This is a genomic window from Mycobacterium noviomagense (assembly GCF_010731635.1).
In the GTDB taxonomy this organism is placed as follows: domain Bacteria; phylum Actinomycetota; class Actinomycetes; order Mycobacteriales; family Mycobacteriaceae; genus Mycobacterium; species Mycobacterium noviomagense.
The window spans coordinates 3303046-3416204 of record NZ_AP022583.1 but is presented as its reverse complement, the minus strand read 5'-3'; the positions used below and the strand labels follow the sequence as shown (position 1 = coordinate 3416204).

Annotated in this window: 113 protein-coding genes and 2 pseudogenes (2 of these 115 only partly in view); 33 read left to right on the top strand and 82 right to left on the bottom strand. The window is 66.5% G+C overall.

The features are described 5' to 3' along the window. The 8 genes from G6N15_RS16145 to G6N15_RS16110 all read right to left on the bottom strand — a co-directional run. Nucleotides 1-409, bottom strand: partial view of a DUF1707 SHOCT-like domain-containing protein gene (locus tag G6N15_RS16145; protein WP_083087917.1) — the 5' portion only. The gene continues 173 nt to the left of window position 1, outside the view; only the first 409 of its 582 coding nucleotides appear in the window; it begins with the start codon at nt 407-409; the stop codon falls past the left edge of the window. Between the two features lie 58 nt (nt 410-467). Further along, nucleotides 468-2276, bottom strand: coding sequence for a penicillin-binding transpeptidase domain-containing protein (locus tag G6N15_RS16140; RefSeq protein ID WP_083087918.1), 1809 nt, complete (start codon nt 2274-2276; stop codon nt 468-470). 177 nt (nt 2277-2453) lie between these two features. Beyond that, the gene (locus G6N15_RS16135; protein ID WP_083087919.1) at nt 2454-3308 is read right to left on the bottom strand and encodes a GNAT family N-acetyltransferase; all 855 of its coding nucleotides are present in this window, start codon (nt 3306-3308) and stop codon (nt 2454-2456) included. A gap of 42 nt (nt 3309-3350) precedes the next feature. Continuing rightward, nucleotides 3351-4511 carry a flavodoxin-dependent (E)-4-hydroxy-3-methylbut-2-enyl-diphosphate synthase gene (gene ispG / locus G6N15_RS16130; RefSeq protein ID WP_083087920.1) on the bottom strand — a complete coding sequence of 387 codons (1161 nt, stop codon included), beginning with the start codon at nt 4509-4511 and terminating at the stop codon, nt 3351-3353. Nucleotides 4512-4520: 9 nt separating this feature from the next. Then, nucleotides 4521-5717, bottom strand: a complete 1197-nt coding sequence (locus G6N15_RS16125) for a M50 family metallopeptidase (protein WP_083087921.1) — start codon at nt 5715-5717, stop codon at nt 4521-4523. Then, complete coding sequence (gene dxr, locus G6N15_RS16120; RefSeq protein WP_083087922.1) at nt 5714-6889, bottom strand: 1-deoxy-D-xylulose-5-phosphate reductoisomerase; 1176 nt, start codon at nt 6887-6889, stop codon at nt 5714-5716. The genes G6N15_RS16125 and dxr overlap by 4 nt, the downstream gene beginning before the upstream one ends. Further along, nucleotides 6886-7647 (bottom strand): DUF4097 family beta strand repeat-containing protein, encoded by a 762-nt coding sequence (locus tag G6N15_RS16115; RefSeq protein WP_083087923.1) that lies wholly within the window; start codon nt 7645-7647, stop codon nt 6886-6888. Before G6N15_RS16115 ends, dxr begins: the two co-directional genes overlap by 4 nt. Before the next feature lie 20 nt (nt 7648-7667). Next, nucleotides 7668-8138: a histidine kinase gene (locus tag G6N15_RS16110; protein ID WP_083087924.1), complete on the bottom strand. Its 471-nt coding sequence runs from the start codon at nt 8136-8138 to the stop codon at nt 7668-7670. Between the two features lie 125 nt (nt 8139-8263). Between G6N15_RS16110 and G6N15_RS16105 the strand changes: the two genes are divergently transcribed. Then, nucleotides 8264-8554 (top strand): DUF2631 domain-containing protein, encoded by a 291-nt coding sequence (locus tag G6N15_RS16105; protein ID WP_083087925.1) that lies wholly within the window; start codon nt 8264-8266, stop codon nt 8552-8554. A gap of 4 nt (nt 8555-8558) precedes the next feature. Here G6N15_RS16105 and rlmN read toward each other — a convergent pair whose 3' ends face one another. The 13 genes from rlmN to G6N15_RS16040 all read right to left on the bottom strand — a co-directional run bounded on the left by rlmN (nt 8559) and on the right by G6N15_RS16040 (nt 22308). Continuing rightward, nucleotides 8559-9644: a 23S rRNA (adenine(2503)-C(2))-methyltransferase RlmN gene (rlmN, locus tag G6N15_RS16100; RefSeq protein WP_083087984.1), complete on the bottom strand. Its 1086-nt coding sequence runs from the start codon at nt 9642-9644 to the stop codon at nt 8559-8561. Nucleotides 9645-9685: 41 nt separating this feature from the next. Then, nucleotides 9686-10567, bottom strand: a complete 882-nt coding sequence (locus G6N15_RS16095) for a phosphatidate cytidylyltransferase (protein WP_372506482.1) — start codon at nt 10565-10567, stop codon at nt 9686-9688. Between the two features lie 23 nt (nt 10568-10590). Beyond that, nucleotides 10591-11148, bottom strand: coding sequence for a ribosome recycling factor (gene frr, locus G6N15_RS16090; RefSeq protein ID WP_083087927.1), 558 nt, complete (start codon nt 11146-11148; stop codon nt 10591-10593). Nucleotides 11149-11278: 130 nt separating this feature from the next. Beyond that, a complete protein-coding gene (pyrH, locus tag G6N15_RS16085; RefSeq protein ID WP_083087928.1) occupies nt 11279-12046 on the bottom strand; it encodes a UMP kinase in 768 nt (255 codons plus the stop codon). A gap of 129 nt (nt 12047-12175) precedes the next feature. After that, complete coding sequence (locus G6N15_RS16080) at nt 12176-13510, bottom strand: UDP-glucose dehydrogenase family protein (protein ID WP_083087929.1); 1335 nt, start codon at nt 13508-13510, stop codon at nt 12176-12178. After that, the gene (locus G6N15_RS16075) at nt 13507-14454 is read right to left on the bottom strand and encodes a glycosyltransferase family 9 protein (RefSeq protein ID WP_232070253.1); all 948 of its coding nucleotides are present in this window, start codon (nt 14452-14454) and stop codon (nt 13507-13509) included. Before G6N15_RS16075 ends, G6N15_RS16080 begins: the two co-directional genes overlap by 4 nt. Beyond that, nucleotides 14445-15131 (bottom strand): SDR family oxidoreductase, encoded by a 687-nt coding sequence (locus tag G6N15_RS16070; RefSeq protein WP_083087930.1) that lies wholly within the window; start codon nt 15129-15131, stop codon nt 14445-14447. Before G6N15_RS16070 ends, G6N15_RS16075 begins: the two co-directional genes overlap by 10 nt. Before the next feature lie 29 nt (nt 15132-15160). After that, nucleotides 15161-16543 (bottom strand): PfkB family carbohydrate kinase, encoded by a 1383-nt coding sequence (locus tag G6N15_RS16065; RefSeq protein ID WP_083087931.1) that lies wholly within the window; start codon nt 16541-16543, stop codon nt 15161-15163. Then, complete coding sequence (locus G6N15_RS16060; RefSeq protein WP_083087932.1) at nt 16540-17115, bottom strand: D-sedoheptulose-7-phosphate isomerase; 576 nt, start codon at nt 17113-17115, stop codon at nt 16540-16542. Before G6N15_RS16060 ends, G6N15_RS16065 begins: the two co-directional genes overlap by 4 nt. Next, on the bottom strand, nt 17112-18134 hold the full coding sequence (locus G6N15_RS16055) for a glycosyltransferase family 9 protein (RefSeq protein WP_083087933.1): 1023 nt from the start codon (nt 18132-18134) through the stop codon (nt 17112-17114). The genes G6N15_RS16060 and G6N15_RS16055 overlap by 4 nt, the downstream gene beginning before the upstream one ends. Next, nucleotides 18131-19618 carry an HAD-IIIA family hydrolase gene (locus G6N15_RS16050; protein WP_083087934.1) on the bottom strand — a complete coding sequence of 496 codons (1488 nt, stop codon included), beginning with the start codon at nt 19616-19618 and terminating at the stop codon, nt 18131-18133. Before G6N15_RS16050 ends, G6N15_RS16055 begins: the two co-directional genes overlap by 4 nt. Continuing rightward, on the bottom strand, nt 19615-21255 hold the full coding sequence (locus G6N15_RS16045) for a carbamoyltransferase family protein (protein ID WP_083087936.1): 1641 nt from the start codon (nt 21253-21255) through the stop codon (nt 19615-19617). Before G6N15_RS16045 ends, G6N15_RS16050 begins: the two co-directional genes overlap by 4 nt. An 84-nt stretch (nt 21256-21339) precedes the next feature. Beyond that, nucleotides 21340-22308, bottom strand: a complete 969-nt coding sequence (locus G6N15_RS16040) for a UDP-glucuronic acid decarboxylase family protein (protein WP_232070252.1) — start codon at nt 22306-22308, stop codon at nt 21340-21342. A gap of 70 nt (nt 22309-22378) precedes the next feature. On the opposite strand from G6N15_RS16040, the gene G6N15_RS16035 reads away from it, so the two are divergent. Further along, nucleotides 22379-23326 carry a glycosyltransferase family 2 protein gene (locus G6N15_RS16035; protein ID WP_083087940.1) on the top strand — a complete coding sequence of 316 codons (948 nt, stop codon included), beginning with the start codon at nt 22379-22381 and terminating at the stop codon, nt 23324-23326. Here G6N15_RS16035 and G6N15_RS16030 read toward each other — a convergent pair. The 3 genes from G6N15_RS16030 to G6N15_RS16020 form a co-directional block, all read right to left on the bottom strand. Further along, nucleotides 23323-24537, bottom strand: a complete 1215-nt coding sequence (locus tag G6N15_RS16030; protein WP_083087942.1) for a glycosyltransferase — start codon at nt 24535-24537, stop codon at nt 23323-23325. The genes G6N15_RS16035 and G6N15_RS16030 overlap by 4 nt on opposite strands. A gap of 41 nt (nt 24538-24578) precedes the next feature. Continuing rightward, on the bottom strand, nt 24579-25550 hold the full coding sequence (locus G6N15_RS16025) for a glycosyltransferase (RefSeq protein WP_083087944.1): 972 nt from the start codon (nt 25548-25550) through the stop codon (nt 24579-24581). 170 nt (nt 25551-25720) lie between these two features. Next, nucleotides 25721-27214 (bottom strand): FAD-dependent oxidoreductase, encoded by a 1494-nt coding sequence (locus tag G6N15_RS16020; RefSeq protein WP_083087986.1) that lies wholly within the window; start codon nt 27212-27214, stop codon nt 25721-25723. Nucleotides 27215-27504: 290 nt separating this feature from the next. Here G6N15_RS16020 and mbp1 point away from each other — a divergent pair, with 290 nt between their 5' ends. The 3 genes from mbp1 to G6N15_RS22780 all read left to right on the top strand — a co-directional run bounded on the left by mbp1 (nt 27505) and on the right by G6N15_RS22780 (nt 28853). Next, on the top strand, nt 27505-27750 hold the full coding sequence (gene mbp1, locus G6N15_RS16015; RefSeq protein WP_083087946.1) for a microaggregate-binding protein 1: 246 nt from the start codon (nt 27505-27507) through the stop codon (nt 27748-27750). 312 nt (nt 27751-28062) lie between these two features. Then, nucleotides 28063-28596 carry a PAS domain-containing protein gene (locus G6N15_RS16010; RefSeq protein WP_232070251.1) on the top strand — a complete coding sequence of 178 codons (534 nt, stop codon included), beginning with the start codon at nt 28063-28065 and terminating at the stop codon, nt 28594-28596. Nucleotides 28597-28691: 95 nt separating this feature from the next. Next, entirely contained in the window at nt 28692-28853 is a 162-nt protein-coding gene (locus G6N15_RS22780) for a hypothetical protein (RefSeq protein WP_169922519.1), read from the top strand. A gap of 51 nt (nt 28854-28904) precedes the next feature. On the opposite strand, the gene G6N15_RS16005 is transcribed toward G6N15_RS22780, so the two are convergent. Then, nucleotides 28905-29840, bottom strand: coding sequence for a lysophospholipid acyltransferase family protein (locus G6N15_RS16005; RefSeq protein ID WP_083087950.1), 936 nt, complete (start codon nt 29838-29840; stop codon nt 28905-28907). Nucleotides 29841-29950: 110 nt separating this feature from the next. Further along, nucleotides 29951-30436, bottom strand: coding sequence for an MPT63 family protein (locus G6N15_RS16000; protein ID WP_083087951.1), 486 nt, complete (start codon nt 30434-30436; stop codon nt 29951-29953). Between the two features lie 338 nt (nt 30437-30774). Here G6N15_RS16000 and G6N15_RS15995 point away from each other — a divergent pair, with 338 nt between their 5' ends. The 4 genes from G6N15_RS15995 to G6N15_RS15985 all read left to right on the top strand — a co-directional run bounded on the left by G6N15_RS15995 (nt 30775) and on the right by G6N15_RS15985 (nt 33620). Then, entirely contained in the window at nt 30775-31119 is a 345-nt protein-coding gene (locus tag G6N15_RS15995) for a DUF3140 domain-containing protein (RefSeq protein ID WP_083087953.1), read from the top strand. A 58-nt stretch (nt 31120-31177) separates the two neighbouring features. Further along, complete coding sequence (locus G6N15_RS22775; RefSeq protein ID WP_169922520.1) at nt 31178-31348, top strand: hypothetical protein; 171 nt, start codon at nt 31178-31180, stop codon at nt 31346-31348. An 82-nt stretch (nt 31349-31430) separates the two neighbouring features. Continuing rightward, nucleotides 31431-32270, top strand: coding sequence for an SDR family oxidoreductase (locus tag G6N15_RS15990; RefSeq protein WP_083087956.1), 840 nt, complete (start codon nt 31431-31433; stop codon nt 32268-32270). A gap of 207 nt (nt 32271-32477) precedes the next feature. Beyond that, nucleotides 32478-33620 carry a glycoside hydrolase 5 family protein gene (locus tag G6N15_RS15985; RefSeq protein ID WP_232070250.1) on the top strand — a complete coding sequence of 381 codons (1143 nt, stop codon included), beginning with the start codon at nt 32478-32480 and terminating at the stop codon, nt 33618-33620. Between the two features lie 20 nt (nt 33621-33640). On the opposite strand, the gene G6N15_RS15980 is transcribed toward G6N15_RS15985, so the two are convergent. Together G6N15_RS15980 and G6N15_RS15975 are read right to left on the bottom strand one after the other, a co-directional pair. Beyond that, on the bottom strand, nt 33641-34327 hold the full coding sequence (locus G6N15_RS15980) for a phosphate signaling complex PhoU family protein (protein ID WP_083087961.1): 687 nt from the start codon (nt 34325-34327) through the stop codon (nt 33641-33643). A gap of 163 nt (nt 34328-34490) precedes the next feature. Continuing rightward, nucleotides 34491-35234: a cutinase family protein gene (locus tag G6N15_RS15975; RefSeq protein ID WP_083087963.1), complete on the bottom strand. Its 744-nt coding sequence runs from the start codon at nt 35232-35234 to the stop codon at nt 34491-34493. Nucleotides 35235-35797: 563 nt separating this feature from the next. On the opposite strand from G6N15_RS15975, the gene G6N15_RS15970 reads away from it, so the two are divergent. After that, nucleotides 35798-36433 carry a PAS and ANTAR domain-containing protein gene (locus tag G6N15_RS15970; protein ID WP_232070479.1) on the top strand — a complete coding sequence of 212 codons (636 nt, stop codon included), beginning with the start codon at nt 35798-35800 and terminating at the stop codon, nt 36431-36433. A gap of 9 nt (nt 36434-36442) precedes the next feature. On the opposite strand, the gene G6N15_RS15965 is transcribed toward G6N15_RS15970, so the two are convergent. Continuing rightward, a complete protein-coding gene (locus tag G6N15_RS15965) occupies nt 36443-36856 on the bottom strand; it encodes a ChaB family protein (protein ID WP_083087967.1) in 414 nt (137 codons plus the stop codon). A gap of 29 nt (nt 36857-36885) precedes the next feature. Continuing rightward, a complete protein-coding gene (locus tag G6N15_RS15960; protein WP_083087969.1) occupies nt 36886-37422 on the bottom strand; it encodes a DUF1360 domain-containing protein in 537 nt (178 codons plus the stop codon). Between the two features lie 128 nt (nt 37423-37550). On the opposite strand from G6N15_RS15960, the gene G6N15_RS15955 reads away from it, so the two are divergent. Beyond that, the gene (locus G6N15_RS15955; protein ID WP_083087971.1) at nt 37551-38234 is read left to right on the top strand and encodes an HAD family hydrolase; all 684 of its coding nucleotides are present in this window, start codon (nt 37551-37553) and stop codon (nt 38232-38234) included. A 13-nt stretch (nt 38235-38247) separates the two neighbouring features. On the opposite strand, the gene G6N15_RS15950 is transcribed toward G6N15_RS15955, so the two are convergent. The 4 genes from G6N15_RS15950 to rpsB form a co-directional block, all read right to left on the bottom strand. Further along, a complete protein-coding gene (locus G6N15_RS15950; protein WP_197910669.1) occupies nt 38248-38469 on the bottom strand; it encodes a DUF2795 domain-containing protein in 222 nt (73 codons plus the stop codon). Between the two features lie 104 nt (nt 38470-38573). Further along, on the bottom strand, nt 38574-40004 hold the full coding sequence (locus G6N15_RS15945) for an amidase (protein ID WP_083087974.1): 1431 nt from the start codon (nt 40002-40004) through the stop codon (nt 38574-38576). 26 nt (nt 40005-40030) lie between these two features. Further along, nucleotides 40031-40846, bottom strand: a complete 816-nt coding sequence (tsf, locus tag G6N15_RS15940) for a translation elongation factor Ts (protein ID WP_083087975.1) — start codon at nt 40844-40846, stop codon at nt 40031-40033. Nucleotide 40847: 1 nt separating this feature from the next. After that, nucleotides 40848-41696, bottom strand: a complete 849-nt coding sequence (rpsB, locus tag G6N15_RS15935) for a 30S ribosomal protein S2 (protein ID WP_083087976.1) — start codon at nt 41694-41696, stop codon at nt 40848-40850. A gap of 244 nt (nt 41697-41940) precedes the next feature. Between rpsB and G6N15_RS15930 the strand changes: the two genes are divergently transcribed. Further along, on the top strand, nt 41941-42429 hold the full coding sequence (locus G6N15_RS15930; RefSeq protein WP_083087977.1) for a M23 family metallopeptidase: 489 nt from the start codon (nt 41941-41943) through the stop codon (nt 42427-42429). A 137-nt stretch (nt 42430-42566) separates the two neighbouring features. Here G6N15_RS15930 and G6N15_RS15925 read toward each other — a convergent pair whose 3' ends face one another. Genes G6N15_RS15925 through G6N15_RS15900 form a run of 6 tightly spaced genes read right to left on the bottom strand, consistent with a single transcriptional unit; the run spans nt 42567 to nt 48633 of the window. Then, nucleotides 42567-43481 carry a tyrosine recombinase XerC gene (locus G6N15_RS15925; protein ID WP_083087978.1) on the bottom strand — a complete coding sequence of 305 codons (915 nt, stop codon included), beginning with the start codon at nt 43479-43481 and terminating at the stop codon, nt 42567-42569. Between the two features lie 32 nt (nt 43482-43513). Continuing rightward, nucleotides 43514-44674: a lactate 2-monooxygenase gene (locus G6N15_RS15920; RefSeq protein WP_083087979.1), complete on the bottom strand. Its 1161-nt coding sequence runs from the start codon at nt 44672-44674 to the stop codon at nt 43514-43516. A 24-nt stretch (nt 44675-44698) separates the two neighbouring features. Next, on the bottom strand, nt 44699-45553 hold the full coding sequence (locus G6N15_RS15915; RefSeq protein ID WP_083087980.1) for a siderophore-interacting protein: 855 nt from the start codon (nt 45551-45553) through the stop codon (nt 44699-44701). A 31-nt stretch (nt 45554-45584) separates the two neighbouring features. Continuing rightward, on the bottom strand, nt 45585-46757 hold the full coding sequence (dprA, locus tag G6N15_RS15910) for a DNA-processing protein DprA (RefSeq protein WP_163748101.1): 1173 nt from the start codon (nt 46755-46757) through the stop codon (nt 45585-45587). Further along, on the bottom strand, nt 46754-48265 hold the full coding sequence (locus G6N15_RS15905; protein WP_083090071.1) for a YifB family Mg chelatase-like AAA ATPase: 1512 nt from the start codon (nt 48263-48265) through the stop codon (nt 46754-46756). The genes dprA and G6N15_RS15905 overlap by 4 nt, the downstream gene beginning before the upstream one ends. Further along, nucleotides 48265-48633, bottom strand: coding sequence for a YraN family protein (locus tag G6N15_RS15900; protein WP_083090070.1), 369 nt, complete (start codon nt 48631-48633; stop codon nt 48265-48267). Before G6N15_RS15900 ends, G6N15_RS15905 begins: the two co-directional genes overlap by 1 nt. Before the next feature lie 281 nt (nt 48634-48914). Between G6N15_RS15900 and G6N15_RS15895 the strand changes: the two genes are divergently transcribed. Continuing rightward, nucleotides 48915-49685: a GAF and ANTAR domain-containing protein gene (locus tag G6N15_RS15895; RefSeq protein WP_083090069.1), complete on the top strand. Its 771-nt coding sequence runs from the start codon at nt 48915-48917 to the stop codon at nt 49683-49685. Nucleotides 49686-49692: 7 nt separating this feature from the next. Here G6N15_RS15895 and G6N15_RS15890 read toward each other — a convergent pair whose 3' ends face one another. Beyond that, the gene (locus tag G6N15_RS15890) at nt 49693-50673 is read right to left on the bottom strand and encodes an NAD-dependent epimerase/dehydratase family protein (protein ID WP_083090068.1); all 981 of its coding nucleotides are present in this window, start codon (nt 50671-50673) and stop codon (nt 49693-49695) included. A gap of 112 nt (nt 50674-50785) precedes the next feature. On the opposite strand from G6N15_RS15890, the gene G6N15_RS15885 reads away from it, so the two are divergent. Then, complete coding sequence (locus tag G6N15_RS15885; RefSeq protein ID WP_083090067.1) at nt 50786-52138, top strand: WS/DGAT/MGAT family O-acyltransferase; 1353 nt, start codon at nt 50786-50788, stop codon at nt 52136-52138. 6 nt (nt 52139-52144) lie between these two features. Here the strand turns inward: G6N15_RS15885 and G6N15_RS15880 are convergent, their stop codons facing one another. The 4 genes and pseudogenes from G6N15_RS15880 to rplS form a co-directional block, all read right to left on the bottom strand. Continuing rightward, nucleotides 52145-52450 (bottom strand): DUF2469 domain-containing protein, encoded by a 306-nt coding sequence (locus G6N15_RS15880; protein ID WP_012393608.1) that lies wholly within the window; start codon nt 52448-52450, stop codon nt 52145-52147. Then, nucleotides 52347-53220: pseudogene (locus G6N15_RS15875) on the bottom strand (ribonuclease HII). Before G6N15_RS15875 ends, G6N15_RS15880 begins: the two are co-directional and overlap by 104 nt. A 2-nt stretch (nt 53221-53222) precedes the next feature. Beyond that, nucleotides 53223-54089 (bottom strand): signal peptidase I, encoded by an 867-nt coding sequence (gene lepB / locus G6N15_RS15870; protein WP_083090065.1) that lies wholly within the window; start codon nt 54087-54089, stop codon nt 53223-53225. Between the two features lie 122 nt (nt 54090-54211). Then, entirely contained in the window at nt 54212-54553 is a 342-nt protein-coding gene (rplS, locus tag G6N15_RS15865; protein WP_083090072.1) for a 50S ribosomal protein L19, read from the bottom strand. 339 nt (nt 54554-54892) lie between these two features. Between rplS and G6N15_RS15860 the strand changes: the two genes are divergently transcribed. Both G6N15_RS15860 and G6N15_RS15855 read left to right on the top strand, forming a co-directional pair. After that, entirely contained in the window at nt 54893-55804 is a 912-nt protein-coding gene (locus G6N15_RS15860; RefSeq protein ID WP_083090064.1) for a serine hydrolase, read from the top strand. A gap of 313 nt (nt 55805-56117) precedes the next feature. Beyond that, nucleotides 56118-57402: pseudogene (locus G6N15_RS15855) on the top strand (IS110 family RNA-guided transposase). Nucleotides 57403-57481: 79 nt separating this feature from the next. Here the strand turns inward: G6N15_RS15855 and trmD are convergent. The 4 genes from trmD to rpsP are packed head-to-tail and all read right to left on the bottom strand — an operon-like array spanning nt 57482 to nt 59496. Beyond that, nucleotides 57482-58180 carry a tRNA (guanosine(37)-N1)-methyltransferase TrmD gene (gene trmD, locus G6N15_RS15850; RefSeq protein ID WP_083090138.1) on the bottom strand — a complete coding sequence of 233 codons (699 nt, stop codon included), beginning with the start codon at nt 58178-58180 and terminating at the stop codon, nt 57482-57484. Then, nucleotides 58180-58698: a ribosome maturation factor RimM gene (rimM, locus tag G6N15_RS15845; protein WP_083090137.1), complete on the bottom strand. Its 519-nt coding sequence runs from the start codon at nt 58696-58698 to the stop codon at nt 58180-58182. Before rimM ends, trmD begins: the two co-directional genes overlap by 1 nt. A 16-nt stretch (nt 58699-58714) precedes the next feature. Next, complete coding sequence (locus tag G6N15_RS15840; RefSeq protein ID WP_029114920.1) at nt 58715-58957, bottom strand: RNA-binding protein; 243 nt, start codon at nt 58955-58957, stop codon at nt 58715-58717. 8 nt (nt 58958-58965) lie between these two features. Continuing rightward, nucleotides 58966-59496: a 30S ribosomal protein S16 gene (gene rpsP / locus G6N15_RS15835; protein WP_083090136.1), complete on the bottom strand. Its 531-nt coding sequence runs from the start codon at nt 59494-59496 to the stop codon at nt 58966-58968. A 497-nt stretch (nt 59497-59993) separates the two neighbouring features. On the opposite strand from rpsP, the gene G6N15_RS15830 reads away from it, so the two are divergent. Continuing rightward, on the top strand, nt 59994-61280 hold the full coding sequence (locus G6N15_RS15830; RefSeq protein ID WP_163748099.1) for an IS110 family RNA-guided transposase: 1287 nt from the start codon (nt 59994-59996) through the stop codon (nt 61278-61280). 112 nt (nt 61281-61392) lie between these two features. On the opposite strand, the gene G6N15_RS15825 is transcribed toward G6N15_RS15830, so the two are convergent. Then, nucleotides 61393-61812, bottom strand: a complete 420-nt coding sequence (locus G6N15_RS15825) for a nuclear transport factor 2 family protein (RefSeq protein WP_083088152.1) — start codon at nt 61810-61812, stop codon at nt 61393-61395. Between the two features lie 48 nt (nt 61813-61860). Between G6N15_RS15825 and G6N15_RS15820 the strand changes: the two genes are divergently transcribed. The 3 genes from G6N15_RS15820 to G6N15_RS15810 all read left to right on the top strand — a co-directional run bounded on the left by G6N15_RS15820 (nt 61861) and on the right by G6N15_RS15810 (nt 63822). Continuing rightward, the gene (locus G6N15_RS15820; protein ID WP_083088151.1) at nt 61861-62736 is read left to right on the top strand and encodes a D-alanyl-D-alanine carboxypeptidase family protein; all 876 of its coding nucleotides are present in this window, start codon (nt 61861-61863) and stop codon (nt 62734-62736) included. 210 nt (nt 62737-62946) lie between these two features. After that, complete coding sequence (locus tag G6N15_RS15815) at nt 62947-63336, top strand: STAS domain-containing protein (RefSeq protein WP_083088150.1); 390 nt, start codon at nt 62947-62949, stop codon at nt 63334-63336. A 90-nt stretch (nt 63337-63426) separates the two neighbouring features. Beyond that, nucleotides 63427-63822, top strand: a complete 396-nt coding sequence (locus G6N15_RS15810) for an ATP-binding protein (protein WP_232070249.1) — start codon at nt 63427-63429, stop codon at nt 63820-63822. Nucleotides 63823-63835: 13 nt separating this feature from the next. On the opposite strand, the gene G6N15_RS15805 is transcribed toward G6N15_RS15810, so the two are convergent. The 5 genes from G6N15_RS15805 to ffh all read right to left on the bottom strand — a co-directional run bounded on the left by G6N15_RS15805 (nt 63836) and on the right by ffh (nt 70682). Then, on the bottom strand, nt 63836-64441 hold the full coding sequence (locus tag G6N15_RS15805; RefSeq protein WP_083088148.1) for a TetR/AcrR family transcriptional regulator: 606 nt from the start codon (nt 64439-64441) through the stop codon (nt 63836-63838). 1 nt (nt 64442) lies between these two features. Beyond that, on the bottom strand, nt 64443-66224 hold the full coding sequence (locus tag G6N15_RS15800) for an N-acyl-D-amino-acid deacylase family protein (protein ID WP_083088147.1): 1782 nt from the start codon (nt 66222-66224) through the stop codon (nt 64443-64445). A gap of 92 nt (nt 66225-66316) precedes the next feature. Then, entirely contained in the window at nt 66317-68032 is a 1716-nt protein-coding gene (locus G6N15_RS15795; RefSeq protein WP_083088146.1) for a serine/threonine-protein kinase, read from the bottom strand. A gap of 36 nt (nt 68033-68068) precedes the next feature. Further along, nucleotides 68069-69157 (bottom strand): metal-dependent hydrolase family protein, encoded by a 1089-nt coding sequence (locus G6N15_RS15790; protein ID WP_232070478.1) that lies wholly within the window; start codon nt 69155-69157, stop codon nt 68069-68071. After that, nucleotides 69144-70682, bottom strand: coding sequence for a signal recognition particle protein (gene ffh / locus G6N15_RS15785; protein WP_083088144.1), 1539 nt, complete (start codon nt 70680-70682; stop codon nt 69144-69146). The genes G6N15_RS15790 and ffh overlap by 14 nt, the downstream gene beginning before the upstream one ends. 157 nt (nt 70683-70839) lie before the next feature. Here ffh and G6N15_RS15780 point away from each other — a divergent pair, with 157 nt between their 5' ends. From G6N15_RS15780 to G6N15_RS15770, 3 genes are all read left to right on the top strand, one after another. Further along, on the top strand, nt 70840-72063 hold the full coding sequence (locus G6N15_RS15780; RefSeq protein ID WP_083088143.1) for a class I SAM-dependent methyltransferase: 1224 nt from the start codon (nt 70840-70842) through the stop codon (nt 72061-72063). Between the two features lie 338 nt (nt 72064-72401). Beyond that, nucleotides 72402-73283: a PPE family protein, SVP subgroup gene (locus G6N15_RS15775; RefSeq protein ID WP_083088142.1), complete on the top strand. Its 882-nt coding sequence runs from the start codon at nt 72402-72404 to the stop codon at nt 73281-73283. Nucleotides 73284-73355: 72 nt separating this feature from the next. Continuing rightward, on the top strand, nt 73356-74561 hold the full coding sequence (locus tag G6N15_RS15770) for a PPE family protein (protein WP_083088141.1): 1206 nt from the start codon (nt 73356-73358) through the stop codon (nt 74559-74561). A gap of 32 nt (nt 74562-74593) precedes the next feature. Here the strand turns inward: G6N15_RS15770 and G6N15_RS15765 are convergent, their stop codons facing one another. The 7 genes from G6N15_RS15765 to G6N15_RS22890 form a co-directional block, all read right to left on the bottom strand. After that, complete coding sequence (locus G6N15_RS15765) at nt 74594-77068, bottom strand: [protein-PII] uridylyltransferase (protein WP_083088140.1); 2475 nt, start codon at nt 77066-77068, stop codon at nt 74594-74596. Between the two features lie 81 nt (nt 77069-77149). Further along, the gene (locus G6N15_RS15760; protein WP_232070477.1) at nt 77150-77431 is read right to left on the bottom strand and encodes a P-II family nitrogen regulator; all 282 of its coding nucleotides are present in this window, start codon (nt 77429-77431) and stop codon (nt 77150-77152) included. Next, nucleotides 77340-78869, bottom strand: a complete 1530-nt coding sequence (locus G6N15_RS15755; RefSeq protein WP_232070248.1) for an ammonium transporter — start codon at nt 78867-78869, stop codon at nt 77340-77342. Before G6N15_RS15755 ends, G6N15_RS15760 begins: the two co-directional genes overlap by 92 nt. Nucleotides 78870-79009: 140 nt before the next feature. Then, nucleotides 79010-80329, bottom strand: coding sequence for a signal recognition particle-docking protein FtsY (gene ftsY / locus G6N15_RS15750; RefSeq protein WP_083088138.1), 1320 nt, complete (start codon nt 80327-80329; stop codon nt 79010-79012). Between the two features lie 13 nt (nt 80330-80342). After that, complete coding sequence (gene smc / locus G6N15_RS15745) at nt 80343-83951, bottom strand: chromosome segregation protein SMC (protein ID WP_083088137.1); 3609 nt, start codon at nt 83949-83951, stop codon at nt 80343-80345. A gap of 211 nt (nt 83952-84162) precedes the next feature. Further along, a complete protein-coding gene (locus G6N15_RS22895; protein ID WP_083088136.1) occupies nt 84163-84444 on the bottom strand; it encodes an acylphosphatase in 282 nt (93 codons plus the stop codon). Beyond that, a complete protein-coding gene (locus G6N15_RS22890) occupies nt 84431-84844 on the bottom strand; it encodes an OsmC family protein (RefSeq protein WP_083088135.1) in 414 nt (137 codons plus the stop codon). The genes G6N15_RS22895 and G6N15_RS22890 overlap by 14 nt, the downstream gene beginning before the upstream one ends. Before the next feature lie 75 nt (nt 84845-84919). On the opposite strand from G6N15_RS22890, the gene G6N15_RS15735 reads away from it, so the two are divergent. Further along, nucleotides 84920-85663 carry a PIG-L deacetylase family protein gene (locus tag G6N15_RS15735; protein WP_083088134.1) on the top strand — a complete coding sequence of 248 codons (744 nt, stop codon included), beginning with the start codon at nt 84920-84922 and terminating at the stop codon, nt 85661-85663. Between the two features lie 84 nt (nt 85664-85747). Here G6N15_RS15735 and mutM read toward each other — a convergent pair whose 3' ends face one another. From mutM to sepIVA, 4 genes are all read right to left on the bottom strand, one after another. Beyond that, nucleotides 85748-86599, bottom strand: a complete 852-nt coding sequence (gene mutM / locus G6N15_RS15730; protein ID WP_083088133.1) for a DNA-formamidopyrimidine glycosylase — start codon at nt 86597-86599, stop codon at nt 85748-85750. Nucleotides 86600-86604: 5 nt separating this feature from the next. Then, nucleotides 86605-87297 carry a ribonuclease III gene (gene rnc / locus G6N15_RS15725; RefSeq protein WP_083088132.1) on the bottom strand — a complete coding sequence of 231 codons (693 nt, stop codon included), beginning with the start codon at nt 87295-87297 and terminating at the stop codon, nt 86605-86607. Then, nucleotides 87294-87872 (bottom strand): YceD family protein, encoded by a 579-nt coding sequence (locus G6N15_RS15720; RefSeq protein ID WP_083088131.1) that lies wholly within the window; start codon nt 87870-87872, stop codon nt 87294-87296. The genes rnc and G6N15_RS15720 overlap by 4 nt, the downstream gene beginning before the upstream one ends. An 89-nt stretch (nt 87873-87961) precedes the next feature. Next, the gene (gene sepIVA / locus G6N15_RS15715) at nt 87962-88699 is read right to left on the bottom strand and encodes a cell division protein SepIVA (protein ID WP_083088130.1); all 738 of its coding nucleotides are present in this window, start codon (nt 88697-88699) and stop codon (nt 87962-87964) included. Between the two features lie 259 nt (nt 88700-88958). On the opposite strand from sepIVA, the gene G6N15_RS15710 reads away from it, so the two are divergent. Beyond that, entirely contained in the window at nt 88959-90140 is a 1182-nt protein-coding gene (locus tag G6N15_RS15710) for a permease (RefSeq protein ID WP_372506550.1), read from the top strand. Between the two features lie 72 nt (nt 90141-90212). On the opposite strand, the gene coaD is transcribed toward G6N15_RS15710, so the two are convergent. The 5 genes from coaD to G6N15_RS15685 form a co-directional block, all read right to left on the bottom strand. After that, the gene (gene coaD / locus G6N15_RS15705; RefSeq protein WP_083088128.1) at nt 90213-90698 is read right to left on the bottom strand and encodes a pantetheine-phosphate adenylyltransferase; all 486 of its coding nucleotides are present in this window, start codon (nt 90696-90698) and stop codon (nt 90213-90215) included. Nucleotides 90699-90773: 75 nt separating this feature from the next. Beyond that, nucleotides 90774-91340: a 16S rRNA (guanine(966)-N(2))-methyltransferase RsmD gene (gene rsmD / locus G6N15_RS15700; RefSeq protein WP_083088127.1), complete on the bottom strand. Its 567-nt coding sequence runs from the start codon at nt 91338-91340 to the stop codon at nt 90774-90776. 37 nt (nt 91341-91377) lie between these two features. Beyond that, nucleotides 91378-92010, bottom strand: coding sequence for a vitamin K epoxide reductase family protein (locus G6N15_RS15695; RefSeq protein WP_083088126.1), 633 nt, complete (start codon nt 92008-92010; stop codon nt 91378-91380). Continuing rightward, nucleotides 92007-92777: a DsbA family protein gene (locus G6N15_RS15690; RefSeq protein ID WP_232070247.1), complete on the bottom strand. Its 771-nt coding sequence runs from the start codon at nt 92775-92777 to the stop codon at nt 92007-92009. The genes G6N15_RS15695 and G6N15_RS15690 overlap by 4 nt, the downstream gene beginning before the upstream one ends. 44 nt (nt 92778-92821) lie before the next feature. Next, nucleotides 92822-93940, bottom strand: a complete 1119-nt coding sequence (locus tag G6N15_RS15685; protein ID WP_083088124.1) for an alpha/beta hydrolase — start codon at nt 93938-93940, stop codon at nt 92822-92824. Between G6N15_RS15685 and G6N15_RS15680 the strand changes: the two genes are divergently transcribed. Both G6N15_RS15680 and G6N15_RS15675 read left to right on the top strand, forming a co-directional pair. Next, complete coding sequence (locus G6N15_RS15680) at nt 93939-94772, top strand: aldo/keto reductase (RefSeq protein ID WP_083088123.1); 834 nt, start codon at nt 93939-93941, stop codon at nt 94770-94772. The two genes, G6N15_RS15685 and G6N15_RS15680, sit on opposite strands and share 2 nt — an antisense overlap. 5 nt (nt 94773-94777) lie before the next feature. Then, complete coding sequence (locus G6N15_RS15675) at nt 94778-95623, top strand: aldo/keto reductase (RefSeq protein ID WP_139797858.1); 846 nt, start codon at nt 94778-94780, stop codon at nt 95621-95623. A 75-nt stretch (nt 95624-95698) separates the two neighbouring features. Here the strand turns inward: G6N15_RS15675 and G6N15_RS15670 are convergent, their stop codons facing one another. From G6N15_RS15670 to G6N15_RS15660, 3 genes are read right to left on the bottom strand one after another with little or no spacing between them, the layout of a single operon-like run. After that, nucleotides 95699-96412: an HNH endonuclease family protein gene (locus tag G6N15_RS15670; protein ID WP_083088122.1), complete on the bottom strand. Its 714-nt coding sequence runs from the start codon at nt 96410-96412 to the stop codon at nt 95699-95701. Further along, nucleotides 96409-98631, bottom strand: a complete 2223-nt coding sequence (gene recG / locus G6N15_RS15665; RefSeq protein WP_083088121.1) for an ATP-dependent DNA helicase RecG — start codon at nt 98629-98631, stop codon at nt 96409-96411. The genes G6N15_RS15670 and recG overlap by 4 nt, the downstream gene beginning before the upstream one ends. Before the next feature lie 2 nt (nt 98632-98633). Further along, nucleotides 98634-100280, bottom strand: coding sequence for a DAK2 domain-containing protein (locus G6N15_RS15660; RefSeq protein ID WP_179961832.1), 1647 nt, complete (start codon nt 100278-100280; stop codon nt 98634-98636). 208 nt (nt 100281-100488) lie between these two features. Between G6N15_RS15660 and rpmB the strand changes: the two genes are divergently transcribed. After that, nucleotides 100489-100683 (top strand): 50S ribosomal protein L28, encoded by a 195-nt coding sequence (gene rpmB / locus G6N15_RS15655; RefSeq protein WP_083088119.1) that lies wholly within the window; start codon nt 100489-100491, stop codon nt 100681-100683. 71 nt (nt 100684-100754) lie between these two features. Here rpmB and G6N15_RS15650 read toward each other — a convergent pair whose 3' ends face one another. Genes G6N15_RS15650 through G6N15_RS15640 form a run of 3 tightly spaced genes read right to left on the bottom strand, consistent with a single transcriptional unit; the run spans nt 100755 to nt 102649 of the window. Continuing rightward, nucleotides 100755-101438, bottom strand: coding sequence for a uracil-DNA glycosylase (locus G6N15_RS15650; protein WP_083088118.1), 684 nt, complete (start codon nt 101436-101438; stop codon nt 100755-100757). Next, on the bottom strand, nt 101435-101725 hold the full coding sequence (locus G6N15_RS15645; RefSeq protein ID WP_083088117.1) for a DUF1330 domain-containing protein: 291 nt from the start codon (nt 101723-101725) through the stop codon (nt 101435-101437). The genes G6N15_RS15650 and G6N15_RS15645 overlap by 4 nt, the downstream gene beginning before the upstream one ends. 9 nt (nt 101726-101734) lie before the next feature. Further along, nucleotides 101735-102649 (bottom strand): thiamine-phosphate kinase, encoded by a 915-nt coding sequence (locus G6N15_RS15640; protein WP_083088155.1) that lies wholly within the window; start codon nt 102647-102649, stop codon nt 101735-101737. Nucleotides 102650-102829: 180 nt separating this feature from the next. On the opposite strand from G6N15_RS15640, the gene G6N15_RS15635 reads away from it, so the two are divergent. Next, nucleotides 102830-103405 carry a DUF3515 domain-containing protein gene (locus G6N15_RS15635; RefSeq protein ID WP_083088116.1) on the top strand — a complete coding sequence of 192 codons (576 nt, stop codon included), beginning with the start codon at nt 102830-102832 and terminating at the stop codon, nt 103403-103405. On the opposite strand, the gene G6N15_RS15630 is transcribed toward G6N15_RS15635, so the two are convergent. Continuing rightward, complete coding sequence (locus G6N15_RS15630; RefSeq protein ID WP_083088154.1) at nt 103402-104523, bottom strand: D-alanine--D-alanine ligase family protein; 1122 nt, start codon at nt 104521-104523, stop codon at nt 103402-103404. The genes G6N15_RS15635 and G6N15_RS15630 overlap by 4 nt on opposite strands. Nucleotides 104524-104638: 115 nt before the next feature. Next, nucleotides 104639-105649, bottom strand: coding sequence for an NAD(P)H-dependent glycerol-3-phosphate dehydrogenase (locus tag G6N15_RS15625; RefSeq protein WP_083088115.1), 1011 nt, complete (start codon nt 105647-105649; stop codon nt 104639-104641). Nucleotides 105650-105789: 140 nt separating this feature from the next. Between G6N15_RS15625 and cofC the strand changes: the two genes are divergently transcribed. From cofC to mutT1, 3 genes are all read left to right on the top strand, one after another. Beyond that, nucleotides 105790-106440 (top strand): 2-phospho-L-lactate guanylyltransferase, encoded by a 651-nt coding sequence (cofC, locus tag G6N15_RS15620; protein ID WP_083088114.1) that lies wholly within the window; start codon nt 105790-105792, stop codon nt 106438-106440. A gap of 84 nt (nt 106441-106524) precedes the next feature. Next, nucleotides 106525-108741, top strand: coding sequence for an RNA degradosome polyphosphate kinase (locus G6N15_RS15615; RefSeq protein WP_083088113.1), 2217 nt, complete (start codon nt 106525-106527; stop codon nt 108739-108741). A gap of 76 nt (nt 108742-108817) precedes the next feature. Further along, entirely contained in the window at nt 108818-109756 is a 939-nt protein-coding gene (gene mutT1, locus G6N15_RS15610; protein ID WP_083088112.1) for an 8-oxo-(d)GTP phosphatase MutT1, read from the top strand. A gap of 63 nt (nt 109757-109819) precedes the next feature. Here mutT1 and G6N15_RS15605 read toward each other — a convergent pair whose 3' ends face one another. From G6N15_RS15605 to leuC, 3 genes are all read right to left on the bottom strand, one after another. Next, on the bottom strand, nt 109820-110443 hold the full coding sequence (locus tag G6N15_RS15605; protein ID WP_083088111.1) for an HU family DNA-binding protein: 624 nt from the start codon (nt 110441-110443) through the stop codon (nt 109820-109822). A gap of 210 nt (nt 110444-110653) precedes the next feature. Beyond that, on the bottom strand, nt 110654-111250 hold the full coding sequence (leuD, locus tag G6N15_RS15600) for a 3-isopropylmalate dehydratase small subunit (protein WP_083088110.1): 597 nt from the start codon (nt 111248-111250) through the stop codon (nt 110654-110656). Nucleotides 111251-111273: 23 nt separating this feature from the next. Next, complete coding sequence (leuC, locus tag G6N15_RS15595; protein WP_083088109.1) at nt 111274-112683, bottom strand: 3-isopropylmalate dehydratase large subunit; 1410 nt, start codon at nt 112681-112683, stop codon at nt 111274-111276. 59 nt (nt 112684-112742) lie between these two features. On the opposite strand from leuC, the gene G6N15_RS15590 reads away from it, so the two are divergent. Continuing rightward, on the top strand, nt 112743-113159 hold the 5' portion of the coding sequence (locus G6N15_RS15590) for an IclR family transcriptional regulator (protein ID WP_083088108.1). The gene runs 285 nt beyond the window's last position; only the first 417 of its 702 coding nucleotides appear in the window; its start codon is at nt 112743-112745; its stop codon lies beyond the right edge, outside the window.

Here is a 113159-nt window from a genome sequence, read left to right as displayed (position 1 = left end):
CGTCGGGCAGCCGAATGTCAACGCCGCCGAATTTCATGTCGAGTTCGATGACCACGACCGGTCCCGCGAAGCGCGCCTTGACCAGGTCAAGTTCGACCGGGCCGAGGCGGCGCACCAGCGCCAGCCGGGTCGGCACCATCCATTCCCCGTGACGTTTGAGCGAGCCCAGCCAGCCGCGCAGCTCGACCCGATCGGCCGCGGACGTGACGATCGCCCCGGGACCGGGCAGGTCGCCGACGAGGCTGTCGAGCTCGCCGCGGGTGCGCGCGTAGGACACCTGCGAGGAGCGTTGCTCGAACTCGTTGATATCGATCAGGCCGAGCGCAACGGCGTTGTGCAGCCGACGCAGCGTGCCGTTACGGTCGGCGTCCGAGATCCGCAGTTCTGCCAGTTCGTCCGGGCGGGCCATAGCGGTTTCAATGTACCGCCGCAGGCGTGTATCGGTGATGGCGCAAAGTTGTGAATCGTCAGGTCAGGTAGTCGGCGGGCAACTGGTCGAACATGAACTTGGTCATCCGCACCGCGTACTCCGAGCTACCACCCCCGACGATCAGCGACGCGAACGCCATGTCGCCGCGGTAGCCGGCGAACCAGGAATGCGATCCGCCCGGGAACTCGGCTTCCCCCGTCTTGCCGAAAACCGCACCGCTGCCGGAGATGTCGGTCGCGGTGCCGTTGGTCACCACCAGCCGCATCATCGGCCGCAGACCGTCGAGCATCTTGGGCGTGATCGGCGTGCTGTCGCCGGTGACCTTCGTCGGCCGGCCCTCGATGAGTTGTGGCAGCGGCGTTTTCCCGGCCGCCACCGTGGCTGCGACCAGGGCCATGCCGAATGGGCTGGTCAGCACCTTGCCCTGGCCGAATCCGTCTTCCGTGCGTTCGGCCAGATCGACGGTCGGCGGAACCGAGCCGGTCACCGTGGGGATGCCGTCGACGTCGTAGTCGAGCCCCAAGCCGTACTGGGCGGCCGTATGCGTCAGCCCACGCGGCGGCATCCGGCTGGCCAGCTCGGCGAACGTGGTGTTGCACGAACTGGCGAACGCCCGTGACATCGGCACCACGCCCAGATCGAATCCGCCGTAGTTGGGAATGGTGCGATGCCCGATGTCGACCTCGCCCGGGCAGCCCAACATCGTGTTGGGGGTGGCCATGTCGCGCTCGAGCGCCGCACCGGCGGTCACCATCTTGAAGGTCGACCCGGGCGGGTACAGGCCGGTGGTGGCGACCGGGCCGTCGGCGTCGGCGGCTCCGTTCTGTGCGACGGCGAGGATTTCCCCGGTCGACGGCTTGATCACCACGATCATCGCCTTGCGGCCCTGGTTGTCGACCGCGTGCTGGGCGGCGTTCTGCACCGCACGGTCCAGGCTGATCGTGATCGACGGCGCCGGCGAGGGTTCGACCTCGTGCAGCACGGCGACGTCGACGCCGTTCTGGTTGACGCTGACCACCCGCCAGCCCGCTTGGCCGTCGAGTTCGTCGATGACGGCTTTCTTGACCTCGTTGATGATCGCCGGGGCGAACCGGTCATCGGTCGGCAGTAGTTCGGCCTGTGGGGTGATCACTACGCCGGGCAGGTTGCCGATGGCAGGTGCGACGCGGTTGTTGTCGTCGACCCGCAGCGTGATCAGATCCAGCGGCTTGGGCGACGAGCTGGCCTGCTCGGCGAGGATCTGAGGGTCCAGCGTGTCGTCGAACGGCCGCAGTGCGTCGGCGACGGCGCGGGCTGTGCTGATCAACTCGGTGCCAGCCCGGCTCGCGTCCAGCGTGTAGTGGTAGAGGTAGCCGGGCGCCAGCACGTCGGTGCCGCCTGCCTCGTTGACCGAGGCGCGCCGCGGCGGGTCGGCGCGCAGCGCGAACGTCTGGTGTTCCCCCAGCTTGGGATGCAACCCGGTGGTGGTCCAGCGGACCTGCCAACGGCCTTCGTCGCGCGCCATCTTGAGCTGGCCGTCGTAGGTCCAGGTCCGGTTCTTGGGCAGGTGCCAGGTGTAGCGGTAGGCCACCGTCCCGGTGTCCTCGGTGTACTTGGCGCCGAGCACCTGCGCGTCCAAGTGCGTGGCTTGCAGCCCGGCCCAGGCGGCGTTGAGCGCTGCGCGGGCGTCGCTGGGATCGTCAGTGAGCTGCGAGGCGGTCGCGGTATCGCCGCTGGACATGGCGGAAAAGAAGTGCTCCGCGGCCGGCCCCGGGCCGTCGGGGCGCGGGGTACACCCCGGCACGGCGACCACGGCGACCAGCCCCAGACTTGCGATCGCTGATGCAAATGTGGTTGACGTTGCCATTGTGGCTGATGTTAAGAGCTGTGGCGGGCAGACTGGCGGTGCCACACCGAGACCCGATCTTTACCGGGCCGACACGTCGCCCCGGTGGCCGGACCGCCTGCTTCTTCACCGAGATCGACGATTTGCAGAGGAAGTGCGAGTGCTGAGCGGCTAAACGTCGATCTCGGCGCAGGAGCTCTAGTCCAGCAGCACGGTGGCGAAGGTGCCCACTTCCCGGAAGCCGACGCGGGCGTACGCGGCGCGGGCCACGGTGTTGAAGTCGTTGACGTAGAGGCTGGCGATACGGCCGGTGCCGACGATCACCGCCGCTAAGGTCGCGGTGCCTGCGGTGCCCAGCCCCCGGCCGCGGCGCTCGGGGTGAACCCAGACACCCTGGATCTGGCCCACCGCCGGCGACTGCGAGCCGACTTCAGCCTTGAAGATCACCTCGCCGTGCTCGAAGCGTGCCCACGCGCGGCCCGCCGAGATCAGGCTGGCCACTCGGCGCCGATACCCACGACCGCCGTCGCCGAGTCGCGGGTCGACACCGACCTCACCGATGAACATGTCGACGGCCGCCACGAGGTACGTGTCGAGCTCGTCCGGCCGCACCTGGCGGACCTCAGGATCGATCGCGCAGCTGGGCATCGTGCTCAGGGCCATCAAGGGCTGGCGGTCACGCACGTCGCGGGCCGGGCCCCATGCGCCTTCGAGTCGCTGCCACATCGGCATCACCAGTTCGGCCCGTCCGACCAGCGACGAGCAACGCCGCGAGGCACTCATCGCCTCGTCGGCGAAGGCGTGCAAATCGGCCGGTCCGCCGCGCAGCGGAATCAGGTTGGCGCCTGCGTAGCACAGCGATTCGTCGGCTCCGCGCCGCGTCCATAGTTCGCCGCCGATCGAGTGGGGGTCAATGCCGTGGTCGGCGACACGCGCGGCGACCATGCACGATCCGACGGGATCCTGGGCAAGCACCCGGGCGACGGCGGCGGCGTCGCGCACCACTGACACCCGTCGCTCGCCGACCAGGCGAAAGATGGGCGGAGCCGACATGGTGAGTCTTTCTGTGGCGCCAGGTGGCCCGAATGGCCGTTATCAGCTTACGGTCACAACAGGTGAACCGCTCGTAGTTGTTTCCGCGTGGGAGTCCATTTGCGACGCGAGCCGCATGGCTTCTTCGATCAGCGTCTCGACGATCTGCGACTCCGGCACGGTCTTGATCACCTCGCCGCGCACGAAGATCTGACCTTTGCCGTTGCCGGACGCCACACCAAGATCAGCCTCGCGGGCCTCCCCCGGTCCGTTGACGACGCAGCCCATCACCGCCACCCGAAGCGGCACCTCCAGGCCCTCTAGGCCCGCGCTGACTTCGTTGGCCAGCGTGTAGACGTCGACCTGTGCGCGACCGCACGACGGGCAGGACACAATCTCCAGCGAACGCGGCCGCAGGTTCAGCGACTCGAGGATTTGGTTGCCGACCTTGACTTCCTCGACCGGCGGCGCGGACAGCGACACCCGGATCGTGTCGCCGATCCCCTTGCTCAGCAACGCGCCGAAGGCCACCGCGGATTTGATCGTGCCCTGAAACGCGGGCCCGGCCTCGGTGACACCCAGATGCAGCGGGTAGTCGCACTGGGCGGCCAGCAACTCGTAGGCCGCAACCATCACCACCGGGTCGGTGTGCTTGACGCTGATCTTGATGTTGCCGAAGCCGTGTTCTTCGAACAGCGAGGCTTCCCAGAGCGCCGACTCGACCAGCGCTTCGGGTGTGGCCTTGCCGTGCTTCTCCAGAAACCGCTTGTCGAGCGACCCGGCGTTGACGCCGATGCGGATCGGAACGCCGGCGTCGCCGGCAGCCTTCGCAACTTCAGCGACCCGGCCGTCGAACTCCTTGATGTTGCCCGGGTTGACGCGAACCGCCGCGCACCCCGCCTCGATCGCGGCGAAGATGTAGCGCGGCTGAAAGTGGATGTCGGCGATCACCGGAATCTGGCTGTGCCGCGCGATCTCGGCCAGCGCGTCGGCGTCCTCCTGGCGGGGGCAGGCCACCCGGACGATGTCGCAGCCGGCCGCGGTCAGCTCGGCGATCTGCTGCAAGGTGGCGTTGATGTCGTGGGTTTTCGTGGTGCACATGGACTGCACCGAAATCGGGTAGTCGCTGCCCACCCCGACATCGCCGACCATCAGCTGGCGGGTCTTGCGCCGCGGCGACAGCGTCGGCGGCGGCGACGCCGGCATCCCTAGGCTGGTGGTCATCACAATCTCCTACTGGAACAGCCTGATCGGATTGACCAGATCGGCGGTCACGGTCAGCAACATGTAGCCGACGACCAGCACCAACACTACGTAGGTTGCCGGCATGAGTTTGAGATAGTTCACCGGCGCTGCCGCGACCATTCCGCGCGCCGAGCGGATCATGTTGCGGATCTTCTCGTAAACCGCGATCGCGATGTGCCCGCCGTCGAACGGCAGCAACGGCACCAGGTTGACCGCGCCCAGGATGAAGTTCAGCTGGGCAAGGAAGAACCAGAACGCCACCCACAGCCCGTGGTTGACGGTGTCGCCACCGATGATCGTGGCGCCGACCACGCTGATCGGTGTCTCGGGGTCGCGCTGGCCACCGCCGATGGCATGCACCAACGCCCCGACCTTGGTCGGGATCGCGGCCAGCGCCTTGCCCAGCTCGACGGACAGGTCCCCGGTGAAGACGAAGGTCGCGGGCACGGCAGTCAACGGGTTGTACTGCATGGGCGGGTAGGTCTTCGGCGCCACACCGATCATGCCAACTTTCGACGGCTTGCCGTCGACCCAGCGCTGCGTGGGGACGACGGTCACGGGCACGGTGAGCGTCTTGCCACCGCGCTCGATGACGAACGGAACCGTGCCGTTCACCTTGCGCACCGCAGCCGCCATCTCGTCGAACGTGTGCACGTCGGTGTTGCCGACTTTGACGACCACATCGCCGGCGCGGATGCCGGCCGCGGCCGCCGGGCCGGGATCGGTGCACTGTCCGAACTGGCTCTTGCTCAATTCTGGTGGGACACAAGCAGTTTCGCCGACCACCGCCGCGGTTGACGGATGCAGGTTGGGCAGGCCCCATGCCACAGCGATGACGTAGATCAGCAGCAGCCCGATGAGGAAGTTCATCCCGGGGCCGGCCAGCAACACCGCGCTGCGCTTCCAGGTCTTCTGCTTGTACATGGCGCGGTCGCGTTCGTCGGGCGCGAGTTCTTCGACCGCAGTCATCCCGGCGATGTCGCAGAAGCCGCCGGCCGGAATGGCCTTGAGGCCGTATTCGGTCTCGCCGCGCCGAGTCGACCACAGAGTGGGGCCGAAGCCGACGAAATAGCGGCGGACCTTCATGCCGGTGGCGCGCGCCGCCCACATGTGGCCGCACTCGTGCAGTGCCACCGAGATCAAGATGGCGACGGCGAATGCCACGATGCCGATCACGAACATCATCGGGTGGGCTCCGCCTCCTTTAAACCGCTCGTCGAGACCGCACGTAGCGCCCGTTGCCGGGCCCAGCGCTGCGCGTCGAGTACGTCATCCACGGTAGCGGGTTCGGCGGCCCACTCGTCGGCGTCGGCCAGCACGTCGGCGATGGTGCGCACGACCGCGGGAAAGCTGATCCGCCCGGCCAGGAAGGCCGCCGCGGCTTCTTCGTTGGCCGCGTTGTAGACCGCGGTCAGGCAGCCGCCGGCCCGGCCGGCCCGGCGGGCAAGCTCGACGGCCGGGAAAACGTCGCTGTCCAGCGGCTCGAATTCCCAGCGCGAGGCGGTGGAGAAGTCGCAGGCCGCGGCAGCGCCGGGCACCCGGTCGGGCCAGCCCAGTGCCAAGGCGATCGGCAGCTTCATGTCCGGGGGGCTGGCCTGCGCGATGGTCGAGCCGTCGGTGAACGTGACCATCGAATGCACGATGGACTGCGGGTGGACGACGACCTCGATGCGCTCGTAGGCAACGCCGAACAGCAGATGGGTTTCGATCAGCTCAAGGCCTTTGTTGACCAGCGACGCGGAGTTCAGCGTGTTCATCGGTCCCATCGACCAGGTCGGATGCACCCCGGCTTGCTGCGGCGTGACGTGCTCCAGCTCGGCGGCCGACCAGCCGCGGAACGGTCCACCGGAGGCGGTGAGCACGATCTTGGCGACCTCGTCGGGTGCGCCGCTGCGTAGGCACTGCGCCATCGCGGAGTGCTCTGAGTCGACGGGCACGATCTGTCCGGGCTTGGCTGCCTTGAGCACCAGCGGACCGCCGGCGACCAGGGATTCCTTGTTGGCCAAGGCCAGCCGAGCCCCGGTGGCAAGCGCGGCCAGCGTGGGCTTTAGCCCGAGCGCCCCGACCAAGGCGTTGAGCACGACGTCGGCCTCGGTGGCGTCGATCAGCCGGGTGACCGCATCGGGTCCCCGGTAGGCGACGTCGCCGAGAGCCTGCGCCGCTTGATCGTCGGTGACGGCGATGTTGGTCACCCCGGTCTCGGCGCGCTGTTGTGCGAGCAGCTCCGGACGCCCGCCGCCCGCCGCCAGCCCGACCACCTCGAAGCGGTCCGGGTTAGCGGCGATGACCTCCAGCGCCTGGGTGCCGATCGAGCCGGTGCTGCCCAGCACCAGGACTTTGATGCGGCGGCTGCTCACCCATTTATTGTGCCGTGTGCCTGCACCGCCCGGTGGATGTCGACGTCGCCGGAGCCGGTGCGCACCCGCACCAGCAGTGTCTCCTCGCCCTCTTTGGGCCCGTCGGACGGCTCGAGGCGGTTGGTGACGGTGCCGGACCCGGTCATGACGTCGAGCTGGGCCGCGGTGCCCTCGGGGATGCCGATCTGCACGGCGCCGCTGCTGGTGTGGGCCAGTGCGGCTCCGCTGACGGCGGCGGCGATGCTGACCGAGCCGGACGAGGTCTGCGACTTCAGGTGGCCGCGCAGGTGGCCGATGCTCAACGCGCCGCTGGCGGCCTGGAACTTGGTGTCGCCGTCGAGGACGCCGACGTCGACATTGCCTGACGAGGTGGCCGCCTTGAGCCGTCCGCTGATCGACTGCAACGCGAGATTGCCGCTGGCCGAGGCAAACCGGAACTCGGCGAGGTCGCCGTCGGAATGCACGTCGGCGGATGCCACGGACACCTGTGCGCTGGAGTGCGACGGGAGTTCCACGACGATGTCGACCGCACCCATGCGGTAGCCGAGAAAGCCGTGTTTAGCCGGTGCCACGGCGAGTTTGCCGTTGGCATAAGAGATCCGGGCCTCCTCGGCGGAGCGGACGTCGGCTTGGCGGGACGGGTCATGGGGGCGAACCTCGGCGACCGTGTCGTCGCGGTCGGTCGCGACGAGCCGGACTGAACCAGCAGCGGCTTGAATGCTCGCCGTGATCGGTTGCGGGGTATGAAATGTCGGCATCAGTTCTCCTTTGTTCGGCGTCAGCGCACCCAGCCGGTGACGTGGTGACGAGTGGCGGTCGAGGGTTGGCGGGTGGATTGCAGCGCGGCAGCTGCGGCGCGGACCAGCCAGCTGTTCAGCGACGAGCCGTCGCGGCGAGCGGCGGATTCGACAGCCGCCCGCAGGCCTTCCGGCAACCGCAGGGTCACCCGCCAGGTGCCGCCGCCGCCGCCGTCGACCGTGAGGAACGGGTCCTCGGCGGGCTCGTCGAGCGGGGCGGTGACGATGAACTCGGGTTCGCGGCCACGCAGCCGGACCTCCACCGAACGCGGGGCCAGCTCGCGCGTGATCTCTTCGGCAGCCGCCGACAGGGCCTCCAGCAGCGCCAGCCGCATCGCCGGCTCCAGTGCAGTGCTGAGCCGACCCGCGAGGGTCTGCGCCTCTGGCCCGGCGGCCGCAGCGGCGACGTCGAGCTCGTGCCGTACGGCGTCGACATACGACTGCAAATGCATAGTGTCATGGTGACATCATTCTGATGTCGTATCAAGCGTCATTTGGTGTAGCGCCTAGCGCATCCTTGGTCGATCCGGGATATGCCAGAATTTCCGCTAACAACCGCCGACCCTGAGGAGTCAACGTGGTCAGTACCGAGGTCGAGCGTCGTACCGAGGTCGAGCGTCGTACCGAGGTGGAGCGTCGCATCGAGGTCGACACTGCCGAGGTGCCATCCGCGGCGTGGGGCTGGAGCAAGATCAACCACCGGACATGGCACATCACCGGCCTGGTCATCGTCGTGTTCCTGCTGGCCATGCTGCGGGGCAACCACGTCGGCCACATCGAGGACTGGTTCCTGATCGCGTTCGCGGCACTGACGCTTTTCGTCCTGGTGCGCGACTGGTGGGGACGCCGGCGGGGCTGGCTGCGCTAAGCGCTCAGCCCTCCGCGGCCAATTGGCCACAGGCGGCGCTGATTTCGCGGCCTCGGGTATCGCGCACCGTGCAAGAAATGCCCTTGCTGCGCACCCGCCGTACGAATTCCTGCTGCACGGATTTGGGGCTCGCGTCCCAGACGCTGCCCGGTGTCGGGTTGAGCGGGATCAGGTTGACGTGTGCCAGCCGGCCCAGGGCCCGATGCAGCCGCTCGCCCAGCAAATCTGCCCGCCACGGCTGGTCGTTGACGTCGCGGATCAATGCGTATTCGATCGATACCCGCCTGCCGGTCACGTCGGCGTAATAGCGGACCGCCTCTAGCGCCTCGCCTACGTCCCATCGGGTGTTGACCGGAACCAGTGTGTGGCGCAGCTCGTCGTCGGGCGCGTGCAGCGACAGCGCCAGCGTCACCGCCAGGCGCTCGTCGGCGAGCCTGCGGATCGCCGGCGCCAGACCGACCGTCGACACCGTCACCGCCCGCGCCGAGATTCCGAAACCGGACGGCTCCGTGATGCGGCGCACCGCGGCCACCACCCGCGCGTAATTGGCCAGCGGCTCGCCCATGCCCATGAACACCACATTCGACAACCGGTCACCGAAGTCGTCGCGCAGCGCCGCCGCCGCGGCGCGCACCTGCTCGAGAATCTCAGCGGTCGACAGATTTCGGGTCAGCCCGCCCTGCCCGGTCGCGCAGAACGGACACGCCATACCGCAGCCCGCTTGCGAGGAAATGCACACCGTGTTGCGTTGCGGGTAGCGCATCAACACCGACTCGAACGTGGTGCCGTCGCCGGCCCGCCACAAGGTCTTACGGGTCTGGCCGCCGTCGCACGCGATGTCGCGGACCGCGGTGAGCAGGTCGGGGAACATGGCGGTGGCGACCAGCTCGCGAACGGCTGCGGGCAGATCGGTCATCTGATGCGGGTCGGCGATCAGCCGGCCGTAGTACTGGTGGGCCAGCTGTCTGGCGCGATAGGCCGGCAGGCCGAGCTCCGCGACGGCGGCGACACGCCCGGCCGCGTCGAGATCGGCAAAATGCCGTGGCGGCAGTCCGCGCCGGGGCGCATCGAACACCAATTGCTGCGTCATGATCACTGTCCAGTGTGACGTCCCGGCGGACGGGCTCTGTCTCAGGGCAGCAGCGTCAGCACGATCCAGGCCACGACTGCGGACGGCAGGAATCCGTCGAACCGGTCCAGCACTCCCCCGTGACCGGGCAGCAGCCTGCCCATGTCCTTGATGCCCAGATCGCGCTTCACCTGAGATTCCACCAGGTCGCCCAGCGTGTCGGTGACGACCAAGGCCAGTCCCAGCAGCGCCCCGATCCACCACGGCTTGCCGGCCAGGTACGTCACGCTCAAGGTCGTCGCTGCCACCCCTAAAACCAGCGAACCGACCAGGCCTTCCCAGGTTTTCTTCGGGCTGATCGCCGGCACCATCGGATGCCTGCCGAACAGCACGCCGGCGGCGTACCCGCCGACGTCGGAGCTGACCACTCCGACCGCCAGGGAAAAGACCCGCCCCGCGCCGTCGTGCTGGTAGACCAGCAGCGCCGCGAACGACGCGAACAGCGCAAGCCAGGCACCCAGGAAGACGGTGACGGACACGTCGCGCAGATAGTTCGCCGGAGGGGGCTCGGCTTCGGTGGCCGCGGTTCGGCCGTGCGGGCTCAGCAACCGCCACATCATGCAGACCACGACTGTGCCACCGAAACCGGCCAGAGCGCCGGATGTGCTGAAGGGCCAGGTCAGCCACAGCGTGGCTTGGCCGCCGACTAGCAATGGAACGACGGGGATCACGTACCCGGCGGTCCGCACCCGTTGGTAGACCTCGAGCGTCCCGAATAGCACGCCGGCAGAGAGGATGCCGACGAACGCATATCGCGCGTATACCAAGCTGGCGATGACGCCGCCGCCGAGCGCTGCCCCCACCAGGATCGCAACGGGCAGGTTGCGGCCGGCCCGGGAGGTCTTGTCGTGCGGGCCGCCGGCGCCGGTATCAGTGTCTGTCACGGACATGGGTTGCTGAGCGGCCGCTAGACCTCCAGCAGCTCGCCTTCTTTGTGTTTGACCAGGTCGTCGATCTGCTCGACGTACTGATGGGTGGTCTTTTCGAGATCCTTCTCGGCACGGATCACCTCATCCTCGCCGGCCTCGCCCTGCTTGCGGATGCGGTGCAGTTCCTCCATGGCTTTGCGGCGGATGTTGCGCACCGACACCCGGGCTTCCTCGCCTTTGTGCCTGGCCTGCTTGACCAGCTCCCGGCGGCGCTCTTCGGTCAGCTGCGGGACGGCCACCCGGATGAGGGTGCCGTCGTTGGTGGGGTTCACGCCCAGGTCGGAGTTGCGGATGGCCGTCTCGATCGCATGCAGCTGGTTGGCCTCGTACGGCTTGATGACGACGAGCCGGGCCTCGGGCACGTTGATGCTGGCCAACTGGGTGATCGGGGTGCTTGCGCCGTAGTAGTCGATCGTGATGCGGGAGAACATGCCCGGGTTGGCCCGGCCGGTGCGGATGGTCGCCAGGTCGTCACGGGCCACCGAAACCGCCTTTTCCATTTTCTCCTCGGCGTCGAAAAGAGCCTCTTCTATCATCTGCGCCGCTCCTCCTCGTCGTCCCCTCGCAGGCTGGGGACCCCCGCGCTCTGCATCGTCGCCGGCGGGGATCATTTGCGCCGCTCCTCCTCATCGCTACGCTCTGCATCGTCGCCGGCGCGGGCCCCCGTTACGTGGTGACCAGTGTTCCGATCTTCTCACCCGCGACTGCGCGGGCGATATTGCCGTCAGTCAGCAGGTTGAACACCAGAATCGGCATGCCATTGTCCATACAGAGGCTGAACGCGGTGGCATCGGCCACCCGCAGCCCACGGTCGATGACCTCGCGGTGGCTGATCGCGGTGAGCAGTTCGGCGTTCGGGTTGACCCGCGGGTCCTCGGCAAAAACTCCGTCGACCGCTTTGGCCATCAGCACCACGTCCGCGCCGATCTCCAGCGCCCGCTGCGCGGCCGTCGTGTCGGTGGAAAAATACGGCAACCCCATGCCGGCCCCGAAGATCACCACTCGGCCTTTCTCCAGGTGCCGGCGCGCTCGCAGCGGGATGTAGGGCTCGGCGACCTGACCCATGGTGATGGCCGTCTGCACCCGGGTGACGATGCCTTCCTTCTCCAGAAAGTCTTGCAGCGCAAGGCTGTTCATGACGGTACCGAGCATCCCCATGTAGTCGGATCGGCTGCGTTCCATGCCGCGCTGCTGCAACTGCGCACCGCGGAAGAAGTTGCCGCCGCCGATGACCACCGCGACCTGCACGCCGTCGCGGACCACTTCGGCGATCTGACGAGCGACCTGCGCCACCACGTCGGGATCCAGGCCCACCTGGCCGCCGCCGAACATCTCGCCACCGAGCTTGAGCAACACCCGCGAGTATTTCGACCGGCTCGACGGCTGGCCGTCGTCCGGTGCGCCGTGACTGCCCGGCGGCTGCGGCTCGCTCATCAAACTCCTCGCATAAGGGCACCCCGCGTGACCCGGGATAATTCTTTAGTCCAAACGCCTGCGCCGAACGTGAAACCAGGGCGAAAAATGTGCCGATATTTCGCCGTGGCTGCCCGCTCGGCGTCCAACTTAGTACCCGTAGGCGGTGCCGTTGCCGAGGCAGACCAGCGCTGAGGTGTTCACCGCGTCGCGGTCGAGGATGTTGCGAGTGTCGAGTACGACGGCGCCGCCGGCCGCGCACCGCGCAATCGAGTCCCAGTCCAACTCGCTGAACTCCGGCCACTCGGTCAACACCAGGATGGCGTCGGCGTCTTTTGCAGCGACGTACGGATCGCGGGCGATGGCGACCGGCAGCTGGGCGCTGTCGATGCTGTCCAGCCGGGGATCGTAGGCGGTGACCTGCGCCCCGGCCCGGTGCAGCACGGTACAGATCGCGACCGCCGGCGAGTCGCGGACGTCGCTGGTGCCGGCCTTGAACGTCAAGCCGAGCGCGGTGATCTTCAGTTCACCGAGCGGACGCTGCAACAGGCGCCGCACCGAGGTCGCGATGCGCTCGGCCTGAGCGACGTTGGTGCGCCGCGCCGAGTCCACCTCGTTCAGCGCAACATTGTGCGCGCGGCCGGTGTGCAGCAGCGCCGCGGTGTCCTTCGGCAGGCACGAGCCGCCCCAGCCCGGCCCGGGCGCCAGAAAGTGGCGGCCGATCCGCTCATCGGCGCCCATGCAGCCAGTGACATCCCCGATGTCGGCGCCGACACGGCCGCACAACTCGGCCAGCGAGTTGACGAATGACAGTTTGACCGCCAGAAAAGCGTTGCTGGCGTACTTGGCCAGCTCCGCGCTTTCCAGGCTCATCCGCAACACCGTGTCGGTGTCCCCTACGTACAACTCAGCGACTCGCGCAGCGGCGTCATGGCGCTGCGCGTCGTCGGCGGCGCCCACCACCACCCGCTCGGGATGGCAGAAGTCATGCACGGCACGACCTTCACGCAGGAATTCCGGATTGGCGACGGTGTGGACGCCGCGGGTCTTGAGCAGTTCGGCTAGTCGGCGGCACGTGCCCACGGGCACAGTCGATTTCACCGCGACCACCGAGCCCGGCCGCAGCACGTCGGCCAGTTCGGCGACCGCGCGCTCGACCGCGCGCAGGTCGGCGCCGCCGTCCTCGTTGGTCGGAGTCGGAACGCATACGAACGTGACGTCGCGATCGCGCAAATCGTCGTAGTGACAGGTGAAGCGAAGGTCGCCACGCCGCAGGCCGCTGCACAACAGCTCGTCGAGGTCCGGTTCGTCGATCACCGACCCGCCCTGGCGCAGTTGGTCGACCCGGGCAGCATCATTGTCGACGCATACGGTGTCGATTCCCTTGGCGGCCAGGCAAACCGCGGTGGTCAAGCCGACGTAGCCGGCGCCGATGACGCCGACTTTGATGCGCTTGGCGGCAGCGGTGGCGGGCTGGATGCTCATGCGCACTCCGCAAGCAGTTGGCGGGTGGCGTCGATCACCCGCGACGGCGTGATCAGCAGCAGTCCGCGATGCGGGCGATCCCCATGCGGGTCGCCGCAGTCGCCTGCCCATACCGTGATGTGCCGTCCCGCACCGCGCGGCCCCCACCGGCTCGGCGGAGTGGGCCCGAACAGCAGCACCGACGGTGTCCCGGTAGCGGTAGCGATGTGGCCGACACCGGTGTCCCCGCATACCAGTAACTGGCAGTCACTGATCAGTCCCACCATGCCAAGCACATCGAGTTGTCCGGCCAGCACCGCTGACGCGCCCAGATCGGCTTGTGCGGCAACGCTTTCCGCGAGCGATCTCTCGGCGGCCGATCCGGTCACGACAACGCGGTGCCCGGCGGCGGTGAGCGCCGCGGCTACGGTAGCGAACCGGTCAGCGGGCCAACGCCGTGATGGTGCCGCCGCTCCCGGGTGGATGACGACGACGCCGTCACGGTGCGGGTATCCGTCCGGACGACCGATCGCCAAGTCCTCCGGATCGCAGGCGATACCTGAAGCCCCCAGCAGCGCACACCAGCGGTCCACTTCGTGGATTTCGGCACGCCACGGCGGGCCGATCAGCGATGGGTAGCGCGGATTGCGGTGCGATATCAGCGTTTTCGGATCACTGCTCAACAGATCGGCAATGCTTTCCGGGCCGCGGCCATGCAGGTTGACTGCCACATCGGGCGGCGGCCCGGGCCAATGCAGCTCGCCGAGTCCACCGGTGGGCAGCACCTCGTCGACAGCGCCGCAGAACAGCGCCAACGGGCCCAACGGCTTTGGCGTCGCCAGCACGATGCGGGCCGACGGGTAAGCCCGGCGCAGCCCGCGCAGCGCCGGGACGCCGGTGAGCAAGTCACCCAGTCCGAGCGCGCGCAGCACCAGCACTGTGCCGTCCGGGCTTGTCAAGGCCACGAGGACTCCTCCGAGGCGCACACCACCATTTCGCGGACCTCACTGCCGGGCGGCTGGCTCAGCGCGAATATGACTGTCTCGGCGACGATGTCGGGGTCGTTGAGCTTGGCGTTCGGCGGTGGTTTGTACTGTTCTTCGCGGTTGTCGAAGAACGGGGTGCGCATGCCGCCGGGGATCAGCAGCGTCACGCCGACGGTTCCGGCCAGCTCGGCGGCCAGCGCCCGGGTGAATCCGACGACGCCGAATTTCGAGGCGCAGTAGGCGGTGGCGTCGCTGACCGCCTTGATGCCCAGCGTCGATGCGCAGGTGACGACCCGTCCGTGCATGGCTTTCAGGTAGGGCAGTGCGGATCTGATCACCGCGGCGGTGCCGAGCAGGTTGACATGCACCACCCGTTCCCACTCTTTGGCGGATACCTTGTCCAGCGGGCCGCAGCTGTCGATGCCGGCGGGGGTGAACACACCGTGCAGCTGGCCGTCGACGCCGTCGGCCAATTCGCGTACGGCGTCGTCGACACTTGCGGTGTCGGCAAGGTCCGCACTCGCGTAACGCACCCCGTCCTGTGGTTTGGCGATGTCGATCACCAGCGGTGTGCCGCCGTGGCGTTGCACGGCCCGAACCGCGGCCGCGCCCAGGCCCGATGCGCCGCCCGCGACCAAAATGTTGCCCAATATCATTGTCTGCCTTTCTGTTTCGGCGCAGTCGCTTAGTGCGTCGCAGCGATGAGCTTCGACGACGAATACCCCGGCACGGTGGGCAGCAGCACGACTTCGCCGCCGTGCCGGTGCACCACATCGGCTTCGGGCAGCTCAACCCCGGTGTAGTCGCCGCCTTTCACCCAGATGTCCGGCTGCAATCGCTCCAGCGCCGCCGCCGGTGAGGTCTCGTGGAAGATCGCCACCCCGTCGACGCAGCCCAGCGCCGCCAGCACCCGGGCGCGGTCCTCGGCCGGCACCACGGGACGGCCGGCACCCTTGATGGCCCGCACCGATTCGTCGGCGTTGATGAGCACCACCAGCGCATCGCCCAAATCGCGGGCGCGCCGCAGCAATCGCACATGACCGGTGTGCAGCAAATCGAAGCAGCCGCCGGTGGCCACCACCGTGCCGCCGCGGCGCCGCACCCGCTCGGCCAGCGTCAGCACGGCGTCCATTCCCGTCACCGCGCCGGTCGGAGCAGACAGGTCGGGCATCGGCATCACGCTGGATACTCCGGCGGCACCGCCCGCTGCGACGAAGCGGGAGGCGGCGTCCACCGCCGCGGTGGCCGCCGCCAGCGGATCGGCGCCGTCCGCCAGCGCGGTCGCCGCGGCCACCGCAAAACGGTCACCGGCACCGCAGGTGTCGCTGCGGGAACTGCCGGCGGTGTCCGGCGGGAGAATGTGGTGCCCGGCGTGGCGGCGGTCGGCGAACATCGCTCCGCGTGCACCGAGCGTCACGCTGACTGCCCGTGCGCCCCACTGGGTACGCAGCGCGCCGGCCAGCTGGCCTGGGCTGAAAGTGCCGCGCGAAAACTGCTTGGCCTCAGCCTGATTCGGTGTGACGATCGTGCAGCCGCGGATCGGTTTGGGTCCGCGTGGGTGCGGATCCCAGACCACGGGAAGACGGCCCGCGGCCGCCTTGAGGATCGTTCGCAGTTGCGGGTGCGCGGCTACGCCGCGGCCGTAGTCGGCTACACAGACCGCCGCCGCCTGCTCCACAACCGCCGCCACCTCCGGCGGGAGCGCGTTGTCAGCCGCGTAACCGTCGCCGTGGTCGACGCGGACCACCGATTGGCCGCCCGCCCGGATCCGGACCTTGGTGGCGGTGGCACCAGAGAGCGGAATCCCAACGACCCGGATGCCCGGATAGTCGGCGGCGAACAGCCCGGCCAGTGTGCGGCCGGTCGGATCGTCCGCGGTCGCGGTCACCAGCACCACTGCAGGGTGCACGCGGGCGGCCAGCACGGCCGCCAGCCCGGCACCCCCGGGCCGCTGCCAGATCCGCTCCGGTTCCACCACGGGGACCGGTGCCTCCGGCGAGAGCCGGCTGGCCGAGCCTTCGACGTCGATGTCGAGAATCGAATCGCCAACGATGACAAGTGGTTTCATATGGCTTTGCTCCTGGGGCTGAGCAGCGCGTCGTCGAGCGCCATGCACAAGCCGTGCACAAGCACCAGATGAATCTCCTGCACGGTGGCCGTCGAATCGGCGTCCACGCAGATTGCGTCGTCGCTCATGGCCAGCAACGGATTCGGCGCCGGACCCGTCAATGCCCACGTGGTCACCCCGATCTCCTGCGCCGCTTTGACCGCGGCGAGCACGTTGGGGCTGGTGCCGCTGGTGGACAACGCGACCAGCACATCGCCGGGCCGGCCATGCGCCCGGACCCCGCGGGCGAACATCTCCTCAGGGCCGTAGTCATTGACGATCGCCGTCGACGCCGAGGTATCCGCGTGTAAAGCAATGGCGGACAACGGGTCTCGCTCGTTCTTGAAGCGGCCGACCAGTTCGGCGGTCAAATGCTGCGCTTCGGCCGCGCTGCCGCCGTTGCCGCATGCCAGCAGGCGGCCACCACCGGTGAGCACACCCGCCAGATGCGTGCCCCAGTCCGACAGCTGGGCGGCGGCGGGCCGCACCCGCGCCACCGCGGCAACCAGATCGGCGAAATGACGTTCGATCATGCTGCACCTCGACTCGCTACCTCCGCGACGGCCGCGACGACGTCCGTGGCGCTGATGCCGTCCAGGCAGGGATGTCCGGCAACCGGGCAGTCGCGCGCCCGCGTGCCCCGGCAGGGGGCATCCTGGTCACCCAGCACCGCCACCGTTGTCCCGTACGGCAGCCAGCGGGAGGCTGGAACCACGGGCGCGAACAGGGACACCACCGGCGCCCCGACCGCCGCGGCCAAGTGCGCGGGCCCGGTGTTGGGCGCTACCACGGCGCGGGCGCCGGCGAAGACCGAACCGAGTTCGGCCAGCGTGGTCTGCCCGGCCAAATCCAGCGCCACTTCCCCGGCGACCTGTGCGGTCAGTTCCCGCTCGGCCTCGGCGCCGGTGACCACGACGCGGTGTCCGGCCGATGCGAGCGCGCGGACCATCTCCGCGCACTTGCGAGCGGACGGCCGTCGCGCCGGCACGGCGGCCGCCGGGTGAAACGCCACGTACTCATGCGCGTTGAGCGCGGCACGCAGCGGCGGGGCCAGTTGCGGCAAGCGCTTGACCCGCAACCGGCCGTCGTCGCCGCCAGGCAGCCGATAGCCCGCGGCTTGCGCCAGCGACAACGCCCGCAGCGGTTCGGGGATGTCGTCGTCGACGTGGTGGCGCAGGTCCAGCAACGTCCCCGGATAGTCCTCGCAGATCGCGCCGATCCACGGCACGCCGGCCATGCGGCAGATGAGCGCCAGCGGCAGCGGGGACTGGTGAAATGACGTGAAAATTAAGACGGCATCGGGCTTTTCGTCGGCGATCGTGTCGACCAGCGACGCCACCGCGTCGGCGGTCACCGGCGGCGCGTCGAAGTCCACCCAGGCCGCCGCCCACTCGACCACCCGCTCGACGCCGGGCAACATCCGCGCGGCCGCACTGCCGCGGGGACCGGCCAGGAAGACCACCCGGTCGTAGGTGTCGGCGACGGCGCGCACGGCGGGGCCGGTGACCAGCACGTCGCCCAAGCTGTCCAGCCTGGCCACCAAGGCGGTCATCGAAACTCCTTGAGCACCAATGACACAGCCTCGTCGAGCGAGTTGGCGACATAAGGATGGGCGTCGGTGATCTCCGACCGTCGCGTTCGCTGGGTCGGCACCAGGATGGCCTTGGCCTGCGCGGCGCGCGCGGCAGCGACGTCGCCGCCGGTGTCGCCGATCATCACACACCGGTCGGGATGCACGCCGAGCGCGTCGGCAGCCGCAATCACCATGCCCGGCTGTGGTTTTCGGCAGGCGCACCCGTTGTCGTGGACACAGACCTGCCAGCAGTCGAACGGGCCGAATACTTCCTCCACCCTAGCGTTCACCGCGGCCAGCTGTTCGGGGCTGATCAGGCCCTTGGCCACCCCGGACTGGTTAGTCACCACGGCCAGCAGCAGACCGTGCTTGCGCAGCCGGTCCAAAGCCCGCCGCGCGGTCGGCATCGGCACCACGCCGTCGGGATCGTTGAGATACGGCCCGTCTTTGATCAGCGTATCGTCGCGGTCGAGCAGCACCGCCAACGGCGGCTCCGGTGTTGCATTGCGGAAAAGCCATGTTCCCCACGCTCTTTGAGCAACACCTACCGGCGGAATGAGCACGCTCGATGCCGCCATCGCGCCCGCCTCGCGGGGGGTGCGCGGGCCGGCGGCGATTCGGCGCAGCGTGAACTCGACGGTCAGGCCCAGCCAGCACAACGCGCCGACATAAGCCACCCGGCGCAGCCGTGCCAAGGCCCCCGCCACCGCGACCAGGAGCAAGCCCGTGGTCAGCAGATGGATCGGCAGCCGGCCACGGCCCTCACCGATCGCGGTTCGCCAGTTGCGGCCGTGCTTGCGACGCATCAGCGCGTCGTCGCGGTTGCCGCGCTGCGCGCGCACGCTGCTCCAGACCGAGGGCTGCGCCGCTGCGACCGGGTGCTCAGTTTTTCTCGCGCCCTGGATGATCCGTCCCCCGGCCCGGGTCAGGCGCAGCGCGATGTCGGCGTCTTCGCGGTAGGCGCGGGGGAAACGTTCGTCGAAGCCGCCGCAGCGCACGAGCGCCGAGCGTCGGTAGGCCATATCAGCGGTGATCCATTGCGCGTTCGCCAGCCCGAGCGTGCGCCGCTCGTCGTCAGTCGGTCGTCGTCCCGTCGGTGCGGGGACGGTGATTGTGCCCTGTGAGCCCACCACCGAGTCGTCGGCCCCGTTCAGGTCGGTGAGCAGTTGGGCGCACCAGTTCGGGCCGGGCACCACGTCGTCGTCGAGAAAGCAGACCCACTCGGCGCTGCTGTGTCGCCAGCCGACGTTGCGGGCCGCCGCGGGCCCGCGGCCACCGGACCGCAGCAGGGTGATCGGCAAAGCGGTAGCCGGCAGTTCCACCAGTTGGCCCGCGCCGGGCCGGTCGTCGACCACGATCACCGCCGCCGGTGGCGGGCCGGCCGCGGCGTCCAGGGCGGCAAGCAGTCGCCCCAACGACGGGCGACCGATCGTCGGGATCACCACGGCGTAGCCGAGGCTCATTGGTTGTGCCGCCGAATCATGAACGGGCCCAAGGCCAAGACGTCCAGCGGTGCGCTGCCGAAGCACTCCAGGGCATCTCGCGGGCTGTCGATTATCGGACGCCCCGCCGTGTTGAAGCTGGTGTTGACGACAACCGGCACACCGGTTTTGGCGGCGAACTCGCTGATCATCCGGTACAGCAGCGGCTGGTCGGTGTCGACGGTTTGGATCCGCGCCGTCCCGTCGACGTGGGTGGCCGCCGGAATACGCGCCCGCCACTTTTCGGCCACGTCGTGGATGAAAAGCATGTAAGGGCTGGGCAGCGGTCCGCGCGAAAAGATTTGCGACGCATGCTCGGCCAGCACCATCGGCGCCACCGGGCGGAACTGCTCGCGCCCCTTGACCCGGTTTAGCCGCTCGACGTTGGCCGGATCGCCGGGGTCGGCCAAGAGCGACCTGTTGCCCAACGCTCTCGGCCCGAATTCCGAGCGGCCCTGGAACCATCCGACCAGCAGGTTGTCGGCCAGGGCGTCGGCCACGGCGACCGCGATATCGGCGGGACGCTCGTAGCAGATGTCGGCGTCGTGCAGCACCGCGGCCACCTCGTCGTCGGACCAGCCGCGGCCCAGCGATGCCGAGGGCATCGGGGCGATCGGCTCGCGGTGCTCCGCGGCCAGCGCCAGTGCCGCCCCGAGCGCGGTACCGGCGTCTCCGGACGCGGGCTGGACCCAAACGTCATGAAAGCCGCCGCGGTCGAACAGCACGGTGTTGGCCACGCAGTTCAGCGCCACCCCGCCGGCCAGGCACAGGGTGTCGGAGCTGGTTCGCCCGGCCAGCCACGACACCAGCTCGAGCAGCACCTCCTCGAGCACCCGCTGCACGCTGCACGCCAGATCCGCATGCGCGGAATCCAGCGCGGTCTCGGCGGGATCCCGTGGCGGGGCGAACGCGGTCCAGTCGACCGGCTCAGTGCGAAATGTGCCGTCGCCGCAGGCATACACCAGCTCGCGCAGACGCTCGGCGTAGCTGGGCTTCCCGTAGGAGGCCATCGCCATCACTTTGTATTCGTCGCTGGACCGCTTGAACCCCAGGTGCTCGGTCAGGCTTTCATACAGCAGCCCCAGCGAATGCGGAAGTCGTTGGGAGGCAAGGATGTCGAGTTTGCCGTCGCGGTATTCGCCAGCCAGCATGGAGGTGGCTTCACCGCGGCCGTCGACGACGAGCACCGCGCTGTCCGGCTGCGGAGAGGCCAGCGAAGCCGACGCCGCGTGCGCGACGTGGTGGCGGACATGGCGCACGATGCCCGGGTCCAGACCGGGCAACGCGGTCGACAAAAACTGCGGCGCGCGGCGCGCATACAGGGTGCGTAGGTGCTCCCAGTCGCGGTCTTGGCCGTCGAGCACCCCGCCGGGTACCTCGGCGAGCGCCGGATCGTAGGAGTAGCCGACGGCGTCGAGGTCGGCGGCGGTGATGCCGCCCTGCTGCAGGCACCATCTCGCTGCCGCGGTGGGCAGTTCCCAGGTGGAGAACGCCACCGCCTGCTTGCCGTGCTTGCGTCGGGAGAACCGCTCTTCTTCGGCGGCGGCGACGATCTGTCCGTCGACGACGAGTGCGGCCGCCGGATCGTGGAAGACCGCGTTGACGCCGAGAATTCGCACGAAGTCTCCCCTCGCCGCCGAAGTGGCACATGTGTGGTTACCTTCCCGTAAGCGGTACCCAAGCTTGTTCGCGCTAAACGAGTGCTAAACAGCGACAGGCGGCACGATCTGGGTGCGGAACCAGTCGACGGTTTCCGCCAGGCCCTCTTCAGCACCGACCTTCGGTTCCCATCCCAATTGCTCGCGTGCGACGCGGATGTCCGGGCAGCGCCGTTGCGGATCGTCTTGTGCCGCGGGCACGTAGTGAATCGGGGACGTGCTGCCGGCGTGGGCCCGGATGAGCTCGGCAACCCGCAGCACGGTGAGCTCGGTCGGGTTGCCGATGTTGACCGGACCGGTGATGTCGCTGGCGGCCAACGCCAGCAGCGCTGCCACTGTGTCGTCGACATGGCACAGCGAGCGCGTCTGGTGGCCGCTGCCCGCGACCGTGATCGGCTCGCCCTGCAGCGCCTGCCGGCAGAACGTCGGAACCATCCGGCCGTCGTCGGGACGCATCCGCGGGCCGTAGGTGTTAAAGATCCGCGCCACCGCCACATCGGCCCCGCGGGAACGGTGGTGAGCGAAGACGAGCGCCTCTGCGAAACGCTTGGCCTCGTCGTAGACGCTGCGCGGCCCGATCGGATTGACGTTGCCCCAATAGGATTCGGGCTGGGGATGGGCCAGCGGATCGCCGTAGACCTCACTGGTAGATGCCAGCACGAAACGGGCTCCGCACCGCTCGGCGATGTCGAGTGCCACCGTGGTGCCCTGTGAACCGACCTTCAAGGTCTGCACCGGAAGCTTCATGTAGTCCGGAGGTGAGGCCGGTGAGGCCAGGTGGAACACAATGTCGAACGGTCCCCGCAGCCGTTGGTCGGTCGGCGGCTCGGTGATGTCATGTTCGATGAAATCGAGCCCGGGCCAACCCTGCAGATCGCTGACATTGGCCGCCGCGCTGGTGCACAGGTCGTCGACGCATACCACGCGGGCGCCGGCCCGCAGCAGCCATTCGCACAAGTGGGTGCCGAGAAAACCGGCGCCTCCGGTGACCAGGACGCGACTTGGCTGACGCACCTGACGCGGATACCCGCATGACCATCCGGCAAACGTTTTCCGCCTGTCGTGCCGGGGTAGCTTTGCGGGCATGGATCAATCGCCGCGAACCTCCTTCGTCATCGCGACCAGGGACCGCGCCGACGATCTGACCGAGACGCTGACCCGGCTCCTGAACACCACGCCGTGTCCAATCATTGTGGTGGACAACTGTTCTCACGATCAGACTCGCGACGTCACCGCCGAGCTTTCCGGTCGCTATCCCAGTCGTGTGGTGTTGCTGGCGTTGAGCAGCAACCGCGGCGCGGTGGCCCGCAATATCGGCGTCGCCGCTTGCCGCACCCCCTATGTCGCGTTCTGCGACGACGACTCGTGGTGGCAACCCGAGTCGGTCGCGATCGGCGAGAGCGAGTTCGACCAGCACCCCGATTTGGCGGTGCTGGCAGCGCGAACCGTCGTGGAGCCCGGTGGCCGAACCGACCCGTTTTGCGACGAGCTGGCGGGCAGCGCACTCGGCCACGTCGACAGGCTTCCGGGACCGTCGATCCTGGGATTCCAGTCCTGTGCCGCGATGGTCCGCAAGACCGCATTCGAATCGGTGGGTGGCTTTTCTCGGGTGCTGCATTTCCGCGGCGAAGAACAGTTGCTCGCAGTGGATTTGGCGGCGGCGGGCTGGCAGCTGTGCTACTGCGACCGCATGGTCGCCTTTCACCGGCCGTCGCCGAGGCGCTCGGCTCCGGCCGCGCAGCGGGCGCGGGTGCTGCGCAACGATTTTCTGACGTCGTGCATGCGGCGACCGCTGCCGGTGTGCCTGGCGACGGGCGCGGCATTGCTCCGCGCCGCCACCCGTGACACCGCGTACGTGCGCGCGGCAGCAGAGGCGCTGGCACGGCTGCCTGCGGCGCTGGCCAACCGCCGCGCGCTGCCGCCGCAGTTGGAAGAGCAGCTGCGGATGCTGGAAACTCCCACCCCGCGAGCAGACGTAAAATCCCCCATTTCGGCGGGAAAATGGGGGATTTTACGTCTGCTCGGCAGCTAACCGTGAGCGGTTACCGTCGCCGGCCGCTGCGCCGGCAACACCCGCTGGTACACCTTCAACGTGTCCGCGGCGATCCGGTCCCACGAGTAGCGCGACTCTGCTCGCTGCCGTCCGGCAGCACCCCAATCTGCAAGCCGCGCCTGGTCGCCCAGCATCGAGTTGAGCGCGCGCGCGCAGGCCTGCGGGTCTTTCGGGGGAACCAGCACGCCGGTCCGCCCGTCGACCACGGTGTCGAGCATGCCGCCCACCGCGGCGGCCAGCACCGGCACGCCGCACGCCATCGCCTCCACCGGAACGATGCCGAACGGCTCGTACCACGGCGTGCAGGCCACCACATCAGCCCACCGCAGCACAGCCGGCATCTCGCTGCGCGACACCGATCCGCATAACCGGACCCGCTCGGAGACACCCAACTCGGCGGCCAGCGCGGCTAACCGCTGCGCTTCAGGATCAGCGGCCAGTCCGCTGACATCGGGGCCGCCGACGATGCGCAGCTCGGCATCCGGGACCTGGGCAAAAGCCCGGATCAAGATGTCGAAGCCCTTCCGGGGTACCAGCCGGCCCACCGACACGACGCGCCGCGGCCCGGGGTGGGCGCCGCGGACACCATCCAGGCAGAACCGGGCCAGGTCGACACCGCAGGGAACCACCGAAATCCGTGAGCGCGGCCGTCCCAGCCGCACCAGCTCGAAGACTTCGTCGGTGCAGGTGGCCGTCACCCAATCCACCCGCCGCGCCACCGATTGCTCCAGCCGCAGCCGGGCCGGCGGGCTCGTGTCCTGCACACCTTGATGGCGCCGTTTGACCACACCGAGCGCGTGGAAGGTCTGAACCGTCGGCACCCGACGCCGGCGGGCCGCCCGCAAGGTGGCGATACCGGACATCCAGAAATGCGCGTGGGCGACGTCGGGCCGCTCGTCGCGCCACTGGTCCGCTAAGAAACGCCCGAAAGCCGGCATGTGTTCGAGCAATTCGTCCTTGGGCAGCATCTGAGGTGGTCCGGCCGGCACGTGAACCACGGTGTAGCCGTCGTCGGTCTGGACCCGCTCCGGCAGGTCGGGGTTGTCGCGGCGGGTATAGACGAGCACCTCGTGCCCGCGCCGGGCCATCGCGGCCGACAGTTCGGCGACATGCACGTTCTGGCCACCCGCGTCGACGCCGCCCAGCGCCGCTAGCGGGCTCGCATGTTCGGACACCATGGCGATCCTCATGCGGCTTGCCTTCCTGGCGCTTCGGCGGTTGTCAGGTGCACTCATGCGCACGCGTCCTCGATGAGCTGGTCCCAGTCGCGCAGAAACCGGTCGAGGCCAAAGTGGTGTAATGCGAACTGGCGCGCCGACTTTCCGGCTGCGCGCGCCGCCTCGGGATCCTCGACGTAGCGCCGCAGCGCGTCGGCGAGCGTGTCGACGTCGGCGCTGACCACACCAGCCTCACTCGGCACGGCTAGCGGAGCCATGGTCGATCCCACAGCAACAACAGGCATCCCGAGATGCATCGCCTCCAGCAGCGAGAGCCCCAGCGACGTCCACCGCGCGGTGTGCACATACACCCGCCGACGTGCCACCTCCTGGTACAGTGCCGGCGGCAACACATCGCCCCGACCGCGAACACGTGGACCCCAGCCCGGGTCGTTCAGCTCTGGCGTGCCGATTCCCCAAACCTCGATCGGAACGTCGGCCGACAACGGCGCCAGCAAATCGGCGCCCACGATCCGGCAGCGTCGGGCCGGCTCGTTGATCATGGTCGCCGCGGCCGACAGCTCGCCGGTGTACAGGTCGCCGGGATCGACGATGCCGTGGGTGATGACCGCGGTCGGCGCAACTCCGTTGTCCCACATCAGCCGGTTGAAGTCGGTGACGTGCACGAGCGTGATATCCCTGCGGTCGGCGACCGGGTGCCGGCTTTCGGCCGGCGACGGCCGCGGCGCATTGTGTTCGACGTAAACCGTTGGGACATCGACACCCGGGCGCCGGCCCGACCATGCCGCCATCAGCTCCAGCTCGTGCGGGCGTTGTATCACCGCGACATCGATGGGCTCATCGGCCAGCCGATCGATTTCTACTTCGCGCGCCCGCGGCCAGCATCGACCGCTAAGTCCCCGACCGTCGGCATCCTTGGCAGCGTTGACCGGAACGATATACCGGTGCCGACCCCGCACGAACGCCTCGGTCCACGAGCCGTGGACATGCCAGAGCAAAACGCTTCTCGCCGTCGCTGTCGGCATCGGGAAGTACTTCCCTCACTCTTTGACCGCCAAACATTGCCCAATTTGAGCGGCGCTGGTGCATCGAGACGACGGCCGTGACCTGCTGTTTGAGTCACCTGCGCGGCGCCGCGCCATATGTTGAGGCTCGCACCGGGACCGTCGACCGGGTGCTAGACGTCGAGCGAGCGTTACGACGAGGCTGTCAGCCCACGGGTGGCCGGGCCCTCCAGCAACGTACCGTCAGGCGCGAATCTTGATCCGTGCAAAGGGCATTCCCACGATTTGCTGGCGTCGTTCCATGCCACGATGCCGCCCAAATGTGGGCATACCGGTGAAAGCCTGTGTTCCACACCATCGATCTTGCAGCGCGCTTGCAGATGCCACGGCGGACCGCTCACCGCACCACCCTCGCTTGGCGCGCCGCGTCGGACGGCCGGCGTCAGCCAGCCTTTCGCCATGTGGAAGCCGACCTCCAGATTGGCTTGTACGGCCGTGGTGATGCCGGTGAGCTCGTGCGGGCTCCACGCCGAGAACGCGCGCGCCCAGTCCATCCGACCGCCCAGGATCCGTGCACTGAGAACAAGCGCCGCAGCGGTGCCTCCGGTGAGGCCCCATTTATTGAATCCCGTTGCGACAAAGATCTTTTCATTGCCGGGCAAAATCGGGCCGACATACGGCAAGTGGTCGACGGGCGTGTAGTCCTGCGCCGACCACTGATGGGTGGGAACAGCACCCGGAAAATGGGTCTGCGCCCACGACGACAACTCGTCCAACTCGGCAGTGGGACTCTTACGTCCCACGGTGTGTCCAGCGCCCGCGACAATGAGTCGCTCGCCGTCGCCGACCGGGGCATACCGCACGGACCTGGTCGGCGAACCGGCAGAGATAAACATCGGCCGGGTGATCTCACCGGGCACCTCGAACGCAAAGGCGTAGGACCTGCTGGGTTTGAGCCTTGCGAAGAATCCGCCCCGATCCAGGATCGGAATGCCGGTGGCCAGCACACACTGCCCAGCGTCCACGTCCACCTCCCCCTGGTTCGTCTGGACTTTGAGCCGCAGTCGGTCGCGGTTATGCGACAACCCGCGGACGCGGGCATTTTCCACCAGCCTGCCACCACGACTGGTGAGCTCGTCAACGAGCTTGTCCAGCAACGGCATTGGATCGAACTGTGCCTGATCGTCCAGTCGCACACCGCCGTGGAACGGGAAAGGGACACCAGCATCGTCGTCCCACTCGGCGTCCAGCCCAGCAAGCCGGCACGCCGTCAGCTCCGCGCGCGCCGACGGCACTTCTTTGGCGGACTGGGCGTAGGTGTAGTCAGCCTCGCGCTGCACCGCAACGTCGTTGTCCTCGCAATAGCGCAGTAGCCACCCTTGGCCCTCCCGACTGCCTCGCACGTAGTCGCGGGCGATGTCCGCCCCGTGGCGGGCCACGATCTTGGTCAACGAGGTGCCCTGAAGCAGGCTGATCTTCCCGGTGGTATTGCCAGTGGTCACCGCGCCGGGACTGCGAGCTTCCAATACGAGCACGTCCATGCCCGCCCTGGCGAGCAGCACGGCGGTGATCAGGCCGGTGATGCCGGCACCGACCACCGCCACCTCAGCGGAGCGCATCTGCTCATCGAGGTGCTCTGCCGATAGCACGTGTTCGCGCCTTTGGGACAACCACAGCGACGTCATCGCTCGCACATACCCGACGTGGTCGCCACCAAACTCGCCGCCGGACGGGGGCGCACGCGTGGGCAGCGTCACAATTGCGGCTTAACCGCGTTTCACCAGGCCAGACACTGCCGGGAAAGGTCCGCCGGATATCTGTGTCGACAGCGCATGTTTGAGGCCTCGGCAGCCTGGGAATCCGGCGACACGCGGCGGGGAGATCCATGAGCTCCAAGACATGGCCTCGCGGCGCCGATATCGGATCGGTGCTGAGCTGGAGGGCTCAGTGATAGCAGCCAACGAGGAGGAAGTCCATGGCGGAAGACAAGGACAAGAGCGGACCCGCAGAGGGCGTGCGCGGCGTCGTCGAAGACGTCAAGGGCAAGGCTAAGGAAGCGGTCGGCAACATCACCGGCCAAGACGAGCTGGCTCGTGAGGGCCATGCCCAGCAGGAGAAGGCCGAAGCTCAGCGCGACGCAGCCAAGAAGGAAGCGCAAGCCGAAGCGGCCCGCGGTGGCGCGGAGTCTGCAGAGAAGAAGCAGCAAACGCACCAGCAATAGCTCGATAGAAAGGACGGGCCCGGTCTGGCAACGGACCGGGCCTGTCGACTATGCAGGCCTCACCGACGCTGTGGCGAAGGTCACCGTGTCGGTTCATGATCGGTTCACAATCGCATTGTTCAATTACCTTGTGCTTGGGCCAATTACCGGCAGAAATATTCTGCAGACAGAACACCAGGCAAAAAGGTGCCCGTCAACCGGCCGCTAAGGAAATAGCGGATTCAGCGGCGGTGTAGCCGCGCTCAGTTTTCGCGCCGAGTGGATCAGTTCATCGCAATGTGGCGTGTCGTACCGATGAGATATGAGGTCATCATGGATACACCAACAAGCTTTATGCGCCTAGCGCACAGCGGCGTAGAAACCGACCGGGCGCAACCGTTCACCGGCGGATGGTCCGAGCATCTCGGCTGGTTCTGCTTTCATTTCGACGACGCCCGGTGGGTGTGGTCGCCGCAGGTGGAGCACATGCACGGTTATCGACCCGGAACGGTGTCACCAGGAACGGAACTGGTGCTCTCCCACGTTCATCCCGATGATTTCGCCCACGTGGCCGACACTTTGAATGCCGTGCGTCGCACGCCGCGTCCCTTTAGCTCGCGCCACCGCATCCTGGACACCAGCAACCGGATGCATGACGTGGTGGTGAGCGGCGCACCGTTTTATGACAGGGGCGGATCGTTTGGGGGTATGCAAGGTTCGTACGTCGACATGACAGCGGCGACCGACGGCGTCGCTTTCGGTCCGCAGTCCGAATACGACCGGATGGCGGCGCGCCTGCGGGTCGTATCCAGAGACGGCCACACCGACGAGCAACGGCAACGGGTTCGCGCAGCCACACGCTGCTGACCGTTGCCGCAGTTTCGCTTCACCCAGGCGCGGGTACGCGACATTTCCAGCGCGCACGTATACCTCGGAAGTAACTAATGCTAATGGTGACCACCATGAATGACATTGCACAAGAACCAGAGCGGGGTACCCCCGCGGAGCCGCCCGAGCGGATCACGCCCGAGGAGCCCCCGGAGCGACTCAGCCCGGCCGAGACGCCGGAGCGGCTCACCCCGCCTGAGCCACCCGAGCGGCTGACGCCACCAGACAAGCCGTAGCAACTCGAATCCGGAAGTGCGGCAATCAGCTTTGCCTGCTGCGCCGAAGTGTCAGCCGAATAGCGGCAAAGCCCGTTTGCGCGCCAGAGCGTCCATGCCCCGCTGAATACTGTCCTGGACTTCGTGGTATTTGCGGTCGACGTACTCATCGTCGTCGGCGCGTGCTGGGTCGTGGTCGAGTTCGACGGCGGGCATGAACCGCGTACGGATCTTCGCCGGCAGTGGCAGTTGCGGCAGCGCGGCCGGTGCAATACCCCATGGCAACGAGATCGCCAGCGGAAACACCTTGAGCCGCAACAGTCGGTCCAGCCGCAGTGTCCGCGAGAGTTGGTCGCCGCGAATCAGCACCGGCATGGCGTCGGCACCGCCAACGGTGGCGATAGGCACTATCGGCACCCCTGCGCGAATCGCCATCTTCACAAAGCCGGTGCGCCCGGCGAGGTTGGCACGGTCGCGCTCCTTCCACGGCCGCAGCGAGTCCACTTCCCCACCGGGCCAGAGCGCGACGTCGCGCCCCTCCGCCAGCGCGGTCGCAATGGCGTCCGGCGCTGCAGGCAGTACTCCCATGGACCGGAAATAGCGGCCGAATAGCGGGATGGCCATCAGCGCGTCGTGCGCGGTCCCGTGCAGCGGGCGGTCCTGGCCGAAGCGTCGCCACCACTGCAGGCCGACGGTCCAGGCGTCCCAGACAAACGGGGCGCCCGAATGTATGCCGATCAGCAGGACGGGCGGCGCGGGGATGTTTTCCCAGCCGTCGATCTCCATCCTGAACCAGTAGTCGACCAGCGTGTTCCACAGGAACTTCTGGCGCTGCAAGGTTGCCTCGTCGGGTCCGTTCAGCTCCCATTCGCCGGAACGCTTGGCCACCCAGCCGCTGAGCCCGCCGGCCTGATCGGCGCGCCGGTCGGCCATCGCCGCCCGGGCTTCGTCCGCATGCCGTTGAGCCTGTTTACGCACGTCCGCTGGCCGATGATCGATGACATCCATACCCGTGTGTTACCCACTTCCGCGACAACCACGCAGTCGCAAGGCCGCCCAAATGAAACCTCCCCGCGTCGCCATGACGCGGGGAGGCCTCATGACTGCCGACTGAACCGTTAGGCGTTGGTGGTCCAGATCAGCACGTCTTCGACTCCGTCGTTGTAGACGACGCCGTTAGGCTGAGCGCCAGTCACGTCGAAGTAGATCTTCCCGCTGGCCTGCTGACCCTGCGGGAGCGGCGCATCCGGGAGGCCGTTCGGCGCCGGCTGCGGCGGAATGACCACGCGGTAGTTCTGGCCGTTGGCCGCCCGGGCGTTGAAGTCCGCGACGAGCGGCGTGACGGTGCCGCTCTGCGCGGCCGCGGTCACGTCGGCCTGCCAGAGCTGCCCGGCCGGGGTATAGCCCGGGATCATGACATTGCTCGGCTGCAGGTTGTTGACGGTGTACGCGGTAACCAGCGGACCGTCGACCAGCTGTTCGGTCGTACCGAACCTCTGCACGGTGGGGTTAACGGCAGAAGCCGTTGCAGCAGTGAAAACTGTGGCAGTTGCTATTGCAGCAGCGCCGATTGCCGATTTAACGGCGGTCTTGGTGAACTTCACGCTAACTCCTCTCGATGCGACTCGAGTCTTTTGTTCGAGCGGTCCGCCCAGCCATAGGCGAGCTATCACCGCACGCAAGGTCCCATAGCCGATCCGCGGCGTGCTCAAACGCAACTCGGATCAATTTCCGAAAGAATTCCGAGAAGACCGTCCCTGGCAAACTCGCAAGGCGTCTCTTATCTGCAGTTTTTGGCGGTGTCCCATCGTGTCGGCCCCGGTTCGTCCGGGCTCCGGCCACTGGCCAACCAGTTGGATTAGCCCCTCTATCTGCCGGGTAGCCGGACGAGGAGGACGCCTTGCTGGCGATGATCCGCCCATTCATCGACGGGAGGTGAGTGATGACCCGGCATGTCGAGGTCGACGACGCGTTGTGGGACGAGTTCCACCGCGTCGTCAACATGTCTTCTCGCGAGTTGCTTGAGTGGCTGCGCACACGCTCGGCGGACGAGCAGACCGAAGAGCTGCCCGACCAGGCCGGTACCCAGATGGGCCAGCGGGTGCTGCAGATCCTGAAAAAGCGACGGGTCGACCTCACCGAGGACGACGAAGGGATCATGCGGAAGGTGGTCGACAAGGTCCACGCCGAACGCCGCGATGACTTGGAGCCGACTGCCGGCCAGGAAAACTGGCGACACCGGCTGATGACCATCGGTCACGATCCCTTGAAGGAATCCCGGCGTTGACAACGTTCAGGCCAACACTCGCGGTTGTGAAACACATTGATAAAAAAGGGAGTTCATAATGGGACGCGAGAGCGCGAAGCATAACCCGCGCGAGGACGAGCAGCTCAAGCGTGAGCTGCGGGGAACCCTTCAAGGCAATCGCTCCAGTCGGGCCGAGGAATGGCGCGACCCAGAGCCACCGGCCGACGACGACCCAGAAGTTCCCACCGCCGGGCCGCCAATCCGGTAATTCCGCCGCCCGACCAATACCACCACAGCCGTCGAAGCGGCTACCGCGCTTACCAAGCAGGCTCTCAGAGAGGGAATCGATCATGGGTTTTGCCGAGCAGCAGCAAAACGTACCCGGAGTGCAGTCGCAAATGGAGCCAGTCCCCGATTGCGGCGAAAAGAGTTATCGCGGTTCCGGAAAGCTCACGGGTAAAAGAGCGGTCATCACCGGGGGCGATAGCGGTATTGGCCGCGCCGTTGCGATCGCCTTCGCCCGAGAAGGCGCCGACGTGCTGATTGCGTACCTCAACGAGGACGAAGACGCCCAAGACGTTGCCCGCTACGTCGAGGAGGCCGGCCGCAAGTGTGTGCTGGTGCGCGGCGACCTATCCGAGCCGGCGCACTGCCGCGCGGTCATCGACCGAGCGGCCCAGGAATTCGGCGGCATCGACGTGCTGGTAAACAACGCGGCTTTCCAGATGACGCACCAGAGCCTCGACGAGATCAGCGACGATGAATGGGAATACACGTTCAAGCTCAACGTCGGTGCGTACTTCTACCTCGCGAAGGCAGCGTTACCGCACATGCCCCCAGGCTCGTCGATCATCGGCAGCTCTTCGGTGAACTCCGACGCGCCCAACCCCACCCTCGCGCCGTACGCGGCGACCAAGGCGGCGATCGCCAATTTCTCTGCCAGCCTGGCGCAGCTGCTGGGTGAAAAAGGTATCCGAGTCAACAGTGTGGCGCCAGGACCGATATGGACTCCGCTGATCCCCTCGACAATGCCGGCTGAGAAGGTGAAGTCGTTCGGCGAGAACGTGCCGCTCGGGCGCGCTGGACAGCCCGCGGAGCTGGCGCCCATCTATGTGTTGCTCGCCTCCGACGACGCCAGCTACATCTCCGGCGCTCGGGTGGCGGTGACTGGCGGTAGGCCGATCCTGTAAGCCCCCCGAGTGCGGCCGCTACCCACAGCGTTCCCCGTGGCTGGAACGCGTCGCTACGTCGATGTGTCCAGCGCCGCATACCCCCGCTGGTTGGCCGTTGGATCACCTTTGATATCAAGGTGATTCGATAACAACTAAGCGGTGCGACCCGGGGGGGCAGTCATAGCGACTTCGCGTAGCCGACGAACAATGCTGAAGCTGCCCATTATGCTGGCAGCCGGCGCGGCATTGGCCCGCACTCCACGTGCTGCCGCTACGCCGCCCCGCACGACGACGGACAAGACAAGCCGCTGGTCGCCCGACCGTGCTCACCGCTGGTATCGAGGGCAAGGTCGGCTCGTCGGCGCGAACTACATCACCTCCAACGCGGTCAATCAGCTCGAGATGTTTCAGGCCGGCAGCTACGATCCCCGCCGCATCGACACAGAACTGGGTTGGGCCCGATTGTGCGGGCTCAACACGGTGCGGGTTTTTCTGCACGACCAGCTCTGGGCCCAGGATCGTCGTGGCTTTCAATTGCGTCTCCAGCAGTTCGTCGCCATCGCGGCGCGTCACGGCATCAAACCCCTGTTCGTCTTGTTCGACTCTTGCTGGGATCCGTTTCCCCGGCCCGGTCAGCAGCCCGAACCCAGGCCCGGGGTCCACAACTCTCGTTGGGTGCAAAGCCCCGGCGCCGAACACGTCGACGACCGTGGCTACATCCGCGTCCTCCACGACTACGTCACCGGGGTGTTGACCCAATTCCGCGACGACGACCGTGTTTTGGGCTGGGACCTGTGGAATGAGCCCGACAATCGCGCACGCAGGTATGCAGATGTCGAACGCCCAGACAAACTGGACTGTGTCGCAGACCTGCTGCCGCAGGTGTTCCGGTGGGCGCGATCGGTTGATCCGTGTCAGCCGTTAACGAGCGGCGTGTGGCACGGCGACTGGGCTGATCCGGCGCGGCGCAGCACCATCGCCGGCATTCAACTCGACAACGCCGACGTGGTCAGCTTTCACTGTTACGGCGAGCCCGCGGTGTTCGAGGCCCGCATCGCTGAGCTGTCGCCACTGGGCCGGCCGATCCTCTGTACCGAGTACATGGCCCGCACTCTGGGCAGCAGCGTGGAGGCGATCCTGCCAATTGCCCAGCGATACAACATTGCCGCCATCAATTGGGGGTTGGTCGCCGGCAAGACCCAGACCTACTTCCCGTGGGACTCGTGGGAGCAGCCGTACGCCGACGATCCGCCAGTCTGGTTTCACGATCTGCTTCGACCCGACGGCCAGCCGTATCAAGACACCGAAATTCAAGTGATCTCCAACGCTGACCGTGTGGCGCCGCCTATCAGCGCACGCAATCGCTAACCAGTGCCGAGGATGGTCGGCTATCTGTGACGGTTCGTCAACGGAGCGACCTTGCGAGAACGGACTGGAAGACGGTAGCCGTTGGTTTGGAAGGTGTAACGCTCAGCGAGGTGCACGGCGTAGTCGGCGAAACGCTCGTAGAGCAGACTCACCAGGGCCACGTCGACGCCGCGGGCGACGCCGTATCGCCAGTTCGGGTCGATCAGTAGAGCAAGCAGCTGGCGGTATAGGCGGTGCACCGCGCCGTCGTCGCGGCGAAGATCTGCCGCGAGTCGTGGCTCCCGCGACAACAACACTTCCTGGGCGGCGCAGGCCAGCTGCACCGCCATTGCGCTTAGCTCGGCCACCCGCCCGCTGACCTCCGCGGGCACCGCGGGACGCGGATAGTGGCGGCGGGCGATCTCAGCTACCTGCAGCGCTAGCTCCCCCATCCGTTCCGCATCAGCGGCGATCCGGATGGCGTTAGCCATCATGCGCAGCTCGCCGGCTAGGGGCCGTTGCCACGCCAGCAAACGAAACGTGGTCTCTTCGGCGCTCGCGCTCATCGCGGCGATATCGTCGCGCTCGGCAATGACGGCTTCGGCTACGTCGATGTCGGCCAGTAGCAGTGCATGGGTGGCATGGTTCATTGCCTCGGCGGCCATCGCGCACATTTCTGCGAACTGACAGCGCAGCGCCGCGAGCTCGTATCCAACCGCGCTTTCCATATTTGTGAGTCAGGTCAGCGCGATCGCAAACTAAACCCGGGTACGCGGATTGTTACCGAATCGGGATGTGCACGTGGCGTGCACACGAGGATCGGACGACCGGCACTGTGCGCCAAGCGAACCCGCTAGCGGCGTCGGACCGGCGGCTCAGCTCAGCGGGGTGTCAGTCGCCAAAGCCCCCTGTCGGCGGCGGGACGGGTGCCGGTGAACCTCCGCCAAGGCGGCTCGCGGCGAAGTCGGCACCCTTGTCGACGATGCTCGCATCGTCGGCGTACATATCGTGGGCGGCGAAGTTCAGCCCGTCGGAGCAAACCGGGTCCTCGGGAGCGCACACCTTGATGGTCTTGGCCTGGTATGCCGGGCCGATCACGACCGGCGGCTGCCCCAGGAAGTTCATGGCCCGCACATTCGGCATTCCGAAGAGCACGACGGCGGCGACGTGATTAGCGACGTCGGGTGACAGCGGTTTCGGTACGGTCGCCGGATCGACGCCTTCCGGCACTGCAGCGGAGGTGACGAAGCCCATCACCGCCGCGCCTTGGGAATAACCGCTCAACACCATCTTCGTCTGCGGGCAGCTTCCCGCGGTGGAAACGACATGAGCGCCCGCGTCGCGAATACCGTCGAGTCCGGACGTGGCCCAGTCGTCGCTGGCGGGGTAGTTGACCGGATAGACATCCATCGACCTTCCGCCGGCGCGGGAGCGTAGGGCGTCGACGAATGCCTGCCCGGTGGGTCCAACACCGGGGGGTTCGCCTGTGCCGCGGGCGAACACCACCTCCGTGTCGGGGCAGGGCTGGGCGGATGCGGATGGAGCGGCCAAGGCTGAAAGGGCGTAGGCGCCAAGGCCGCCGGCTGTGACTGCTAGCGCGGGACCAAGGAAACGGATGAGGGGACATGCATTCATGACGCAGGATGTGCCCACCCAAACGCTTCTCGAAACGAAAAATTTTCGCGGGCGTTCCGACGGGCGGGTGCTGCTAGCTGACGGTGGTGTGGTCGGATCCGGCGGTTCACGAGATTACCCGTCTATCCCGAGGCGAATACGTCGCGTGGTGACGGTGCAGCCGTCGCTCATCAGCCGGTTTGCCCCAGGCAAACCTACAACGCTGCGCACACGGTCCACGGTCAACGACATGCCGGGCCAAGCCGCCGGCTTCGTCCGCCTGGCCTCGGCCCAGGATGGGACAGCTCGAATCAGCCGTCGTGAGCCGGTCGTGAGCCGTAGGTTCCGCTCGACCACCACGCTGGAGGCACGCCTCGAGCGAAACACGGACGTCCAGCGCAGCGGGTTTCTGCGTGCTGAAATGCGGGTAGCCCGGCACAGACGGATGGTCCTGCGCCTGGCCGACGACTGCGGACAGACCCGTCGGTTGAGGTATTGCCCGGAAGGCTGGGTAGGACATGGGCGTGAAATTCGACCCTCAATCCGACCGAACTGCTGACGCAGCGGCGGAGATCCCGCCCGCACTGGATGCCCTCGAATCGGAGCAATTCGGCGCCGTCCAACTCGTCGTCGCCCCGGGTGAACCACAGCGGGTCGGGCGTTTTCGGTTCTATCTCGACGGCCAGCGCTGGGAGTGGTCGGATGCGGTGGCACGCATGCACGGCTATGAGCCCGGAACCGTCGTGCCCACCACTGAACTGCTGCTGCAGCATAAGCATCCGGCCGACCGCGCACGAGTCGCTGCGGTGTTGGACCGGGTTCTGACGGGAGAGCCGTTCAGCAGTCGTCACCGCATCATCGACGCCGCCGGACGCACCCACTGGGTGGTGGTCGTGGGTGACGTATTGTGCGACGACGCCGGCGCGGTTATCGGCACGACAGGGTTCTACGTGGACGTCACCGAGTCACTGCAGTCGAACATCGACTCCGCCATCTCCGAAGTCACCGCTTCTCGCGCACAGATCGAGCAGGCTAAAGGTGTGCTGATGGCCGCCTACGGCATCTCCGCCGAGCGCGCGTTCGACGTCCTGGTCTGGCGTTCCCAGGAAACCAACATCAAGGTGCGTGATCTGGCGCGGTTATTTTTAGCCGCTGTCGCCGGCAAAATGTCGAGCAACTCGGTCAGCCAGGTCGACCGTGCTCTGCTCACTCTCGAGTAGGCGTCGCGCTCAGCGTGCCCGCGCGCGGCGGTTGGCCTTCTTGATCGCGTCGACGAGTTCAGGCTTGCTCATCGTGGAGCGCCCGCGCACGTCGAGCCGGCGGGCCACGTCAAGCAGGTGCTTCTTGCTGGCGTTGGCGTTGACGCCCTCCGCCGACGGGGCCTTATTGTTCGGGCCGCCGCCTTCGGCGGCTTTGTCCGACGGTCCCCTTTTTTTCTTGGGCTCCCAGTGATCGCCCACTTTTTCGAAACTGTGCTTGAGCGCCGCGTAGCCGACCCGGTGGGCGCGCTGCTCGCTGCCGTACTGCTCGGCCGCCGCGTCGTGGGCTTTGGCGAACGTTCGTTGCGCCTTGGCGTTGGACCGCTTCAGCGTGCTGGGCAACTCGCTCTTTTTCGGCTTGCCTCCCTTGGTTGTCTTGGGCATGAGAACCTCCCGATCGGTGTGTCGTTGCTTCAGCTCTGTGCGGCTTGCTGCGCCTTCGCGTACGCGAGTTGGAGGAAGTCGGCGCCGGCCAGTGCGGCGAAGCTGCCGGCGACCAAGCGGGTCAGCCGCGGCGCGAAGATCAAGCCGATGACGAACCCGGTCGCCACCCACATGTCGAGGCAGAACGGGCAGGTCAGGAGTTCTCCCAGGCTGTGCCGCAACTGGCTGTCGTGCCGGGTCTCTTCCTGCACCTCGGAGGGGCCACCGGTGCCCGCGTAGTGGGTGAACGGCGCCCGCAGCGGGCTGGTCACCGCATCTTTGGCCAGAGTCCGGGAAAGCTTGTGGGTGCCTAACGTGACGGTGATCAGGTCCTGCAGATGCCACCGTTCAGGCAGCGTGCGTCCGGTGGCTGCGGCGATGACCCCCGTCGCCGCCACCAGGGCGCCATAGATGGCCATGACGACCAGATATCCGCTCAGCGGACGTTCGTTGTCCCCGCGGTATTCCTCGGCTTCCTGCCGAGCACGTTCTGCCGCGCTGGCGGTTACTTCCCGCAATTCGGCCACTGGCACTCCCTCATCGGCGTCCGGTCCTCATGGCGGTTACCCGAAGTCCGCGCCCCGCAATCCCGGCACGTTTCCGGGTGACTGGGCCGGGTACCTAATGAGCCGACGCATAGAGAGGACGAGTTGTCGTGGCCGAATCTGCCGCCGACGCACCGGCTATTTTGTTGGACCTCGATGGCACGTTGGTCGATTCGAACTTCCACCATGCGGTGACCTGGCATCGAGCGTTTCTGGACGTCGGCCAGGACGTCCCGTGTTGGCGCATTCACGGGCTTGTCGGCCGCGCCGGCTCCGAACTCGTCCGCATCCTGCTCGGTGATGAGCTGGCCGATGCGTGCGGCGACGAAGCAAAAGATGCGCACAGCCGCTATTTCGGCGAGTTGGAGCCGGTTCTGCGCCCCCTGCCGGGCACGCGCGATTTGCTTGAGGCCATCGCCGAGCGGGGATGGCGCACGGTGTTGGCGTCGTCAGCATCGGAAGAGACGTTGGCGTTGCTACGCCGGGTGCTCGACGTCGACGACCTGGTTAGCGAAATAACCTCCAGCGTCGACGTCGACCGCGGCAAGCCCGATCCGGACATCGTCAGCACCGCACTGGACCGCGTGGGGCTCGAGCCGGGGCGGGCGGTCTTCGTCGGCGATGCGGTGTGGGACGTGGAGGCGGGCCGACGCGCGGGTGTGCCGACTGTGGGCGTGTTGTGCGGCGGGGTGGCACGCGAGGCGTTGGAACGGGCCGGCGCGGCGGGGATCTACGCCGATCCAGCAGACCTGCACGCCCATCTCGCCGACGTGGGTCGATTGCTGCGGGCGTGATCGCCCGACCGGTTCAGGTGAGCGGGTCCCCCGACTGGTACCGCTCGGAATCGTCGGCGAACATCAGCGCCTCGTCGGCGCCCTCGTAGACGCGATCCGGCAGCAGTTCCAGGCGGGACAACACCTCGTCGTCGGTGCTGTCGGCCCGGGCCCGGCGCAGCAACTCGGCTTTGTCGCACGGATAGCTGATCGCGGACAGGACTCGCTCCAGCTCGATTTCTTCTTCATCTGTCATCGCAGGCACCTCCATCGGATGTCGCGGGCCCCCCAAGGTGCCGGCCGCCCGATCGTGATTCCCGATCCTGCTGCTGCTAAACAGCTTCGCGTAACGCCGTTCGGCTATGAGCGTTTTCCGCGATGGTCGCCGGCGCCGGCTTGGATGCGGGCCCACGGCTGCGCCTCTTCGAGTTGGTAGGCCAGTTCCAGCAGCCGCGCTTCGTGCCCGATGTCGGCGGAGAGCATCATGCCGACCGGCATACCGCTTGCGGATTCGGCCAGCGGCAACGAAATCGCGGGCTCGCCGGTGACGTTCTGCAGCGGCGTGAACGCGACCCAGTCGCGCATCCGGTCCATCACCTGCTCGTAATCGGCTGTCGGATCGAGGTGACCGATGCGCGGCGTCTCCTCGGCCAGCGTGGGAGTCAGGACCGCGTCATACGTGCCGAAGAACTGTGCCGTGCGCCGGCGGATGGCGCGCAGCCGCGCGATCGCCAGGGGCAGCCGGTGCAGGTTGCGCCGCGCATGGCGGTTCAGGCCCAGCGTCAGGTTGTCCAACCGCGTGGGATCGAATGTGTCGCCGAACCTGCGTTGGCTGATGAACATCTGTCCGACCGCCAGCAGCGCCCAATACAGCACGAAGTCGTCGCCGAAACTCGAAGGCACCGGCGGGTTTTCGACATGTTCGACGCGGTGCCCGAGTTCCCCGAGCAACGCGGCGGATTTCAGTGTCAGCTCGCGGATTTCGGGGGTGGATTCACGGTCGACCGAGCGGGTGATCACCGCGATTTTCAGCCGCTGCCTACCGGGGCGTGTGACGTCGCCGATGGGAGGAAGCTTGGGGTATCGCCAGATGCGCTCGGCCTCCCGGTAGAAGGCGGCAGTGTCACGCACCGAGCGGGTTACCACACCGTTTGCGACGAGGCGAATCGGCATCCGGCGCAGTTCCTTATCCACCGGCAGCCGACCGCGCGAGGGCTTCAAGCCTACTAATCCGTTGCAGGCAGCGGGAATTCGGATCGAGCCGCCGCCGTCGTTGGCGTGGGCGATCGGAACCGCACCGGCCGCGACGAAGGCAGCCGAACCCGACGACGAAGCGCCCGCGGTGTATTCGGTTTTCCACGGGTTGCGGACCGGTCCCAGTCGAGGATGCTCGGCCGATGGGCTGAAGCCGTATTCCGACAGCTGCGTTTTGCCCAGGGAGACCAGCCCGGTACCGAGGTAGACCCGGGTGAACTCGCCGTCGACGGCGGCCCGACGCGGCACCCACGCGTCGGTGCCCCGCATGGTCGGTAATCCGGCGACGTCGACGTTGTCCTTGACGAACGTCGGCACGCCGCTGAAGAAGGCATCCTCGGGTGGCAGGTGAGCGCGCGCCCGGTCGAACGCCTGGTAGGCCAACCCGTTGAGGGCCGGGTTGACGGCTTCGGTGCGGGCAATGGCCGCCTCGATGACGTCTGCGCGCGCCAGCTGCCCGGTTTTGATCGCTTCAGCAATGGCGACCGCGTCGAGGTCACCTAGGGCGTCGTCGCCGAACGCGTGCACTCGTCGCATGACGCGACGCTATCAACGCGCTGCTGTCAGGGCTGGCCGACCTCGAACCGGACGAACCGCGTCACGGTGACGCCGGCCTCGTCGAGCAGCGCCTTCACGGTCTTCTTGCTGTCCGACACGGACGGCTGGTCGAGCAGCACCACATCCTTGAAGAAGCCGCCCAGGCGACCCTCGACGATCTTGGGCAGCGCTTGTTCGGGCTTGCCTTCGGCCTTGGCGGTTTCCTCGGCGATGCGGCGCTCGTTGGCCACGACGTCGTCGGGCACGTCGTCGCGGCTCAGGTAGCGGGCCTTGAGCGCGGCGATCTGCAGCGCGACTGCATGCGCGGCCTCTTTGTTCGAGCCGGTGTATTCGACCAGCACGCCGACCGCTGGGGGCAGGTCGGCCGACCGCTTGTGTAGGTAGGTTTCGACGGTGCCGTCGAAGAATGCGACTCGGCGAAGCTCGAGCTTCTCGCCGATCTTGGCCGACAGCTCGGCGATTGCCTGCTCGACGGTCTTGTCGCCGACTTTGGCTGCTTTGAGCGTGTCGACGTCGGTTGCCTCGGAGGCCGCGGCGGCGGCGACGACCTGGTCGGCCAGCTTCTGGAACTCGGCGTTCTTGGCAACGAAGTCGGTCTCGGAGTTCAGCTCGATCAGAGCGCCGTCCTTGGCGGCTACCAGCCCTTCGGCCGTCGCCCGCTCGGCGCGTTTGCCGACGTCCTTGGCGCCCTTGATCCGCAGCGCCTCGACGGCCTTGTCGAAGTCGCCGTCGGATTCGGCCAGCGCATTCTTGCAGTCGAGCATGCCGGCGCCGGTCAGCTCGCGAAGGCGCTTGACGTCGGCAGCGGTGTAGTTCGCCATATCAGCCTTCCGTGGATTCGGTAGTGGTGTCTGTCGCCGGTTGCGCCTCGGCGGCGGTCGGGTCCGGGGCCCCGGCAGTCGCGGCGGCCAGCAGCTCTTGCTCCCACTCAGCTAGCGGCTCGGCGGCTTCCGCCTCCGGCTTGCCGTCGCCGCGGCCCAGGCCGGCGCGGGCCTGCAACCCTTCAGCCACGGCCGAGGCGATCACCTTGGTCAGCAGCGCCGCCGAGCGGATCGCGTCGTCGTTGCCCGGGATCGGGTAGTCGACGAGGTCCGGGTCGCAGTTGGTGTCCAGGATCGCGATCACCGGGATGCCGAGCTTGCGCGCCTCACCGACGGCGATGTGCTCTTTGTTGGTATCGACGACCCAGACGGCCGACGGCAACTTGTTCATGTCGCGGATGCCGCCAAGGCTGCGCTCGAGCTTGTTCTTCTCGCGGGTCAGCCCCAGGATCTCCTTCTTGGTGCGGCCCTCGAAGCCGCCGGTCTGCTCCATCGCCTCGAGCTCTTTGAGGCGCTGCAGCCGCTTGTGCACGGTGGAGAAGTTGGTGAGCATGCCGCCCAGCCAGCGCTGGTTCACATACGGCATGCCGACCCGCGTGGCCTCGGCGGCGATCGATTCCTGCGCCTGCTTCTTGGTGCCGACGAACAGGATGGTGCCGCCGTGGGCGACGGTTTCTTTGACGAATTCGTACGCCTTGTCGATGTAGGTCAGCGTCTGCTGCAGGTCGATGATGTAGATGCCGTTGCGGTCGGTGAAGATGAACCGCTTCATCTTGGGGTTCCAGCGACGGGTCTGATGCCCGAAGTGGGTGCCGCTGTCAAGCAGCTGTTTCATGGTTACAACAGCCATGCCTGTGCCTTTACTTGTGGTCGGTTGTCGCCCGGCATCGGGTGAAGCCGGGCCCTGGCGTCTGCGGGATGCCGCACCCATCTGACTGGTAGTTCAGAAGGGACCGCGCGGCATCTGGTCGGCGGCAGACACGCGAAGTCAGCCCACTGACGTGGACTGCGCCGACGAGTTTACACGCCGGTAGCTGGTGCTTTGTCCACAGCCTGGCTGGTGGCCGGGCGGGACGCCGCGGTCAACTGGTCTCGTGCGATCGGTTGCACTCCTGCTGGTGGCGGCTGTGTTGTGTGCGGCGCCTGCGGTTGGCGACCCGGCCCGGCTGGACTGGCCGCTGCGGCCACGCCCGGCCGTCGTTCGGGGTTTTGACGCTCCGGCGCCCAACTGGAATCGCGGGCATCGCGGGGTAGATCTGGCCGGTGTGGCCGGTCAGCCGGTGTATGCGGCGGCGCCGGGCACCGTGGTGTTCGCCGGGACGCTGGCCGGGAGGCCAGTGGTGGCGCTTGCCCATCCGGGTGGTTTGCATACCAGCTACGAGCCAGTGGAAGGCAGTGTTCGAGCCGGTCAGCGGGTAGACGCGGGTTCGGTGATCGGCAAGTTGGTGGCCGGGCACCCGGGCTGCGGGGCGGCCGCGTGTCTGCACTGGGGCGCGATGTGGGGTCCGGCGGCCCGCGCGGACTATGTCGATCCGCTGGGGCTGCTGGCGTCGACACCGATCCGGCTCAAGCCGCTGTTCTGAGCGCCGGTGATGTCGAGTCTGCGCTGACGGCGTCGAGTCTGCACCCACGGCGAGGTTGACGGGCTTGATTCCGCCGTACGCGCAGGATGAAAGCCACTGCCGCAGAGTCGATGTGCCGGGGCACAGCCGGCGTATCGCTAGGCGCGCGGGTGTGCTTGGTCGTGGACGGCACGCAAGCGGGCGACCGAGACGTGGGTGTACAGCTGTGTGGTCGCGAGGCTGGAATGTCCGAGCAATTCCTGCACGACGCGCAAGTCTGCCCCGCCTTCGAGCAGATGGGTGGCCGCGCTGTGCCGCAGTCCGTGCGGCCCGATGTCGGGTGCGCCCTGGACCGCGGCGACGGTCTGGTGCACGATGGTGCGGGCCTGGCGCACGTCGAGTCGTCGCCCCCGCGCGCCCAGCAGCAACGCCGGACCGGACTCGGCGGTGGCCAGCGCGGGGCGCCCGTCGGCCAGCCACGCGCACAGCGCCTCGGCGGCCGGCTCGCCAAACGGGACAGTGCGCTGCTTGTCGCCCTTGCCGAGTACCCGCACCAACCGCTGGCCGAGGTCGACATCATCGATGTCCAGGCCACACAGTTCGCTTACCCGGATGCCGGTGGCGTACAGCATCTCGACGACCAAACGGTCACGCAGAGCCAGCGGATCTTTTTGCTGCGTACCGGTTTTCGCGGCAGCCATCGCATCCAACGCCTGGTCTTGGCGTAGCACCGCCGGCAGCGTGCGGCGCGCTTTGGGTGTTTGCAGCCGCACCGCCGGATCGGTATCCAGCAGACCACGCCTGACCGCCCATGCCGTGAAGGCCTTGACCGCCGAGGTACGCCGGGCCAGGGTGGTGCGGGCGGTGCCTGCGCCGGCCTCGGCCGCCAGCCAGGACCGCAGCACCGGCAAACTCAGGGCCTCCAGGCCTGCGCCGGGCGCGCGTTCGGCGAGAAAGGCGAACAACGACCGCAAGTCGCCCAGGTACGCCCGACGCGTGTGGGCCGAGCGGCCGCGTTGCAGCGCCAGATACTCGTCGAACTCGTCGAGGATGCCCTCGGCCTCAGGCCGCACTCCCCTACCGTCGCAGATACCGGCGGCGCGGTTCAGGTGACGCGCCGCAGCGCCGCCGGTGTGAGATCGCTCAGCAGTGGATAGCCATCGACGGCCATGATCAGGTCGGCTTCGGCCAGCAGCGCGCGCAGCACATGCACGATGCCGTCGACCCCGCCGAGCGCCAAGCCGTAAGCGTAGGGCCGGCCGACGCCCACCGCGGTTGCCCCCAAGGCCAGCGCCTTGACGATGTCGGCCCCGCTGCGCACGCCGGAGTCGAACAGCACCGGCAACCCGTCAGCGGCCTCCACGACGTCAGGCAAACAGTCCAGGGCGGGCAGACCACCGTTGGCTTGGCGTCCGCCGTGATTGGAGCAGTAGATGCCGTCGACGCCGCCGTCTTTGGCGCGCCGAGCGTCGTCGGGGTGACAGATGCCCTTGACGATCAGCGGCAGCTTGGTCAACGACCGCAGCCACGGCAGGTCATCCCATGTCAGCGAATTGCCGAACAGCTGAACCCAGCGCAGAACAGCCCCTTGCGGGTCTTCTTCCGGCGGGCGTTGCAGGCTGGCGCGGAACACTGGGTCGCTGATGTAGTTGCTCAGGCAGTGGCCGCGCAGCTGCGGGAAGTTCGCCGTGCTCAGATCGCGCGGTCGCCACCCGGGCACCCAGGTGTCCAGCGTCACCACGATGCCCTTGTAGCCCGCCGCTTCGGCACGATGCACGAAACTGGCGGCCAGCTCCCGATCGGTGGGTGTGTAGAGCTGGAAAAGCCCTGGGGTGTCGCCGAACTCGGCGGCGACCTGCTCCAGCGGGTCGGCGGTCAGCGTCGACACCACCATGGGCACACCGGTGCGGGCCGCGGCGCGGGCGGTCGCCAGGTCGCCGTGGCCGTCTTGGGCGCAGATCCCGATGACTCCGATGGGCGCCATGAACACCGGCGAGGGCAAGCGCAGACCGAACAGTTCGAGGGACAGGTCGCGGTTGGTGGCGCCGACGAACATTCGCGGGATCAGACCCCAGCGCTCGAACGCGGTGCAGTTGGCCCGCTGAGTTCGTTCGTCGCCGGCGCCGCCGGCGACGTACGACCACACCGAAGGCGACATTGCGGCTCGCGCTTTGGCCTCCAGTTCCGCGAAGGCCATGGGTAGTGACGGAAGAACGCCCGCCAAGCCGCGAAGGTAGATCTCGTTCTGGTAATCGGAGAACGCCACGACAATGAGAATGCCAGGCGGTGATCAGTCCGCGACCCCGGCCGCCTCCGCCTCGGCGAGCTCCTTCTTCCACTGCCGGAACGTCTCCTCGGTGCGACCGCGCCGCCAGTAACCGGAGATCGACGCCCATTTCGCGTCGACTTCGCGCTCCTTGCGGATGTACGGGCGCAGGTTGTGCATGACGGCCTGGGCTTCGCCGTGGATGAAGACGTGGACTTGGCCCGGCAGCCACTCGGTGGTCTTGACCGCTTCGATCAACGGTGCGTGATCGCCCGCCCGATCCTCGGGCACCAGATCGGACCGCCCGCCGCGATAGATCCAGTGCACCTGCACGGATTCCGGTGCGGTGAGCGGGATTTCGTCTTCGGGCCCGGCGATCTCGATGAAAGCCTTACCAACCGCGTTGTCCGGCAACGCTTCTAGGGCAGCGGCGATGGCGGGCAGGGCCGACTCGTCGCCGGCAAGTAGATGCCAGTCGGCAGACGGGTCGGGCGCATAGGCTCCCCCGGGCCCCATCAGGTACATCGGCTGACCCGGCTGGGCCGCCTCCGCCCATGGACCGGCCACCCCGTGCTCGCCGTGCACCACGATGTCGATGGTGAGCTCGCGCGCTGCGGGGTCTGCACGGCGCACCGTCATGGTCCGGATCACCGGTTGCTTTTCCGCAGGCAAGCCGCCGAAGCTGTCCAGGGTCAACGGCCGTGGCAGCTCGGCCACGTCGACGTCGTCGGGGACGAACACCATCTTGACGTAGGAGTCGCCGAATTGGCTGGGGACGAATGTGTCGAAGCCGTTTCCGCCAAGCACTACCCGAACCATGTGCGGCGCCAGTTGTTCGCGGCGCACCACTTCGAAGGTGTGGACTGGTCGACCCGCCACATCGCCTCCCCTCCAGAGTTGATCGTGTCGACTATACGAGCCGCGCTGCCGGCGGTGGCTGCTGTGTACCCGCTCGGACGATCCGCCAACAGCCGTCCCGGTGCTCAATCAGACCGGCGACCTCCAGCATCGCCAGCGGCCCGAACACCTGGGCCGGCGGCAGCCCGGACGCCACGGCAATCTCGTCGACGGTGACGGCTCCGCGGCCGGGCAACGCCTCGTAGACCTGGCGTTCGGCGCCGCTGAGCCCGTCCAAGGCGGTCGCGGGCCGCGGTTCATCCGGCGCCAATTCCCCAATGCGACCGACGAGCTCGATGACCTCGCTGGCGCGAGTGACCAACTCTGCGCCTGAGCGAAGCAGCGCGTGACAACCCGCCGACGCCGACGAGGTGACCGGACCGGGAACGGCGGCCACCACCCGGCCCAGGGTCCGAGCCCACGCAGCGGTGTTCGCGGCGCCGCTGCGCAGCCCGGCCTCGACCACCACCGCTGCGCCCGCGAACGCGGCGACCAGCCGGTTGCGGGTCAAGAACCGGTGGCGGGCGGGCCGCACACCGGGCGGGTACTCCGTGACCAGCAGGCCGTGCGTGCCGATACGGTGCAGCAGGGCGGAATGCCCTGCGGGATAAGGGATGTCGATGCCACCCGCGAGCACTGCCACGGTGACTCCGTCGGACGCCAGCGCGGCGCGGTGCGCTGTACCGTCGATGCCGTATGCGCCGCCGGAGACAACCGCGACGCCGCTTTCCGTCAGTCCTGCGGCAAGATCGGCAGCCACATGCTCGCCATAGGCAGTGGCAGCGCGGGTCCCGACCACCGCGGCGGCGCGATGCGCGGTTTCGTCGAGCCGAACCGGGCCCTGCGCCCACAACACCAGCGGCGGCCTGGCCTGTGGCTTGGCCTTGGCAGCAGAACCGTCGAACGCGGTGAAAGCAAGCGCGGGCCACTCGTCGTCGTCGGGGGTGATCAGCCGACCACCGCGGCGCAACAGCAGCTCGACATCGGTTGCGGACTGGTCGATTTCGTGCCTGACTTCAGTGCTGCGCGCCAGCACGTCGTCGACTTGCCCGCGCTTGACCCGTTCGGCGGCCTCGACCGGGCCGACACGTCGGACGAACGCCGCCAGTTCCGCGCACGGTGGTTCGGCCACTCGCGACAGATACGCCCATGCCCGCAGCGTCGGGTCGTCGGCCGACTGGCTCATCGTGACGCCCCCGGTTGGCGAAAGCTCAGTGCCGTGGCAACTTCGTCGACACCCGGCGATGTGCGGCCGGCCAAATCGGCCAATGTCCATGCCACCCGCAGTGTGCGGTCGACGCCGCGGATGCTGAGCAGACCGCGGTCCAGCGCGGCACGCAGCGGCGCCATCGCCACGCTGTCCAGGCGGAATTTCCGTCGCAGCAGGGAGCCGCTGACCTCGGCGTTGGTGCGGAATCCGTGTGGCCGCCACCGCTCGACCGCCGCGTCGCGGGCCTGCGCCACCCGGCTGCGCACCTGGGCCGTCGACTCCCCCTCAGTAACGGAGAACGCGCTGGCCCGCACCGGATGCATCTCGACGCGTAGGTCGACTCGATCGAGCAGCGGCCCCGACAACTTGCCCAGATAGCGGCGTTTCACCACAGCGGCGCACATACAGTCCCGCGGGTCAGAGGGCGCGCACGGGCATGGGTTGGCCGCTAACACCAACTGAAACCGCGCCGGGTAGGTCGCCACGCCGTCGCGGCGGGCCAGGCGAATCTGCCCGTCTTCCAACGGTGTTCGCAACGCCTCTAGCGCACTGACCCGGATCTCGGCGCACTCGTCGAGGAACAACACTCCGCGGTGCGCGCGGCTGACCGCGCCCGGCCGCGCCATCCCAGAACCGCCGCCGACTAGCGCGGCAACGCTGGAGCTGTGATGCGGCGCCACGAACGGCGGCCTAGTGATCAGTGGTGTCGCGTCCGAGAGCAGACCGGCGACCGAATGAATTGCGGTGACCTCCAACGACTCGCTTTCCGACAGCGGCGGCAGCAAACCCGGAAGTCGTTGGGCCAGCATGGTTTTGCCCACACCCGGCGGACCGGTCAGCATGAGATGATGCGCCCCCGCGGCGGCCACCTCCACCGCGAAGCGGGCCTGAGCCTGCCCCACCACATCGGCCAGGTCGGCCGACGGCTCGGGCGCAGCCGATACCTCGGTAATCCTCTCGTCCAGCGACGTCGCTCCACTTAGCCACGCCCGCAGCTGCCCGAGGGTGCGAACCCCCCACACGTCGATGCCGTCGACCAAACTGGCCTCAGCCAGGTTCCCCACCGGCACCACGACGGCCGACCAGCCCTCGGCCTTGGCCGCCACCACCGCCGGCAACACTCCGCGCACGGGACGCACCCGCCCGTCCAGCGCCAGCTCACCCAACAGCACCGTGGTCGCCAGCCGCTGCCACGGCTTTTTTCGCTGCGCCGACAGGACCGCAGCGGCCAGCGCCAAATCGTAGACCGACCCCATCTTCGGCAGCGTCGCCGGCGACAACGCGAGGGTGAGCCGGCTCATCGGCCACTGATTGCCGCAGTTGGTGATTGCCGCCCGCACCCGATCGCGGGATTCCTGCAGCGCGGCATCGGGCAGACCCACCAGGTGCACACCCGGCAGGCCCGAGGTGATGTCGGCTTCGATCTCGACGATCTCACCGTCCAGTCCGCGCACGGCGATGGAATATGCACGCCCCAACGCCATCAGCCGATCCCCTGCAGGTGCGTGATCTCCGGGGTCCGGTAGCGGCCGATCCGCACCCCGATGACGTCGATGCGCACGGCATTCCAACTCCGGTGTTGACCGGCAAGCCATAACGCTGCGAGGCGCCGCAGCCGACGGGCCTTCTGCGGGGTCACCGCATGCGCCAACCCTCCGAATCCGTCGCCGGTGCGCGTCTTGACCTCGACGAACACCAATGTGCAAGTGGCCGCGTCGGTAGCGATCACGTCCAGCTCGCCGTACCGGCAGCGCCAATTGCGGGTGACAATCTGTAGCCCCAACCGGGTCAGGTGATCCACGGCCAGTTGCTCGCCAAGTGCTCCCAGCTCGGCCCGGGTCAACGTCGTCATGCCGTCACCCTGCCCACGAGCGCCGACACCACAAGCCGGCAGCAAGGCCGCCACCGCGCCGCAGCGGCCAGTTATCCCCAGCCGCGCGTTGTTCCACAGCAATCCTGAAGTGGGTGGCAACCGGAATTGACGTTTGACGCCGGGCGCCGAGGTGACCATAGTGAGCAAATTAGGCCCATCGGGCGGGCAGACTATATAACTGACTCCTGCCTACCTGGTCGTCGCCGGTGACCAACGCCGCCGACAATTGCCGACCGGGCATATTGAAATGAGGGATCGACTTGGCGGACGAACTAACCGCCGGCCCCGGTACGTCACCGCCGGGTCCCGCAACAGCAGATCCCGCGACAGTGTTCGCCGCACTTGCCGAGATCATCTACCAGGGCTCTGACCCCAATGAGGTGTACGCGGCCATCTGTCTCGCCGCCACCCTGACCGTGTCGGGATGCGACCACGCCAGCCTGTTGGTGCGCCGCAATGGTCACTACGTCACCGTCGGCGCCAGTGACCGGATCGCGATGCTAATCGACGACTTTGAACGCAGTGTCGGCGACGGGCCGTGCCTGGACGCCATCGAAGAGGAAACCCCGCAGATCGAGCCGGATCTGACCACCCCGTGTCAATGGCCGCAGCTCGCGGCCCGGCTCGTCGCCGAGACACCGGTGCGCGGCGCGATGGGATTCCGGATCTTGATCGATCGTCGAAAAGGCGGCGCGCTCAACCTGTTTAGCGATACCCCGAACAGCTTCAACGCCGAGTCAGCGGGACAGGGTGTGGTGCTGGCAGCGTTCGCCAGCGTGGCGATCAACGCGATCCGCCAGGGCGAGGACGCGGCCACGCTGCGACGCGGGCTGCTCAGCAACCGCGAGATCGGCAAGGCCGTCGGCATGCTGATGCTGCTGCACAACTTTTCCGAGCAGGAGGCGTTCGAACTGCTGCGGCACCACTCCCAGGACTTGAACATCAAGCTGGCCGACGTGGCTCGCGCGGTCATCCACAATCGAGGCCAGCTGCCGTCCGGCACCGACGGCCTGCTTGCCCCAGGGGTGTAGGCCCGAGTCACAGCGCCGCGGCCAGCGCCGTCAGCGTCTCCGCCGACGAGTACGTCGGCTGCCAACCGAGGTCGCGTTTCGCCTTCGTGGTATCCATCACCACCGACACGCGGGAGACATGCAGCCATTCGAGCGCCGACGGGATGAACGGCAACCGCGAAATCGCCGCAGACGCCACCGAAGCGGCGGCGGCCGGCACGCGTACTGGTCTGCCGCCCAGCGCCTTTGCCACGTCGGAGACGGTGATCGTCCCATCGCCGGCGAGGTTGTATGCGCCGGGAGGTGCCGGTGCGGTGGCGGCCAACGCGATCGCGGCTGCCACGTCGTCGTGGTGGACGAGCTGTAGCGGGAAACCCGGATCGGGCACCACCGGCTTGAGCACCGGGACCAGTCCGGTCACTGCCCGGATCGGAGCGGGCAGTTGGTTCCACGGCATCGCGTCGGCCAAGGCGCGAGCCTTAGGCCCGGCGACGATGCAGGGGCGCAGGATAAAAACCTCCAACGAAGAGCCCTCGGTGATTTCGGCGAGCGCGGCCTCACACGCGGCCTTCTGTTCGGAGTAGTAGTGCTCGGGTGATCCGCGCGGCGGCACGTCCTCGGTCAGCGGCACGGGGTTATCGGCGTGATAGCCGTACGCCGCCACTGAGGAGGTGTACACCAGGCGCCGCGGCCGCTGGGCGGCGACCGTCGCCTCGAAGACATTGCGGGTGCCCTGCAGATTGATCCGGGCGCTCTCTTCGCGCGAACCCATGATGATGAACGCCAAGTGGATGACCACGTCGGCGTCGGCGACCAGCGCGTCGACTGCGTCGCGATCCAAGATGTCGCCCTGTTGGTAGGTGGTCTTTTCCCACCCCAGCGTCACCGGGTCGAACGGCCGACGCGCCATCCCGACGATTCTCTCCACCGCGGGTTCGTGCTCCAACGCTGTCACTGCTGATATACCGATTTCTCCGGTAGGGCCGGTGACGGCCACGGTGAGTCCCATCCGGCAATTCTTCCCGCCAGCCCAGCGCGCGAAACCCTACGCGACCGGTGGGGTGTGAGGCACGCTGAGTGTGGTTACTAAGGGAAGAGAAAACTAGCGCGGGAGAAGAGTCATGGAGCTGATGCCACCGGCCGATTCGATGTTCCTCCTTGGCGAATCGCGTGAGCGCCCGATGCACGTCGGCGCCCTTCAGCTTTACCAGCCCCCCGAGGACGCCGGTCCCGACTTCGTGCGCGAATCCTATGAAGCGATGCTGGCGCAAACCGATGTGCAGCCGCTCTTTCGCAAACACCCGGCGTTCTTCGGACCCGTCACCAACCTGGCGTGGTCGTTCGAGAAGGAGATCGAGCTCGATTACCACTTCCGCAGATCCGCGCTGCCCACTCCCGGCCGAGTGCGTGAGCTGCTGGAGCTGACCTCCCGGCTGCACGGCAACCTGCTCGACCGCCATCGCCCGCTGTGGGAGGCGCATCTAGTGGAAGGCCTGAACGACGGCCGTTACGCGGTCTACATAAAATTCCACCACTCACTGCTCGACGGAGTGTCGGCGATGAAAATGCTGCAACGCTCGTTCAGCACCGATCCCGATGACGACGAAGTCAGAGTGCCGTGGTCACTCAAGCAACGCAAACACAAGAGCGGCGGAGGCGGTCCGTCGGCGCTGCAGAAATTGACCAGCGCCGTGGGTGGGGCCGCCGCACTGGCGCCATCGACATTGTCGCTGGCACGCGCCGCCCTGCTGGAACAACAGTTGACGTTGCCGTTCCGGGCGCCCAAGACCATGTTCAACGTCCGGATCGGTGGCGCTCGACGTGTAGCGGCACAGTCGTATTCGTTGGACCGGATCAAAGCCGTCAAGAATGCCGCCGGCATCACCGTCAATGACGTCGTCCTGGCGATGTCCGCGGGCGCCCTGCGTGCCTACCTGCTCGAACAGAACGCGCTTCCAGACACCCCGCTGATCGCCATGGTCCCAGTGAGCCTGCGCAAGGAAGACGGCGGCGGCGGGAACGCGGTTGGCGCGCTCTTGTGCAACCTAGGCACCCACATCGAAGACCCCGCGAAACGTTTGCGGGTGGTCACCGAATCGATCAGCGACAACAAAAAGGTGTTCATCGAGCTGCCGCAGGTGCAGCAACTCGCACTATCCGCAACAGTCGTCGGCGGGCTGTTCCTCGGGATGATTCCTGGTTTCATCCGAACCGCCCCGCCACCGTTCAACATTGTTATTTCCAATGTGCCAGGCGCTCAAGAGCAGCTGTATTGGCGCGGTACACCGCTGGTCGGCAACTATCCGCTGTCGATTGCCCTGGACGGACAGGCAATCAACATCACGGTCGCCAACAACGCCAAGAACCTCGACTTCGGCCTGGTCGCCGCCAGAGGCAATGTGCCACACATGCAGCGCATGCTCGAATATCTGGAGACGTCGCTGAAAGACCTGGAACGCGCCGTCGGAGTTTAGCTCGCGTTACTCGGGGAGCCGCAGCTCGGGTTTCTCGACTTCCTCGATGTTGACGTCTTTGAAGGTCACCACACGCACCTGCTTGACGAACCGGGCCGGCCGGTACATGTCCCACACCCAGGCGTCGGCGAGTCGCAGCTCGAAATAGACCTCGCCGTCGGCGTTGCGCGGCACCATCTCGACGCTGTTTGCCAGGTAGAAGCGCCGCTCAGTCTCCACGACGTAGCTGAATTGGCCCACGATGTCCTTGTATTCGCGGTACAGCGAGAGCTCCATCTCGGTTTCGTACTTCTCGAGATCTTCGGCACTCATTTGCCCAGCCGTCCTTCTCCCTCGGCAATTTCCCCGGGTCCCATCTTCCCCCACCCGTTTCCACCGAGTAGGTCAGGTGTAGTCGACTTGAATTCCGTCACCACCCGGGTACCCGATGCCGTTGCCACCCGACGGACGTTGATGAACGAGTGGCGGTGCTCCGAGCAAGGGCCCAAAGCGGTCAACGCCGCGCTGTGCCCGGGCGTGCAGTAGCCCTTGTGTTCGGCAAAACCGTAGCCGGGATGCTGGGAGTCCAGCGCCACCATCAACCGGTCCCGACTGACCTTCGCCAGCACGCTGGCCGCGGCGATGCAGGCCGCCGTCGCGTCGCCGTCGATCACCGGCAGGGACGGCATCGGCAGTCCCGGCACCCGAAAGCCGTCGCTGAGCACATAACCGGGGCGCACCGGCAAACCGGCCACCGCTCTCCGCATGCCCTCGATGTTGGCGACGTGCACCCCCCGCCGGTCGACTTCGGCCGGCGAAATGAACACCACGTGGTACGCCAGCGCGTATCGGCGAATCACCGGAAACAGCTTCTCGCGAGTCTTCTCCGTGAGTTTTTTCGAATCATCAAGGGCGGCAAGGCTTTCCAGTCGTCCCGGGCCGAGCACACAGGCTGCCACGACCAGCGGTCCCGCGCAGGCGCCGCGGCCCACCTCGTCGACCCCGGCCACCGGTCCCAAGCCGCTGCGATACAGAGCGGATTCGAGGGTGCGCAACCCGGAGGATTTGCGGATCACCGTCCGCGGCGGCCACGTGGTGGCCATGGCTACTGACCTTGTTGCGGGTTCACCGACTTCACTGTGCCCCAGCGCGACGGCGGCCACACGATGAATCGGGCCTTGCCGATGACGTTGCTGACCGGCACCGTGGCCGACATCGGGTCGCCGGTGCAGAGCAGACCCTTCAGCGCGTCCGCCGGCACGCTGGTGCAGTGGGCCCGCGAGTCCGCCGAGTGGGTGCGGTTATCGCCCATCACCCACAGCCGTCCCTGTGGAACGGTGACCGGCCCGAACTCGCCGCCCAGACACGGGTACACCGACGGGTCTGCCATCATCGTCGCCGGATTCAGATAGGGCTCCTTCAACCGGGTGCCGTTGACCGTCAGGCCGGTGGTGGTCCGGCACTGCACGGTCTGGCCCCCGACCGCGATGACGCGCTTGACCAAGTCGTTCTCGTCGGGCGGAACGAAGCCGACGAACGACAGCCCGTTCTGCACCCAGCGCACCACGGTGTTGTGTGAGCGGATCGACTTGTACCCGATGTTCCACGACGGCGGTCCCTTGAACACGATGACGTCGCCGGGTTGCGGCGAGCCGAACCGGTAGCTGATCTTGTCGACCATGATGCGGTCACCCACACAGCCCGAACACCCGTGCAGGGTGGGCTCCATGGACTCCGAGGGGATCAAGTAGGGCCGCGCCACGAATGTCAACATGACGTAGTAGAGCACCACCGCGATCGCGGCCAGGATCGCCGCTTCCCGCATCGCCGCCCGCTTATTGCGTTTGGGCTCTTGCGCGCCCTCTTCGACGGCTGCTGTATCGCCGGCGGCGGGATCGCGGGTAGCGACTTGGGGCTCCGCCGGATCGGAATCGGCTTGGCGCTCAGGCGATGAGTCGGCGGTTTCGGTCACGACATCAGCCTAGAGGCGATCGCAAGCGCGGCGGAGCCGGGCGCAGCGGGTCGCCGACCGGGGGCGTAGGCAGGTGGTCCGATTCGAGTCGTCAGGCGGGATGACGACCAGGCCGGCCGCGCTCAGCGCTTCTCTTTGATCTTGGCTTTCTTGCCGCGACGCTCGCGCAGGTAGTAGAGCTTGGCGCGTCGAACGTCACCGCGAGTCACCACCTCGATGTGGTCGATGTTGGGCGAATGCACGGGAAATGTGCGTTCGACACCGACGCCGTAGCTTTCCTTGCGCACGGTGAAGGTCTCGCGGATGCCTCCGCCCTGTCGGCGGATCACCACGCCCTTGAACACCTGGATGCGCTGCTTGTTGCCCTCGATCACCTTGACGTGCACGTTGACCGTGTCGCCGGGGTTGAAGGCCGGGATGTCGTCGCGCAGCGACGCCTTGTCGACGAAGTCCAGCGTGTTCATTTCGACGGGCACTTCCTTGCGGTCGCGGCTGCGGGACACTGCCCACGAAACGTGAGGCGATCACCGAGCCGATGATTTCGGGCATCTGAGCGTATCTCGTAACGGGCGGGCGCAGCCGGCCCACCGGCAGCTGTTGGAGACAACTGGTCAATTGTGCCAGATGGGCCTCTCCGCAGCGAAATCACAGGGAATCACCGCCCGTCGCTAAGCCGCAAAGTCGGCCACGGGTGGTAGATATTACGGAGGCCTAACTACAGGAATGGGAAAGCCTCGGCTTGACCGCCGGGCAGGTGCAGTGCGGCACGTTCACTCCGTGATCTCTACCGTCTGAGGAGGGGCATGCGACCGCGGCCGCCAATGCTACGCATCGCCACAGTGGTGATGCTGATCGCGTTGCTGGCCGGCTGCGAGGCCAAGGTGTACGGGGCGTCCGCTGCCAAGCCGCCAGCACGGCGCAGCACCCCTGTTGCACCGCTGGTCCAGGCCATCGCCCCGCTGCCATTGGCACATGCCGGTCCGCTGGGCGGACTGCAAGCCCGAATCCAGCAGGCCAGCGACCAAGCCGCCGCCGACGGCGCCACCCTCTCGGTGGCGGTGCTCGACCGCGCCACCAACCAGCTGATCGCCAGCGGCAATACCGAGGTCATCGCGACAGCATCGGTCGCCAAGCTGTTCATCGCCGACGAACTGTTGCTGCAAGAAGCTCAGGGCCGGACCACGCTGTCCGCCGACGACCGCAGGTCATTAGACGCGATGCTGCAGTCATCCGACGACGACGCCGCGGAGAGGTTCTGGAGCCAGGCCGGCGCCGAGCAGATCATCACCCAGGTCGCGAGCCGCTACGGGCTGGCCTCCACGCAACCGCCCAGCGACGGGCGCTGGTGGAACACCATCAGCTCGACACCCGATCTGGTCCGCTACTACCGGATGCTGCTCGACGGCGCCGGCGGGCTGCCGCCCGAGCGGGCCAAGGTCATCATTGACGACCTCGCCCGGTCTACGCCTACCGGAGTCGACGGCTACCCGCAGCGGTTCGGCATCCCCGACGGTCTGTATGCCGAACCGGTTGCCGTCAAGCAGGGCTGGATGTGCTGTATCGGCGAGGACTGGACGCACCTGTCGACCGGCGTGGTCGGCCCGGACAGCCGCTACGTCATGGTGGTCGAGTCGCTGCAGCCTTCTGACGATGCCACCGCGCGGGACACGATCACCAAGGCCGTCAAGACCATGTTCCCCACCGGCCGTATCTGACCGCGAGCAGCTGCCAGGGGGGCTTCGCCCCGCGGTGGAAGATGAAAATTAGCACTGGCCGTTCGGCTGGGTGGGTGGTTGCTTCGCGGGCCGGTGCGGGTTGACGCTTTAGGGGTGTTTCGGTGACCCCGTTGCGTCTGTGTTGCCGGTGAGCACGGCGAGCAGCTTGGTGGCTGGAGGGCACCCCCTGGTGGTTGTGCGGGGGCGGTGGATTGTTGCCTGTGAGCACGTGAGTGAGACTCCTGTTTTGTTTTCGCCCTCTCCGAAACACGCTCCACCACAAGATATCTGGACGGAAAGGGTGTGATCGGCCATGGAGGTGATCCATCCGCGGTGCGCGGGCATTGATGTGTCGAAGAAAGACGCGAAGGTCTGCGTTCGGGTTCAGGGCCGAGGGCGGCGTGGCACGTCGACAACGGTCAGTACGTGGGGGTCGACCACCGGCGAGATCCTGGCGTTACGCGAGCATCTGCTCGCTGAGCGGGTCTCCTGTGTGGTGATCGAATCCACCTCCGATTACTGGAAGCCGTTTTACTACCTACTCGAAGGCCAGCTGAACGTGATGCTGGTCAATGCCAAGGCGGCGCGCAATGTGCCCGGGCGCAAGACCGATGTCTCGGATGCGGCGTGGCTGGCCGATCTGGGCGCCCACGGGCTGCTGCGCGCCTCGTTTGTGCCGCCGGGGCCGATTCGGGTGTTACGCGATCTGACCCGGGCTCGCACCACCATCACCCGGGCGCGCACCAAAGAGATTCAGCGGCTGGAGAAGCTGCTCGAAGACACCGGAATCAAACTCTCCGCGGTGGCCTCCAACATCGTCGGAGTCTCCGGGCGGGCAATGCTAGAAGCGCTGATCGCCGGCCAACGCGATTCGGTGGTCCTCGCTGATCTGGCCAAACAACGGATGCGTCAAAAGATCCCAGCGCTCACCGAGGCGCTGCGCGGACGGTTCACCGAGCATCACGCCTTTATGGTGCGGTTGTATTTGGATCGCATCGATGCCCACACCGCCGATATCGCCCGCCTGGATGCACGCATCGAGGAGGCGATCGCTCCTTCGACCCATCCGGGAGTTGCTGATGAGCATCCCGGGCTGGTCGCGGCTGGTGGCCGATGTGTTCATCGCCGAAACCGGTGCGGACATGAGCGTATTTCCCACCGCCGCGCACCTGGCGTCGTGGGCCGGGGTGGTGCCGGGCTGCGACGAGTCAGCAGGCCGGGTCAAATCGGGCGCCACCCGCCCGGGCAACCGTCACCTTAAAGCCGCGCTCGGCGTGGCAGCCCTGTCGGCCGCTCGCACCAAAGACACCTACTACAGCATCCGCTACCGGCGCATCGCCGGCCGGCGCCGGGCCGCCCAATCGCGCAGAGACAAAACCGCCGGTATGTCGATCGCCGGCCAGATCGCCCTAGTCTCCATCGAACACAAGATGCTCACCGACGCCTGGAACATGCTGACCAACGGCGCCTTCTACCGCGATCCCGGCCCCGACTACTACACCCGACACCAGCCCGGCAAAGCCAAGGCACGAGCCATCAAGCAATTGGAGAGCCTGGGATACAAAGTCACCCTCGAGCCACCCACCCAAGCCGCCTAACACCTAATGCCAGCGACTCATCAGCAAGGGGTCGCCTCATTTTCGAGTGAGACGCAAAAGCACTCGATTCCACGGCGTTTCAGGGGCTTTCGCGTCTGCTCGGCGGAAGCAGATCTGGACGACGCTCCGCAGTGCGCTGCCGTGCAGCCTGCTCGCGCCAGGCTGCGATGCGCGCGTGATCACCGGAGAGCAGCACCTCGGGAACGTCAAGGCCACGCCAGCTCGGGGGCCGGGTATAGCTAGGCCCTTCGATCAGGCCTCGGGAATGCGAGTCGTCTTGGTGCGACAGTGGATTGCCCAGCACCTTGGGCAGTAGCCGCAGCACCGCCTCGATCATGACCAGCGTCGCCGACTCCCCGCCCGGCAGCACATAGTCGCCAATCGAGACCTCTTCGACCCGCATCCGGCGCGCGGCGTCATCCATGACCCGCTGGTCGATGCCCTCGTATCGGCCGCAGGCGAACACAAGGTGCGCCTCGGTGCTCCAGCGCTGGGCGGTGGCTTGGTTGAACAGCACACCAGCTGGCGTCGGCATAACGAGAAGCGTTTGTCTCGAACAGATTTCATCCAGGGCTTCGCCCCACACCGGCGCCTTCATCACCATCCCGGGCCCGCCGCCGTAGGGTGTGTCGTCCACCGAGCGGTGCACGTCGTGGGTCCAGCGCCGCAGGTCGTGCACATGCAGCTCGACCATGCCCGATTCGATCGCCTTGCCGGTCAACGACTGCCGCAGCGGGTCGAGGTACTCGGGGAAGATCGTCACAACGTCGATACGCACTAGGTCCCCAACTCCAACAGGCCGTCGGGCGGGTCGATCTCGACAGTTCCCGAGTCCAGCGACACCGACGTCACGATCGCGCTGACGAACGGCACCAACAGCTCGCCGGCGTCATCGCGGTTGACCGCCAGCAGTTCACCCGCGGCGGTGTGGAGCACTTCGGCCACAGTGCCGATGTCCTGGCCCGTCGTCGTGCGCACCCGAAGACCTTCCAGTTGATGGTCGTAGTATTCGTCCGGGTCGTCGATCGGCGGCAGGTCGTCGGAGTCGATCACCAGCAGCCTGCCGCGCAGCGCGTCGGCCGCATCCCGGTCAGCCACCCCGGTCAGCCGCACCAGAAGTCGCCCGCCGTGCGGCCGGACTGCATCGACAACATAGCTGCGCTCATCGTCAGATCCCTTGGCGCGCAATACCGATCCCGGGGCGAACCGGGTATCGGGCTCGTCGGTGCGGACTTCGACGACGACTTCGCCGGTGACGCCGTGCGCTTTGACCACGCGCCCGACCACCAGGTCCATGAGCCTTGCGTTTCCGCTACTGGTCGGTGTCCACCACGTCGACGCGAATGCCGCGGCCACCGATGCCCGCGACCAGTGTGCGCAACGCGGTCGCGGTGCGTCCTCCGCGGCCGATCACCTTGCCGAGGTCATCGGGGTGCACGTGCACTTCGACGGTCCGGCCACGCCGATTGGTCACCATGTCGACCCGGACATCGTCGGGGTTGTCGACGATGCCGCGGACCAGGTGCTCGACCGCGTCGACGACGACGGTGCTCATCGCGCCACTCAACTCTCGGTCGCCGCTTCGCCCGCGGCCGGCAGCTCAGCCTGCTCGGCCGTCGCCGGCTCAGCCTGCTCAGGCTCAGGGGCTTTTTCCGGCTCAGTCGTCTTGTCGGCCTCAGCGGCTTTCTTGGCCGCGGCTTTCTTGGCCGGGGCCTTCTTCTTCGGTGTCGCGGCCTCGGTGGTGGGCCCACCTTCGGCGGCGGCGAGCGCGGCGTTGAACAGCTCAAGCTTGCTGGGCTTGGGTGCCGGGGTCTTCAACTTGCCCTCGGCACCGGGCAGTCCTTTGAACTTCTGCCAGTCACCGGTGATCTTCAGCAGCTTCAAAACCGGCTCGGTGGGCTGAGCGCCCACGGACAGCCAGTACTGGGCACGCTCGGAGTTGATCTCGATGAGGCTCGGCTCTTCTTTGGGGTGGTAGCGGCCGATGATCTCGATCGCGCGGCCGTCGCGGCGGGTGCGCGAATCGGCGACGGCGATGCGGTACTGGGGATTGCGGATTTTGCCAAGCCGAGTGAGCTTGATCTTCACAGCCATGATTAAGCGACATTCTCCTGTGGGTGTCACGCTGCAATTCAGCGACCGTGGCGGGCTGCCAGGGTCCGGTTTTGCCTCGCGTGTCTGTCTCGCCATGCGACAGCTAAAAAGGCAAGTCACGCGGCGGACAGCCGCCAATTGTGCCAGAACGCGCCGTCCCGTCGAAATCTGCCGGACTCCTGTATCGCGAGCAGCTGCCAGGGGGGCTTCGCCCCGCGGTGGAAGATGAAAATTAGCACTGGCCGTTCGGCTGGGTGGGTGGTTGCTTCGCGGGCCGGTGCGGGTTGACGCTTTAGGGGTGTTTCGGTGACCCCGTTGCGTCTGTGTTGCCGGTGAGCACGGCGAGCAGCTTGGTGGCTGGAGGGCACCCCCTGGTGGTTGTGCGGGGGCGGTGGATTGTTGCCTGTGAGCACGTGAGTGAGACTCCTGTTTTGTTTTCGCCCTCTCCGAAACACGCTCCACCACAAGATATCTGGACGGAAAGGGTGTGATCGGCCATGGAGGTGATCCATCCGCGGTGCGCGGGCATTGATGTGTCGAAGAAAGACGCGAAGGTCTGCGTTCGGGTTCAGGGCCGAGGGCGGCGTGGCACGTCGACAACGGTCAGTACGTGGGGGTCGACCACCGGCGAGATCCTGGCGTTACGCGAGCATCTGCTCGCTGAGCGGGTCTCCTGTGTGGTGATCGAATCCACCTCCGATTACTGGAAGCCGTTTTACTACCTACTCGAAGGCCAGCTGAACGTGATGCTGGTCAATGCCAAGGCGGCGCGCAATGTGCCCGGGCGCAAGACCGATGTCTCGGATGCGGCGTGGCTGGCCGATCTGGGCGCCCACGGGCTGCTGCGCGCCTCGTTTGTGCCGCCGGGGCCGATTCGGGTGTTACGCGATCTGACCCGGGCTCGCACCACCATCACCCGGGCGCGCACCAAAGAGATTCAGCGGCTGGAGAAGCTGCTCGAAGACACCGGAATCAAACTCTCCGCGGTGGCCTCCAACATCGTCGGAGTCTCCGGGCGGGCAATGCTAGAAGCGCTGATCGCCGGCCAACGCGATTCGGTGGTCCTCGCTGATCTGGCCAAACAACGGATGCGTCAAAAGATCCCAGCGCTCACCGAGGCGCTGCGCGGACGGTTCACCGAGCATCACGCCTTTATGGTGCGGTTGTATTTGGATCGCATCGATGCCCACACCGCCGATATCGCCCGCCTGGATGCACGCATCGAGGAGGCGATCGCTCCCTTTCGACCCATCCGGGAGTTGCTGATGAGCATCCCGGGCTGGTCGCGGCTGGTGGCCGATGTGTTCATCGCCGAAACCGGTGCGGACATGAGCGTATTTCCCACCGCCGCGCACCTGGCGTCGTGGGCCGGGGTGGTGCCGGGCTGCGACGAGTCAGCAGGCCGGGTCAAATCGGGCGCCACCCGCCCGGGCAACCGTCACCTTAAAGCCGCGCTCGGCGTGGCAGCCCTGTCGGCCGCTCGCACCAAAGACACCTACTACAGCATCCGCTACCGGCGCATCGCCGGCCGGCGCCGGGCCGCCCAATCGCGCAGAGACAAAACCGCCGGTATGTCGATCGCCGGCCAGATCGCCCTAGTCTCCATCGAACACAAGATGCTCACCGACGCCTGGAACATGCTGACCAACGGCGCCTTCTACCGCGATCCCGGCCCCGACTACTACACCCGACACCAGCCCGGCAAAGCCAAGGCACGAGCCATCAAGCAATTGGAGAGCCTGGGATACAAAGTCACCCTCGAGCCACCCACCCAAGCCGCCTAACACCTAATGCCAGCGACTCATCAGCAAGGGGTCGCCTCATTTTCGAGTGAGACGCAAAGCCCCCCGGCACGCCGACGGATTAGGGAAGTTTGCGTCTGCTGACGATCTGGCGTCAGGGACTCTGGTCGAAGCACTTGGCCTCGACACGCCGGCTCATCCGCCACCCCTGCGCCGTCCGCACGAACTCGTCGTCGTACCACAGGCCCAACAGCATGGTGCTGGGCTTTTCGCCGCCGAACACCATCGGGTTGAAACAGAAGGTACGCGCGGTGGCGGTGTCGCCGTCAAGCTGGATCGACGGCAGGCCCAGCATGTGGGCGTAGTTGGCGAAGTTGGGCAACACCTCGGCCAGCCACGCCTTGACCTCCGGATAGCGGCCGACTATCCCGTCGAAGGCGCTGTAATCGATATAGGCATCCGGGGTGAACACGTCATCGAGGTCGTCGAATCGACGCGAGTCGATGGCGGCGGAGTAATTCACTAACAGCTGCTGGATCTCTAGTCGATCGGAGATTTCGGCCTGGCTCAACATGGGAATTGATTGAACACGATGCCGCGGCGACGGCTACGCTCAGCGACCATGCGAAAGCTTGTGTCATGTTTCGCTGTCGCGTTCGCCGCCGTGGTCGGGTGGCAGGTTCCTCCGGCATCGGCCGACGCCGGGACGCAGCCGGTCGGGTCGGTAGCAATTCCCGACGGCCCGGCACAGACCTGGATCGTCGCCGACCTCGACAGCGGGCAGGTGTTGGCCGCCCGCGACGAGAACGTGCGCCACCCGCCGGCCAGCACCATCAAAGTGCTGTTGGCGCTAGTGGCGTTGGACGAGCTGAACATGGACTCGACGGTCGTCGCCGACACCGCGGATACCCAGGTGGAGTGCAGCTGCGTCGGAATCAAACCCGGCCGCACCTACACCGCACGCCAGCTGCTCGACGGCCTGCTGCTGGTGTCGGGAAACGATGCGGCCAACACGCTGGCCCACATGCTGGGCGGCCAACAGGCTGCCGTGGCCAAGATGAACGCCAAGGCGGCCGCACTCGGTGCGGCCAATACCGAGGCGGCGACCCCGTCGGGTCTGGACGGGCCAGGCGGCTCGGGCTGGTCGACTGCGCATGACCTGGCCGCCATCTTCCGGGCGGCCATGGCCAATCCCCTGTTCGCGCAGATCACCGCCGAGCCGTCGGCGCCGTTTCCCGGCGACAACGGCGAGCGGCAGATCGTCAACCAAGACGAGCTGCTGCAGCGGTACCCCGGAGCGATCGGCGGCAAGACCGGGTTCACCAACGCCGCCCGCAAGACGTTCGTCGGGGCCGCTGCCCGCAATGGCCGGCGACTGGTCATCGCGATGATGTATGGCCTGGTGCACGAGGGCGGACCCACCTACTGGGACCAAGCCGCCGGTCTGCTCGACTGGGGATTCGCGCAAGGCCCGCAGTCGGCGATCGGCACGCTGTAGCTGATCCACGCCGGGTCGGCCCTGCGGTCGAGTGCCTCCTGGGCTACTCTGGCCAATGCCGTTGCATGCACTTCTGCAGTAGTCGAATGCGGCTTACCCGGCATCGCGTCGACACGTCGACGGCTCCAGTGGGTTGAGGCCAACAGCCCTTACCGACATTCCGCTGATTCAGAGGCGCCATAGGTGCGCGCAGGAACACGAGGACTCATCATGGCCAACCACCAGGACGTTACTGCTGCCCCTCGACCCGGCCAGAGCGACATCAACGTCGACGAAATGTGGGTTGATCGCCTGGCCGTAATATCCGTGAGCGGCTGCGTCGACATGCTGACCGCTCCGTTCTTGACCGAGGCAATCGACTCCGCGCTGGCCAAAGCCCCGTCCGGCATCGTCGTCGACCTGTCCAAGGTCGACTTCCTTGCCTCTGCCGGCATTAGCGCGCTCATCGCGGCCAGCGACAGCATCGGCCAGTCGGGTCGATTCGGCGTGGTAGCCGACGGAGCGGCCACTCACCGTCCGCTCACCTTGCTCGGTGTCGATGAGCTCATTTCGCTGTACCGCACTCTGGACGATGCGCTGAGCGAACTCGCCGATGCATGACCGCGGCCCCGTCCGGGTCGGCTTGTCATCATGAACCAGTCCAGTCAGCCAGCAATTCGCTGTGTCGAGGAGTCACCAAGCTTCATCCGAGTGCGCTTCGATGCTGACCCCGTCGCTGCGGCACAGATGCGATCAGAACTCAGAAACTGGCTTGCGCAGCACTTCGCGCCCGACGACGAGCGAGTCAACGACGTGCTGTTAGCCGTCTACGAAGCGATGGCCAACGCCGTGGAGTTCGCCTATCTGGGCCGACCGGAAACCGGCACCGTCGAGTTGTCCGCAACTCGTGCATCCGACTGCCTGACCGTCACGGTGAGCGATCACGGCAAGTGGCATTGGCCGACCGCGGATCCGGAGGATCCGTCGCCAACTTCCCGGTTACGCGGCCGCGGCATTCCATTGATGAAGTCACTCGCCGACGAAGCGAAAATCCACACCTCGGAGACCGGGACGCGGGTGCATCTGGTGTGGACCGGCCTGTCCTGAGTCTCGGCTCAGCTCAATCGCCGGCCGGCACTTGAGCTATGGCGTCGAGCAGCGACACCAGCAGCGGTATCCGCTGCGCTTCGATATCGGGTTGGGGCAGCACCGCTTGCACAATCGCGGCGCCGTCGAATGTGTTAGCGACCATGGCCACCACAGCGGGAAAAATGTCTTCCGGAAATCTCTCGGCGCCAGGAAGCGCCCCCGCGACGTCGTAGATCTTCGAGCTGTACTGCTCGAGGACGCTTTGCAAAGTCCCCTTCAGCTTTTCGTCGGTGCGCGCAGCCACCATCAGTTCGTACAACACCGCGTTTGTCGAATTACGGGTGGTGTCGCGAAGAATGGTCAGCACCGCCTCCAAAGGTGGCCTGTCGGCGGGTATTTCGGCGACCTGTTTGGTGAACAAGTCGAGCTGGCGCCGCGACACCTCGGTCGCCGTGGCCGCCATGAAGTCGCCCATGGTGGCGAAGTGACGAAACAGCGCGCCGTCGGATACGTTGGCGCGCTTGCTGATCGCCGCCGCCGATGCTCGGGCGTATCCGACCTCGGCGATGGTTGCGATGCTGGCGTCGAGCAGTCGCGCAACCGTTTCGTCGCGGCGTTGTTGCTGAGTTCTCGCCATGTCAGACGTGTGCCTCGTGATGTTGGTGGCCCGCTGCCCGCAAGAACCGGCCCGACTTGGCCGTCTTTCCGTAGCCATCCCGGAACTCCCCGTGTCGGCACACCACCGCGCCGCCCACACCGGTCGCGACGACCGCTGCATCGTTGCGATTGACCATGCGGCGCAGTCCGCCGTAGAACCCAACCGCCTCCTCGTAGTAGCCGTCCACCGAGTCGTCCAGACCGGCCGGATCGATGACCACGAAATCCGCGCGGTCGCCCTGTCGCAGGGTGCCGGCATCCAGGCCGAACCAGTCGGCCACTTCGGCGGTCAGCCGATACACCGCGCGCTCGACGCTGAGGAAAGGGCTGCCCGCGCGCTGCGCGTCGAGCACGCGCCTGAGCAGCCGTAGCGGATAGTTGTAGAACGCCATATTGCGCAGGTGCGCGCCCGCATCGGAAAAACCCATGTGGATACTCGGTTCGGCGGCAAGCTTGTCGAGCTGCTTGGGCCGATGATTGGCAACCGTGGTCGTCCACCGGACATTTCGCTCACCGTTTTCGACCAGCACGTCGAGGAAAGCATCCAACGGATGCACGCCGCGCTCATCGGCGATCGCCCCAAAGCTCTTGCCGATCAACGACTTATCCGGGCACTCGACGATCACCGCGTCATAAAAGTCGCGATGCCACAAGGCCGGCCCAAGCTTTTTGCGGTCGAATTCGCGGCGGAACTCGCGCCGGTAGTCGATGTCGGCGAGCAGTTTGTTGCGCTGAAGCTGGTCGCGCAGATGCAGTGCTGCGGTGCCTGCGCCGAACTCCTCGAAGACCGGCAAATCGATTCCATCGGAATACAACGTGAACGGCACGGGCAGGTGCTGCAGTCGAACCTGCGAGCCCAGCAACGCGTTGAGCAGCCGCGTCCCCGGCCCGAAGACATACACCGCCCCCGGCGCCGACTTGGTGTCCGCTGACACCAGAAGGCTCATCCGCACTGGTTTACGGCGCCCGAACATGGGGCTGCTGGACAAGAAGAACAGCAGCGCCGACGACGGCTTGGCGACATTGGGTGCGCTCTGCAGAATCCGGCGGCGCCTGCGCAGAACCTCGATCAGCTTGCGCCGTTCACGCCAGGTTGCGAACGTCGACGGCAGCGCGCGCGACCGGTATCGGTCGCCGTCGAGTTTGTCGATGGCCGCATCCATTCCCGACATACCCAATAGCCCTGCGTCGAGCGCCTCGTCCAGCAAGGCCGCCATCCGCTCCAACTCGGCGTCGCTCGGCCGTACGTCGGGGTCGGTGGCCCGGCCCAGGCCGAGCACTGCAGTCCGCAGATCCGAATGTCCGATGAGCGAGCCTACGTTCGGCCCCAGCGGCAGATTCTCAAGTGCGGCAACGTAGTCCGCGGCTGTTGACCAAGTCTTCTCGGCTTGTAGCGCGCCGAACACGTACTCGCGTGGCACCGCCTCGACCCTGCTGAACAGGTCGGCGGCGTCGGCGGTGTCGGCGTAAACTGTTGACAGCGAACAGTTTCCCAGCAGCACCGTGGTGACGCCGTGGCGCACCGATTCGCGCAATCCCGGGTCCAGCAGCACCTCGGCGTCGTAATGGGTGTGCACATCGATGAAGCCCGGGACGGCCCACTTGCCGGCGGCGTCGATCACCTCCGGGCAGCCGGTCTCATCCAGCGGTTCAGTGGATACCGCTGCGACGATGCCGTTGCGGATTCCCAGCGAGCGCGGCTGCGGCGAACGGCCGGTGCCGTCGAACCACAAGCCGTCGCGGATGATTATGTCGTAGCTCACGGTGCCTCCCGGGGGTGTCCAGAGACCGTAACACGGTTAGCAAGTGCTTACAATCTTTTTATGCGCCGTGTCGCCGCGACCCACCTGAAGGATCAGCGCGTGCGGGTCGTAGTGGGTGGGGTGCTGGGTAGCGGGCTGGGTATGACGAGCCCCGGGGGAACGTCGCCGACCCGCGCGGCCACCGCGGGGATGACGATCTGGCCTCCCTTTTGGGCGCATTCGTCGGTCTCGACGGTCACGGTCATCACGCCGCGCAGCGGGCCGTGCTCCTGCGGTTGCAGTGAGATGACCTGCGTGGTGGTTTCGTTTGCTGTCGTTCCGTTCGGTCCGAGGCATGGGAACTGGACGGTCTCCGGCCGTGACTGCCAGGCGCCGTCGCGGAAATCCAGAACGAGCACGTGGGTGCCGGCCGTCGTACTGACCTTTTGGTGGTTGTCGTCGTCGAGCAAGATTGCGCTGGCGACACACCCCGCAGCCGTGCACGAGCTGCGAAAAGCCCACCAGGTGGTCACGTTCGGCGGCTGAGGGTCGGGCGCGTCGTTGTAGGTTTGCTGCGCTCGGTTGACGTCGACCTGGTACGTGCCGTCGAGCGGGGCAGGCGGCGCTGCCGGAGTTTTGCTGGTCGGGGCTGCGGCCGCGGCTGTGGTTCTTGTCGTCGGGATGCCGACCTGAGGCGCCGTCGCCTGGTTATTGCGACTGAGTGTGATGCCGGCCAGCACGCCGATCAAGGTGAGCACCACCCCCGCCGCCGACCCGAGCAAGATCCACGGCCACCGGCGACTCGTCGTGACAGGTGCTGAACTGGGCGGCCCGGTGGTGCGCCGTCGAGGGAGCCGCCGCGCGAGCGCCGTCATTACCGACTGGCGGCCTCCGCTGCGAGGTTTGTAGGGCGAGGCGCCCGCTTCGGCTCGGCTGTCGACCGTCGCTTCGTCGGGGTAATCGAGGGTGAGAACGGCCTCCGGGCTGCGATCACCGGCTGAGACGCCGGCCATCCCGCTCAGCGCGTCGGCGAACTGGCGACAGCTGGGAAAGCGGTCGGCGGGGTTGTCGGCAAGGGCGGTCGACAGCGCGCGGTCGAGAGGCCACAAATCCGGGTGCCGGTCCACGAGTTTGGGTGGCGCCGCGTTCAGCCGTTGACTGATGTCGACATCCTGGTACGGTGGCGCACCGGTGAGCAGATGAAATGCGCTGGCGGCCAGCCCGTACTGGTCGGCGCGCCAGTCGATGCGCGAGCCAGTCAGCTGTTCGGGCGCGGCGTAGGCGAGCGTATCCGCGGTCAGCTCCCTGCGCGCCAGCCGTCGCGCGGTACCGATTTCGCGTGCTAGACCGAAGTCCGCCAACAGGATTCGTGGTTCACCGCCGCCCGGATTCGTCAGAAAGATGTCGGCCGGTTTGACAGCGCGGTGCAATATTCCGCGTTGGTGCGCGTAATCCAGTGCCCAGGCGATGGCAGCGATGATGGACAGCGCCTCACCGGCGGGCATCCCGGCCGGAAAGTGCTCGCGCATGAGCTGCGCGGCGTTGACACCGTCGAGGTACTCCATCGCGATCCACAGCTGTCCTTCGAACTCGCCGCGGCCGTACACCTCCACGATGTGCGGGTGATACAGCGTTGCGGCGATCTCGGTCTCGCGCTGGAACCTCTCGCGGAACTTGCGGTCCGCCGTCATCGACCGAGGAAGGACTTTCAACGCGTCCTGGCGGGGCAGCGCCGGATGCTGAGCCAGATAGACCTCACCGCTGGCGCCAGTGCCCAGCATCCGAACGATGGTGTATCCAGCAAAGGTCGACCCAGGGGCCAACGGCATTCACCGATCCTATCGGCGGTCGCTGCCCGCGTCTTGTCAGAACAGCCGCCCTCGCAGAATCAACAGGTCCGGGCTTCTCAGTACACCGGGGCCTTGCCGCGGATCGTCGTTGTAGCACAACAGGTCTGCCGACGCGCCATGGTCCAGGCTCGTCCGTCCCAGCCAGCGTCGAGCATCCCATGACGCTGCGCCCAGCGCCTCCGTCGGACTCATCCCGATACCCTTGAGCGCCTCGACCTCGTCGGCGATACGGCCGTGGGCGACTATGGTGCCGGCGTCCGTGCCCGCATACACCGGTACGCCGGCATCGCGCGCCGCAGCCATCCGCGCATAACACTTGGCATGCAGGTCGCGCATGTGGGCGGCGTACGTCGGGTACTTCTCCGCCGACGCAGCGATGCCCGGGAAGTTCTCGATATTGATCAGCGTGGGCACCAATGCGGTGCCGTGCTCGACCATCAGCTCGATGATGTCGTCGGTGACGCCGGTGCCGTGCTCGATGCAGTCGATCCCGGCGTTGATCAGGCCCGGCAGCGCGCCCTCACCGAAGACGTGCGCGGTGACCCGCGCTCGGTGGGAGTGCGCGGCATCGATTGCCGTCTTGAGCACGTCGTCGGACCACAGCGGCGCGAGATCGCCGACCTTCCGGTCGATCCAGTCGCCGACCAGCTTCACCCATCCGTCGCCGCGTCGGGCTTGCTCGGCCACCAGCTGCGGCAGTTGTGACTCGTCGTCGAGTTCGATTGCGAGGCCGGGCGAATAGCGCTTGGGCCTGGCGAGATGTCGGCCGGCGCGGATGATGCGCGGCAGGTCGGCGTGATCGTCCAGGGGGCGGGTATCAGTCGGTGAGCCGCAGTCGCGCAGCAGCAACGCGCCGACGTCGCGTTCCGTCTCGGCCTGGTTGATCGCCTCGTCGAGTTCGATGGCGCCGTGCGCGCCCAGCCCGACGTGACAGTGGGCGTCAACCAGTCCTGGGATGATCCAGCCGCCGTCGAAGACCGTGTCAGCGCCTACAACCGGCTCCACGCAGATTTTTCCGTCGATGATCCACAGCTCCAGCGGGGCGTCATCGGGTAGGCCTTTGCCGCGGATGTGCAGTCGCACCCCGCGCCTACTTCTTGCCAGGGAACTTCAGTTGGGACAAGTCGAAGTCCGCCAGCCCGGGTGGCAACTCGTTGAGCCCTTCCGGCATGTGCGACAGATCGGGGAATCCCGCCGGCATGCCGGCGCCGAGCGGGCTGCGCGCCTTCGGCGGAGTGGGACCGCGCTTCTTGCCCTTTTTCCCCTTGCCCCCCTTGGCTTTTCGCGACGATTTACGGCCCAGGCCGGGCATGCCCATGCTGCCCATCATCGACGACATCATCTTGCGCGCCTCGAAGAACCGGTCGACCAGCTGGTTGACCTCGGAGACCGTCACACCGGAGCCGTTGGCGATCCGCAGCCGCCGCGAGGCGTTGATGATCTTGGGGTCGGCCCGCTCCTCGGGTGTCATGCCGCGGATGATGGCCTGCAGCCGGTCGAGTTGTTTGTCGTCGACGGCGGCCAGTGCCTCTTTCATCTGGCCGGCGCCGGGCAGCATGCCCAGCAGGTTGCCGATCGGCCCCATCTTGCGGATGGCGAGCATCTGTTCAAGGAAGTCCTCCAAGGTCAGCTCGCCGGTGCCGATCTTCGCGGCGGCAGCCTCGGCCTGTTGGGCGTCGAAGACTTGCTCGGCCTGTTCGATCAGGCTCAGCACATCGCCCATGCCCAGAATGCGGCTGGCCATCCGGTCTGGATGGAAGACGTCGAAGTCCTCGAGCTTCTCGCCGGTGGATGCAAAAAGGATTGGCACACCGGTCACTTCGCGCACCGATAGCGCGGCGCCGCCGCGGGCATCACCGTCGAGCTTGGTCAGCACGACCCCGGTGAACCCGACGCCCGCGCCGAACGCCTCGGCGGTGGTGACGGCGTCCTGCCCGATCATGGCGTCGAGGACGAACAGCACCTCGTCCGGGGTGATGGCCGCGCGAATGGCGGCAGCCTGGGCCATCATCTCGTCGTCGATGCCGAGCCGGCCGGCGGTGTCGACGATGACGACGTCGAAGAGCTTAGCTCGCGCCTCGGCCACCCCCTGGGAGGCCACCGCCACGGGATCACCGGGGCCGGCCTCGGGTGACGCGCCGGGGTGGGGCGCGAACACCGGGACGCCGGCCCGTTCGCCGACGACTTGGAGCTGGTTCACCGCGGCCGGCCGCTGCAGATCGCAGGCCACCAAAAGCGGTGTGTGCCCTTGTCCGCGAAGCCATTTGGCCAGTTTTCCGGCCAGCGTGGTCTTACCCGAGCCTTGCAGACCGGCGAGCATGATGACGGTCGGTGGTGTCTTCGCGAACGCGAGCTGTCGGGTCTGGCCGCCGAGGATGCCGATGAGCTCCTCGTTGACGATCTTGACGACCTGCTGCGCCGGGTTGAGGGCGCCCGACACTTCGGCGCCCTTCGCGCGGTCTTTGATCCGGCTGACGAATGCCCGCACCACCGGCAAGGACACGTCGGCTTCGAGGAGCGCCAGCCGAATTTCGCGGGTGGTGGCGTCGATGTCGGCGTCGGTCAACCGACCCTTGCCGCGCAGCTCCTGCAGGGCGCCGGTCAGGCGGTCGGAGAGTGATTCGAACACGCCGACCAGCGTAGCGGCGCAAGGAGCGAGCCTGGTCCTGCCCGGTTGCGACTGATAGGGCGGGAACCCATAATCCCCGGTAGCAGAGGTGACCGGGGGATGCTCTCGACCAGCGGCAATCCGCGATCACAATTCACCGCGACGAGGTCACCGTGAAGTGAACGACCCGGGCGCCGACATTGTCGGCCGCCAGTACGAGCGCTGGCGGTATCCACTCCCTATCGAAGACCTCGGTGTATGGACCGCTAACCACTGGGAATGGTTCGACCCTTCCCATGCCCACCGAGTTTTCTGGCCTGATCGGGACTACAAACCCGATCTCGACATCCTGATTACGGGGTGCGGCACCAACCAGGCAGCGGTTTTTGCGTACACCAACCCGGCGGCGAAAGTAGTGGCGGTCGATATTAGCCAGTCGTCGCTGGACCATCAGCAATATTTGAAAGACAAGCATCGACTTGGCAACCTCGACTTGCGCCTGCTTTCCGTCGACGAGCTGCCGACACTCGGACTCGACTTCGACCTGGTTGTATCGACTGGTGTTTTGCACCATATGGCCGACCCGCTCACAGGCATGAAAGCACTGGGCAGTTGCCTGCGAAGAGATGGCGCCCTAGGGGTAATGCTCTATGCGAAGTACGGCCGGATCGGGGTTGAACTGCTGCAATCCGTCTTCCGCGACCTGGGTCTGGGTCAAGATGACGCGTCGGTCGAAATTGTTAAAGACACCATTTCCGCGCTTCCGCCGGAACACCCCATTCGCAGCTATCTAAAAATTGCGCGTGATTTGCAGTCCGATGCCGCACTCGTCGATACATTCCTGCCCGCGCGTGAGCGGAGTTATACGGTCGAAGAATGTATCGATCTGGCCACCTCGGCTGGGCTCGCATTTCAGGGATGGTTCCACAAGACGCCGTATTATCCGCACGATTTATTTGCGCCAGAGACCGCGTTCTATTCGGCGATGAACGCTTTGCCGGAAAGGAAGCTGTGGTCCGTGATGGAACGTGTGCAGACGCTGAACGGTTGCCACTTTTTCATGGCGTGCCGCCGGGACCGACCGAAAGAAAGCTACGCAATCGATTTCTCGACCGTTGAATCCCTCGACTATGTGCCGGTGCTGCGCACTCGTTGCGGTATCTCCGGCACTGACATCGTTTGGCCGGGCGCGCGCATACGGGCCAACGCCGACCACCTGCCCTTCGTGCAGCGTGTCGACGGACGTCGCACGATTCGACAGATTGTGGCGGAGGTGGCGCAGAAGGGCGACTCGCACTGCCCCAGCACAACCAATCTGAGGGCGTACGCCCGCAAGCTTTTTCAGTCGCTGTGGCGTCTCGATTGGGTTGCCATGGCCCTGAGGCCGGCTTCAACTAATTAGCTGTCCGTTGGCATTCGCCGCGGCGACGTCTGGCGAACGCCCTCACCGCTACATACCGGGCAAGTGTGAGTTTTACTTAACGAGACTTTTACGTACGCGCAGATCGTATCGAACTTTGGCATGCTGCTGCTGAGCAGCAAAATTTAGCGAGCTGCACATGGCGGCGGGCAATTTGTTAAAAGTTTGTCCGCGGACGTTAAAAAACAATTAACCAACTATGTTTCCCGCCCCTCCTTACGCGAGGGTGTAGCCGTGGATGCGTTGCGAAAACACGCACGCCCCATTGGTCACGTCGGCCCAGCCCCATTACGGGGCCGATCTTTTCGCGGGAGAAATGTATGTCGTTCGTGAAGACGCTGACTGAGGCGCTAGCCGCGGCGGCGACCCAACTGGAGGCTCTCGGCAGCTCGATGGCGGCCGAGAACGCAGCTGCCGCCACCCCGACCACGGCCATCGCACCCGCTGCCTCCGACGAGGTGTCGGCGTTGCAGGCGGGCATCTTTTCTACCTATGGCCAGCTCTACCAAACAGCCAGTTCCCAAGCTCAAGCCATTCACCAGCAATTCGTGAGTCTCCTGGGTACCAGCGCCGGCTCGTACGGAGAAACCGAGGCGGCCAACCAGATGGCGGCCGCCTCGACGCCGTTGTCGGGAATTAGCTCACTGGCCGCCGCGTCGCCGGCAGCGACCCAGTCCACCGGGCTCGGCGACATTCTGGAAAGCCTGGCCCAGACGCTCGGCAATTCGCCGCTGAGCAGTCCCATAGCCAACTTGGCGAACATCCAGGTCGGTAACTGGGCGTCGGCGAGTTCGGACCTGATCGGAATGGCCGGCGGCGGTCTCCTCACCGCTCTGCCCGCAGAGGCCGCCGAAGGCGGCTTGGCCGACCTGGCCGGCATCGTCGACCCAGTCGGAGCCGGCGGCGTGAGTGGCGCTGCCAGTGTCGGCGCGGCGCCGGTGTTGGCAGGGGTCGGCCAGGCCTCCTCGATCGGCGGCATGTCGGTCCCGCCCAGTTGGGCCGGCGAAGTTTCGGCGGCAAGCACTCCGGTGCGGTTGGCGGCTCAAAGCTGGGCCACCGCGGCGCCGGACACGCCCGCGCCGGTGGCGACAATGCCAGCCGGTATGCCGTCGGTGGCCTCGGCCGGCCGTGGCGGCATGGGGCTCGGAGCCCCGCGCTACGGCGTCAAACCCAAAGTCATGCCCAAGCCGACGGTCCTCTAGGAATTCGAGCGGCCAGCGCTGGCCGGTAACCACCAAACGCAGTCGACCAGATCGAGAACAGGATTCCAGGAAATGTTTTTTGATTTTGCAGCGCGATCCCCGGAGATCAACTCCGCCCTCATGTACGCAGGCGCCGGGGCGGGCCCGATGGTGGCCGCCGCCTCGGCGTTCAGCAGCCTTGCCTCTGAACTGAGCACAACGGCGACTGGCTATCAATCGGTGATCTCACAGCTCACCGGCTCCGCCTGGCAGGGTCCGTCGGCGACGGCGATGGCCGCCGCGGCCGAGCCCTACATCACCTGGTTGAACACCACCTCAGGGCAACTACAGAAGGCGGCCTCGCAAGCAATTGCATCGGCGGCAGCGTACGAGACGGCATTTGCCGCCACGGTGCCGCCACCGCTGATCGCCGCCAACAGGGCGCAGCTCGCAACGCTGGTGGCGACCAACGTCCTGGGGCAAAACACTCCGGCGATCGCGGCCAACGAGGCTCAATACGCCGAGATGTGGGCACAAGATGCCGCCGCACTGTACGCCTACGCCGCCAAATCGGCGGCCCTCGCGCAAATGCAACCGGTGACCCCGCCGGCGGACAACACCAACCCAGCCGGGGCTGGGTTGCAAGCTGCCGCGGTCTCCAATGCCGTGAACAGCAATGCGACGGCATCCGGGCTCAACGGGGTGCTGTCCAGCCTCACCAATGCACAAGGGGCGCTGGCTAACCCGGTGAACGCAGCGGCGGCCGCCGCTCCGGCGAGTTCTGGGACGTCGGTTTGGCAAGGCCTCAACGACCTCCTGAATACCGGCATCGTCACCAACAGCATCAACACTGCTGATGTCACAGCCTCCTGGAATGTGATGATGCTTTTGTCGGCGATGCCACTTCTTGGGCACTTTCTTTCGAACGCCCCAGCTGGCGTCACCATCGGCGACGTCACTCCCCTCGGGGCGGGCTTAGGCGGAGGAGTCCTCGCGGGCGCGACGGCTCCTGCGGCAGGCGGCGTTGGTGCGGCGCCGGTCGCGGCGAGCATGGGCGAAGCCTCTCTGGTGGGCAAGATGTCGGTGCCGGCCAGCTGGTCGGCCGCGACTCCGGAAACCAGCGTTGCTACCGAGTTCGAAGGTTCAGGCTGGACCGTTGCTCCGGAGGAAACCACGCCGGTGGCAACCGTGCCGGCCGGTATGCCATCGGTGGCCTCGGCTGGGCGTGGGGGCTATGGTTTCGGCACTCCGCGCTACGGAGTCAAGCCCACCGTGATGCCCAAGACAGTCCTGGTGTGACGAGCCCGGAAGTGACCGCGCGGCGCTGATCCTCAGCTTGCGTAGTCGACAGATCTGTCCACCACGGCGTCTCCCAACACGGCGAACAGTTCGCGTTCCACCGCCGATTGCACATCCTCAGACGCCTCCGCCGCCTGGGCTGGCAGCACCACAGAAAAAACGTCGTCGACCATCGAGCCCACGGTGGTGACCTTCGCCCACACGATGTCGACAGCGGCCCGTTCCAAGGCGTTGGTCAACTGCGCAAGCAAGCCCGTCCGGTCGGTCGTGCGGATTTCCACGATCAGCCGCTCGGGCGTGCCGCCGAACCACAGAATGCGCGGCGGAGCGGTCGGCCGATGGGCCGGCACGCCGGTCGGCACGTCCCCGACGGGGCTGTTATGGGCTTCGCCCTCTCGACGCCGGTCGAGCATCGCCGGAACGTTGATGTCGCCGGCCAGTGCACCGACCAACTGTTGACGCAAAAGTTCTGCCGCAGCGGGCTGCCCGAACAACGGCGACACCACGAACTCATTGATCGCAGCACCTTGGTGAATGTTCACTGCGGCGGAGTGCACTCGTAGCGAATTCAGCGCCAACACGCCCGCAGCTTTCGACAGCAGCCCCCGCTCGTCGGGGGCGATCATCACGACGTGATACCGCGAGCCATCGCCTTGCCTGACTTCCACGTGCACCCCGTGGTCGTCTGCAAGCGCAAGATATTCGGGGTCAATGGGATCCGGGTGGGGCAAGTTCTCCCCGGCCATCACCATATGGCAGCGGCGCACCAGATCGCTGATCAGCGAGGCTTTCCACTCACTCCACACCCCTGGACCAGTGGCCAGCGCGTCAGCCTCCGTCAATGCGTGCAGCACATCGAGCACAACCGGGTCTCCCCCGACGGCATCGGCGACCGCCGCAATCGTCTGCGGGTCGTGCAGGTCGCGCCGCGTGGCTGTCTTGGCCAAAAGCAGGTGATGCCGAACGAGTTTCGACAGCATCTCCGCGTCGGCCGGCCACATACCCAACCGGGCACCGATCACAGTGGCTAGCTCCGCACCGATCACACTGTGATCGGTGCCGCGCCCTTTGCCGATGTCGTGCAGCAGTGCGGCCAGTATCAGCAGGTCAGGTCGCGCCACGCGGGTCGCGAAAGCACTTGCCCGGACCGCGGTCTCGACGAGGTGACGATCCACGGTCCAGGTGTGGATCGCGTCGCGGGGCGGTAGATCGCGGATGGCGGCCCACTCGGGCAGCAGCCGTGTCCACAGGCCAACCCGGTCGAGGGATTCGATCGTCGCGACCGCGGCCGGCCCGGCACTGAGCAGAACCAACAGATCGTCCACCGCATCGGCCGGCCACGGGGTGGACAGCTCGGGTGCGGTGTCGGCGAGCCGGCTCAGCGTGGCGGCCGCGATGGGCAGTTCCGCGACGGCCGACGCGGCGGCCACTCGCAGCAACAGACCCGGGTCGTTCTCTGGTCGGGCATCTCGGGCCAGCACGACTTCCCCGGCGTACTCGACCACACCGTCGTCCAGTGGCCGGCGTCGTCGTCGCCGCAATGCCGACATTCCTCGACGCGGCAGCGAATTCGCGGCGGTCCGTAAGGCGGCGTCGACGTGGTAGCTGATGGTTCGAGCCGCGTCCGACAGCACGCGCGCCAGGTCGAACCTGTCCCCGAGCTGCAGGGCGTCGCTGATGTCGTCGGCGTATTGGGCCAACAGCACGTCATGGCCGCGGCCCGACACCCGATGCAGCTCGGTACGCACATCGATCAGCGCCCGACAAGCCCAGTCCATGGAACCGGCCAGGGTCTCCGGGGTGAGGAGCGCCTGGCGGTCGGCGAGCTGGGCGATAGCGAGCCCGTCGAGCAACTGGATGTCACGCAGGCCGCCGCGGCCGAATTTCAGATCAGGCTCGGCACGGTGCGCGATTTCGCCGGTGCGGCGCCAACGGGAGTGGGCTGCCTCGACCAGTTCGCCGAATCGAGAGCGGATTCCGCTCCTCCACTGCCGCCGAACGCCGTCGACAAGCTGCTCCGACAGCGCGGCGTCGCCCGCAATGTGGCGTGCTTCCAGCATTGCCAGGCCCGAGGAGATGTCCGCGCCAGCGATTTCCAGCGCCTCGGCAACGGTTCGTACGCAGTGGTCGAGGCGAATGTTGGCGTCCCACAAGGGATACCACAACAGGTCGGCGACCTGCTCGACGACATTGGCGGGCATGTTGTTGTGTACCAACATCAGGTCGAGGTCGGAGTGAGGCAGCAGCTCGCCTCGGCCCAGGGAACCTGTTGCGACGATCGCGAAGCCGCTGTTGGTCGTGATGCCGATCTCGACTGCCTTGGTGGTCAACCAGGACTCGTGCAGATCCTGCCACGCGTTTCGCAGTGCAGCCGAATCGAGTTCGCGCGGGCCGCGCGCAAGCAGGCGTTCCCGTGCCGCGACCAAATCAACTGCGGGGCGGGCGCTTTCAGGCGCCGGGCCCTCCCATCGAGAGTTTGGGACGGAATCGGACCTGCGTGGTCTCATGCTATCTGGCCGAGCAGACGCAAAAGTCCCTTAAACCGCTTGGAATTCGGTACTTTTGCGTCTGCTCGCGCATGCTGGTTGTCATAGCGCATCAGGACCGCGTTCACCCGTGCGCACCCGCACAACGGTTTCTACCGGGCTGACCCACACTTTGCCGTCGCCGATCTTGCCGGTGCGCGCCGCGCGCACCACGCTGTCGACGACTTTGTCGACGATCGAATCGTCGACAACAACCTCGATGCGAACCTTCGGGACGAATTCGACGGAGTACTCAGCGCCCCGGTACACCTCCGTGTGACCCTTCTGCCGCCCGTACCCCTGGACCTCGCTCACCGTCATCCCCAGGACGCCCGCCTCCTCCAGGCTGGTCTTGACGTCGTCGAGCGTGAACGGCTTCACGATCGCGGTGATCAGCTTCATATCCACTCTCCTCCAAGGCGTGACGACCAAGAACCGAACCGCTGACGACCGCGAAATCGTAGCCGCTCTCAGCGTGTTGAGCCTCATCGATGCCTGACGCTTCGTCCTCCCGGCTCAGCCGCAGCCCGATGGTGTATTTCAGGATCAAAGCCAAGATAGCGGTGACGACAGCCGAATACGTGAGAACACTGAAAGCGCCGATTGCTTGGCGTTCCAGCTGAGCTAACCCGCCGCCGTAGAATAAGCCGGGCGACACGCCGGTGACGCCGGCGATGGCGGTGGTCTGCGGGGCGGCGAGCAGGCCGACCAACAGTGTGCCCACCAGACCGCCGACGAGGTGCACTCCGACCACGTCGAGCGAATCGTCAAAGCCCAACCGGTATTTCAGCCCCACGGCCAGCGCGCAGAACACGCCGGCCGCCACGCCGATTCCCAACGCGCCCACCGCGTTGACCGACGAGCACGACGGTGTGATGGCGACCAGGCCGGCGACGATGCCGGATGCGGCTCCCAGCGAGGTGGCGTGCCCGTCGCGGATGCGCTCGGTGAGCAGCCAGGCCAGCATGGCGGCGGCAGTAGCGACCGTGGTGGTCATGAACGTGGACCCGGCAGCACCGTTGGCGCTGGTAGCCGATCCGGCGTTGAACCCGTACCAGCCGAACCACAGCAGTCCGGCGCCGAGCATCACAAACGGCAGGTTGTGCGGTCGTATCACCGCTTTGGGCCAGCCCTGACGCCGGCCTACGACGATTGCCAACACAAGCCCGGCCGTCCCGGCATTGATGTGCACCGCGGTCCCGCCGGCGAAGTCGATTGCGTGCAGCTTGTTGAGGATCCAGCCGCCGTGGGCGGCCGCGAACTTGTCGGCCGCGAACACCCAGTGCGCGATCGGGAAGTAGACGAATGTCGCCCACAGTCCGGCGAACACCGTCCACGCGCCGAACTTCATCCGGTCGGCCACCGCACCGGAGATCAGCGCGACCGTGATGATCGCGAACATCAGCTGGAATGCGACGTAGACGACGTGGGGCATGGTGCCCGCCAACGGGATCTGCAGCGCCGCGGTGTGCGTCTTCGGATCCTCGGCGACGGCGTTGACACCGATGAGACCTTTGAGTCCCCAGTATTCGGTCGGCCTGCCGGCGATGTTGCCGACGTCGTCGCCGAAGGCCAGCGAGTAACCGTAGAGCACCCACAGCACCGTCACGACGCCCATCGCGCTGACGCTCATCATGATCATGTTGAGCACGCTTCTGGCGCGGACCATCCCGCCGTAGAAGAACGCCAGGCCCGGCGTCATCAACAGCACCAGTGCGGAGCTCGCCAGCATCCAGGCGGTGTCGCCAGTATTGGGAATGCCCATGGTTGGGAATTGGTCCACTCGACATCACCTCCGCATCCGCGCAGTCCCGGCCACCAAAGATGACCGATGACCTTGTCAGACAATGCGCAAAGGTTGTTGCGGCGTTAGTGCCTCAACGTTTCGCGGAGGTTACGTAATTCTCACTGCAACGAGAGGAGTCAGCCCAGCAGCGCGTCGACGAAGGCCGCAGGCTCGAACGGGGCGAGGTCGTCCGGCCCTTCACCGAGCCCGACGAGTTTCACGGGCACGCCCAGTTCTTGTTGGACGCGGAAAACGATGCCGCCCTTGGCTGTTCCGTCCAACTTCGTGAGCACTGCGCCGGTGATGTCGACGACGTCGGCGAATACCCGCGCCTGGGCCAGCCCGTTCTGACCGATTGTGGCGTCCAGCACCAGCAACACCTCGTCGACCGCCGCCCGCCGGCTCACCACCCGCTTGACTTTGCCGAGTTCGTCCATCAGCCCCGTTTTGGTATGCAGCCGGCCGGCGGTGTCGATGAGCACGACGTCGGCGCCCGCGGCGATGCCCTTGTCGACGGCGTCGTAGGCCACCGAGGCGGGGTCGGCGCCCTCGGCGCCGCGCACCACCTCGGCGCCGACGCGGGCGGCCCAGGTTTCCAGCTGGTCGGCCGCGGCGGCCCGGAAGGTGTCGGCGGCGCCCAGCACGACGCGCCGGCCGTCGGCCACCAGCACACGCGCCAGCTTGCCGACGGTTGTGGTTTTCCCGGTGCCGTTGACGCCCACGACCAGCAGCACCGACGGGTGGTCGGGGTGCGGCAGCGCACGGATCGAGCGATCCAGCTCGGGCCGCAGCTCGGTGACCAGGACCTCCCGCAGCACCGCGCGGGCGTCGGCCTCGGTACGCACGCTGCTGCTGGCGAGCCGGCTGCGCAGCTGCGATACCACCGAGTCAGTGGCCGCCGGGCCGAGGTCGGCCACCAGCAAAGTGTCCTCGACGTCTTGCCAGGAATCTTCGTCGAGGTCGCCGCCGCCGAGTAGGCCAAGCATGCTGCGGCCCAGCGTGTTCTGCGACCGGGCGAGCCGGCCGCGTAGGCGTTCCAGGCGTCCCTCAGGAGGTGCGATCGCACCGATGTCGGGTGCGGCCGGCGGCGCTTCGATCTCGGGTGCGGCCGGCGGTGCCCCGATGTCGGGTGCGGCCGGTGGTGTCTCGACCTGCTGGGTCTCGGGCTCGGGCAGCTGGACGTCGGCGATCGCCCGCTTGAGGGCGTCGCGCGGGACGGCTGCGTCGTCGCCGACGCCGGGCAGGCCGGTGGTATCGATGCGGTCCGGCGCCGCGGTCTGAGTGAACGTGATGCCCGACGACGTGGTGTAGCCGCCGGAATGGTCGAGCGTGCCGGCTTGCTGGCGGGCCGACAGGCTGATCCGGCGCCGTCGGTACAGCATCAGGCCAACGGTCAGCGCAGCGATGACCACCAGTACGGCGGCGACCGCAACAGCGATCCACAAGGCGTCGGACACGATGGACTCCTGGCTATCGTGAGCTGCCGACGAGCTGGTCCACGCGGTGGCCGCGCATGCGCTGCGAGATCACCGCGGTGATGCCGTCGTCACGCATGGTCACGCCGTAGAGGGCGTCGGCCACTTCCATCGTCGGCTTTTGGTGCGTGATGATGATCAGCTGGGACTGGTCGCGCAGTTGCTCGAAAAGGCTGAGCAGCCGCTGGAGGTTCACGTCGTCCAGCGCCGCCTCGACCTCATCCATGATGTAGAACGGCGACGGCCGGGCCCGGAAGATCGCCACCAGCATCGCCACCGCGGTCAGCGCCTTCTCGCCGCCGGAGAGCAACGACAGCCGCTTGACCTTCTTGCCGGGGGGCCGGGCCTCGACCTCGATGCCGGTGGTCAGCATGTCGTCGGGATCGGTGAGCCGCAGCTGGCCTTCCCCGCCGGGGAACAAGGTGGCGAACACCGCGCGGAACTCGCGTTCCACGTCGGCGTAGGCATCGCGGAACACCTGCAGGATGCGCGCGTCGACGTCGGCGATGACATCGAGCAGGTCCTTGCGGGCGGCCTTGACGTCTTCGAGCTGGGTGGCCAGGAAGTTATAGCGCTCCTCCAGCGCGGCGTACTCCTCCAGCGCCAGCGGATTCACCCGGCCCAGTTCGGCCAGTTCGCGTTCGGCGCGTTTGGCCCGGCGTTCCTGGGTGGGCCGGTCGAACGGCATCGGCGCCGGCGGCGTGACCTGCTCGCCGCGGTCGCGGGCCTGCTCGTACTCGGCCAGCTCGAGCTCGGTCGGCGGCAGCGGGATGTCGGGGCCGTATTCGGCGACCAAGTCGTCTGGCGCCATCCCGAACTGCTCGAGCACCATCTGCTCGAGCTGTTCGATGCGAAGCGCTGCTTCCGCTTTGGCCACCTCGTCGCGGTGAAGCGCTTCGGTGAGCGCCGCGATGCGGGTGCGCAGCGCGTCCACCTCCTCGCGAACCGCGGCCATTGCGGCCGAACGCTGTTGGCGCTCAACGGATAACTCGTCGCGCTGGCGTGAGGCCGCGTCCACGACCTGGGTCAGCCGCCCAGCCAGCAGCCGTCCGCAGTCGGCTACCGCCGCGGCTACTGCGGCTGCGCGTTCCCGAGCAGCACGAGCTTGCTCAGCGCGCAGCCGGGCCTCGCGTTCGGCTGCGGCAGCTCGCCGTAGTGAATCCGCGCGTCCGCGAACGGCATTCGCGCGTTCTTCAGCGGTGCGAACCGCCAGCCGGGCGTCCACTTCGGCAGCCCGCGCGGTCTCCAACAAGCAGCGCGCGGCGTCGATCTGCGCCCGGTCGATAGGTTCGGCCGCCGAACCGTGTTGGGTCTCTTGGGCATTGCGCAGCCGGGTTTCGAGATCGCTGAGTTCCTCGACGGTCTGCGCGCGCCCGGTTTCCAATTCTTCGCGCTGACGCAGCAGCCGGCCCCACTCCTCTTCGGCGCTGCGGGCGTCCTGGCCCAGTCGGCCCAGCTGCTCATAGATGGCCGCGATCGCGGCGTCGGATTCGTTGAGCGCGGCCAGCGCCTGCTCGGCTGCGTCTTGGCGGGCGGCCTGTTCGGTGAGCGCGCCAGAGAGCGCAGCGCTCAGTTCGTCGGCCTGGGCCTCGGCGGCAGCCAGTTCGGCGCAGGCCTTGTCGATCTCCGAGGTGAGTTCCAGCGTGGACGGCTTGCGGTCCGAGCCGCCGCTGACCCACCCGGCACCGACCAGGTCGCCGTCGCGGGTGACCGCACGCAGCTGCGGGTGGGCGGCGACGAGGTCGAGTGCTGCGGCCAAGTCGCCGACCACCGCGACCCCGCAGAGCATGGCGGTCATCGCGCCGCGCAGCTGAGGCGGTGCCTCGACGAGGTCGAGGGCCCACAAGGCGCCGTCGGGCAGTGAAACCGCTGGCGTGTGGTCTTGCACCGGCCAATTGCCCAGCACGATGGCCGCCCGTCCCGCGTCGGCCTCCTTGAGCGCGGTCATCGCTGTGCGGGCCGCACCGACACTGTCCGCCGCGAGCGCATCGGCGGCCGCCCCGAGGACCGCGGCCAGCGCTGGCTCGTAGCCCGAGCGCACCTTGACCAGCTTTGCAATCGATCCGAAAAGCCCTGTCGCGCTGTGGTTTTGACTGAGCCAGGCGGCGCCGTCCTTGCGTTCGAGGCTGACCGATAGTGCGTCGATGCGGGCTCGCAGTGAAGCGACTTGCCGTTCGGCGCCGCGCTCAGCGGCCTGTAGTTCGGCGACTCGTTCGTCGGCCAACCGCAGTGCGGCGACCATCCGGTCGTGGTGCTCGTCGAGGCCGACCTCGCCCTGATCCAACTCGCCGACCCGAGCCTGCACGGTTTCGAACTCGGCGTGCGCCTGCTGGGTTCGTGCGGCTGCCTCTTCGATGCGCTCCGACAACTTGGCGATGCTGTCGTCGATCGATTCCACCCGCGCGCGCATGGTCTCGACCTGGCCGGCGAGCCGAGCCAGGCCCTCGCGGCGGTCTGCCTCAGCCCGCACCGCCGCCATGTGCGCCTTCTCGGCGTCGGCGAGGCTGCGTTCACGCTGGGCCAGTTCCGCGCGGGCGGCGTCCAGCCCGGTGCGGGCGGTGGCCAGCTCTGCCAACAGCTGCTGCTCTTGGGCCGACACCTGCTCGGCTTCGGCCTCCAGCGCATCCGGGTCGGGCCCGCTGGTTGCGGCCGGTTCCACGTCGAGGTGCTGGGCACGCTCGCTGGCGATGCGCACGGTGGCGCCGACCCGTTCGGCCAACGCGGACAGCCGAAACCATGTCTGCTGGGCGGTTTCGGCCCGTTCGGACAGTGCGGCCGATGCCACCTCGTGCGCGGCCAACTCGTCAGAGGCCACCGCTAACCGCGCCGAGGCCTCGTCATGCTCGCGGCGTAGCGCTGCCTCGGCCTGGCTGGTATCTGCCAGTTCGGCCTGGCGGGCGACGATGTCGTCGGCGGCCAGCCGCAGCCGTGCGTCGCGCAGGTCGGCCTGGATGGTCTGCGCGCGACGGGCCACTTCGGCCTGGCGACCCAACGGTTTGAGCTGACGGCGCAGCTCGGTGGTCAGATCGGTCAGCCGCGCCAGGTTTGCTGACATCGCGTCGAGTTTGCGGACGGCCTTTTCCTTGCGCTTGCGGTGTTTGAGCACCCCGGCCGCTTCCTCGATGAACGCACGGCGGTCTTCGGGGCGCGACTGCAAGATCTCTTCCAGCTTGCCCTGCCCGACGATGACATGCATCTCGCGGCCGATGCCGGAATCGGAGAGCAGCTCTTGTATGTCCATCAAACGGCAACTGCTGCCGTTGATTTCGTACTCGCTGGCGCCGTCGCGGAACATCCGGCGGGTGATCGAGACCTCGGAGTATTCGATCGGCAGGGCGTTGTCGGAGTTGTCGATGGTGACGGTAACTTCGGCCCGGCCCAGGGGCGGGCGCGAGGATGTCCCGGCGAAGATGACGTCTTCCATTTTGCCGCCGCGCAGCGTCTTGGCCCCCTGCTCGCCCATTACCCAGGCCAGCGCGTCGACCACATTGGATTTGCCCGAGCCGTTGGGGCCCACCACCGCGGTGATGCCCGGCTCGAAACGCAGAGTCGTTGGTGAGGCGAAGGACTTGAAGCCCTTCAGCGTCAGACTCTTGAGGTACACGACGTGCCAGACTACCGCCGAATTGCCCGACTCCTCCCACGCCGCTCCGCGCCGCGCATCGTCGTCGGGCGACCGCCGAATTGCCCGACTCCTCCCACGCCGCTCCGCGCCGCGCATCGTCGTCGGGCGACCGCCGAATTGCCCGACTCCTCCCACGCCGCTCCGCGCCGCGCATCGTCGTCGGGCTGCCGGCGTCCAGATCGGTATGCCGTTAGCGCGCGCTGAATCCTTCGATGTCTTCCGTGTCGTCAGACCACTCGGCGTCGACGGCGTCGACGCGGCCGGGCGTGTCGCCGCTTTGTAGCAGGTCAAGCAGGCGTTGACAGGTGTCGCGCGGTCCCTGAGCGACGACCAGCACTCGTCCGTCGAGGCGGTTGGCGACGTATCCGGTCAATCCCAATTCCAGCGCGCGGGAGCGAGTCCACCAGCGAAAGCCCACTCCCTGCACCCGCCCGCGGACCAAGGCGGTGAGCCGAACGTCAGACTCCGACATCGGCCACCGCGAAGCTGACTTGGGTTCCCGACTTGAGTGTGCGGCCCACCGTGCAGACCTGGTCGACGGCCCGGTTGACGACGGCGCGCAGGCGCTCTGCTTCGGCGTCGGTCAAGCCGGACAGGTCGACCTCGAGGGTCTCCTCCAGCAGTGGATAGCGTTCCTGCTCGCGATCGGCGGCGCCGGACACCTTGACCACCGCCTTGTAGTCGTCGCCGAGACGGCGGGCCAGCGGCTGGTCACTGGCCATCCCGCTGCATGCAGCGAGCGCGATCTTGAGCAGCTCACCGGGCGTGAAGACACCGTCGACGTCCTCGGAGCCGACCAGGACCTCCGCGCCTCGCGAGCTGTACCCGGTGTAGCGGCGGACCCCGGTGCGCTCCACCCACAGTTGCGTCATAAGTTCTTTCTTACCGTGCCGTCAGTGAGCAGCCGCGACCGCGGACACCTTCGACCGCCCGGCATACTGCGGCGCATGTCCACTGTCGTCGCCTTCCACGCGCATCCGGACGACGAGGTGATCCTCACCGGGGGCACACTCGCGCGGGCGTCGGCGGCCGGGCATCGCGTGGTCGTCGTCACGGCGACCGACGGGCGGATGAACAACGAAGAAGACGACACCCGGATCAACGAATTGCGTGTGAGCACAAGCATTCTCGGGGCACATCGGGTCGAATGCCTTGGCTACGCCGACAGCGGCTACGGCGCGGTCATCTACCCCGATCCACCCGGGCGGCTCAGGTTCGCGCGAGCGGACGTCGACGAGGCGGCGCAGCGGCTCGCCGAGATACTGCGCGCAGAATCCGCGGATGTGCTGATCAGCTACCAGAACAACGGCGGCTACGGCCACCGTGATCATGTGCAGGTGCATCACGTCGGCAAGCGCGCCGCTGAACTTGCGGCGACCCCGCGGGTGCTCGAGGCGACGATGCCGCGCGAGTTACTGTTGCAAGTCGGCCATCGCGCCCACCTGCTGCGACTGCCCGCACCTTACGGACCCGACATCGCCCATTGGATCGACGTCTTTCGTTTCGCGCGCCAGCAGCGAGACGCGTTCGCGGCCCACTGTTCGCAAATCGCAAGCTCCGGCCTGTCTGCGCGCGCATTCGAGCTGCTGCTTCGACTGCCAACCCAGGCGTTTGGCCTGCTCTTCCCCCGCGAGTGGTTCATAGATCCGACGTTGCCCGCGGGGACCGTGCGACACGACATCTTCGATTGAGCCGGGCCCCTGAGCGTGCGCAAATGGTCGCCTTTACCGGCGTGTCGCTGTACAGACACGCACGCTCGGCACAGGGCGAAAACTTCACCGCCGCGGCCGGGGCTGGCACCTCGGGCAGTAGAACGACGAGCGGTTCATGAACTTCTCGCGGCGGATTACCGCGCCGCAGCGCCGGCAGCTTTTCCCTTCGCGGCCATAGGCGTCCAGCGACCGGTCGAAGTAACCGGATTCGCCGTTGACGTTGACGTACAACGAATCGAACGAAGTGCCGCCGTGGGCCAGCGCATCGCGCATCACCTCCGCGGCGGCCTGCAGCACCGCCGCGAGCTGCCGGCGCGACAGCGTGGCAGCCACACGTGAGCCATGCACCTTGGCCCGCCACAGTGCTTCGTCGGCGTAGATGTTGCCGATGCCCGAGACCACGGTTTGATCCAGCAACTGACGCTTGATCTCGGAATGCTTGCGCCGCAACACCTTAACCACCGCGTCGGCGTCGAACTTCGGGTCCAGCGGATCGCGGGCCAGATGCGCGACGGGCACCGGCACCGCGCTGCCGTCGACCGTCACGAGATCCGCCAGCAGCCAACCACCGAACGTGCGCTGGTCGACGAAGCTCAATACCGTGCCGTCGTCGAGCACCGTCCCGATGCGCAGGTGCGCGGTATTCGGGACAGCACCCAGCAGCATCTGTCCGCTCATGCCGAGATGAACCACCAGGGCGGTGTCTGCCTCATCCAATGTCAGCCACAAATACTTGCCGCGACGATCGGTGCCGGTGATCCGCGCGCCAAGCAGCCGCGCGGTCAGGTCGGCCGGGCCGGCCTCGTGGCGACGCACGGCGCGGGGGTGGTGGACTCGGACCGCCGTGATCGTCTTTCCCACCACGTGGGCCTGCAAGCCGCGCCGCACCACCTCGACTTCAGGCAGTTCGGGCATCGAGATCAGGCGCTGTCGAGCGCGTTCCAGGCCGCGGCCGCTGCCTTTTGCTCCGCTTCCTTCTTGGAGCGGCCTACCCCGGTGCCGTATTCGGTGTCCATCACGACGACGACGGCGGTGAACTCCTTGTCGTGGTCGGGGCCGGTGGAGGTCACCACGTATGACGGTGCGCCCAGCCCGCGCGCCGCGGTCAGTTCCTGCAGGCTGGTTTTCCAATCCAGCCCGGCGCCCAGTGTGGGCGCGGCGTCCAGGAGCGGACCGAACAACCGCAGAATCACCTCGCGGGCCGTGTCGATGCCGTGCTGTAGGTAGATGGCACCGAGCAACGATTCCATGCCGTCGGCCAGGATGCTCGACTTGTCGGCTCCGCCGGTGTTGGCCTCACCACGGCCCAGCAGCATGTGCGCGCCGAGACCCTGATCGGTCAACTTGCGCGCCACGTCGGCTAACGCCTGGGTGTTGACGACGCTGGCTCGCAGCTTGGCTAGATCGCCTTCTGACCGGTCCGGATGGCGATGGAACAGCTCATCGGTGATGGTCAGGCCCAGGACCGCGTCACCCAGAAACTCCAGGCGCTCGTTGGTGGGCAGGCCCCCGTGCTCGTAGGCGTAGCTGCGGTGCGTCAACGCCAACGACAGCAACTCGTCGGGCAGGTCGACCCCCAGTGCGTCGAGCAGCGGCTGGTGCGGCCGCGTCACCGGTCGCCCTCAGCGGCATCGAGCAGTCCAGCCAGCTTGGCCCAGCGCGGGTCGATGAGGTCGTGGTGATGACCCACCTCAGCGGTTGCCAGCTGGATACCGCACTCAGGGCACAAGCCCGGGCAATCGGCTCGGCACACCGGCGAGAAGGGCAATTCCAACCCGACCGCGTCGATGATGGACTGCTCCAAGTCGACGGTGTCGTTGACGACCCGGCCGACCTCGTCCTCATCGGTGGTCTCGTCGGTCAGGCTGTCCGGATACGCGAACAGTTCAGTCAGGCCCACCTGCACTCGTCCGCTGACTGTCGTCAGGCAACGCGCACACTCGCCGGTCGTCGGTGCCGCCACCGTGCCGGTGACCAGCACCCCCTCAGACACTGACTCGACCCGCAGATCCAGTTCCAGCGGCGCACCGCGCTGGATTGCGATCAGCTCCACCCCGATACGGGAAGGACTGCTCACCGTGTTATGCAGCGCGAACATCGCTCCCGGACGCCGGCCCAGCCGCGCGATGTTGACAATCAGCGGCGAGACCGGCGGTCGCTGTGCCATCGAGCTGTGCTGCCTCGCCATATGCCAATCCTACGGTCCCGTAGGGTAACGGCGCGTGGCCGCCAGTGCCCGGCTCCTCCTCGGGGCCGTTCCGGCTCGCACCGCTTGAGTCAGCGGGTGGCGTAGTCGTGAGTGCCGGCGGCAGTGCGCAGTTGGTGCCGACCGCGACTTACCGAGCGCAAAGTGCCGTTGAGGTACTCCTCGAACTCGGCGAGCTTGCTGTCGACGTAGATGTCGCATTCGCCGCGCAACCGGTCGGCCTCGGCGTGCGCCGCGTCGATCAGGCGGGTGGCCTCAGCGTGGGCCGCTTGGACGACTTCCGTCTGCGACACCAGCCGTTGCTGTTCCTTGATGCCTTCCTGCACGGCCTTCTCGTAGGAGATGTTGCCGCTTTCGACCAGCCGGTCACATTCGGCCTTGGCCCGGCTGGTGCTGGCCTCGTACTCGCGTTTCGCTGAGGCCGCGATGCGGACCGCCTCTTCGCGGGCGTCGCTGACCATCCGCTCGCTGTGCTGGCGGGCCTCACTGACCATGCGGTCGGCCTGCGCCTTGGCGTCGGACAGGATCCGGTCCGCCTCGGCGCGCGCGTGGTTCACCATCGACTCCGACTCGGTAGTTGCCGAGGACACCATGGAGTCGGCGTGCGCCTTCGCCTCCTGCAGCATCGAATCGCGCGCATCGAGCACATCTTGGGCGTCGTCGAGTTCGCCGGGGATCGCATCCTTGATGTCGTCGATCAGCTCCAACACGTCGCCGCGGGGCACCACACAGCCGGCGGTCATCGGCACGCCGCGGGCTTCTTCGACAATCGCGCTAAGCTCGTCCAGCGCTTCAAACACTCGGTACACGGCAACACCCTCCCGGCATCGTTGTTGTTACCAGTGTGCCTGCTGTTGCACCTGTGACTGTGCTGCCGGGCCCGGTGTGTCGGACATTGGCCGCTCCGGAGCACTGCCGCTCACCTGCACACTCGGCGCCATTATGTCGGCCTCGCGGGATCAGCGGCAACGGCCGGGCGCTTCTGCAACAGGGTGTATACCCCGGGAGGGTACCGGAAGGGGCGTGGTTAGCATGGTGTCGGGCCGAAGCTGGTAGGAGGAGGATCTGTTGGACAGAGTGCTGAATGCGGTCGGTCACGCCTTGTCCTTGGCGGGCTCGATGACGTGGGAGATCCTCTGGGCACTGGTGTTGGGGTTCCTCTTGTCGGCGCTGGTACAGGCGGTCGTGCGCCGTTCCACGATCGTGGCCCTGCTCGGAGACGCCAGCCCCCGCACGCTGGCGGTGGCCACCGGGTTGGGCGCCGCATCATCCTCGTGTTCTTATGCCGCAGTGGCGTTGGCCCGGTCGCTGTTCCGCAAAGGCGCAGAGTTCACCGCTGCCATGGCATTCGAAATCGGCTCTACCAATCTCGTTGCTGAATTAGGCATCATCTTGGCGCTGCTGATGGGTTGGCAGTTCACCGCGGCCGAATTCGTGGGCGGCCCGCTGATGATCGTGATCTTGGCTGTGTTGTTCCGGCTGTTCGTACGCTCGCGGCTCATCGACGCCGCGCGGCAGCAGGCCGAGCGTGGTGTCGCCGGTGTGATGGAAGGCCATGCCGCGATGGACATGTCCGTCCAAGGCGAAGGTTCGTTTTGGCGGCGGCTGTTTTCGCCTCAGGGCTTTACCTCGGTCTCACATGTATTCGCCATGGAATGGGCGGCGATCCTGCGCGACCTTGTGCTCGGGCTGTTGATCGCCGGCGCCATCGCAGCCTGGGTGCCCGAATCATTCTGGCAGGCTTTCTTTTTCACCCATCATCCGATTTTGTCAGGCCTGTGGGGACCGATTGTGGGACCCTTTGTGGCCATCGCATCGTTTGTCTGCTCGATCGGCAATGTGCCACTGGCCGCAGTGCTGTGGAACGGAGGCATAAGTTTCGGCGGTGTGGTCGCATTCATCTTCGCAGACTTGCTGATCCTGCCCATCCTGAACATTTACCGGAAGTACTACGGCACAGCGATGATGCTGACGCTGCTGGGCACGTTTTACGCATCGATGGTCGCCGCAGGCTACCTCGTCGAATTACTATTCAGCGCAGCGCATTTGGTCCCCCATCACCGCAATGCCACTGTGATGCATGCTGGAATATCGTGGAACTACACGACGTGGCTGAACATTGTGTTTGTCGCCATCGCCGCGATTCTGGTTGTGAGATTCGTGACCACTGGCGGCGTGCCGATGCTTCGTATGATGGGCGGCTCTCCCGACGCAGAACACGATCACGGGCAGCACAATCACTGCCACTAGCGTCCAAATCGGCCTGTAGCACAGCTTCTTTCACGCGTTTTGCGCGCTGGCGTCGATGTTGGCGACGCCCCGCTAGCTGTTGTGTGCGCGTAGCTTTTCGGCCAGCCGGCGGTTCACCGGTTCGGGAAGCAGCTCGGACACGTCACCGCCGAGCATCGCCACCTCTTTGGCCAGTGACGATGACACGAACGAATACCGCGGCGTGGTCGCCACGAAAAACGTGTCGACACCCGCGATGTGTTTGTTCATCTGCGCCATCTGCAGCTCGTATTCGAAGTCGGTGCCGGTGCGCAGGCCTTTGACGATGGCGGTCATGCCGCGAGCCCTGACGAAGTCGACGACCAGGCCTTCCCCGGCTTCCACCCGCAAATTGGGCAGGTGCGTCGTCGACTCGTTGATCATCGCGATCCGCTCGTCGAGCTCGAACATGCTCTTTTTCGCGGGGTTGACGAGGATGGCGACGACCACTTCGTCGAACTGCGCGGAGGCGCGTTCGAAGATGTCGATGTGGCCCAGCGTCACCGGGTCGAACGATCCCGGGCATACCGCGCCACTCATGTGCGCCGCTCCTGTTCTTCACGGCGCTTTGCATCGTCGCCGGCGGTCATGACCGATGACGGTAGCAAAAGCTCCTCAGCTCTTAGCGCCGCTCAGTTCGGCGAGTTCCAGCCGGGTGTCGCCGTAAATCCGGTGCGGCCAGGCCAGCCAGCGGGCCGGCCATGTCAGCGGCGAACTGGTGGCGGCGCGCTCGACTGCCGCCACGGTTCCCGGACCCGCCCAGCCATGCGCGGTCAAAGTAGCCAGCACAGACTCGATTTCAGCGGTGTCGACGTCATAGGGCGGATCTGCCAGCACCAGGTCCACAGGGTGGTCCGCATCAGCGGCCACGGCTGACGCCACGGTGCTGCGGTGCAGCGTCGCACCGGGCAGGCCGACGGTCTCGATGTTGCGGGCGAGCACCGCCGCCGTTCGCCGATCCGACTCGACGAACAGCGCCGAGGCGGCTCCACGTGATAACGCCTCCAGCCCGAGCGCGCCGGAACCCGCGTACAGGTCGAGCACCGACAAGCCGGTCAAATCGAGCCGCGCGGCCAAGATATTGAACAAGGACTCGCGCACCCGGTCAGTAGTCGGTCTTGTTCCGCGCGGCAGCACCGCGAGACGCCGCCCGCGGGCGGCACCGGCAATGATGCGTGTCAGTTCACCACCACCAGCAGGCCACGCCCTTGTCGTCGAGCTAGACGAGTGTCGACCAGTAGTCCCAGAACCGAACCAGGATCAGCAAGATGACCGCGGTGAACCACAGCACGGTGATCGACCACCGCCAACGGTAAAGCGTGCGCCCCGCCGCGCTGGCAGTCTCGGCGGCGCGAAATGCGATCGACGCCACCACCACCAACAGGGGGACCGTGACCGCCCACACCACCATGCAATACGGGCACAACGCGCCGATGCGATACAGGCTCTGGAATATCAGCCAGTGCACGAACACGACACCGGCCAGTGTCCCGGCTGCTAGGCCGATCCAATACCATTGCGGCAGAGGTATTTTCGTCACAGCCAGCACACCGGTCACGACCACCACGGTAAACGCGGCGATGCCGATCAGCGGATTCGGAAAGCCCAGCACCGACGCCTGAGCCGTTGCCATCACCGATCCGCACGACACCACCGGGTTGAAGTTGCACGACGGTACATACGACGGATTGGTCAGGATCTTGACCTTCTCAATCGTCAGCGTCACCGACGCGACGAAGCCGATGACCCCGGCAATCAGCACCCACCACGCGCTGGGCAACGGCACCGAGACCGAGGGGCTCGCCAGATCGCCGGCCGGCCGTGCGGGTTGCGCCGACACCGCGACGCTCACGACGCGGCTGGAGCGGCAGCCGTGTCGAGGCCAGGGACGTCGCCGACGATTTCTTTGATCTTGGCGACCAGCGCCTGCGGCGTCGACGGTTGGTAGTCCTGACCGTTGATGCGGATCGTCGGGGTGGCGTGAATGCCGGTGGCCGACGCCATGCCGTCGATTGTCGGGACGTACTTACCGCTGTTGACGCAGTCGGGGACCTTGCCGGCCGCACCGGCTTCGCGGGCGATCTCGATCAACTTCGCGTTGTCGGGAAATGTCGAGCCGGTTTCGGAAGGCTGCAGGTCCTTGGTGAACAACGCGGTGTGGAAGCGCCGGAACGCATCGATGGATTCGTCGGCGACGCAGTAGGCCGCCGCACCGGCTCGCGACGAATAGTTGTCGTTGCGGGCGCTGTCGAGAATGCCGACCATGTAGTAGTCGGCGGCAATAGCGCCGCTGTCGATGAGTCTGGACACGGTCGGGCCGAACGTCCGCTCGAAGTTGCCGCAGGCCGGGCACAGGAAATCCTCGTAGAAGGCCACGACCGCTTTGGGGTCTTTGGTTCCGTCCTTGGTGACCAGCCTGCTCGACGTCACCCGCACCGGCTTGCCGGACGAAGGTTTGTGGCCGTGGGCCATCACGATATAGAGCACCAGGCCGACCGCGAAGAGCACCACAATTGCGGTGAGCCCGATCTGGATGAGCAGATTGCGCCTGCGGTCGGCGCTCTTCAAGTCGTAGCGCGCGGGGCGGTTAGCTTTGGCCACAGATTTGCTGATCCTCACCCTCGATGGTCGGCGATAGCGCCTCTAGAGTACCGACGTCTGGGTCAGACTCGGCTGAGGTGGGCGCGCAGCGCCGAGACCAGCTCTGCAGTGGCCACGGCGCTACCGCCACCGAGCGGGAACAGGTTGCCGAAGGCGTGCGTCAACGACCCGAAGCACCGCAGGTCGACGGGGTTTCCGGCAGCTCGCAGCGCGGTCGCGTATTGCTCGCCTTCGTCGCGTAGCGGATCGAAACCCGCAATCGCGATCAACGCGGGCGGTAGGTCCGAGAGGTTGTCGGCCAGCAACGGCGACACCCGCGGATCCGTCGGCTCGACATCAGACGCCCCCAGGTATTGCTGTGTGAACCAGTCCATGTCGTGCTTGGTCAGGATGAAACCGTCGGCGAACAGGGACATCGAACGGGTCCGGGCGGTGAAGTCGGTGCGTGGGTAGATGAGCCACTGCAGCACAGGCATCGGGCCGCCATCATTGCGGGCCAGCTGCGACACGACCGCCGCCAGGTTGCCGCCCGCGCTGTCACCACCGACGACAATCTTGTCCGGCATCGCGCCGAGTTCTGCGCCGTGTTCATGGGCCCAGCGAAACGCCGCGTAGGCGTCGTCGATGGCAGCCAGAGCGGGGTGTTCGGGGGCCAGCCGGTAGTCGATCGACAGCACATGGATGTCGCCGTCACGGCACGTCAACCGGCACAGCGCGTCATGGGTGTCCAGGTCGCCGATCACCCAGCCGCCGCCGTGGTAGAAGACCAGCAACGGCGCGGGATCGACGCTCGCGGGGCGGTAGTGCCGAACCGGAATGTCGCCAGCCGGTCCGGGTATTGATATGTCGCTCACCGCGACGTGGATCTGCGGGCCGCCGAAAGCGACGGCGACCTCGCGCGCCTGGATGCGGGAGGCGTGGGGATCGTCGTGGACGACCAAGCCGTTGATGCCGACGGCCCTCTGCGCGGCCAAGAGCAATTGCAGGGTGGGGTCGAGCGTGTTGCCGTCGATGATGACCGAGCGACCCCCGGACAGTATTCGCTTGGCGCCGTTGGGAATCCACGGAATGACCTTCAGCCCGGCAGTGGTGGCAGTGCTCTGCAAGCGAGCCGACCACCGGGCCGGAGATCGTAGCGCTCCCAGATGAAGGTCACGCGCGCCTGGCAGACTTTTCGGCATGGCTGCTCCCTTAGTCACGCTGAACGACGGTAATTCGATCCCCCTGGTCGGGTTCGGCGTTTTCAAGGTTCCACCCGCAGACACCGAACAGGCTGTGCGCGCCGCCTTGCAGGCCGGCTACCGGCACATCGACACCGCGGCAATGTACAACAACGAACGTGAGACCGGTCTGGCGGTCGCAGAATCCGGCATACCCCGCGACGAGATTTATCTGGTTACCAAGCTGTGGAACGCTGACCAAGGCTACGACCGCACCCTGGCGGCGTTCGACGCCAGTATCGAACGACTCGGGGTCGATTACCTGGATCTGTATCTGATCCACTGGCCAATGCCTTCGCAGGGCAAGTTCGTCGACACCTTCAAGGCGTTCGCGCACTTGCGCGACCAGGGCCGAATCCGCTCGATCGGGGTCAGCAACTTCGAGCCTGAGCATCTGAAAGTCCTCATCGATGCCACCGGCATCGTCCCTGCTGTCAATCAGGTCGAGCTGCATCCGCGGTTTCCTCAGACCGCACTGCGGGAAGTGCACGCCCAGCTCGGCATCGCCACCGAGGCGTGGGCTCCGCTCGGACAGGGCTCGTTGCTGACTCATCCGACGGTCACCGCAGTGGCGGAAGCCTGTAACCGGACACCTGCCCAGGTGTTGATTAGGTGGCATATCCAACTCGGTAATATCGTGATCCCCAAGTCGGTGAACCCTGAACGGATTGCGAGTAATTTCGAAGTGTTCGATTTTGAACTCAGTGCCGACGAGATGGCGTCGATCTCCTCGCTCGACGACGGACAACGGCTTGGCCCAGATCCACGAACCTTCAATTTCACAGGCAGGTGAATGACGTGACTGGCGAGTCGGGCGCCACCGTTCCTTCCATAACACTCAATGACGAGAACACGATGCCGGTGCTCGGCCTCGGGGTCGCTGAACTGTCCGACGCTGAAACGGAGCGTGCAGTATCAGCGGCGCTGGAAATCGGCTGCCGGCTGATCGATACCGCAGCGGTATACGGCAACGAAGCTGCAGTCGGGCGCGCCATTGCAGCATCCGGGATTCCCCGGGCCGAAATTTTCGTCACGACCAAGTTGGCCACTTCGGACCAGGGGTTCACCAGCTCGCAAGAAGCTTGCAAGGCAAGCCTGGAGCGGCTCAGCCTGGATTATGTTGACCTCTACCTGATCCATTGGCCGGCCGCGCAGCTCGGCAAATACGTGGACAGCTTCGGCGGCATGATCCAGGTCCGCGGCGACTGCTACGCCAAGTCGATCGGCGTGTCGAACTTCACCGAGGAGCATGTGTCGACGGTCATCGACCTGAGCTTTTACACGCCGGCGGTCAACCAGATCGAGTTGCACCCGCTGCTCAACCAGGACGAGCTGCGCAAGGCCAACGCGCAGCACAATGTGGTCACCCAGGCCTACAGTCCGCTGGCCCTGGGCCGGCTGCTGGACAACCCGACGGTGACATCCATCGCCGCCGAGTACAGCCGGACACCGGCGCAGGTGTTACTGCGGTGGAACGTGCAATTGGGCAATTCGGTGATCTTCCGCTCCGGCAAGCCGGAACGCATCGCAAGCAATTTGGACATCTTCGACTTCGAGTTGGCGGCCGAGCACATGGACCTCCTCAATGGGCTCAACGACGGCACCCGGGTGCGCGAAGACCCGCTGACATACACGGGGATGTAGCCCCGCGAGCAGACGCAAAAGCCCCTATCTGGGGCAGCTTTCGGGTGCTTTTGCGTCTGCTCGCGCTTACAAGCGTTATCCCGCCGGACAGGTAGCCGCAGCCCGTCGCAACGTGTCGGCGGATGGTTGGTCGACGGGCAGCGCATAGCCGCGCAGAACGGCGATGTACTGTACGGCGTACTGGCACCAGAACGCGGTATTGGGCGGCATCCAGAGGGCCGGTTGGGAATCGGCCTTGTCTTCGTTTGCCTGTCCCGAGACGGCCAGCAGATTGGCCGGATCATTGGCGAAGCGCAGCCGCTGGGGATACGGCCAGTCGTAAGCCCCCATGTCCCAGGCGTAGGCCAGCGGGACGATGTGGTCGATCTGCACCGACGCGCCGACCCGGGCGCCGCGCTGAAAGTTGATGGTGGCGTTGGTGTACGGGTCGTGCAGCGTGCCGGTCGCGACAGCGTCGGGGCAGCGTTTGATCGCCACATAGGTTTTGTCGACAAGGTCGCGGTTGAGGATGTCGTCGCGGGTGTCGCAGCCGTTGTGCCCGAGCGGTGCGTCGTTGTCGTCGTCCCAGGCGTCGCCGAATGCCGCTCGACGGTAGTCGTAGCGATGGATTCTGGCTGGCACCACGGTGATTCCGGCCAGCACGTCGGCGCCCGGTTGCACCGTCGGAACGTCGGCGCGCGCGGCGAACTCATCCGCGCGCTGTCCCGCCGAGGATGCCACCACCTGGTACGCGACCACCACCGCGAGCACAGCGAGTGTCGACAGCCACAGCAATACTTTCTTGTTCATGCTTTGTCCAGGTACTCGATACGTTCGGTAGTGGTGAACGGCGCTGCGAGCAGCGTCAATCCGGGATGGCCGGGGTTCTCGTCATACATTTGCTCGCACACGTCGCGCGCGGTTTCGATCAGTTCCTGATGCTCGGCCAGCGACAGCAGCCGCAATGTGATCGGCCGGCCAGACTGGCTGCGGCCCAACACATCTCCTTCTCTGCGCTCTTTGAGATCCAAATCAGCCAATGCGAACCCGTCGAGGGTTCCCGCGACTGCGCGCAGGCGCTCGCCTGCCCGTGAATTCGGCGACATCCAGCTCGCCAAAAGACACACGCTCGAGTGAGCGCCACGACCGATGCGGCCGCGCAGTTGATGCAATTGGCTGATACCGAACCGGTCGGCGTCAACCACCAGCATCACGGTGGCGTTGGACACGTCGACGCCCACTTCGATGACGGTGGTGCACACCAGAACGTCGATCTCGCCGGCGCGAAACGCCGCCATGACCGCATCCTTCTCATCAGCTGGCAGCCGCCCGTGCATGAGACCCAGCCGCAGGCCGGCCAATTCATTGCGGCGGAGCCGGGCGAAGAGGTCCACCGCGGTCGCCGAGGGCCGACCGCCCTCTTCGGTCTGCCCCGGATCATCGGACTCGTCGATCCGCGGCGCGACCACGTAGGCCTGGCGTCCGGCCGATGCCTCTTCGATGATGCGCCGCCAAGCGCGCTCCAGCCATGCCGGCTTTTCCTTGACAAAGATTGCGGTCGTCGCGATCGGCTGACGGCCCCGCGGAAGTTCGCGCAAGGTCGAGGTTTCCAAGTCGCCGTAGACGGTGAGCGCGACGGTTCGCGGTATCGGAGTCGCCGTCATCACCAATAGATGCGGTGTAATCCCCGCAGGAGCCTTGGCGCGCAATTGATCTCGCTGCTCTACCCCAAACCGGTGCTGTTCGTCGACTACTACCATGCCCAGGCGGTGAAACTCCACCCCGCCTTGCAGCAGGGCATGCGTGCCGACGGCGATTCCCACCTGCCCACTAGCGATGTCGGCATACACCTGTTTCTTCTGCGCCGGCGACATAGAACCGGTCAGCAACGCCACCCGGGTGGCGTTGTCGGCACCACCTAACTGCCCGCCCATCGCCAGCGGCCCGAGCACATCGCGGATCGATCGAACATGTTGGGCCGCAAGCACTTCTGTCGGAGCCAACAGCGCACACTGGTAGCCGGCGTCGACCATCTGCAGCATCGCCAACACCGACACGATCGTCTTGCCGGAGCCGACTTCGCCCTGCAGCAGCCGGTTCATCGGACGGCTGGCGGCAAGCTCGTCACGCAGCACGTCGAGTACCTCACGCTGGCCCGTGGTGAGTTCGAACGGCAACTGCCGCAAGAGTTTTTCGGCCAGCCCGTCGGATCGATGGGGCGCTGCCGGCCCGGATTCGGACAGTTCGCCGTGCCGGCGAGTTACCAGTGCCCACTGCAGACCGACGGCTTCGTCGAAAGTCAGCCGCTCACGGGCACGTTGGCGTTCTGTCTCGCTTTCAGCCAGATGGATCGCTCGCAGCGCCTGATCCTCGGAGATCAGGCCGCGGCTGACGCACACCGCCTCCGGCAGCGGGTCCGGCACCGGGTCGAGCACCGCGAGCACCTGGCGCACACATCTGTAGATGTCCCAGCTTTGCACTTTCGTGCTGGCCGGATAGATCGGGTAAAAGGCCCGCTCGAACGCCGACTGCAGCACCTCACCGCTGACTTTCTTCGAGGCGTCGGCGATCATGCGCAGCGACCTGCTGCCGTGGTCCTTGCCATCGGCAGAATCGAGCACCAAGAAATCCGGATGCGTGAGCTGCATGGTGCCGCGGAAATAGCCCACCTCGCCGGACAGCATGATGCGGGTTCCTTCGGTGAGCTGCTCGATGAACCACTTCTTGGCGTGGAAGAACGTGGCGGTCACCCTGCTTCGGCCAGACCCGATCGTGATGACCAGATACTTGTCTTTGGGTTTCTTTTTCATCGGCCGTACCGCCGCCCCGCTGATGGTGTCGACGAGCGTGATGTGTTCGCCCTCCGGCGGCCGCTCGTCGCCGACACCGCGCACCGTCGCACCTTCGACGTAGCCGCGCGGATAGTGGCGCAGCAGGTCGTCGACGGTGCGGATGCCGAATGCGTCCTCGAGCGGGTCGGCCGATTTGGCGCCGAGGATGAAATCGAGCCGGTCGGTCAACACCGCCACGGCTACTCGACCCCGATCAACAGTGCGTCGCCGCGATGCCCGGTGCGGTAGCTCACCAGCTCACTGCCCGGATGATGGTCGTGGACATGGCCTTCCAGCGTGGATTCGACGGCGTCGGCGTCCCCGTCGGCGCCGACCAACACCGTCACCAGTTCCCCGCCGGCGGCCAGCAACAGATCGACCAGGCCGGTCGCCGCCGCGCCGATGTCCTCGGCGACGATCAACACCTCGTCGCCGGCGATGCCCAGGCCGTCGCCGGGCTTGCACGGGCCGGCAAAAGTCAGGGCCTGCTCGGTCGCGATGCGCACCGAGCCGTGCCGAGCAGCGCCTGCTGCGCGGGCCATGGTGTAGCCGTCGTCGACTGCCTGCCGGTCGGGGTCGTGTACGGCGAGGGCGGCCAGTCCCTGCACCATCGATCCCGTCGGCAGCGGCACCACGTCGATGCCCCAGCCAATGGCAGCGGTACAGCCGGCCACGAGTTCTTCTGCGGCCACATAGCCGTTGGGTAACAGCATTACCTGGGCGGCGCCGGTATCCACCAGCGCACGCAACAGCTGCTGTGCGGTGACCGCCGTGGTCGGGTCGGCTGCCTGCGGGTCGGGTCGCAGGACGCACGCGCCCTCGCCGGTGAAAAGCTCCGCGGCGCCGTCCCCGTCGACGACGGCCAGCACGGCGCGCTCCCGCGCCCAGCTGCCCGGCGGCAATCCGGTCCCGCCGCCCGCCAGCGCCGAGATCTGGATCCGCCGCGGTGTACCGAACGCCAGACCGGCTTCCACGGCCGCACCGGCGTCATTGGTGTGCACGTGCACCGAGTAGCCGCCGACCGCGTCGGAGGCGGAGGCCGCGATGGCTACGGATTCGCCGAGTTGACCGAGCCGATCGCGCAGCGCGTCGGCGCCGGCGGCGTCGCAACCGCCCAGGAAATACATCACCTCGAACTGCGGGCCCCGGGGCTCTGCGGCCACATCGGCGGGTGGCTGCCGCGGCGCCGGCTCGTACACCGTCCGAACCGGCGCGCGTCCGGTGATGGTCGCGCTGAGCGCGTCGAGAAGCACCAGCAGGCCCCGGCCGCCCGCGTCCACCACCCCCGCATCGGCGAGCACGCCCAGCTGCTCAGGAGTTTTCTCCAGCGCGACCACCGCGGCGTCACATGCGGCCATCACCGCCCGTGCCAGGCCCTCTCCGTTGTTCGCGCACTCCTCGACCGCGCGGGCCGCGGCCTGCAGCACCGAGACGATGGTGCCGGCGACCTCTTGCCCGCCCATCGAGCCGACGACCAGGCCCACGCCGCGCCGCAGCGCAGCCCCCAGGATGTCGGCGTCGATGTCGCGCAGCTCACCACCGGCCTTTTTGGCCGCAGTGGCGGTGACATCGGCGATGCCTCGCAGGATTTGCGACAGGATCACGCCGGAGTTGCCGCGCGCGCCGTGCAAAGCGCCGGCCGACAGGGCTGCCGCCACCCGGGCCACGTCGCCGAGGCTGTCGTCTGTGTCGGCCTCCGCCAGTGCCGAGCGCATGGTGAACAGCATGTTGGTGCCGGTGTCGGCATCGGCGATGGGGAACACGTTGAGGCGGTTGATCTCGTCGATGTGGGAGATCAGGTCGCTGACGGCGGTGTGCGCCCAGTCGCGCAGCGCGGATGCGTCCAGAAGACGATCCGCCTGAGCCGCATCGGACACCACCTCGCCCACCTCCTCCGGTGGCGCCAGCCTAACGAGTAACGACGACAGCACTGGTCATACCGTATCGGCGCTGTTCATGGTTTTGGCGCTTCGCCACTGCGCCGGTTATCCTGGCCAGGTCGTCGGGTCACCCGTAGCTCGGTTGTTGGCCCCGGAAAACTCGAGGAGCTTCGCAATGGCCGCCGTGTGCGATATCTGCGGGAAGGGCCCCGGCTTCGGCAAGTCGGTGTCGCACTCCCACCGCCGGACCAGCCGCCGGTGGGATCCGAACATCCAGACGGTGCATGCCGTGACTCGTCCGGGTGGCAACAAGCAGCGGCTCAACGTGTGCACATCGTGCATCAAGGCGGGCAAGGTCACCCGCGGCTAATCCGCCAACAGACGCAAAAGCACCAATTTGCCCCGCGTGTCGGGGGACTTTGCGTCTGCTCGGCCAAGGAGTTACGGCAGCCGCCAGTCGACGGGCTCTGCACCCATCTTCTCGAGCAGTTCGTTGGCGCGACTGAACGGTCGCGAACCGAAGAAGCCGCGCGAGGCCGACAACGGCGAAGGATGCGGTGACTCGATCGCGACGCAGTCGCCCTGGGCCAGCATCGGCTTGAGCGTCGACGCGTCACGACCCCACAAAATCGCCACCATCGGTTGCTGCCGTTCCACCAGGGCGCGGATCGCGCATTCGGTGACCGGCTCCCAGCCCTTGCCCCGGTGTGACGCCGGATTGCCGGGTTGCACGGTGAGCACCCTGTTCAGCAACATCACCCCGCGCTGCGCCCACGGCGTCAGATCGCCGCACGACGGCAGCGGATAGCCGAGATCGTTGGCGTATTCGGCGAAGATGTTCTCCAGGCTGCGTGGCAGCGGGCGAACATGTGGGGCCACCGAAAAGCTCAGCCCCACCGCGTGGCCCGGCGTGGGGTACGGATCTTGCCCCACGATCAGTACCCGTACCTCTTCGAACGGAAAGGTGAAGGCGCGCAACACATTCGGCCCGGCGGGCAGGTAGCGGCGCCCGGCGGCGATTTCAGCGCGCAAGAATTGCCCCATCGCCGCGACCTGCTCGGCCACCGGCTCCAGCGCGCGCGCCCACCCGTCGTCGACCAGTTCGCGCAGCGGGCGCGCAGTCACGCCAGCCCCTTAGCCAATAGCACCACGGTGTCTGCGCCGGCACGGCGATCCTGCGAAATACGTTGGTATTCAGGTGATTCTGCCCAAGCGCGGAAGGCGGCCTCGTCGGGGAACGACATCAGCACCAACTTGTCGCGGTCCCATCGGCCTTCCACGACTTGCGGAGATTCGTCGGCGGCCAGCAGGGTTCCGGCGTATTCGGAGAAGACCTCCATGAACTTCGCCTGGTAGCGGTTGTAGGCGCCGCGGTCGGTGAACCTGAGTTGGGCGATCGCGTACACCGTCACGCCGCTACCCTAACGGCCACCGAATGACTCCCAGCCTGCGTATCCGCGCCACTCCGCCCCGTCGATCAGCACCCGGGCCGGGCCGTCGAGCACCCGGCCGATCACCCGCCAGCCCGCCGGAACCGGACCGGCGAACGCGGCGACCAGCGCGTGGTCTTCTCCCCCGCCGAGCACCCACTCCCACGGGTCAACGCCGACGGCCTCGCCGGCCGTCGTCAGGGCCTGGTGGTCGGCAGCCAACGCTGCGGTAGACAACGCGATGCCGACCCCGGACGCTTGGGCGACGTGGCGCAGATCGGAGACCAGGCCGTCGGACACGTCGATCATTGCTTGCGCACCGGCTTTGGCGGCTACCCGACCTTGCCCGTACGGCGGATGCGGCACCAGATGACGGCGCCGCAACTCGTCGAAACCTTCGATTCCGTTGCGCCACAAAGCATATCCTGCAGCCGAATATCCCAACTCGCCGGTCGCGGCGATCATCGAGCCGGGTCGCGCCCCCGCTCGAAGCACCGGCGCAGCCCCGTCCAGGTCGCCCAGCACCGTCACCGCGAGCACCCACTGCGGACAGTTGACCAGGTCACCGCCGACGATGCCGGCCCGGATCCTTCCGACCTCGTCCCACATGGCATCCGCCAGCTCGCTTACGCGCGCGGCCGGCGTCTCGGGCGGTGCGCCGAACGCGACGACGAACGCGGTTGGCCGCGCGCCCATCGCCTCGATATCGGCCGCGTTTTGGGCGATCGCCTTGCGCCCGACATCCGCCGGCGTGGACCAGTCCAGCCGGAAGTGCCGATCCTGCACGAGCATGTCCGTCGAGACCACGGTGCGGCCGTCGCCCGCCAGCACTAGAGCCGCGTCGTCACCGGGCCCTAATGCGGTCGTCGGCGGTTGTCGACGGCCTGCCAGCAGTCGGTCGATCATCCCGAACTCGCCGAGCTGGCGCAGGGTAGGGCCGGGCTCGCCGCTGCTCACGTCGCTTCCTCCCGGCCTATCGACGCCCGGTGAATACCGGTGCGACCTGCGGTAAGTTGGGTCCGCCGCCTCCGCCGGCGGACACGTGGAGTCTAAGCGGGCGATTCGACCGCGCCGGAGACTATGCGGATGGACGGGCAGTCAAAAAGTGAGCAGGCGACCGGTTTCGACGGGCCGCCCCGGGTATTGCTGATCGCGGCACTGCTGTTGACTGTCGCCGTCATCGCGATCATGTTGGCGATCGCGGCCACCCGCCACCCGCCCCAGCCACCGGTCGCGATCCCCGCGGTGCCCGCGCCCCAGGCCGAGAATCCGGCATGCCGGGCGCTGATGGGCGCGCTGCCACAGCGGCTCGGCGACTACCAGCGTGCGTCTGCCGCGCAGCCAGCTCCAGCCGGCGCCGCCGCCTGGCGCTCCAACGCCAACGCCGAGCCAGTGGTGCTGCGGTGCGGCCTGGACCGGCCGCCCGACTTCGTGGTGGGCTCGCCGATCCAGGTCGTCGACCGAGTGCAGTGGTTCCAGACGGTGGAGGGCCAAGCGGGCGGAGAGGCGGGACGCAGCACCTGGTACACGGTCGACCGGCCGGTGTACGTGGCGCTCACCCTGCCGCCCGGCTCGGGGCCCACCCCGATCCAGGAACTGTCCGAGGTGATCGACCGCACGGTCGCCGCCGTACCCGTCACCCCGGCGCCGCCGCGCAGTTAGCGCAGACCAATACCGCGAGCCAGCGCGGTTTCCACCATGGTCGCGACCAGGGTGGGGTAATCGACACCGCTGGCTGCCCACATCCGCGGGAACATCGAGATGGTGGTGAATCCCGGCATGGTGTTGATTTCGTTGATCAGCGGCCCGTCATCGGTGAGGAAGAAATCGACCCGCGCCAGCCCTTGGCAGTCGATCGCCCGAAATGCCGCGATTGCCAGCTCACGTATCGCGTCGCTGACCTCGTCATCGACTTTGGCGGGCACATCCAGTTCGGCGGCCTCGTACAGATACTTACTGGCGAAGTCGTAGAAGGGATCCTCGCGACCCCGCACCCCTACCACCCGGATCTCCCCCACAACACTGGCCCGGACAGTGCCGTCAGGAAATTCGAGCACGCCGCACTCCAATTCGCGGCCGGCGACGGCGGCCTCGACGAGCACCTTGGGGTCGTGCTGGCGGGCCTCGGCGACGGCCGCAGGCAGCTGCTCCCAGCTCGTCACCCGGCTGACACCGATCGACGACCCGCCGCGCGCGGGTTTGACGAAGACGGGCAGCCCAAGACGTTGCCGGTGCTCGGGGTCAAGGGTTGTCTGCGTCGCTCGCAGCACCGCATAAGGGCCGACCGGAAGTCCTTCGGCCGCCAGCAGCTTCTTGGTGAATTCCTTATCCATGCCGGTCGCACTGGCCAGCACGCCGGCACCGACATAGGGCACGCCGGCCAGTTCCAGCAGACCCTGAATCGTGCCGTCCTCGCCGTACGGGCCGTGCAATACCGGGAACACCACGTCGACGGAAGCCAGCACTTCGCCAGCGCTCATTTCACTACCCGGATTCACCGACAGCAGCTGACCACGTTGCCGCGGATCCTGCGCCAGGGCCAGCGCGGTGCCCGACGCGCCGCTGACCTCAGGCAACTGGCCGCCGGTGATCGCCAGCGTTTCCGAACGCCCGTCAGTCAGTACCCAGGTGCCTTCGCGCGTGATGCCCACCGGGATCACGTCGAAGCGTTGGGGGTCCAAATTGCGCAGGATGCTGCCCGCCGACACGCAGGAGATCGCATGTTCGTTGCTGCGTCCGCCGTAGACGACGGCGACGCGGATACGGCCGCGCGGTGTCACCGATTCGGCGCCTCCGGTCGATGCGGAGGGGTAGCGATCATCCACAACCTAGAGAGGCTACTGCCGTTGCGATTTTCCGCCGGGTGCGGCGGGCCTGAACCGGCGCGATCGCCAGTCATTCCGGCTTGGTGCTGCGGCCCAGCAACAAAACCACTGCTTCGTCGACGGAAAGGCCCTTATGGCAGACGCGGTGCACGGCGTCGGTAAGGGGCATCTCGACGTCGTAGCTGGACGCCAGCGCCAGCACCGATTCGCACGACGTCACGCCTTCGACCACCTGGCCGTCGTGCGCCTGCATGGCCGACTGCATCGTCCCGCCTTGACCCAGGCACTCGCCGAACGAGCGGTTACGCGAATGCCGCGAGGTGCACGTCGCCACCAAATCGCCTACCCCCGCCAGCCCGGCCAGCGTCGCGCCCTTGGCCCCGAGCGCGATCCCGAGCCGCATGATTTCAGCAAGCCCGCGGGTGATGATCGCCGCCGCAGTGTTCTCCCCCAGCCCCACGCCGGCCGCCATCCCAGACGCCAACGCGATGACGTTCTTGCATGCGCCGCCGATCTCGGTACCGATGACGTCGGCGTTGGTGTACGGACGGAAGTAGCCGGTGTTCAGCGCGCGCTGCAAGGCGACCGCGCGCCCAGAGTCGCTGCAGGCCACGACGGTGGCGGCGGGTTGGCGCTCGGCGATCTCATTGGCCAGGTTGGGACCGGAGACCACCGCAACCTGGTCCGGGTCCACCCCCGTGACGGCGACGATGACCTGGCTCATCCGCATCAACGTGTCCAGCTCGATGCCCTTGGCCAGGCTGACCAGGGTCGCGCCGTCGGCAAACAACCCGGCCCATTGCAAGAGATTGGCCCGCATGGTCTGAGCGGGGACACCCAGGAGCACAGTCGACGCGCCACACACCGCTTCGGCGGCGTCGGTGGTGGCTCGGATCGCCGTGGGCAACTGGGCTCCCGGCAGATAGCGGGCGTTGTAGCGCGTGGTGTTGATTTCGTCGGCGACCTCTGCGCGTCGCGCCCACAAGGTGACGTGGCTGCCGGCTTCGGCCAGCACCTTGGCCAGCGCCGTGCCCCATGCACCGGCGCCCATCACCGCTACGGCATCCTCCGCGCCGGCCATAACCACCACCCCCAATGCCCTGCATGCTGCGCCAGGCGACCACCCTAATCCGTGGCCGACGAAACGCCCCGACCGTGCCAGTAACCCAGCCCGCGGCGAGCGCCGAAACACACCGAAATCACCGCTGGCAGGATGAGCGCATGAGCGGCACCCGGGCCGACGGTCACGGCGACGTCGGGCTGATTGTGGCCGTCAAGCGGCTGGCAGTCGCCAAGACCCGTCTCGCGCCGATTTTTTCGAGGCAGACCCGCGAGGCCGTCGTGCTGGCCATGCTGATCGATACTTTGACCGCGGCAGCAGCGGTCGAGTCGGTGCGTTCGATCACCGTCATCACGCCTGACGACGCGGCGGCGGCCGCAGCGGCCGAGCTGGGCGCCGACGTACTAGCCGACCCGACGCCCGTGGACCATCCCGATTCGCTGAACAACGCCATCACCGTTGCGGAGCGAATGGTAGCCGAATCGGTAACGAATCTTGTTGTGCTGCAAGGTGATCTGCCAGCGCTTCAGACCCAGGAGCTGGCTGAGGCGATCGCCGCCGCGCGCAACCATCCCCGAAGCTTCGTCGCCGACCGGCTCGGCACCGGAACAACGGCGCTGTGCGCTTTCGGTGTCGCACTCCAGCCGCAATTCGGGCCGGATTCCTCAGCGCGCCATAGTCGTTCGGGAGCGGTGGAGCTCACGGGTGCATGGCCGGGTTTGCGTTGCGACATCGATACCCCGGACGACTTAGCGGTGGCGCGCCGGCTTGGGGTCGGCCCTGCCACCGCACGCGCCCTGGCCGCCCGCTAGCGCAGTCGACCACCTCGTCTCCGGCTACACAGTGCGGGCGCCGACCCATAACGGCAAGGTGAACACCACACCAACGGTGAACCGATGTCCGCTGGGTTGTGGCAGCGCAGCCCCGTAATGCGCAATGATCGAAAAATGACCGAAATTGAAGCCGAGGCGCGCCCTGAAGAGAGCGTGTGGCATCCGGGTGACTCGGCCCCCGCGGCACCACCCGCTGCGACCACAGCCATCCTCGAGAAAGAACTTCCCGAGGACCGGTATCTGAACCGGGAGTTGAGTTGGCTGGACTTCAACGCGCGGGTGCTCGCACTGGCCGACGACGCCTCGCTGCCGTTGTTGGAACGGGCCAAGTTCCTGGCGATCTTCGCCTCTAATCTCGACGAGTTCTATATGGTGCGTGTCGCCGGGCTCAAACGCCGCGACGAGATGGGCCTGTCGGTGCGCTCGGCGGACGGCCTGACACCGCGCGAGCAACTCCGTCGCATCGGCGAGCAGACCCAGCACATCGCCACCAGACACGCGCGCGTGTTCATGGATTCGGTGCGCCCCGCACTGGCCGAGGAAGGTATCCACATCGTCACGTGGGCCGACCTCGACGACTCTGAGCGCGATCAATTGTCGGCCTACTTTCACGAACAGGTATTCCCAGTCCTGACGCCGCTGGCCGTCGATCCCGCGCACCCGTTCCCGTTCGTCAGCGGGTTAAGCCTGAACCTGGCAGTCACCGTCAAACGCCCGGAGGACGGCGGACATCACTTCGCCCGCGTCAAAGTGCCCAACAATGTCGACCGATTCGTCGAACTGGCCCGGCGCACCGACGCTGACGGCAAGCCGATCGTGCGGTTCCTGCCGATGGAGGAACTGATCGCGGCGTTTCTTCCGGTGCTGTTCCCGGGTTTGGAGATCGTCGAGCATCACGTGTTCCGCATTACCCGCAACGCCGACTTCGAAGTCGAAGAAGACCGCGACGAGGACTTGCTGCAAGCGCTGGAACGGGAATTGGCGCGTCGCCGGTTCGGATCGCCGGTGCGCCTTGAGGTATCGGACGACATGACCGAGAACATGCTCGAGTTGCTGCTGCGCGAGCTCGACGTGCATCCCGGTGACGTCATCGAAGTGCCCGGCCTGCTCGATCTGTCGTCGCTGTGGCAGGTCTACGAGGTGGACCGGCCGGATCTGAAGGATCCACCCTTTGTCCCCGCGACCCCGCCGGCGTTCGCGGAGCGGGAAACGCCGAAAAGCATTTTCGCGACCCTGCGCGAAGGTGATGTGTTGGTGCATCATCCCTACGACTCGTTCTCTACCAGCGTGCAGCGATTCATCGAGCAGGCCGCTGCGGACCCCAACGTGTTGGCGATCAAGCAGACGCTGTACCGCACTTCAGGTGATTCGCCGATTGTCCACGCTCTGATCGAAGCTGCCGAGGCCGGAAAGCAGGTGGTGGCGCTCGTCGAAATCAAGGCTCGGTTCGACGAACAAGCCAATATCCGGTGGGCGCGCACACTGGAGCAGGCGGGCGTGCATGTGGTGTACGGGCTTGTAGGTCTGAAGACACATTGCAAGACGGCGCTGGTGGTACGCCGCGAAGGATCGGCCATTCGGCGCTACTGCCACGTCGGCACGGGCAATTACAACAGCAAGACCGCACGGCTGTACGAGGATGTCGGTCTGCTGACAGCGTCCCCCGATATCGGTGCCGACCTCACCGACTTGTTCAACTCGCTCACTGGCTACTCGCGCAAGGAGTCCTACCGCAACCTGCTCGTGGCGCCATACGGCATTCGCACCGGCATCATCGAGCGTGTCGAGAGGGAAGTCGCGGCGCACCGCGAAACCGGTAACGGGCGGATCCGCCTCAAGCTCAACGCGCTGGTCGACGAACAGGTCATCGATGCGCTCTATCGCGCGTCGCAGGCTGGGGTGCGCGTCGAGGTGGTGGTCCGCGGTATCTGTGCGCTGCGGCCCGGCGCCGAGGGCTACTCGGAAAACATCGTGGCGCGCTCCATTTTGGGCCGTTTCCTGGAGCACTCGCGCATCTTCCATTTCCGCGCTATCGACGAATTCTGGATCGGCAGCGCCGACATGATGCATCGCAATCTCGATCGACGGGTCGAGGTCTTGGCCCAAGTCAAGGACCCGAGGCTGACCGCGGAACTAGATGAGTTGTTTGAATCTGCATTGGATCCGGCCACTCGGTGCTGGGAACTCGGATCGGACGGGCAGTGGATCGCGTCGCCGCAGGACGGGCGGACGGTGCGCGACCACCAGGTATCGCTCATGGAGCGGCACCGCAGTCCCTGACACACCGCATCAGTCACGACCGCTCGGCCGCGTCGACGTGGTCACGTGCGGCCCGAATTGACCTGCAGGAGTTGAGTTGTCGACACAGAGCTCGTCGGACGGAACAGGCCCGTCGGGTAAAGCCGTTTGTGCCGCTGGTGCGGTGCTGTGGCGGCCGGGCCACGACGAGACCGGGGTCGAGGTCGCGCTGATCCACCGTCCCCGCTATGACGACTGGTCACTGCCCAAGGGAAAACTCGATCCCGGTGAGACCGAACCGGTGACCGCGGTGCGGGAAATCTTCGAAGAAACCGGTCACGAAGCACACCTTGGCCGGCGCATCGCGGCGGTGAGCTACCCGATCGAGCAAGGCGTCAAGAAGGTGCGCTACTGGGCAGCCCGCAGCATGGGTGGAGAATTCACACCCAACAGAGAAGTCGACGAACTCGTCTGGCTGCCGGTTTCGGCCGCGATGAAAAAGGCCGCTTACGCACAAGACCGAAAGGTCTTGCGCCGGTTCGTCAAACATCCGGCAGACACCCACACTGTGCTGATCGTCCGGCACGGCACCGCCGGCAGCAAGTCCCGCTTTTCTGGAGACGACACCAAGCGACCGCTAGACAAGAAGGGTCGTGCGCAGGCTGAGGCGCTTGTCGGACAAATACTGGCGTTCGGCGCCACCGATGTGTACGCCGCGGATCGATTGCGATGCCATCAGACGGTCGAACCGCTCGCCGAAGAATTGGGTGTGGTGATTTGCAACGAACCACTGCTGACCGAAGAGGCCTACGCCGATAACCCCAAACAGGCCCGGCGCCGGGTTCTGGAAATCGCCGCGCTCGGACGCACACCGGTGATCTGCACGCAGGGCAAGGTAATTCCGGACCTCATCGCGTGGTGGTGCGCTCGCGATGGGGTGCGGCCGGACAAGTCCCGCAACCGCAAAGGCAGCACATGGGTGCTCTCGCTCTCCGAGGGTCACCTGATTGCTGCCGACCACATTGGCAGCGCACTGGCGGTAAATGCGCTGAAGTGACAGGCAAACACCCTTCGGAGGGTCTGCCTCCGAAGGGTGCTGCGTCTGTGAGTTGTTGCCTGCTTAGCGGCGGCCCCGTCTCGCAGTGGATTTCTTGGCCGGCGCCTTCTTGGCGGTCGACTTCTTCGCGGGCGCCTTGCTCGCTGCCTTGCGGGTCGTAGCCTTCGAGGTCGTCCTCTTCGACGTCGCCTTCCTAGCAGTCGACTTGGTTGCCTTCTTGGCCGGCGTCCGCTTGGTTGCCGCCTTCTTAGCCGGCGCCTTCTTGGCCGTCGACTTCTTGGCCGGTGCCTTGGTCGCGCTCTTCCGAGCCGCCTTGGTGGCCTTCTTGGCCGGCGACTTCTTCGCTGCCTTCTTGGCGCCGCCAGCGCCAACACCACGTTTCACTGCCGGTCCTTCCGATGGGAGGCGCTGAGCGCCAGAGACAACCGCTTTGAATTGGGCGCCCGGGCGGAACGCGGGCACCGATGTTGGCTTCACCCTGACCGTCTCGCCGGTGCGCGGATTGCGAGCTACGCGCGCTGCGCGGCGCCGCTGCTCGAATACGCCGAAGCCGGTAATAGTGACGCTTTCGCCCTTGTGCACTGCGCGCACAATGGTGTCGACGACGTTCTCGACGGCGGCAGTTGCCGATCGACGATCTGAGCCCATTTTCTCTGTGAGTACGTCGATGAGCTCCGCTTTGTTCATGCAAACCCTCCGAAGTCAGTGGCCCTCTTTGGACCGACTAAAAGACACGGTAAACCCTCACATGGTTGATTTCCAAGAGCCACGCGCAATTTCAGGCGGCTCTAGCGAACTTTTTAGGAATCCGCTTGCCCCCCTTGGCCGGTGGCGAGGGCTCAAAATAGGCTGCCGATAGGCCCCACGCAGCGGCAAAATTCCGCTCGAATCGACCCCTCAGGAGTGAGGAACTGTGCGCGGCTTCCAGTCGGGACGAGCAGCTTCGAAAGACTCGATCTCGTCGAGTTTTCGCAGCGTAAGGGCTATATCGTCAAGCCCGTCCAGCAGTCGCCAGGCGGTGTAGTCGTCAATCTTGAACGGCAACACCACCGTTCCGGCGGTGATATTTCGATCTTGAAGATTGACAGTGATTTCCAGCCCCGGGCTACCCTCGATGAGCTTCCAGAGAAGTTCGACACCATCTTGGGCAACTTCGGCCGCCAACAGCCCCGCCTTACCCGCGTTGCCCCGGAAAATGTCGCCGAACCGCGACGAGATCACCACCCGGAATCCGTAGTCCATCAGCGCCCACACAGCGTGCTCACGCGATGATCCGGTACCGAAATCGGGTCCGGCGACCAGTACTGAACCTCTGTCGAATGGGCTGAGATTGAGAACGAAAGACGGGTCCGCGCGCCAGGCCGCGAACAATCCGTCGGCGAAACCCGTTCGGGTGACCCGCTTCAAATAGACCGCCGGAATGATCTGATCGGTGTCGACATTTGACCGCCGCAGCGGTACGCCGATTCCGGTGTGGGTGCGAAATGCGTCCATGCTCGTCTCCTGTTTTTCGATGCTCAGTCCAAATCGGCCGGTGCGGACAGCTTGCCGCGCACGGCGGTAGCGGCCGCGACTGCCGGCGACACCAAATGTGTGCGGCCGCCCTTGCCCTGCCGCCCTTCGAAGTTGCGGTTGGAGGTAGCCGCACAGCGCTCCCCCGGCGCCAGCTGATCGGGGTTCATTCCGAGACACATTGAGCAACCGGCCTGGCGCCACTCGGCGCCCGCAGCGGTGAAGATTTCGCCGAGCCCTTCGGCTTCCGCTTGGGCGCGCACCCGCATCGAACCCGGGACGACCAGCATTCGCACCCCCGGTGCCACCTTGCGGCCTCGCAATATGTCGGCCACTGCGCGCAGGTCCTCGATTCGGCCATTGGTACACGAGCCGACGAACACCGCATCAACCGAAATGTCGCGCATTGGCGTGCCCGGCCGAAGGTCCATGTACGCCAACGCCTTCTCGGCGGCTTGGCGCTCGCTGTCATCGGTCATCAGCTCGGGGTCCGGAACGGCCGCGGCCAACGGCACCCCTTGCCCGGGGTTGGTTCCCCAAGTGACAAACGGACTCAACGAAGCCGCGTCCAGATAGACCTCGGTGTCGAACTCGGCGCCGAGGTCGGTGCGCAGCTGATTCCAATACGCCACTGCGGCATCCCACTGTGTGCCCGCCGGAGCGTGCGGCCGGCCGCGCAAGAATTCGTAGGTGACCTCGTCCGGCGCCACCATGCCCGCACGCGCGCCGGCTTCGATACTCATATTGCAGATCGTCATCCGGCCTTCCATGGACAGTGATTCGATGGCACTGCCCCGGTATTCGATGACATGTCCCTGTCCGCCGCCGGTGCCGATTTTGGCGATCAACGCCAAAATGACGTCCTTGGCGGTAACTCCGGCAGGCAGCTCACCATCGACGTTGACCGCCATCGTCTTGAACGGCCGCAGCGGCAGCGTTTGAGTCGCCAGTACGTGTTCGACCTCGGAGGTGCCGATCCCCATCGCCAGCGCACCGAAAGCGCCGTGGGTCGACGTGTGGCTGTCACCGCAGACGATCGTCATTCCCGGCTGGGTGAGGCCCAGCTGTGGTCCCACCACATGGACGATGCCCTGCTCGATATCGCCCATCGGGTGTAAGCGAATACCGAATTCGGCGCAGTTGCGCCGCAGCGTTTCCACCTGGGTGCGCGAGACGGGGTCGGCGATCGGCTTGTCGATGTCGACAGTCGGCACGTTGTGATCCTCGGTGGCAAGCGTCAAGTCGGGCCGGCGCACCCGACGACCGGCCAGCCGCAGTCCGTCGAAGGCCTGCGGGCTGGTGACCTCGTGCACGAGATGCAGGTCGATGTAAATGAGGTCTGGGCCGTCGCCACCACCGGACGCCACAACATGGTCGTCCCATACCTTCTGCGCCAACGTGCGCGGCACTGACATGTTCGCCTCGATTCTCTGCGTCCGCGTGTTCTCAGTATGTGAGACGCTAGTATCTGTATATGAGACATGATAGCGGCATCGGAGTGCTGGACAAAGCCGTGGGTGTATTGCACGCGATCGCGGAATCTCCATGCGGTTTGGCCGAACTGTGCGACCGCACTGGGCTGCCCAGGGCCACCGCACACCGATTGGCGGCCGGCCTCGAAGTGCATCGTCTGCTGGCTCGCAATGGTGAAGGCCGCTGGCGGCTCGGTCCCGCGGTCACTGAATTGGCGGCCAAAGTCAACGACCCGCTGCTGGCCGCCAGCCCCGAGGTGCTGGCGCAGCTGCGCGAGATTACCGGCGAAAGCGTGCAGCTGTACCGCCGCGACGGCATGTGGCGAATTTGTATCGCGGCGCTGGAACCACCTGCCGGCCTTCGGGACACGGTTCCCGTCGGCGCGCGGTTGCCGATGACGGCGGGGTCGGGCGCCAGG

What these genes read in the sequence shown, in the direction of transcription:
- G6N15_RS16140 (WP_083087918.1), bottom strand. Translation starts at nt 2,276, where the DNA reads ATGGCAACGTCAACCACATTTGCATCAGCGATCGCAAGTCTGGGGCTG.
- G6N15_RS16135 (WP_083087919.1), bottom strand. Translation starts at nt 3,308, where the DNA reads ATGTCGGCTCCGCCCATCTTTCGCCTGGTCGGCGAGCGACGGGTGTCA.
- ispG (WP_083087920.1), bottom strand. Translation starts at nt 4,511, where the DNA reads ATGACCACCAGCCTAGGGATGCCGGCGTCGCCGCCGCCGACGCTGTCG.
- G6N15_RS16125 (WP_083087921.1), bottom strand. Translation starts at nt 5,717, where the DNA reads ATGATGTTCGTGATCGGCATCGTGGCATTCGCCGTCGCCATCTTGATC.
- G6N15_RS16115 (WP_083087923.1), bottom strand. Translation starts at nt 7,647, where the DNA reads ATGCCGACATTTCATACCCCGCAACCGATCACGGCGAGCATTCAAGCC.
- G6N15_RS16110 (WP_083087924.1), bottom strand. Translation starts at nt 8,138, where the DNA reads ATGCATTTGCAGTCGTATGTCGACGCCGTACGGCACGAGCTCGACGTC.
- rlmN (WP_083087984.1), bottom strand. Translation starts at nt 9,644, where the DNA reads ATGACGCAGCAATTGGTGTTCGATGCGCCCCGGCGCGGACTGCCGCCA.
- frr (WP_083087927.1), bottom strand. Translation starts at nt 11,148, where the DNA reads ATGATAGAAGAGGCTCTTTTCGACGCCGAGGAGAAAATGGAAAAGGCG.
- pyrH (WP_083087928.1), bottom strand. Translation starts at nt 12,046, where the DNA reads ATGAGCGAGCCGCAGCCGCCGGGCAGTCACGGCGCACCGGACGACGGC.
- G6N15_RS16080 (WP_083087929.1), bottom strand. Translation starts at nt 13,510, where the DNA reads ATGAGCATCCAGCCCGCCACCGCTGCCGCCAAGCGCATCAAAGTCGGC.
- G6N15_RS16070 (WP_083087930.1), bottom strand. Translation starts at nt 15,131, where the DNA reads ATGATATTGGGCAACATTTTGGTCGCGGGCGGCGCATCGGGCCTGGGC.
- G6N15_RS16065 (WP_083087931.1), bottom strand. Translation starts at nt 16,543, where the DNA reads ATGAAACCACTTGTCATCGTTGGCGATTCGATTCTCGACATCGACGTC.
- G6N15_RS16060 (WP_083087932.1), bottom strand. Translation starts at nt 17,115, where the DNA reads ATGATCGAACGTCATTTCGCCGATCTGGTTGCCGCGGTGGCGCGGGTG.
- G6N15_RS16055 (WP_083087933.1), bottom strand. Translation starts at nt 18,134, where the DNA reads ATGACCGCCTTGGTGGCCAGGCTGGACAGCTTGGGCGACGTGCTGGTC.
- G6N15_RS16050 (WP_083087934.1), bottom strand. Translation starts at nt 19,618, where the DNA reads ATGAGCCTCGGCTACGCCGTGGTGATCCCGACGATCGGTCGCCCGTCG.
- G6N15_RS16035 (WP_083087940.1), top strand. Translation starts at nt 22,379, where the DNA reads ATGGATCAATCGCCGCGAACCTCCTTCGTCATCGCGACCAGGGACCGC.
- G6N15_RS16030 (WP_083087942.1), bottom strand. Translation starts at nt 24,537, where the DNA reads ATGAGGATCGCCATGGTGTCCGAACATGCGAGCCCGCTAGCGGCGCTG.
- G6N15_RS16025 (WP_083087944.1), bottom strand. Translation starts at nt 25,550, where the DNA reads ATGCCGACAGCGACGGCGAGAAGCGTTTTGCTCTGGCATGTCCACGGC.
- G6N15_RS16020 (WP_083087986.1), bottom strand. Translation starts at nt 27,214, where the DNA reads ATGACGTCGCTGTGGTTGTCCCAAAGGCGCGAACACGTGCTATCGGCA.
- mbp1 (WP_083087946.1), top strand. Translation starts at nt 27,505, where the DNA reads ATGGCGGAAGACAAGGACAAGAGCGGACCCGCAGAGGGCGTGCGCGGC.
- G6N15_RS16010 (WP_232070251.1), top strand. Translation starts at nt 28,063, where the DNA reads ATGGATACACCAACAAGCTTTATGCGCCTAGCGCACAGCGGCGTAGAA.
- G6N15_RS22780 (WP_169922519.1), top strand. Translation starts at nt 28,692, where the DNA reads ATGAATGACATTGCACAAGAACCAGAGCGGGGTACCCCCGCGGAGCCG.
- G6N15_RS16005 (WP_083087950.1), bottom strand. Translation starts at nt 29,840, where the DNA reads ATGGATGTCATCGATCATCGGCCAGCGGACGTGCGTAAACAGGCTCAA.
- G6N15_RS15995 (WP_083087953.1), top strand. Translation starts at nt 30,775, where the DNA reads ATGACCCGGCATGTCGAGGTCGACGACGCGTTGTGGGACGAGTTCCAC.
- G6N15_RS22775 (WP_169922520.1), top strand. Translation starts at nt 31,178, where the DNA reads ATGGGACGCGAGAGCGCGAAGCATAACCCGCGCGAGGACGAGCAGCTC.
- G6N15_RS15990 (WP_083087956.1), top strand. Translation starts at nt 31,431, where the DNA reads ATGGGTTTTGCCGAGCAGCAGCAAAACGTACCCGGAGTGCAGTCGCAA.
- G6N15_RS15985 (WP_232070250.1), top strand. Translation starts at nt 32,478, where the DNA reads ATGCTGGCAGCCGGCGCGGCATTGGCCCGCACTCCACGTGCTGCCGCT.
- G6N15_RS15980 (WP_083087961.1), bottom strand. Translation starts at nt 34,327, where the DNA reads ATGGAAAGCGCGGTTGGATACGAGCTCGCGGCGCTGCGCTGTCAGTTC.
- G6N15_RS15975 (WP_083087963.1), bottom strand. Translation starts at nt 35,234, where the DNA reads ATGAATGCATGTCCCCTCATCCGTTTCCTTGGTCCCGCGCTAGCAGTC.
- G6N15_RS15965 (WP_083087967.1), bottom strand. Translation starts at nt 36,856, where the DNA reads ATGCCCAAGACAACCAAGGGAGGCAAGCCGAAAAAGAGCGAGTTGCCC.
- G6N15_RS15950 (WP_197910669.1), bottom strand. Translation starts at nt 38,469, where the DNA reads ATGACAGATGAAGAAGAAATCGAGCTGGAGCGAGTCCTGTCCGCGATC.
- G6N15_RS15945 (WP_083087974.1), bottom strand. Translation starts at nt 40,004, where the DNA reads ATGCGACGAGTGCACGCGTTCGGCGACGACGCCCTAGGTGACCTCGAC.
- tsf (WP_083087975.1), bottom strand. Translation starts at nt 40,846, where the DNA reads ATGGCGAACTACACCGCTGCCGACGTCAAGCGCCTTCGCGAGCTGACC.
- rpsB (WP_083087976.1), bottom strand. Translation starts at nt 41,696, where the DNA reads ATGGCTGTTGTAACCATGAAACAGCTGCTTGACAGCGGCACCCACTTC.
- dprA (WP_163748101.1), bottom strand. Translation starts at nt 46,757, where the DNA reads ATGAGCCAGTCGGCCGACGACCCGACGCTGCGGGCATGGGCGTATCTG.
- G6N15_RS15905 (WP_083090071.1), bottom strand. Translation starts at nt 48,265, where the DNA reads ATGGCGTTGGGGCGTGCATATTCCATCGCCGTGCGCGGACTGGACGGT.
- G6N15_RS15900 (WP_083090070.1), bottom strand. Translation starts at nt 48,633, where the DNA reads ATGACGACGTTGACCCGGGCCGAGCTGGGAGCACTTGGCGAGCAACTG.
- G6N15_RS15890 (WP_083090068.1), bottom strand. Translation starts at nt 50,673, where the DNA reads ATGGGACTCACCGTGGCCGTCACCGGCCCTACCGGAGAAATCGGTATA.
- G6N15_RS15885 (WP_083090067.1), top strand. Translation starts at nt 50,786, where the DNA reads ATGGAGCTGATGCCACCGGCCGATTCGATGTTCCTCCTTGGCGAATCG.
- G6N15_RS15880 (WP_012393608.1), bottom strand. Translation starts at nt 52,450, where the DNA reads ATGAGTGCCGAAGATCTCGAGAAGTACGAAACCGAGATGGAGCTCTCG.
- rplS (WP_083090072.1), bottom strand. Translation starts at nt 54,553, where the DNA reads ATGAACACGCTGGACTTCGTCGACAAGGCGTCGCTGCGCGACGACATC.
- G6N15_RS15860 (WP_083090064.1), top strand. Translation starts at nt 54,893, where the DNA reads ATGCGACCGCGGCCGCCAATGCTACGCATCGCCACAGTGGTGATGCTG.
- rimM (WP_083090137.1), bottom strand. Translation starts at nt 58,698, where the DNA reads ATGGACCTGGTGGTCGGGCGCGTGGTCAAAGCGCACGGCGTCACCGGC.
- G6N15_RS15840 (WP_029114920.1), bottom strand. Translation starts at nt 58,957, where the DNA reads ATGAGCACCGTCGTCGTCGACGCGGTCGAGCACCTGGTCCGCGGCATC.
- rpsP (WP_083090136.1), bottom strand. Translation starts at nt 59,496, where the DNA reads ATGGCTGTGAAGATCAAGCTCACTCGGCTTGGCAAAATCCGCAATCCC.
- G6N15_RS15830 (WP_163748099.1), top strand. Translation starts at nt 59,994, where the DNA reads ATGGAGGTGATCCATCCGCGGTGCGCGGGCATTGATGTGTCGAAGAAA.
- G6N15_RS15825 (WP_083088152.1), bottom strand. Translation starts at nt 61,812, where the DNA reads ATGTTGAGCCAGGCCGAAATCTCCGATCGACTAGAGATCCAGCAGCTG.
- G6N15_RS15820 (WP_083088151.1), top strand. Translation starts at nt 61,861, where the DNA reads ATGCGAAAGCTTGTGTCATGTTTCGCTGTCGCGTTCGCCGCCGTGGTC.
- G6N15_RS15815 (WP_083088150.1), top strand. Translation starts at nt 62,947, where the DNA reads ATGGCCAACCACCAGGACGTTACTGCTGCCCCTCGACCCGGCCAGAGC.
- G6N15_RS15805 (WP_083088148.1), bottom strand. Translation starts at nt 64,441, where the DNA reads ATGGCGAGAACTCAGCAACAACGCCGCGACGAAACGGTTGCGCGACTG.
- G6N15_RS15795 (WP_083088146.1), bottom strand. Translation starts at nt 68,032, where the DNA reads ATGCCGTTGGCCCCTGGGTCGACCTTTGCTGGATACACCATCGTTCGG.
- G6N15_RS15775 (WP_083088142.1), top strand. Translation starts at nt 72,402, where the DNA reads ATGTCGTTCGTGAAGACGCTGACTGAGGCGCTAGCCGCGGCGGCGACC.
- G6N15_RS15770 (WP_083088141.1), top strand. Translation starts at nt 73,356, where the DNA reads ATGTTTTTTGATTTTGCAGCGCGATCCCCGGAGATCAACTCCGCCCTC.
- G6N15_RS15765 (WP_083088140.1), bottom strand. Translation starts at nt 77,068, where the DNA reads ATGAGACCACGCAGGTCCGATTCCGTCCCAAACTCTCGATGGGAGGGC.
- G6N15_RS22895 (WP_083088136.1), bottom strand. Translation starts at nt 84,444, where the DNA reads ATGTCGGAGTCTGACGTTCGGCTCACCGCCTTGGTCCGCGGGCGGGTG.
- G6N15_RS22890 (WP_083088135.1), bottom strand. Translation starts at nt 84,844, where the DNA reads ATGACGCAACTGTGGGTGGAGCGCACCGGGGTCCGCCGCTACACCGGG.
- G6N15_RS15735 (WP_083088134.1), top strand. Translation starts at nt 84,920, where the DNA reads ATGTCCACTGTCGTCGCCTTCCACGCGCATCCGGACGACGAGGTGATC.
- mutM (WP_083088133.1), bottom strand. Translation starts at nt 86,599, where the DNA reads ATGCCCGAACTGCCTGAAGTCGAGGTGGTGCGGCGCGGCTTGCAGGCC.
- G6N15_RS15720 (WP_083088131.1), bottom strand. Translation starts at nt 87,872, where the DNA reads ATGGCGAGGCAGCACAGCTCGATGGCACAGCGACCGCCGGTCTCGCCG.
- coaD (WP_083088128.1), bottom strand. Translation starts at nt 90,698, where the DNA reads ATGAGTGGCGCGGTATGCCCGGGATCGTTCGACCCGGTGACGCTGGGC.
- G6N15_RS15680 (WP_083088123.1), top strand. Translation starts at nt 93,939, where the DNA reads ATGGCTGCTCCCTTAGTCACGCTGAACGACGGTAATTCGATCCCCCTG.
- G6N15_RS15685 (WP_083088124.1), bottom strand. Translation starts at nt 93,940, where the DNA reads ATGCCGAAAAGTCTGCCAGGCGCGCGTGACCTTCATCTGGGAGCGCTA.
- G6N15_RS15670 (WP_083088122.1), bottom strand. Translation starts at nt 96,412, where the DNA reads ATGAACAAGAAAGTATTGCTGTGGCTGTCGACACTCGCTGTGCTCGCG.
- rpmB (WP_083088119.1), top strand. Translation starts at nt 100,489, where the DNA reads ATGGCCGCCGTGTGCGATATCTGCGGGAAGGGCCCCGGCTTCGGCAAG.
- G6N15_RS15640 (WP_083088155.1), bottom strand. Translation starts at nt 102,649, where the DNA reads ATGATCGACCGACTGCTGGCAGGCCGTCGACAACCGCCGACGACCGCA.
- G6N15_RS15635 (WP_083088116.1), top strand. Translation starts at nt 102,830, where the DNA reads ATGGACGGGCAGTCAAAAAGTGAGCAGGCGACCGGTTTCGACGGGCCG.
- G6N15_RS15625 (WP_083088115.1), bottom strand. Translation starts at nt 105,649, where the DNA reads ATGGCCGGCGCGGAGGATGCCGTAGCGGTGATGGGCGCCGGTGCATGG.
- cofC (WP_083088114.1), top strand. Translation starts at nt 105,790, where the DNA reads ATGAGCGGCACCCGGGCCGACGGTCACGGCGACGTCGGGCTGATTGTG.
- G6N15_RS15615 (WP_083088113.1), top strand. Translation starts at nt 106,525, where the DNA reads ATGTCCGCTGGGTTGTGGCAGCGCAGCCCCGTAATGCGCAATGATCGA.
- G6N15_RS15605 (WP_083088111.1), bottom strand. Translation starts at nt 110,443, where the DNA reads ATGAACAAAGCGGAGCTCATCGACGTACTCACAGAGAAAATGGGCTCA.
- leuD (WP_083088110.1), bottom strand. Translation starts at nt 111,250, where the DNA reads ATGGACGCATTTCGCACCCACACCGGAATCGGCGTACCGCTGCGGCGG.
- leuC (WP_083088109.1), bottom strand. Translation starts at nt 112,683, where the DNA reads ATGTCAGTGCCGCGCACGTTGGCGCAGAAGGTATGGGACGACCATGTT.